This window comes from Rhodospirillales bacterium (assembly GCA_016710335.1).
In the GTDB taxonomy this organism is placed as follows: domain Bacteria; phylum Pseudomonadota; class Alphaproteobacteria; order Rhodospirillales; family Defluviicoccaceae; genus JADJXQ01.
Genome location: JADJXQ010000004.1, coordinates 287,286 through 402,628 on the forward strand (window position 1 = coordinate 287,286; position 115,343 = coordinate 402,628).

Sequence of the window (115,343 nt, forward strand, 5' to 3'; positions counted from 1 at the left end):
AGGATCGACGGAATCCGTACCGTCTGGCCACAATCACGATCAAGCATCACGCATCACGGCTTGACGTCGAGGAAGCCTACCGCCTCGTACACCTCGCGGAGGATCGGCCGGGCGATGGCGTCGGCGCGCTCGGCGCCCTTCCGGACGACAGCGTCCACGTAGCCCGGATCGTCCCGCAGCCGGCGCACCTCCTCGAAGATCGGCGCCAGGGCGGCCACCGCCCGATCGGCCAACTCCCGCTTGAAGTCCGAGAACTGCCAGCCCCCGAACTGTGCGCACGCGTCGTCCACGGTCACGTCGGCGAGCGCCGCGTAGATGCTGACGAGATTGGCGGCTTCGGGCCGCGCCGCGAGACCGGCGGGCGTGTCCGGCAGCGGTTCCGCGTCGGTGCGCGCCTTGCGGATCTTGGCGGCGATGAGGTCGGCGTCGTCGATCAGATTGATGCGGGAATAGTCCGACGGGTCCGACTTGCTCATCTTCTTGCTGCCGTCGCGGAGCGACATCACCCGCGTCGCCGATCCGAGGATCAGCGGCTCGACGATCGGAAACAGCTCGACGCCGAAGTCGTTGTTGAACTTCTGGGCGATGTCGCGGGTCAGTTCGAGATGCTGCTTCTGGTCGTCCCCGACCGGCACGTGCGTCGCCTTGTAGAGGAGGATGTCGGCGGCCATCAGGTTCGGGTAGGCGAACAGCCCGACCGAGGCGTTCTCCCGGTGCTTCCCGGCCTTCTCCTTGAACTGGGTCATGCGGTTGAGCCAGCCGAGGCGGGCGACGCAATTGAACACCCAGGCGAGTTGGGCATGGCCGGGCACGTGGCTCTGGACGAACAGCACGTGCTTCTCCGGATCGACGCCGGCGGCGATGACGGCGGCGGCGGTCTCCCGGGTGCTGGCGGCCAAAGCACTAGGGTCCTGCCACACGGTGATGGCGTGCATGTCGACCACGCAATAAATGCACTCGTAGTCGTCCTGCAGCCGCACCCAGTTGCGGATGGCGCCGAGGTAGTTGCCGAGGTGCAGATTGCCGGTCGGCTGAATGCCTGAAAATATGCGGTTTTTCATCGATGGACAGTTGAGTAGCAGCGGGTGCGCGGTTTATGGAGGCTTCCAGCCGACGGGTCAAGGCAAGGAACGCACGGGCTATGACGACAGGCGGACGATTGGTTGCCGAAGCGCTCAGAGCGCACGGGGTGCGGTGCGTGTTCTGCGTCCCGGGGGAGAGCTATCTCGCCCTGCTCGACGCCCTCTACGACCACCGCGACGCGATTGCCGTCGTCGCCTGCCGCCATGAGCATGGCGCCGCGGTGATGGCCGAGGCGCACGGCAAGCTGACGGGCCGGCCGGGCGTGGCGATGGTGACGCGGGGGCCGGGGGCCTGCAACGCCGCCATCGGCGTGCACACCGCCTTTCAGGACTCGACGCCGATGGTGCTGCTGATCGGCCAGGTTCCGCGCCGGCACCTCGGGCGGGAAGCGTTCCAGGAAGTCGATCTGGCGCGCATGTTCGCTCCGCTCGCCAAGCACGCCCGCCAGGTGGCGGCGCCCGAGGATCTGCCCGCGGCCATGGCCGACGCCTTCCACATCGCGCAATCGGGCCGGCCGGGACCGGCGGTGCTGGCGCTGCCGGAAGACGTGCTGAGCGCACCGGCGACCGCCGCGGCCGTTGCGCCGCTGGCCTTGCTTCGGCCAGAACCCGACCCCGGGGTGATGCGGCAACTGCAAGCGCTGCTCGCGGCCGCCGCGCGGCCGATGCTGATCGTCGGCGGCAGTGGCTGGAGCGACGATGCGCGCGCCGACCTGCTCGCCTTCGCCGCCGGCAATGCACTCCCCGTCTGCTGCTCGTTCCGCCGCCACGACATCGTCGACAACCGCCACGAGGTCTTCGCCGGGGAACTCGGCATAGGCCCCGACCCGGCTCTCGCCGCCCGCGTGCGCAACGCGGATCTGCTCCTCGCCGTCGGCACCCGGCTCGGCGAGATCCCGACGCAAGGCTACACGCTCCCCGACCCCGGCCGGATGCACGCCGCGCTGATCCACGTCCATCCCGATCCTGCCGAGCTGGGGCGGGTGTACCGGCCGGCCCTCGCCATCGTTGCCGCGATGGAGCCGTTCGCCGCAGCGGCGCGCGCCCTCGGCTCCGCGCCGGCCGTGATCCCGGAGCGCCGCGCGTGGCTCGCCGCGGCGCGCCGGGACTACCTCCGCAACCGCGAGAGCCCCCCCTGCGACGCCGCGCTCGACCTGGCGCGGGCGATGACAATGCTGGACGGACGTCTGCCCGAGGACGCCGTGGTCAGCGTGGACGCCGGCAACTTCAGCGGCTGGCCGCAGCGGTTCCTCGGCTTCGGCGGCAAGCGCCGGTTGCTGGGGGCGGCCAACGGCGCCATGGGCTACGGCGTCCCGGCGGCGGTGGCGGCCAAGATTACCCACCCCAACCGCACCGTCGTCGCCTGCGTCGGCGACGGCGGCTTCGGAATGACCGGCATGGAACTGGCGACCGCGGTCGACCATGGCGCGGCGGTCATCGTGCTGGTGTTCAACAACGGCATGTTCGGGACCATCCGCCTGCACCAGGAGCGCCGCTTCCCGGAGCGCGTGATCGCCACCAACCTCTGCAACCCGGACTTCGCCGCGCTCGCGCGGGCCCACGGCGCGTTCGGCGCCACGGTGAGCAGGACGGAGGAGTTCCTGCCGGCGTTCGACGCCGCCATGGCTTTCGGCGGCCCTGCTGTCCTCGACCTGGTGATGGATCCGCAGATGATCACTACCCGCACCACGCTCGACGCCATCCGCGGACGCTGACGCCAGTCCTCCTGTTCGGACCGATGCGGCGGGAACTTGCATGGCCGCCATGCGTTTGCCCATCACCCGGTCGAGGTCCCGGTTGACTTCGATTTGAACTGACGGAGGAAAGCTCATGCAACGTTGGTGGATTGCCACGCTCCCGGTGTTCGCGCTGATGGTCACCCCGGTTTGGGCCCAACAGTCGAGCGGGGGCCAGAACCAGCAAGACCAAAAACAACAGATGCAGCAGCAGCAGGCGCAAGGGCAGCAGAAGGCGCAGGACTCAGAGCGGCAGCAGGCAAAGATGAAGGCGCCGCAGGAGGTCATTCTCGAACAGCAGCAGGACCAGGTGCTCGCCGAAAACATCCTCGGAGCCACAGTCTACGCAGCGCAGTCCCAGGAGGGCATGGCCGCGGGCGGCGCCAACCAGGACAAAGCCAAGCAGGACCAGGCCAAGCAGGACCAGGCCCAGAAGCAGCAGCAGGCGCAACAGGGCAATCAGGGCGCCCAGTCCGGCACGGCGCAGCAGGCGCAGATGTCGGATGACCAGATGGGCGAAGAGATCGGCACCATTGAGGATCTCATCTTCGACAAAGAGCACAAGCTGACGGGCGTCGTTCTGGGCGTCGGCGGCTTCCTCGGGATCGGTCAGAAGAGCGTCGGCGTCGCCATGGACGCACTGACCCAGCAGCAGGGCGACGGCGGCGAGATCTACTTCACCACCAACCTCAATCAGGAAGCTCTGGAAAACGCCCCGGAATTTCTGACTGCGGAAGAGCAGCAAGACCGGACCGAGCTGCGGCAGGTCCGCGCGGAACAGCGGGATCGCGGAGCGGTCGGCGGAATGCAGCGTCAAGGCACGGCGGCCGGCAACCCGGACCCGGCGGCGTCGGGGACCGGAGCTGGAGCCGGCACGTTGCCGTCCGCTCAGCAGGGCGGCCAGGAGCAGCCGAAGAAACAGTAGCACGATCAAAACCCTCTCCCGTGATGTCCAGCGCGGCAGGGCCCAGGCTCTGCCGCCTTTCTTTTGAGCGCGCCGCCTGCGCGAGAAGGCGTGCGGAGCGGGTTGACGCGGCGATGGCCCTGGATCACCTTCGGGCAACCTGCGGCAACCGGGCCTGCGCCATGGTCGATCTTCCATCCAAGCTCGTTCCCCATGCTGTTCATGCCGACGCACCGCGCATGCACGCCATGGTCCTGGACCGGCCGCACCAGGCGCTGGTCCATCGCTTCGTCGACAGGCCGAAGCCAGCGGCGGAGCAGGTGCTGGTTCGGGTGACGGCATGCGCCGTCTGCCGCACCGACCTGCATGTGGTCGACGGCGAACTCACGGACCCGAAGCTCCCCATCATTCTCGGCCACGAGATCGTGGGCCGCGTGATCGAGACCGGCGGTCGCGTCCAGGGGCTGGCGGAAGGCCAGCGTGTCGGCATCCCCTGGCTCGGCTGGACCTGCGGCGCCTGCCGGTTCTGCGCGGCGGGGCAAGAGAACCTGTGCCCGCAGGCGCGTTTCACCGGCTATCAGATCGACGGCGGCTATGCCGAATACGCGGTCGCCGATGCTCGCTACTGCCTGCCCATCCATGGCGACTACACCGATGCAGAGGCGGCGCCGCTACTGTGCGCCGGGCTGATCGGCTACCGCTCGCTGATCAAAGCCGGCGACGCCGAGCGGCTCGGCATCTACGGCTTCGGCGCCGCGGCGCACATCGTCGCCCAGGTCGCCCGCTACCAGGGTCGACGCGTGTTCGCCTTCACCCGCCCCGGCGATACGTCGGCCCAGGCCTTCGCGCGCCGCCTGGGCGCGGTCTGGTCAGGGAGCGGGGAGGACACGCCACCCGAGGCGCTGGACGCGGCCATCATCTTCGCGCCGGTCGGAGCCCTGGTGCCCGCCGCCCTGCGCGAGGTGCGGCCGGGTGGTATCGTGGTGTGCGGCGGCATTCACATGAGCGACATCCCGGCGTTCCCCTACGACATCCTGTGGCGCGAGAAGACCGTCGTTTCCGTCGCCAACCTCACTCGCGAAGACGGCCTGCGGTTCCTCGAACTGGCGCCGAAGGTGCCGGTGCGGACCGAGGTTGAAACGCTGCCCCTCGACCACGCCAACGAGGCGCTGGCGCGGCTCCGAGACGGCCGCCTGACCGGAGCGGCCGTGCTGGTGCCCGGTTGACGAAACACGACCCGCGGGCCACCGCACCCGTGGCGCGGATCTGGGTGCTGGCGGACGACAGGCCCGGCAACCGCGCCCAGTGCCTCGGCGTCGCCGAAGCCTTGGCGCTGCCGTTCGAGGTGCGCCATCTCGCGTACGGGCCCCTGGCGCGTGTTCCCACCATCCTGTCCGGCGCGTCGTTCCGCGGCCTGACCACTGGTAGCCGCGCGGCGCTGGCGCCGCCGTGGCCGGATGTGGTCATCGCGGCGGGCCGGCGCACGGCGCCGGTGGCGCGCGCCATCAAGCGGCAACACGGCGCCGCCGTCCTGGTGCAGATCATGGACCCGGGTGGCGGCCTCGGCGATTTCGACATCGTGGCGGTGCCGCGGCACGACCGGCGCGCGCCGCGGCCCAACGTCCTGGAGACCGTCGGCGCACCGCATCGGCTCACTCCGGCGGTGCTGCAGCAGGCGCGAGCCGACTGGGCGCCGCGGCTCGCATCGTCGCCGTCGCCGCGCATCGCCGTGATCGTCGGGGGCGCTACCCGTTCGCGGCCGTTCACCGCCAACATGGCCCGCGACCTGGGGCAGGCCGCGTCTGCTCTTGCCGAAGGCGGCGGCGGGTCGTTGCTCGTGTCCACCAGCCGGCGCACCGGCGACGCGGCCGCGGCGGCGCTGGAGGCTGCGCTGCGGGTTCCGTCCCGCGTCTACCGATGGGATCAAGGCGGCGACAACCCGTACTTCGGCTTCCTGGCGGTGGCCGACGCGGTGATCGTCACCGGCGACTCCATGTCCATGTGCACGGAAGCCTGTGCGGCCACCGTCCCGGTCTACATCTTCGCGCCCCCGGGGTTCGTGGACGGCAAGCACGCCCGGCTGCACGAGGATCTGTTCGCCCTCGGCTATGCCCGGCCGCTCGGCGACCGGCCCGGCTTTGAGACATGGACCCATCCGCCGCTCAACCCGGCCGCCGCGGTCGCGGAGGCCATTCGCAATCGTCTCGACGTCTGATTGGGGAGACGGACCATGTCCCGGCGAACGATCACCATGACCGACCCGCTCTACGCCTACCTGCTCGACGTCTCCCTCCGCGAGGTGGACGTGCTGCGGCGGCTCCGCGATGCGACGGCGCCGCTGCCGTTGGCGGGGATGCAGATCTCCCCTGAGCAGGGTCAGTTCATGGCGCTGCTGGTGCAGATGCTGGGCGCCCGACGCATTCTGGAGGTCGGCACCTTCACCGGCTACAGTGCGCTCAGCATGGCGCTCGCCCTGCCTGCGGACGCCCGCATCATCGCCTGCGACGTGAACGAGGAGTGGACCGCGGTCGCCCGGCGCTATTGGGCCGAGGCGGGGGTGGCGGAGCGCATCGACCTCCGCCTCGCGCCGGCCCTGGAGACGCTCCAGGCGTTGGTGGATGAGGGACAGGCGGGCAGCTTCGACTTCGCCTTCATCGACGCCGACAAGCAGAACTACCAGGCCTATTACGAGCAGTCGCTGATCCTGGTGCGGCCGGGCGGTGTCATCGCCGTCGACAACGTGCTGTGGCACGGCAGCGTCATCGATCCGGATAAACACGATCCCGACACCGAAGCAATCCGCGCCTTCAACGCCGCCCTCCGGGTCGACGCCCGCATCGACCTGAGCCTTGTCCCCATCGGCGACGGCCTCACCCTCGCCCGCAGACGCTCCTGACGATGCTTTCGGCATCGGCGTTGGGGTGCGTGCGCGGCGAACGGGTGGTGTTCGCAGGTTTAGGGTTCCGTGCCGGCGCCGGCGATGCGCTGGTGCTGACCGGCGCCAACGGCAGCGGCAAGTCGAGCCTGCTGCGGCTGCTCGCCGGTCTTGCCCGGCCGGCCGCCGGCGCGCTCACTTGGGACGGTGTCGACATCCGTGACGATCCCGGCCGCCATGCCGCCCGCTGCCACTTCGTCGGACATCTCGACGCGCTGAAACCGGCGCTGACCGCGGGGGAGCAGCTTGCGTTCTGGGCCTGCGTGCGCAGCGGCGGCTCCGAGCGCCGGCGCCAGCGCCGCGAGCAGGCGGAGGCGGCGCTGGCGGCATTCGGCATTGCGCACCTCGCCGACATGCCCGTCCGCTTCCTTTCGGCGGGGCAGCGGCGGCGGGTCGCGCTCGCCCGCGTCCTCACCGCGCCGGCGCCGCTGTGGCTGCTGGACGAACCGGCGACGGCGCTCGATGCCGATGCCGTGCGCCGCTTGGACGACGTCATCGCCCGCCACCGCGCCGACGGCGGCCTCGTCATCCTCTCCATGCACGGCGGCGCACGGCCGCCCGGGGCCCTCAGCCTCGACCTTGACGCCTTCGCCGCGCCCGCACCGGCGGTCGTCGGGTGTTGAGCGCCGCAGCCGCGTTGGTTCGCCGCGATCTGCGGCTGGCGTTCGCACAAGGCGCGGACTCGACCATGGTGATCGTGTTCTTCGTGCTCGCCTGCGTGCTGTTCCCCTTCGGCGTCGGCCCGGAGCCGAACATCCTCGCCCGCATCGCCGCCGGAGTAATCTGGGTGGCGGCGTTGCTGGCCTCCATGCTGTCCCTCGAACGCCTGTTCCAGGCCGATTACGAGGACGGCAGCCTGGAGGTGCTGATGGTGCAGCCGGTGGCCCTGGAGCTGGTGGTCTCGGCCAAGGTCATCGCCCACTGGCTCGCCACCGGCCTGCCGCTGGTCATCGCCGCCCCGGTGCTGGCGGTGCTGCTCAACATGGCGGGCGCCGGCTTCTGGGCGTTGATCGCGGCGCTGGCGCTGGGGACGCCGAGTCTCAGTCTGATCGGCGCGGTGGGCGCCGCGCTGGTCCTCGGCTCCCGGCGCGGCGGCGTGCTGCTGAGCCTCCTGATCCTGCCGCTTTACATCCCGCTGCTGATCTTCGGGGTCGCGGCGGTCGACGCCGCCACGGCCGGGTTCCCGGTGGCGCCGCACCTGATGGTCCTCGGCGGGCTGCTGCTCGCGGCGATGGTGCTGGCGCCGTGGGCCGCGGCGGCGGCGCTGCGCCAAGCGATGGAATGACCGCGGACTGCAAGCTGGACAAGGACGCATCCAGCTTGCCATAAAGCGCGAGCAAACCCACATCCGATGGAAGAGCGGAGGTCGCCGGTACGCCCGGAGACCGGCTGGAGTTCATGCAACGTTTCGCCAACCCCACCCGATTCATGCGGCTGACGCGGCGACTGGCGCCGTGGTTCGCCGCCGCGACGCTCGTTCTGCTCGGCATCGGACTTTATCTGGCGTTGCTGGCGTCGCCGGCGGACTATCAGCAGGGCGAGAGCGTGCGTATCATGTACGTGCACGTACCGGCGGCGTGGATGGCGCTGTTCTGCTATGTGGGCATGGCGATCGCCGCCGCCGTCGGCCTGATCTGGCGGCACCCGGTCGCCGATCTGGTGGCCAAGGCGACCGCGCCGGTGGGCGCCGCCTTCACCTTCCTGGCGCTGCTCACCGGCTCGCTGTGGGGCAAGCCGATGTGGGGGACGTGGTGGGTTTGGGATGCACGGCTCACCTCCGTGCTGGTGCTGTTCTTTCTGTATCTCGGCTACATCGCTCTGAACAACGCCTTTGACGATCCCACGCGCGGCGCCCGCGCGTCGGCCATTCTGGCCCTCGTGGGGGCGTTCAACCTGCCGATCATCAAGTTCTCGGTCGACTGGTGGAACACGCTCCACCAGCCGGCCAGCGTGGTGCGCCTGGATGGGCCGTCCATCCACCCCAGCATGCTGTGGCCGCTGCTGATTATGGCCGCGGCATTCACCTGTTATTATGTCTGGGTGCTGTGTCTCCGGGTGCAGAGCGAGATCGTCGCCTACAAGATCCGGGCGCTGCGCCTCCGCCAGGTCCACGGCTAGTTCGCGCGCCGCCGTGGATGCCGTCGCGACCTTCCTCGACATGGGCGGCTACGGCCGCTTCGTGTGGCCTGCGTTCGCCGCCACCGTGATCGTCCTGTTGGGCCTGCTGATCGCCAGCCGCCGGTCCCTGAAGGCCAACCAGGCGACCTTGGCGCACTTGCAGAAGGAGAGTGCGGGTGATCCGCCCAGCCCCACCCGCGATCGTTAACTCATGAAACGCAAGCATCGCCGCCTGGTGTTCGTCGTCGTGGGCCTCGCCATTCTTGGCGTCGCCGCGGTGCTGGTATTCTTCGCCATCGGCGAGGGTGCAGCCTTCTTCCGCAGCCCCACGGAACTGGCGGAGACTCCCGCGCTCGGCCGGGGGCGGCTTCGCGTCGGCGGCCTGGTGGAAGAGGGCAGCGTCGAACAGGGCGCCGGCGCGGAGATCCACTTCCGCGTCACCGATCTCGCCAACACGGTGCCTGTCCGATTCGAAGGCCTGCTTCCAGACCTGTTCCGCGAGGGCCAGGGCGTGGTGGTGGAGGGGCACATGCAGGACGGCGTGTTCATCGCCGACGAGGTCCTCGCCAAGCACGACGAGAACTACATGCCGCCGGAAGTTGCCGACGCCTTGAAAAAGTCCGGCAAGTGGGAGCACATGAAAGAGAGCCTGGAACAGGCGGGCCAGAAACCGAAAGAGCAGCCGGAGACAACCCGCCGATGATCGTCGAACTCGGCCATTTCGCGTTGATCCTGGCGCTGGTGGCGGCGCTGGCGCAGGGGACGCTGCCGCTGGTCGGTGCGCGCCGCAACGACGCCGGCCTTATGGCTGTGGCGCGCACCGCGGCGATCGCTCAGTTGGCGCTGGTGGCCATGGCGTTCGCGGTCTTGGTGCACGCCTATGCGGTGTCGGACTTTTCGGTCCTCAACGTCGCCATGAACTCCCACTCGCTGAAGCCCATGCTCTACAAGATCTCGGGCGCGTGGGGGAACCACGAAGGCTCGATGCTCTTGTGGGTGCTGATCCTGGCCGGTTTCGGCGGGGTGCTGGCGCTGTTCGGCGGCAATCTTCCGCCGGACCTGAAGGCGCGCGCGCTGGCGGTGCAGGCGTGGCTGGCGATCGGATTCTATCTGTTCATTCTTCTGACCTCGAACCCGTTCGCGCGCCTGGACCCGCCCGCGATCGATGGCCAGGGGCTCAATCCGCTGCTGCAGGATCCGGGGCTGGCGTTTCACCCGCCGTTCCTCTACTTCGGCTATGTCGGGTTCTCGCTGGCGTTCTCGTTCGCCATCGCCGCGCTGATCGAGGGCCGGGTCGACGCCGCGTGGGCGCGCTGGGTGCGGCCGTGGACGCTTGCGGCGTGGATCTTTCTCACCATCGGCATCACGCTCGGCTCATGGTGGGCCTACTACGAACTCGGCTGGGGCGGCTGGTGGTACTGGGATCCGGTCGAGAACGCCTCGTTCATGCCGTGGCTGGCGGGAACGGCGCTGTTGCACTCCGCCATCGTCGTGGAGAAGCGGGACGCTCTCAAGGGCTGGACCGTGTTCCTCGCCATCGTCACCTTCGGGCTCAGTCTTCTGGGGACGTTCCTGGTCCGCTCCGGCGTGTTGACGTCGGTGCATGCGTTCGCCGTCGACCCGGCGCGCGGCGTGTTCATTCTGGCGCTGCTGCTGGTTATCATCGGCGGCGCCCTTGCGCTGTTCGCGTGGCGCGGCCCGCACCTGCAGGCCGGCGGCCTGTTCCAGCCGATCTCCCGGGAGGGCGGGCTGCTGCTCAACAATCTTTTGCTGAGCGTCGCCGCCGCGGCGATCCTGGTCGGCACCTCTACCCGCTCCTCTACGAAGCGATGACCGACGCCAAACTGTCCGTCGGGCCGCCGTTCTTCAATTTCGTGTTCATCCCCCTGATGGCGCCGCTGCTGGTGGCGATGGCCATCGGCCCGCTGCTGCCTTGGAAGCGCGGCGACATCGGCCCGGCGCTGAAGCGCTTATGGGTTGCCGGCGTGGCGGCGCTTATCGTCGTCGCCCTGGCCTGGAGCAGGGTCCCGGCGGGATCGCTGTTGGGACTGCTCGGCCTCGGGCTGGCGGCGTGGCTGCTGATGGGCACCGCCGTGGAACTGGCGGCGCGCATCCGGCTGTTCCGGGCGCCGGCGGCGGAGAGCGGGCGGCGCCTCGCCGGTCTGCCGCGCTCTGCCTGGGGAATGACGCTCGCCCATGCCGGCCTCGCCATCGCCGTCGCCGGCATGGCCGGGGCCGCGGCCTGGAAGCAGGAGCGAATCCAGGTCATGGCCCCGGGCGACACCGTCACCGTCGCCGGCTACGACTTTACTTTCGAAGGCGCGCGACCGATGCGCGGGCCGAACTACCTGGCGACCCGCGGGACGTTTCAGGTGAGCCGCGACGGCCATCCGGTCGCGGTCCTGGAGGCGGAGAAGCGCAGCTATCCGGTGGAGCGGCAGGAAACCACCGAGGCCGCCATCCACCCGACGTTCTGGGGCGACATCTACGCCGTCATCGGCAGCCCCAAGGGATCCGACGGCGTCTATGTCACGCGGATCTATTTCAATCCGCTTATCGGCTGGCTGTGGACCGGCGTCGCGGTCATGGTGGTCGGCGGCGCCGTCAGCCTCACCGACCGCCGCCACCGCATCGGCGCGCCGGCAAAAAGACGTGCGGGCGCCGCCGCCGCCGCCGCAACTGCGCGCTCATAGTACACCGCGGCTTCAGACGCGCCCGATCGGCGTTGTGTCCGCAACGGATACTGCTACACTCCGCTCGGTTTCTCGTCGCAGGCAAGGAACCGCCCAGCCGCCGGCGGCTTTAGACACAGTAGAAGCGGCCGGGCTCGGCAACACGAACAATCCGATGGGACGAGGAGCAGGGACCATGTTGGACTTCCCCAGAGACGGCGACATCGATCCGATCGAAACCGAGGAGTGGCTCGACGCGCTGAGGTCGGTCATCCGCGAGGAGGGTCACGATCGCGCCTGCTTCCTCTTGAGCCGGCTTTCGGAGCAGGCGCGGGCGGTCGGCGTCAACCTGCCGTTCAACGCCAACACCCCCTACCTCAACACCATCCCCCCCGAAGACGAGGAGCGCAATCCGGGGCCGGCCGAGCTGGAATGGCGCATCCGCACCATCATCCGCTGGAACGCCATGGCGATGGTGGTGCGCGCCAATCGCAAGACGACGGAACTGGGCGGCCACATCGCCAGCTTCGCGTCCAGCGCGACGCTCTACGATGTCGGCTTCAACCATTTCTGGCACGCGCCCAGCGAAAGCCACGGCGGCGATCTGGTGTTTCTGCAGGGCCACTCGGCGCCGGGCATCTATGCCCGCGCCTTCATGGAAGGACGGTTGAGCGAGGAACAACTCGACCGCTTCCGCCAGGAGGTCGATGGCGATGGCCTGTCGTCCTACCCCCATCCGTGGCTGATGCCGGAGTTCTGGAAGTTCCCGACCGTCTCCATGGGGCTTGGGCCGATCATGGCCATCTACCAGGCCCGCTTCATGAAGTACATGCACGACCGCGGCATTCTGGACGCCGCGAACCGCAAGGTGTGGGCGTTCATGGGCGACGGCGAGATGGACGAGCCGGAATCCCTCGGCGCCATCGCCCTCGCGGCGCGCGAGCGGCTCGACAACCTGATCTTCGTCATCAACTGCAACCTGCAGCGCCTTGACGGGCCGGTGCGCGGCAACGGCAAGATCATCCAGGAGCTTGAGCGCGACTTCCGCGGCACCGGCTGGAACGTCATCAAGGTGATCTGGGGCACCGGCTGGGACCGGCTTCTGATACGGGATGAAGCCGGGCTGTTGCGCAAGCGCATGGAGGAGTGCGTCGACGGCGAGTATCAGGCCTTCAAGGCCAAGGGCGGCGCCTTCACCCGCGACAACTTCTTCGGCAAGTACCCGGAGTTGAAGGACATGGTCGCCGACATGAGCGACTATGACATCTGGCGCCTCGATCGCGGCGGCCACGACGCCCAGAAGGTCTACGCCGCCTACGCTGCGGCGGTGAAGCACACAGGCCAACCCACCGTCATCCTCGCCAAGACCGTCAAGGGCTATGGCATGGGGGAGGCCGGCGAAGGCCAGAACATCACCCATCAGCAGAAAAAAATGGGCGATAGCGCGCTCCGCGCCTTCCGCGACCGCTTCAAGATTCCGGTTCCGGACGACAAGGTGGGCGAGGCGCCGTACTACCGGCCGGCGGATGACAGCCCCGAAGTCAAGTACGTGCGGGAGCGGCGGGAGGCCCTCGGCGGCTACTTCCCGGTCCGCAAGAACACGGCGGAACCGCTGGAGATCCCGGATCTCGACGCCTTCGAAGCGCAGCTCAAGGACACCGGCGACCGCGAGATTTCAACCACCATGGCTTTCGTCCGCATGCTGACGACGTTGTGCCGCGACAAGAAGATCGGCAAGCATGTCGTGCCCATCGTCGCCGACGAGGCGCGCACCTTCGGCATGGAGAGCCTGTTCCGCCAGCTCGGCATCTACTCCAACGTCGGCCAGCTCTACCGCCCCGAGGACGCCGATCAGCTGCTTTTCTACCGCGAGGACCTGAAGGGTCAGGTGCTGGAGGAAGGAATCAGCGAGGCCGGCTCGATCTCGTCGTGGATGGCGGCCGGCACGTCGTATTCGAACCACGGGATCCCGATGATCCCGTTCTATATTTATTACTCCATGTTCGGCTTCCAGCGGGTCGGCGACCTGGCGTGGGCGGCGGCCGACATGCAGGCGCGCGGCTTCCTGATGGGAGGCACCTCCGGGCGGACGACGCTGGCCGGCGAAGGCCTGCAGCACCAGGACGGGCATAGCCATCTGGCGGCGGCGACCATCCCCAACTGCATCGCCTACGACCCGACGTATTCGTACGAGCTGGCGGTGATCCTGCACGACGGGCTCCGGCGCATGTTCGCCGAGCAGGAGAGCGTTTACTACTACATCACCGTGATGAACGAGAATTACCACCACCCGGCCATGCCCGAAGGCGTCCATGACGGCATCCTCAAGGGCTTGTACCTGCTCAAGGAAGCCGGCGGCGGCAAAGGCGGGCAACGGGTGCAGTTGCTCGGCTGCGGCACCATCCTCCGCGAGGTGATTGCCGGCGCCGAACTGCTGGAACAGGACTTTGGCATCGCCGCCGACGTCTGGAGCGTCACCAGCTTCAACGAGCTGCGCCGCGACGGCATCAGCGTCGATCGCCACAACATGCTCCACCCGGAGGCGGAGCCCAGGACGCCTTACGTCGCCGACTGTCTCAACGGCCGCGACGGGCCGGTGGTGGCGGCGACCGACTACATGCGCACCTTCCCGGAGCAGATCCGGCCGTGGCTCACCTCCCGCTACCTGACCCTCGGCACCGACGGCTTCGGGCGCTCCGATACCCGCGCCCAGCTTCGCAAGTTCTTCGAGGTCGACCGCCGCTACGTCGCTGTCGCCGCCCTGAAGGCGCTCGCCGACGACGGCGCCGTTCCGGCGTCCAAGGTCGCCGAGGCGATCAAGAAATACGACATCAATCCCGACGCTCCGGACCCGTGGACGGTGTAATCCACGCGCTCAAGATGACGAGGTTTCTTCTTAGTCAAATCAGCATCTCGCCCTGAGCATGCGGAAGGGCGAGCCCGCGTTTGCGGGGAGCAGGAAAAACAGGGAGAAGACGGAATGGCGGGCGTGCAGGAGGTGCTGGTTCCCGATATCGGCGACTTCAAGGACGTGGAGATCATCGAGGTCCTGATCACTCCGGGTCAGGAGGTCAGCAAGGACGAGCCGCTGATCACCCTCGAGAGCGAAAAGGCCAGCATGGAGGTGCCGTCGCCTGGCGACGGAACGGTGGCCGAGGTCAAGGTCGCGGTCGGCGACAAGGTTTCCGAGGGCTCGTTGATTTGCACCCTCGAGGCGGGCGAAGGCGCCGATGCGGCGCCCGCGGACGAGGGCGAACGGGCCCAAGATGCCGGGGAGCCGGACGTGAAGGAAGCCGCGGAAGAGAAGCCTGCCGCAATGTCGGAAAAACCGGAAAAGCCGGAAAAGCCGGCCGAGGCACCCGCGGAGAGACCGGAAACGCCGACCGTAGCGGAACGGCCGGCCAAAAAGGCGGAAGAGCCTGCGGAGCCGGCGCAGGGCATCGCCGCCGACATCGACGAGGAGGGGTTCACCAAGGCCCACGCCAGCCCGTCGGTGCGCCGCTTCGCCCGCGAACTCGGCGCCGACCTCGGGCAGATCAAGGGCAGCGGCCCCAAGGGGCGGGTCCTCAAGGAAGACGTGCAGGCATTCGTCAAGGGCGCACTGTCGCAACCGCGCGCGGAAGCGGCGGCTCCCGGCGCTGCGCCGGCTGCGGCGCCCGCAGCGGCCCCCGAAGGGGCGATGACGGTTGCCAAGTGGCCGTCACTCGATTTCGGACCCTTCGGCGAGACCGAGGAAAAGCCGCTCTCCAAGATCAAGCGCCTGTCGGGCGCCGGCCTCCATCGCAACTGGGTGGTGATCCCGCACGTCACCCACCACGAGGAGGCGGACGTCACCGAGCTCGAAGCGTTCCGCAAGGAGATGAACGAGGAGGCCAAGGCGCAGGGCTTCCGCCTGACCATGGTGGCGTTCCTGTTGAAGGCGTCGGTGTCGGCGCTCCGCCAGTTCCCGGACTTCAACGCTTCCCTCGGCGCGGACGGAACAACGCTGATCCTCAAGAAGTATGTCCACATCGGCGTCGCCGTCGACACGCCGGAGGGCCTGGTGGTGCCGGTGATCCGCGACGTCGACCGCAAGGGCGTGTTCGAGCTGGCCCGGGAACTGGGCGAGATTAGCGAAAAGGCGCGGGCGCGGAAGCTCGGCCCCAACGACATGGCCGGCGGCTGCTTTACGATCTCCAGCCTCGGCGGCATCGGCGGGGTCGGTTTCACGCCGATCATCAATGCGCCGGAGGTGGCCATCCTCGGCGTGACGCGGGCGCGGCTGCGGCCGGTGGAGCGGGACGGGGCGTTCGTGCCGCGGCTCATGGTGCCGTTGTCGCTGTCCTACGACCACCGCGTCATCGATGGCGCCGCGGCGGCTCGCTTCTCGGCCCACCTCGCCTACGTGCTTGGCGACGTGCGGCGGCTGATGCTGTAGCGGCGCGCCGACCCGGGCGCCATCAAGGTCAATCGGAACCAGAAGGGATGCGGCGATGAACGCCATCCAGGACGTCAAAGTCCCCGACATCGGCGACTTCAAGGACGTGGAGATCATCGAGGTCGGAATTGCTCCGGGACAGCAGATCAACACCGACGACCCGCTGATCACGCTCGAGAGCGACAAGGCCAGCATGGAAGTGCCGTCGCCGATCTCGGGCACGGTCATGGAAGTACGGGTCGCGGTCGGCGACAAGGTCTCCAAGGGCTCGCTGGTCTGTACCGTCGAGGTGGGCGACGCGGCCGTGCCGGAACCGCCATCGCCGGACGGCGAGCAGGAGACGGATGTGGAGCCGTCGCGTTCGGCGCCGGCGTCCGCTGCCGCTTCCAAGCCGCAGCAGCCCGCCGCTGCGTCCCAGCCGCAGCAGCCCGCCGCTGCGTCCCAGCCGCAGCAGCCCGCCAAGCCGCAGCAGCCCGCCAGGCAGGCTCCCAAGCCGGCGCCGAAGCCGGCCGCACGCGCGGCGGAACGGGGCGACATCCACGCCGAGGTGCTTGTCCTGGGCTCCGGTCCCGGCGGCTACACCGCCGCCTTCCGCGCCGCCGATCTCGGCCTCAAGACGGTGCTGGTGGAACGCTATGCGAGCCTCGGCGGCGTCTGCCTCAACGTCGGCTGCATTCCCTCCAAGGCGCTGCTGCACGCCGCCAAGGTCATCGCCGAGACCAAGGATATGGGCGCGCACGGACTGACGTTTGCGCCCCCGCAAATCGACCTCAAGAAGCTCGGCGGCTGGAAGGACTCGGTTGTCGCCAAGCTCACCAACGGCCTCGGCGGCCTCGCGAAGCAGCGCAAGGTAGAGGTGGTGCAGGGGGTTGGCATTTTCGCGTCTCCCAACACGCTCGCCGTGGAAACGAGCAACGGCCGCAAGGTGGTGTCATTCGACCAGGCGATCATCGCCGCCGGCTCACAGGTCGCCAAGATTCCCGGCTTCCCGATGGACGACCCCAGGGTCATGGATTCGACCGACGCGCTGCTGCTGGAGGAGATCCCGAAGCGCCTCCTGATCGTCGGTGGCGGCATCATCGGGCTTGAGATGGCGACCGTTTACTCCGAACTCGGCTCCGAGATCACGGTGGTGGAAATGCTCGACACCCTGATGCCCGGCGCCGACAAGGACATCGTCAAGCCCTTCCACAAGCACGTGGAAAAGCGCTACGCCAACATCTTCCTGAAGACCAAGGTCGCCAGGATGGAGGCGACGCCGAAGGGCATCAAGGTCGCCTTCGAGGGCGACAAGGCGCCGAAGGAAGACACCTTCGACCGGGTGCTGGTGGCGGTCGGCCGCACCCCCAACGGCAAATTCATCAACGCGGAGGCCGCCGGTGTCGAGGTCGACCAGCGCGGCTTCATCCCGGTCGACAAGCAACTCCGCACCAACGTCCCCCACATCTTTGCCATCGGCGACATCTGCGGCCACCCCATGCTCGCCCACAAGGCGACACACGAGGGCAAGACGGCGGCGGAGGTCTGCGCCGGCCGCAACAGCGCCTTCGACGCCCGGGTCGTTCCGTCCGTCGCCTACACGGATCCCGAGGTGGCGTGGGTCGGCGTCACCGAGGAGGAGGCCAAGGCGCAGAAGATCAAGTACGGCAAGGGCGTGTTCCCGTGGGCGGCGAGCGGCCGGTCGCTCGGCCTCGGCCGCGACGAGGGCCTGACCAAGCTGATCTTCGACGAGGAGACCGAGCGGGTGATCGGCGCCGGCATCGTCGGCCCCAGCGCCGGCGACCTGATCGCGGAAGCCGCGCTCGCCATCGAGATGGGCTGCGATGCCGCCGACATCGGCCTCACCATCCATCCCCACCCGACCCTGTCCGAGACTGTGGCGTTCGCGGCCGAGGCATACGAGGGCACCATCACCGACCTCTACATGCCGAAGAAGAAAAGGTGACGCTGACGGCAGGACGTCGCCCGCGAACTGGAAGCCCGCCTGCACTCGCAGGGACTATCGGTCCGCCTGTTCGGCATCCAGTTCCGTCAGCTTCCTGCGGATGGCAAGGATGTCCCGCCAGGCGAGCCGCTTCTGCGCCGGTGACCGCAGCAGGTATGCCGGGTGGAACGTGACGGTCGCCTGTGCCGGACGGGAGAGGCCCAGCGATTGCAGGGGGAACCAGCGGCCACGGAGCTTGGTGACCCCGTCGGTGCGGCCGAGCAGTGTCTGCGAGGCAGGACCGCCCAGCGCCACCACCACCTCGGGATCGACAAGCTCCAGCAATCGCCGCAGGAACGGCTGACACGCCGCCGTCTCGGCCTGGCTGGGCGGACGGTTGCCGGGCGGTCGCCAGAACACGGTGTTGGTGATCAGCACGTGGCGCTCGTCGAGCCCGACCGACTGCAGCATCCGGTCGAGCAATTGTCCGCTGGGCCCGACGAACGGCAGCCCGCGGCGGTCTTCCTCCGCTCCCGGCGCTTCGCCGACCAGAACGATCCGCGCTTGCGCCGACCCGCGCTCGACGACCAGGTTGGTCGCGGTTCGCTTCAACGCACAGCCTTCGAACGCTTCCAAGGCCGCACGGATGTCGTCGATGCTGGCGGCGTCCTCAACGGCGTGGATCGCGTCGCTGACGGCGCGTTCGGTCGCCGGGCTCGGCGCGGCGGGTGGCATCGCCGGACGGACCGTCGGGCGCGACGGCGGGGGGGCCGGATCGCGGCGAAGTGGAATGCTTGGCGGCGGAGCGGGGTCCGTCGAGGATTGTGCAGCAGCACCCGGGCTGTCCTGTAGAGCGTAGCGGTCGACGGCGTGCTCGCCGATGGTCTCGTCAACGCCGGCCTGCACGTACCAGGTCATCAGCGATACCGCGGGATGGGAGGGCTCAGGCTGCATCGCTGCAGCATATCACCGATGATCCGGCGCCTCACAGGAAACGGGACGCGCGAGAACCGCATGCTATACTCACTCCCCCGCCGGCGGGATCAGGCGCCGGAAGGGGCGCAGAACGCAACGCAGGACGGGGAAGGAGGACCACATGGACCGGGAAGCAATGGAATTCGACGTCGTCATCGTTGGCGGCGGACCGTCCGGGCTGTCTGCTGGCGATCCGCCTGATGCAGCTTGCAGAGGAGAAGGGACGGGAGCTGACGGTGTGTCTGGTGGAGAAGGGCTCCGAAATCGGCGCGCACATCCTGTCCGGCGCCGTGGTCGAGCCGCGGACGCTGGAGGAGTTCATCCCGGACTGGAAGGACAAGGGCGCGCCGCTCAACACCCCTGCGACGGACGATTACTTCCTCTATTTGACCGCCAAGCGCTCGATCCGCCTGCCGACCCCGCCGCAGATGCACAACCACGGCAACTACATCGTCAGCCTCGGCAACGTGTGCCGCTGGCTTGGCGAACAGGCGGAGGCGGTGGGCGTCGAGATCTTTCCGGGCTTCGCGGCGGCGGAGGTGCTCTACGACGACGATGGCCGCGTGTGCGGGGTCGCGACCGGCGACATGGGCGTCGGCAAGGAGGGCGAACACACCGAAAATTATCAGCCGGGCGTGGAACTGCGCGCCAAGCCAGACCCTGTTCGCCGAGGGCGTGCGCGGCTCGCTGACCAAGACGCTGTTCGAGCGCTTCCGCCTGCGCGATGGCGTCGATCCGCAGACCTACGGCATCGGCATCAAGGAACTGTGGGAGATCGACCCGGCCAAGCACCAGGCGGGCAAGATCGTCCACACCGTCGGCTGGCCGCTGGACGCCAGCACCTACGGCGGCTCTTCCTCTATCATCTGGAGAACAGCAGGTGGCGGTCGGTTTCGTCGTCGGTCTCGACTACCGCAACCCCTATCTCAGTCCTTTCGACGAGATGCAGCGGTTCAAGACCCATCCGGCGATCCGTCCGATCTTCGAGGGCGGCCGCCGGATCTCCTACGGAGCCCGCGCATTGGCCGAAGGCGGCTTCCAATCGATCCCCAAGCTGGTTTTCCCGGGCGGCGCCCTGATCGGCGACAGCGCCGGCTTGCTCAACGTGCCCAAGATCAAGGGCACCCATACGGCGATGAAGTCGGGTCTGGTCTGCGCCGAGGCGGTATTCAATGCGCTCGCTGACGATGCGCCGCCGGCGGTGGTGTCGGCCTACCCCGAAGCGCTGAAGAAAAGCTGGGTGTGGGACGAGCTCTACAAGGTGCGCAACATCAAGCCGTCGTTTCACTGGGGGATGTATGCCGGCATCGCCTACTCGGCGATCGACACGTACGTGCTGCGCGGCAAGGCGCCGTGGACATTCGGTCACAAGCCCGACCATACCCAGCTTCGCAAGGCGGCCGACAGCAAGCCGATCGCCTACCCCAAACCGGACGGGGTGATCACCTTCGACAAGCTGTCATCGGTGTTCCTTTCCAGCACCAACCACGAAGAGAACCAACCGTCGCACCTGACGCTGAGGGACAAGACCGTGCCGGTCAACGTCAACCTCGCCGAGTACGCAGGGCCGGAACAACGCTACTGCCCGGCGGGAGTCTATGAATTCGTGGAAGAGGGAGGTAGCATGCGCCTGCAGATCAACGCGCCGAACTGCGTGCATTGCAAGACCTGCGACATCAAGGACCCGACGCAGAACATCAACTGGGTGGTCCCGGAAGGCGGCGGCGGCCCGAACTACCCGAACATGTAGAACTCCACAAACATGTGAGAGGCCTTTGACCATCTCCTCCCTCGGACCGGAGAGCCTGCGCCCCAAGGCTCCCGGCAGACTCAAGCGCATGGCCGCAATCGCGGTCGTTGCCGCAGGGCTGTCCGCCTGTACCCTGGGCGATGCCCGTGGGGAAGCTCAGGACCGTGTCGACGCCGAGGCCATCACCCTCGGCGAGTCGTGGACCGGCAACTTCCTCGCCGCCGGCCATGCCCAGGCTCGGCGCGACTACGCCGCGAGCGCCGATCTTCTGTTGGCCGCCGCGGAAGAAGGGTCGGCGGATCGAGCGCTGCTCCAGCGCACCCACTTCGTCCTGGTGATGGATGGACGCGTGGAGGATGCGGCTCGGATCGCGCGCCAGCTTGGGGAGGTGGGCCATGACGGCCCGCTCCCTGTCCTCACTCTTGCTGCCGAGGCGCTTCGCAGCGGCCGCCCGGCGGAGGCCGAGGCGCAGTTGCAGAAGCTGCCGACGGCGTCTGTGCACGGCATCTTGCGGCCGGTGATGATGGCGTGGACCCTGCACGAGTTGGGTCGGACGCAGGACGCCCTGACCGCCCTGGAGCCGCTCGAGGAGAGCGAACGAACCGAAGGGCTTTACCATCTCCATGCGGCGCTGCTGAACGCGGCCAACGGAAATGTCGATGCCGCTGCCGAGCACTACCGCACGGCGACGCCGGAAGAGGGCGCCTTGTCGCTGCGCGTGGTCCAGCTCGCCGGCGCCTTCTACGAGCGGACGGGCCGTGCGGAGGAGGCCGCTAGCCTTTACCGCCGTTATCAGCAGGAGCAGCCGGGATCCGAGTTGCTGACGCCGGCCCTGGAACGCCTGGCGGCAGGGGAGGCGCCTCCTCCGCCCATGACGACGGCCGTGGAGGGGGCGGCTGAAGCCCTGTTTAGCGTCGCCAGCAGCCTGTCGCGCCAGAGCGCCGACGAATCCGGTCTGGCGCTGGCGCGCATCGGCCTTTACCTGCGGCCCGATTTTCCGGCGCTGCAGGTGTTGACGGCGCAGATCCTGGAGGGCTTCGGCCGATTCGAAGACGCCAACCACGCGTACCGCCAAGTCGATCCATCTGCCAGCCTGGCATGGCATGCGCGGCTGGGGATCGCGGGCAACCTTGCCCGCCTCGATCGACCGGAGGAGGCCGAGGCGTTGCTGCGCGAAATGAGCGCCGAGCGCCCGGACGATCCGCAGCCGCTGATCGAATTGGGCGATATCCAGCGGCGCGGGGAGTCGTTCGAGGAGGCGGCGAAGTCCTATGATGCAGCGTTCAAGCGGATACCGGAGGTCGGCCCGCAGCATTGGGGGATTCTTTACGCCCGCGGCATCGCCTTCGAGCGCAGCGGCCAGTGGGATCGGGCCGAGGCGGACTTCCTGAAGGCGCTCGAGTTCCAGCCCGACCAGCCGTTGGTGCTCAATTACCTCGGCTACTCGTGGGTGGAGCAGGGCCGCCACCTGGAACGCGCGCTCGGGATGATCGAAAAGGCGGTGTCGCTGCGCCCCGAGGATGGATATATCGTCGACAGCCTAGGGTGGGCGCACTACCGCCTCGGCAACTTCGAACAGGCGATCACACATCTGGAACAGGCCGTCGAGCTGCAACCCGGCGATCCGACCATCAACGATCACCTTGGCGATGCCTATTGGCAGGTCGGCCGCCAGCGCGAGGCGCGGTTCCAGTGGCGCGCCGCCCTGGCCCTCGACCCCGAACCGGACGCCCGCGCCGAGATCGAAGAGAAGCTCAAGCGCGGGCCGGTCCGTGAGGCGAACGCCGCCACGAAGTGAACATCGGGGTTATGGGGCACCGCCGTGGACGCTCCTTTCACCGCGGTTGCGCGGGCGAAGCTCAACCTCTACCTCCACGTCGTCGGACGTCGCGCCGACGGATACCACCTCCTCGACACCCTCGTCGCCTTCGCCGGCATTGGCGACACCGTCGCGGTGCGACCGGCCCACACGCTCGCCCTGATCGTCGACGGGCCGTTCGCCAATGCTGTCCCGACGGGCGACGACAATTTGGTCCTGCGAGCGGCACGGGCCCTTGCCGCCGCGGCGGGCGTTGCGCCGCGGGCGGAGATCCGCCTGACCAAGACCCTGCCGGTGGCGTCCGGAATCGGCGGCGGCTCCGCCGACGCGGCCGCGGCCCTCAAGTTGCTGTCCTCCCTATGGGATCTCGATGCCGGGCGCCGCACATTGCGGGAGGTCGCCGCAACATTGGGCGCCGACGTGCCGATGTGCCTCGAGGCGCACCCGGTCTTCGCCGGCGGCATCGGCGCCGATGTGACCTTGGCGCCGGCGTTGCCGCCGGTGTGGGTGGTCCTGGTCAACGCCGGCGCGCCCGTCCTGACGGCGGCCGTCTACCGGCGGCGGGCCGGCCCGTTCTCGACCGCGGATCGCTTCACGGAGGTGCCAGCCGATGCGGCGGTCCTCGCGGGCTTGTTGGCGACCCGCCGCAACGACCTGACCGGGCCTGCTTTGGCGGAGTGCCCGGTCATCGCCGACGTGCTCGCCGCACTGGAGGCCTCGCCCGGCACGCTGCTTGCCCGCATGAGCGGCAGCGGCGGCACCTGCTTCGCCATCTTCGCCACGGATGCCGAAGCAGCCGCCGCCTCCCGCAACCTCGCCGCAGCCCATCCCCGTTGGTGGATCGCCGCCGCTCCCCTTGTCGGATCGTCGCGGCGATGACGCCTGCTTTCGTCGTGCCGGCGTGGCGGCGTCGGCCGGCGAGCGGATGATACGGAGGTTGGCGAACCCGTTCCCGTCACGGCATGCGCAGCGCGCTCCGGTACGCCCCGGCAGGGCGGTCGAGAAGACCCTGCAATCGAGCCGCCGCGGTCCGCGCAAACCGCACCGTGACGGCCTTGCGACGGGCGGCGTTCATGGCGTGCTCCGGCGCGTCGCGGACGACGGCGCCCTGGAAGGCGTCGGCGACGACGATGCCGACATCGTCGGGCAACACGTGCCTCGGAAATTCCGGCGCGACGGCGAAGTAGAACCGGTCGCAGTAGGGGCGATACTCTCGCCACTTGCCGTCGGATCGATAATCGGCGACGGATGCCTTGACCTCGATGACCGCGATCCCGCCGGCACGGTCTACCGCCGCCACATCGACCCGCCGGCGGTTGCCGAGGGGCAACTCGACCACCACCCGATAGCCGATGTCACTGAACAGACGGCACACCCCGCGGGTGATGCCGGCACTTGCCGCGGCCGGGCGGGTCTCCTCCAAACCTTCCGCGGGAACGACCAGACCCGCGACAGAGCCGCCGTTGTTCATCAATGGTTCCGACATGCCGCCGTTGTACGCGGTCCGGCGCACCGCTTCAAGCCGCAAAGCTGCGAAGGCCGGGGCGGCGTTCGAGGGAAAGCGGTTCGGCGTGTTTCTTGACGCTTCCGGCGTCGTGCCTTAGGTTCCCAGGCCTGCATTTGCATGCTGTTGGCCGGACGCACAGCGCGAACACGAAGGCTGATTGGTGTCCCGGTCGGTCGCACATCGGAAAAAACCATTGGGCGGGAATCCATGACTGACACCCAGCTGAACTTCACTGAAGACTTCCCCCGGCCGTCCTACGACGAGTGGGTCGCGGAGGTGGAAAAGGCGCTCAAGGGCGCGCCCTTCGACAAGAAAATGCTCAACAAGTCCTACGAAGGGTTCACCATTCGACCGATCTATACGCGTCAGGACTGGCCGGCTGATGGGGATCCTTCTGGGTTCCCGGGCGCCATGCCGTTCACCCGCGGCGGCCGCGCGGCCGGCAACCGGGTTGACAACTGGGACGTCCGGCAGTTCTACGCCGATGCCGAACCGAAGATTTGCAACGAAGAGATCCTCAACGAGCTCGAGCGCGGCGTCACCTCCCTAGAGCTGCGTTTCGATCAAGCGGGGCGCGCCGGGCTCGACGCCGATGCCGCGGACGCCGAGGCGCTTGTCGGCCGGGACGGCGTCGCCATGTACACGGTCGACGATCTCGACATGGTGCTGACCGGGGTCGAACTCGACCTCGTGCCGATCTCGGTTCAGGCCGGGCCTCAGTTCCTGCCGGCGGCGGCCTTATTGTCCGGGTTGTGGGAGCGGCGCGGTGTCTCGGGGGACAAGGCACAGGGCGAATTCAACGCCGATCCCATCAGCACCCTTGCTGCCTCAGGCTCTCTGCCATGCGCGCTCGACACCGCGCTCGCCCAGATGGCAGACCTAGCGGCATACACCGCCAAGACGTATCCGCGCGTACGCGCCGTCGGCGTCGACTCGAGCCCCTACAACGGCGCCGGCGCCAACGAGGCGCAGGACCTGGCGATCTCGATGGCGACGGCTGTCGCCTACCTCCGTGCCATGGCCAGCGCCGGCATGGACATCGACACTGCCTGCCGGCAAATGATGTTTACGTACTCGCTCGGATGCGACCAGTTTCTCGGCATCTGCAAGCTCCGCGCCGCCCGCAAGCTGTGGTCGCGGGTTGCCGAAGCCTGTGGCGCCAGCGAGGAGGCGCGCGCCATGCGCATCCACGCCAAGACGGCCGAGCGCATCATGACCCAGCGGGATCCGTGGGTGAACATGTTGCGCACCACGGTGATGTGTTTCTCGGCGGCTGCCGGCGGCGCCGATACCATCACCGTTCTGCCCTACAACGCCATGCTCGGGCTCCCGGACACCCTCGCCCGCCGCGTCGCCCGCAACACCCAGATCATCCTCGCCGAGGAGTCCAACGTGGCCAAGGTGGTCGATCCCGGCGGCGGCTCCTGGTATATCGAGACCCGCACCGACGAGCTGGCGCGTGCGGCGTGGGCGGAATTCCAGGAGATCGAGAAGGGCGGCGGCATCATCGGGGTGCTGAAGGACGGCTCTCTGGCCGGCAAGATCGCTGCCTCCTACGCTGAACGCGAGAAGAACCTGGCGCGGCGCAAGGAGGCCCTCACCGGCGTCAACGAATTCCCCAATATCCACGAAAAACTGCCGGAGCTGCGTAAGCCGGATCTGACCGACTGCCGCAAGGGAGCAACGGATCGCCTCAAGGCTGGCCGCGATGCGAACACAGGCGCTGCGGGCGCGGTCAAGTCTCTGGCCGACGCCGACGCCGGCGCTAAAGCCGAGGCCGCCGTCGCCGCGGCCAAGGCCGGCGTCACCATCGGCGCCATGGCGAAGGTGCTGGCGGGCGATGCGGTATCGCTCGAGCCCTTGCCGGAGCGGCGTATCGCCTCGGCGTTCGAGGCGCTCCGCGACGCCAGCGACGCCTACAAGGAGAAGCACGGAGCGTTCCCGAAGATCTTTCTCGCCAACCTGGGGCCGATCGCCAGGCACACGGCGCGCGCCACCTTTGCCAAGAACTTCTTCGAGGTCGGCGGCATCGAGGCGGTGACCAACACGGGCTTCAAGGATGCAGAAGCGTGCGCCGCAGCGTTCAAGGACTCGGGCGCCCGCATCGCCATTATCTGCTCGGCCGACCCGATCTACGAGGAGATGGTGCCCACGCTGGCGCCCGCGCTCAAGGAGGCCGGGTGCGACTACCTGTTCCTCGCCGGCGCCCCCGGCGACAAGAAGGACGCCTACAAGCAGGCGGGCGTCGATGATTTCGTCTTCATGGGTGGCGACGTGCTCGGCACGCTGCGCAGCACCCTCTCGCGGCTGGGAGTGATCTGAACATGACCACCACCATTCCTGATTTCACCACGCTCCACCTCGATCCCGGCAATCAACCGGCCGGCCGGAACGGCGGCTATCAGGCCTGGGCCGAGCGCTTCAAGCACGAGACCGGCAAGTCTCCGGACGAGTTCCTGTGGGAAACGCCGGAGCGCATCGGCGTCAAGCCGCTGTATCATGCCAAGGACCTGGAGGGTCTCGACCACCTCGACACCATGCCGGGGATCCCGCCCAATCTCCGCGGACCGTACTCGACCATGTATGTCACCCGGCCGTGGACCATCCGCCAGTACGCCGGCTTCTCGACGGCGAAGGACTCCAACGCCTTCTACCGCCGCAACCTCGCCGCCGGGCAGAAGGGCCTCTCCATCGCCTTCGACCTCGCGACCCACCGCGGCTACGACTCCGACCACCCGCGCGTCGCCGGCGACGTCGGCATGGCCGGGGTGGCGATCGACTCCATCAAGGACATGCGGGTGCTGTTCGACGGCATCCCGCTCGATCAGATGAGCGTGTCGATGACCATGAACGGCGCCGTGCTGCCGATCCTGGCGCTCTACATCGTCGCCGCCGAGGAGCAGGGGGTGCCGCCGGAGCAGCTCTCCGGGACCATCCAGAACGACATCCTCAAGGAGTTCATGGTCCGCAACACCTACATCTACCCGCCGGCGCCCTCGATGCGGATCATCTCCGACATCTTCGCCTACACCTCCCAGAAGATGCCCAAGTTCAACTCGATCTCGATCTCCGGCTACCACATGCAGGAAGCCGGGGCGACCGCCGACCTGGAGCTGGCCTACACCCTGGCCGACGGCGTCGAATATGCGCGCGCCGGGATGAAAGCGGGGCTCACCATCGACCAGTTCGCGCCGCGGCTGTCGTTCTTCTGGGCGATCGGCATGAACTTCTTCATGGAGATCGCCAAGATGCGCGCCGCCCGCATGCTTTGGGCCAAGCTGATCAAGCAGTTCGACGCGAAGAACAGCAAGTCGCTGGCGCTCCGCACCCACTCGCAGACCTCCGGCTGGAGCCTCACTGCCCAGGACGTCTACAACAACGTCGTGCGCACCTGCGTCGAGGCGATGGCGGCGACCCAGGGCCACACCCAGTCGCTGCACACCAACGCGCTCGACGAGGCGCTGGCGCTGCCGACCGACTTCTCCGCCCGCATCGCCCGCAACACCCAGCTGTTCCTGCAGCAGGAGAGCGGCACCACCCAGGTCATCGACCCGTGGGGCGGCAGCTACTACGTCGAGCGGCTGACCCGCGACCTCGCCGAGAAGGCGTGGGAGCACATCCGCGAGGTCGAGGAAACTGGCGGCATGGCCAAGGCCATCGAGGCCGGCATCCCGAAGATGCGCATCGAGGAGGCGGCGGCCCGCACCCAGGCGCGCATCGACTCCGGCCGGCAGACCGTCGTCGGCGTCAACAAGTACATTCTCGAGCAGGAGGACAAGGTCGAGGTCCTGAAGGTCCAGAACGCCGAGGTCCGCCGTCAGCAGATCGCGCAGATTGAAGAGCTGCGTGGCGAACGCGATCAGAGCGAGGTCGAGCAGAAGCTGCAGGCGCTGACCAAATCCGCCGAGACCGGCGCAGGCAACCTTCTTGCCCTCGCCGTCGACGCCGCCCGCGCCAAATGCACGGTGGGCGAGATCTCCGACGCGCTCGAGAAGGTGTACGGCCGGCACAAGGCGGAAATTCGCAAGATCTCCGGAGTCTACAGAGGAGAGATGGGCGTGAAGGCAGATGCCGTTGCCAAGGTGCAAGCGGTGGTCGAGGAGTTCGAGAAGAACGACGGCCGTCGCCCGCGTCTCCTGGTCGCCAAGGTCGGCCAGGACGGCCACGACCGCGGCCAGAAGGTGATCGCCAGCGCCTTCGCGGACCTCGGCTTCGACGTCGACATCGGGCCCCTGTTCCAGACGCCGGACGAGGTTGCCCGTCAGGCCGTCGAAAACGACGTGCACATCATCGGCGTGAGTTCGCTGGCGGCGGGGCATCTCACCCTGGTGCCGCTGCTGCAACAGGCGTTGACGGAGCTGGGCCGCGACGACATCCTGATCGTCGTCGGCGGCGTCATCCCGCCGCAGGACTACGAGACCCTCTACGACATGGGGGTCGCGGCGGTGTTCGGGCCGGGAACGGTCATCGGCGATGCAGCTTTGGCACTGATGAAAAGGCTCAACGAATTGCTGGGATACGCGCCGAGCAAGGCGGCCTGAGCCCATGTCCACGGCAGAGGCAGCCGGCTCCACCACCACACACGCTACCGCCCGCGCCGCCACCGCACGACCGGCCGCCCGCGCTCCGGCGCGGGCGGCGCTCACCATCGACGATTACGTGGGCGGGGTGCTGAACGGCAACCGGTCGATGCTGGGGCGCACCATCACCGTCATCGAGAGCCGCAGCGAACGGCATCGGGAGATGGCGCAGGAGATCCTCCTGCGCCTGCTCCGGCATCTTCGCGACATTCCCGACGAAGATCGCGCCATTCGGATCGGTATCACCGGCGTGCCGGGCGTCGGCAAGAGCACGTTCATCGAGGCGCTCGGCTGCAACCTGACCCGGGCCGAGAAGAAGGTCGCGGTGCTGGCGGTCGATCCGTCCAGCACCATCTCCGGCGGCAGCATCCTGGGCGACAAGACACGGATGCAGGATCTGTCGGTCGAGCCCAATGCTTTCGTGCGGCCGTCCCCCTCGGCCGGCACCCTGGGCGGCGTGACCCGCGCCACCCGGGCAACGCAGGTGGTGTGCGAGGCGGCGGGCTACAACGTGATCCTGGTGGAGACTGTCGGCGCCGGCCAGAACGAGGTCGCCGTCGCTGACATGACCGACTTCTTCCTGGTGTTGACCTTGCCCGGCGCCGGCGACGAGTTGCAGGGCATCAAGAAGGGCGTCCTGGAACTGGCCGACATGATCGCCGTCAACAAGGCCGACGGCGACAACGAGATTCGCGCCAAGCAGGCGGCGGTGCATTACCGCAACGCCCTCAAGATCATGAAACACACCAGCCCCAACTGGAGCCCGCCCGTGGTGCTGTGCAGCGCCATCAGCGGCCTGGGGCTCGACACGCTGTGGTCGCGCATCGAAGAGCACAAGGCGATCATGACCAAGAGCGGCGAGCTGGGGGAGAAGCGCCGCAAGCAGCGCGTCGGGTGGCTGTGGGCGATGCTGGAGGACCGGCTGATGACCTCGCTCAAGACCCACCCGAAGGTGGTCGACCTGCTGCCGGCGGTGAAGCGCGACGTCGCGGAAGGCAAGCTTACGGTGACCCTCGGCGTCGAGACGATCCTCAAGGCGTATCACAGCACCGACCGCTGAGCGGCAGGCCGCCGTCCGGTCAGGCGGTGCGGAGTTCCTGGTCCCAGGCGAGGAGTTCGTGGCGCAAGGCGTCGTAGCGCGCGCCGATCGCCGTCCCCAGGAGCGGGTCCTCCTGGTCCGTGATGCGCGCCCGGATGTGCCGCCAGTCCTCGTCTCTGAGCGATTTCAGCGCGGCCGGAAATAGCAGCCGCTCCTCCTTGGCCATGTGCTCACGCTGGCAGGTGATGAAGCTCTGCAGCCAGAAGCCGAGCGTCTCGCGTCCATCAGGATCGCCGAAGCCGGCCTGGACCGACTGCGCGAATTCCCGGGTCCGGGCGGCGATCTCCTCATGCTCGCTCTGCAGGTCGCCGAAGGCCCGCGCGGCGGCCGGATCCCGTTGCCGGAGCCGCTGAAAGATCAGGTCCTCCTTGGGATGGTGGTAGAGGTCCGGATAACTCTGGAAATAGTCGGCGGCCGCCTCCATGATGTCGGCATTGAGGGATTGGTCGGCGGCGAGTCTGGCCCATTGGCGCTCGAGAATTGCGAGGAGCTGCGCGATGTTGAAGTGTTCGATGCGCAGCGCCTGGATGACCTCGGACATGCCCGGTTCCCGTCGTTTACCGAAGCGGCGTTGTGAGAATAAACGACGCAGAGGTAGAATATCCACTGAATAAACGCCACCCACAGATTACAAGCCGGAGCCTGCTTGGCGAAGACCGTATCGTCGCGCCGGTTCAGTCGCCGCTGTCATCGTCATTATCCGGCAGCCCCTTGTCGCCATGTCGGCTGTAGCCCCGTTTGCCCTTGCGCGGGTCGACCCGCCGCATGCGGAAACGGGGACTGGCCAGCGCCGCTGCCGCCGGGTTGCGCCGCTTCGGCGGCTTCCGCTTTTTGCGTTTTCTCATCGCGCCGTCGTCCCCTTCAGCTCGCGCACGTCGCTCAATCGCCGACCATGTTCGACAGGCCGCTGAGGCGGCGGGCGGTACCGAAATCGATGCGACCGGTGACACGCGAGGGACGGAAGTGCCGCTGGAACGCCTTCAACGCCTGAACCCGATCGCACGTATCGTAGCCGTAGTTTCCAAGGCCGCGGATCACCTCGTCCCAGTCCATCATGCATATGCTCCCATCGTCGGGCCACAGGCCGATGCCCGACGCCGCCAGCCGCGCCCAGTCGAACAGCTCCCCCGGGTCCGACTTCCGCGTCGGCGCCACGTCGGAATGGCCGACGACGTTGCGTGCCGGAATGGGATGGCGGCGGATGATGTCGCCGGCGAGGTCCTCGAGCGCCTGCATCTGCGCGCCGGTGAACGGGCGGTAGCCGAACTCGTGCCCGGGATTGACCAGTTCGATGCCGATCGACCGGTCATTGATGTTCGTACATCCGCGCCACGAGGCGACGCCGGCGTGCCAGGCGCGGCGATGTTCCGCAACGAGTTCAATGACCGATCCATCTTCATCGATCAGGTAGTGGGCGCTGACCTTGGCGGCGGGGTCGCAGAGGCGCTCGATGGCGGCGGCCGCCGTCGTCATGCCGGTGTAGTGGATCACCAGCATGTCGATGGCCGCGTCATCCGGCCGGTCGTCCGCGTTCGGCGAATGGCGAACCATTGGTGTCATGGCTGAGAGGCTTGGACTCTCCTCGCGCCGAGGAACTGGATCATGGCGACGCCGGCGATGGTGACTACGCCGCCGATGATGATGCGCACATTCAGCGGCTCGTCGAGCACGGCGACCGCCAACAGCACCGCGAGCACCGGCGACAGCAACGTCAAGGGCACCACCCGGTTCATCTCGTACTTGCCGATCAGGTAGTACCACAGACCATAGCCGGCAATCGATGCGCCCAAAGCCATGTAGGCCATGGCCGCCCAGGCCCGCCAGTCGGCGTTGGCCATTGCGGCGAACTGGCTGTCCTCGATCACCAGCGACGCCAGGAACAACTGCGGCGCCGCCAGCAGCGCCACCCAGGCGTTGAGGTTGAACACGTTGATGGGACCCAGCCGCTTGATGGTGACATTGGCGGCTGCCCAGGCGAAGGCGCCGGCGACGACCAGGATGAGATGGGGAATGCTCGGATCCCGCGTCGGATCCCCGGCGAGGACGTAGACGCCGACGAACGCCACCACCAGGCCGACGAGCTGCAACGGGCCCATCCGTTCGCGATAGACGATCCAGGCGAGCAGGGAGCTGAACGGCACGGTGAGCTGGAGAGCGATGGCCGCCGGCCCGGCGTCGACGCCCTGCAGCCCCACGAACAGGAGCCCGAAGTGGAAGCCGCCGAGGACGACGGACACGGCAATCACCCACGGCCAGCGCCGTCCTGGCCAGCGCAGAAACGGCGACAGCATGACCGCCACCAGCGCGAACCGCAGGGCGAGCAGCATCAGCGCCGGGATCTGCGTCACCCCGATCTTGGCCGCGACGAAGTTGAACGCCCAGATAAGGATGACGGAAAACGCGGCGCCCAGATCGAGCGGCGTCATCGCGCCGACCGCCGTCGAGGCGGGCGTGGCCCGCGCCATATCCGGCACCTAACGCAGGCCCCGCTGCTTCTCGATTTTGTCATAAGAGGCGTTGATCATCGCCATGCGTTCGTTGGCGAGATCCATGAACTCCTGCGGCAGGCCCTGCGCCGACAGCTTGTCCGGGTGGTTCTCCTGGATCAGCTTGCGGTATGCCCGCTTGATATCGTCGTTGGAGGCATCGCGGCGGACACCGAGAATGTCGTAGGGGTCGGGGTCGGTGGAAGCCATGAACATGGTGCGCACCCGCTCGAACGCCTGGGCGTTCAGCCCGAACATGTCCGAGACGCGGCGGAGGTAGGAGAGCTCGGCGGGGTGGACATCGCCGTCCGCCTTGGCGATGTGGAACAGGCCGGAGAGCAGTTCCTCCAGCACCGCCGGCTCGTTGCGGAACATCAAACCCACCTGGCGCGCGTACGGCTCGAAGCCGCCGGCGTCCTTCTTCGCCATGTCGAAGATGCGCCCGACGTTCTTCACCTCGTGGGGCGGGATGTGGAACACCTCCTTGAACGCGTCGACTTCGGCGCGGGTGACCGCCCCGTCGGCCTTGGCCATCTTGGCGCCGAGGACGATGACGGCGACCGTGAACGCCACTTGGCGGGTGCCCTGCTCCGGCTCCTCCACCTCGACGCTGAGGCTGGTCGCGGTTTCTTCCCGGATCTTGTCGACGGCATGACCCGCGACGGCGCCGATCAGCGCGCCCAGCGGCCCGCCCAGCGCAAATCCGGCGACGCCCCCGATGATCTTTCCCCAGATGCTCATGGACCTTGTGTTCATTGCCTAAGCGCCCGCCACCATACCCGCTTGCCGGCACAACGACCAAGCTCCGTCGCGCCTTCTTCGCGTCGTCATGCTGTTCGCCGCGGCGTGACTGCGCGGGGCGGGTCAGCGTCGGCGCAGCCCGCCGAATGGCGCTGCGCGTCGACCGGTTTCAAGAAAACCCTCGCAACGGCGGCCGTTTTCGGCAGACTGCGGGTTCATCCATACGTCACCAGGGAGCACTCCATGTTCGTACGCATCGCCATCCTCTTGTTGGCAGCCGGTCTGCTGACAACGCCGCTTGTCGCGTGCAGCGGCGGCGGCGCCAAAACCGAGACCACGTCGAACATCAGAACCACGACCACGGGGCAGGAACTGATGGACCTTAAGAAGGCGTATGACGCCGGCGCCATCACTTCCGAAGAGTATGAGGAGCAGCGCCAGGAAATTCTGGAGCGGGCCGACTGACGGCGATCATCGTTCACGATCTGGAGCACGCACGCGCGGCGCTGCGGGCGGCGGCGGATCTGGGGGTGCCGGTCACGCTGCGGAGCGCGCCGGACGCCGCGGCCTGTCTCGGCGCCGCGGTGTTCCGGGAGATCGTCACCGCAGCCCGGGCCGAACATCCCGATGCCGACTGCGTCGCGGTGCTCGACTGCGGAGGCGACCCCGGCTTCGCCCTGGCGGCGCTGCGCGCCGGGCTCAAGCGCATTCGGGTCGACGTGCGGCCGGACGTATACGCCAGGCTGGCGGACATCGCACGCCAATGCGGCGCCACCCTCGAAGACGCCAAAGACGAAGCCAACCGCGATTCTCTGGCGCTCGACCTTCTGGACTGCACATCACCGCTCGAACGTTGTCGAACCTGGTTGTCTTCTTCCGAGAGGTGAGTTGCCAACACCTGCGCGGCGGGTGTATCTCGTCAAGTGGGGAACAGCCGCCGACAGCCAGCAACCAGCACAGCCAGCAATCAGCATTCAGGGACAGCTTCAGGACTTGAGGGAGATCGGCTATGAAAGTTTCGAAGACCGTCAAGAACATCCTCGCCAACTATGAGAGCGACAATCCCGGCACCAAGGCCAACTTGGCTCGCATCCTGTCGACCGGCAGGCTCGCCGGCACCGGCAAGATGGTGATCCTGCCGGTTGACCAAGGCTTCGAGCACGGGCCGGTGCGGAGCTTCGGTCCCAATCCAGCGGCCTATGATCCGGAATACCACATCAAGCTGGCGATCGACGCCGGCCTCAACGCTTATGCCACGCCGCTCGGCATGGTCGAGGCGGTGGCCGACGCTTACGCCGGGCAGATCCCGATCATCCTAAAGGTCAACAGCTCCAACACCCTTGCGCGCTCCAAGGAGGCGCCGAGCCAGGCGGTGACCGCCTCGGTCGACGATGCCATCCGCCTCGGCTGCGCCGCCATCGGTTTCACCATCTATCCGGGCTCGGACGAAGCCTTCAAGATGATGGAGACCATCAAGGAGTTGTCGACCGAGGCCAAGGCAAAGGGCTTGGCCACGGTGGTCTGGTCCTACCCGCGCGGCGGAGCGCTGTCCAAAAAGGGCGAGTTGGCCATCGACATCGGCGTCTATGCTTGTCACATGGCGGCGCTGCTAGGCGCGCATATCATCAAGATCAAGCTTCCGAGCGAGGACATCGAGCAGGACGAGGCGCGCAAGGTCTACGAGTCCGAGAAGATCGACATTTCGACCCAGGCGGCTCGCGTCAAGCACTGCATGCAGGCGGCGTTCAACGGTCGCCGCATCGTGGTGTTCTCCGGCGGCGCCAAAAAGGGCGCGGACTCCGTCTACCAGGACGCCCGCGACATCCGCGACGGCGGCGGCAACGGCTCCATCATCGGCCGCAACACCTTCCAGCGGCCGCGTGAGGAAGCCATCGACATGCTGACCAGGATCATCAACATTTATCTTGGCAAGGAATAACCGGAGCGGCTGCGGGGAGACACACCGGGCGGTGCCATCCCGCCATCCTTGTCGCCTCTATCTGATCACGCCGCCGCGCATCGATGCGGCGGCGTTTTCGGATGTGCTCGCCGCGGCCCTCGACGCCGGGGACGTGGCGGCGGTGCAACTGCGCCTGAAGGACGCGGATGACGCCACGGTTGTGCAAGGATGCAAGGTTTTGGCGCCCGTAGCGCAATCCCGCGGCGTGGCGTTTCTCCTCAACGACCGTCCCGATCTGGCGGCCAAGGTCGGCTGCGACGGGGTGCACGTCGGCCAGCACGACACGCCGTATGACGAAGCTCGCCGCCTGGTCGGCGACGACGCCATCGTCGGCGTCACCTGCCACGACTCCCGCCATCTGGCGATGGTGGCGGCCGAGGCCGGCGCGGATTACGTGGCGTTCGGAGCGTTCTATCCGACCGCGACGAAGGATCCGCCGACAGCGGCGGAGCCCGAGCTTCTGGCCTGGTGGAGCGAGGTGATGACGGTGCCCTGTGTCGCCGTCGGCGGCATCACCGTCGACTCCTGCGCACCCTTGATCGAGGCGGGCGCCGACTTTCTGGCGGTGTCCGCCGGCGTCTGGGCGCACCCGAATGGACCCGCCGCCGCGGTTCAAGCGTTCAACGAGCGCATCCGCGCCGCCGAGCGAGAGCCCTGACGAGAGTCCTGATGCCCCTCATCCCCGTCCGAGAAAGGCAGAGGCAGCATGTGGTATAAGAACGCGATCATCTACAGCCTCGACGTCGAGACGTTTCAGGACTCGGACGGCGACGGCATCGGTGATTTCCATGGGCTGGTGAGCCGCATCGATTATCTGGACAGCCTCGGCGTCGACGCCGTCTGGCTGCAGCCGTTTCAGCCGACCCCCAACCGCGACGACGGCTACGATATCATCGACTTCTACGGCGTCGATGCGCGCCTCGGCACCCTCGGCGACTTTGTTGAATTTGCCCGAGCGCTGGAGGATCGCGGCATCCGTCTGATCCTCGATCTCGTGGTCAATCACACCTCCGACCAGCACCCATGGTTCCAGGAGGCTTGCGCCGATCCATCTTCCAAGTATCGGGACTATTACTTGTGGTCGAAGGAGAAACCGGCGGGTGCTGATACCGGAATGGTTTTCCCCGGCGTTCAGGAAACGACGTGGACCTGGAACGAGCAGGCCGGCGCCTATTACTTCCATCGCTTCTACCACCACCAGCCGGACCTCAACATCGACAACCCCATGGTTCGTGAGGAGATCCTGCGCATCATCGGGTTCTGGCTCAAGCTCGGCGTGTCCGGGTTCCGGGTGGATGCAGCGCCTTTCCTGATCGAGCTGCTCGACGATCAGGCGCCGCAGCACGACGCCATGTTCGCGTTTCTCGAAACGATGAACGCCACTCTCTCGTGGCAGCGCGGCGACGCGATCCTGTTGGCCGAAGCCAACGTCGGCGTCGAAAAGATCGACGACTACTTCGGCGACGGCCGCCGCATGCACATGATGTTCAATTTCATCGTCAACCAGGCGCTGTTCCTGGCGCTGGCACGCGAGCGGAGCGAGCCGCTGCGGCGCGCTCTGGAATCGCTGCCGCCGATGCACGAAAAGTCCCAGTGGGCGCAATTCCTGCGCGGCCACGATGAGCTGGATCTCGGCCGCCTCGCCGATGACGAACGCCAGGAGGTGTTTCAGGCATTCGGACCCGAACCCGGCATGCAGATTTACCACCGCGGCATCCGCCGTCGGCTGGCGCCGATGCTCGACGGCGATCGCGCACGCATCGAGATGGCCCACAGCCTGATGTTCAGCCTGCCCGGCACCCAGGTCATCCGCTACGGCGACGAAATCGGCATGGGCGAGGACCTGTCACTGAACGAGCGGAACGCGCTCCGCACGCCGATGCAGTGGGCGGACACCGCGAATGCGGGGTTTTCCTCCGCCTCGCCAGACCGCCTGATCCGCCCGGTCGTTGACGAGGGCGCTTTCGGCTACCGCACCGTCAACGTCGAGGCCCAGCTCGCCGACGCCGATTCGCTTCTGAACCGCATGCAGCGTCTGATTCGCGCCCGGACCTGGACTCGCGAAATCGGCGTCGGCGCGTTCAATAACGTCGAGACCGACCGGCCGAACGTCATGGCCCATGTGTGCCGCAGCGGCAACCGGCTGTTCTTTGCGATCCACAACCTCGCCGCCGAGCCTTGCACGGTGCGCCCGGCGCTGGCGAGGGAGGATTGGAAAAGCCTGCGCGAGGTGGTCGCCGATCGGCAATACCCTGCCGCCAACGGCGAACTGGAAGTCGGCGGATACGGCTACCGGTGGTTCCGCGCCGACAGAGCAGGCTGAGCCACCACCGGCGCGTCGCGAGCGATCATCCGGCGGTGCCGCGGCTGGGTGCGATGATGGGATAGGTGCGCTTGACGGTGACCGCGACGAACGCGGCCAGTCCGGCCTTGATCAGGTCGCCGAGAAGAAAGCCGAGCGTGCCCAATAACGCCTTGTCCCACGGCACCTGGCCGAGCATGACGAGCCAGGGGATGCCGCAGGCGTAGATGAGGACGACGCCGCCGAGGACGTTGATGGCGAAGGCGTTGACGATGGTGAGGTGGCGCCAGCGCCGCTCCACCATCCAGCCGATGGCGAACGCGGCGATCGGCCAGCTCAGGAGAAAGCCGCCGCTCGGCCCGAGGATGACGCCGAAGCCGCCGCGGCCGCCGGCGAGGATCGGCACGCCCACCGCCACCAGCACCAGAAACAGCAACAGCGCCAGGCCGCCGCGCAACGAGCCGAGAATGGCGCCGGCCAGCATGACGCCGAGGGTCTGGGCGGTGATCGGCACCCCGATCAGCGGCAGCGTCAGCGGCGGAAACACGCCGAGCGCCGCCACCACGGCGGCGAACAGCGCGATGTAAACGATCCCCCTGGTGTCCGTCATGTCGTGCTCCCGAGCGGCGTCCGTTGCTGGCGAGGGTTATACCGGACGACCCGACGGATCAATACGCTCGCTCAGCGCGATCGCCGCCGTGCGTCCGGATCCCAGCCGCGGGCGTCGATGGCCTCGGTCAGCGTGTCGGCCATGCGCAGGGTGCGGATGATCAGCGGCACGGCGACGGCGATGACGTTGCGCTCGAGCCCGCGGGCGCGCTGCGCCTCGCGGATCTCATGAGTCATCTGCACCAGGATCGGAATGAAGCGCAGCGCCAGCGACAGCGCCAGGCTGACCTTGGCCGGATTGACCCCGATGACGACCAACGGGGCGAGGGCGCACTCGATGACCTCGATCATTTCCGACACCCGCGTGGTCATGCTGACCACCAACGCCAGAGCTACCAGAACGAAAAAGCGGAGAACCACCAGCGCGCCAAGGGTCCAATTGGTAAAGACGCCGTGAGCGACGAAAATCACCAGCAACAACACCATGACCGGCCTGAGTTGATGCAGGGTATCTCCGAGCGGCGCTCTGGCGATGACCAACAGCGCCACGACCGCCGCCAGCAGCGGCGTCAGCCACAGCGGCGACGGCACCAGGAACACGCCGATGCCCGCCGCCAGCAGCCCCGCCAGCTTGAACACCGCAGGGAGCCGGTGGAGCGGCGTGTCGCCGGCGGCGTACAGCGCGAACGTCACGTCATCATCCCGCAGTAGTACGGCACCGCCACCGCCGGGGGTGCATCCATGACGATGCGCCCGGCCTCCATCACCAGGACGCGGTCGAACCCTGCCAGCATGTCGAGATCGTGGGAGACGACGACAGCGGTCTGCGGCAGGCCTTCCAGGACCCTGATCATCATTCGCTTGTTGCGGAGGTCGAGAAGCGTCATCGGCTCGTCGAACACTACGTAGTCCGGCTCCATCACCAGCACCGACGACAGCGCCAGCAACTGTTTTTCGCCGGCGCTGAGCGTATGGGTGCCGGCGCTGCGCAGGTGGGAAAGACCGTAGCGCGCCAGCACGCCGTCCACTTTGCGGGCGATGTCAGCCTTGCCGAGGCCCAGGTTCTTCAAGCCGAACGCGATGTCTTCCTCGACCAACGGCATGACGATCTGCGCATCGGGATCCTGGAACACGAACCCCACCTTGCGGCGCACCGCCCTTGCGTCAACGCGGGTGTCGAGGCCATCGACCCGCACGGTCCCGCGCTCGGGCACCAGAAGCCCGTTGATCAGCCGCACCAGGGTGCTCTTGCCGGAACCGTTGGCGCCGATCACGGCAACGCGGCGCTCGTCGATGCGGAGTTCGATGGCGTCGAGCACCACCCGGTCGCCGAAGCGGTGATGGACATCCAGGATCTCGATCATGATGACGGCGACATAGCGCGTTTCGCCGCTGCAGGGCGGATTTTTTCCGTTGCCGAGCCGCCTCGATCCGCTACTAAGATAAAGAATGTGTCGAAAGCTTGAAACGCAAGCTGGTCCCGCATAACAACCGGGTCGCTTAATGCCACGAACCAACAACCAGAAGCCCAAGGAGGCGGAGGAATGAAGAAGATCATCGTTGCATCTGTCGCCGCCGCGCTGGCAGTCCCGCTTTATTCAGAGAATGCCCGCGCCGGCGCTACCTTCGACGCGGTCAAGGCGCGCGGCGAAGTGATCTGCGGCGTCCACACCGGCTTGCCCGGCTTCGGCGCGCCTGACGACAAGGGCAACTGGACCGGGCTCGACGTCGACTTCTGCCGCGCCGTTGCGGCGGCGGCGCTCGGTGACGCCAAAAAGGTCAAGTTCGTGCCGCTGACCGCCCAGCAGCGGTTCACCGCCCTGCAGTCCGGCGAGGTGGACGTGCTGTCGCGCAACACCACCTGGACCCTGTCCCGCGATACCGACCTCGGGCTCAACTTCGCGCCGACCACGTACTACGACGGCCAAGGCTTTCTGGTGGCCAAGGCCCTCGGCGTCTCCAGCGCCAAGGAAATGGAAGGCGCTACCGTCTGCGTGCAGACCGGCACCACGACCGAGCTCAACATGGCGGACTTTTTCCGCGCCAACGAGATGCAGTTCCAGCCGTTGACGATTGAAAGCTATGAAGAAGTGACGTCGGCGTTCCTTTCCGGACGGTGCGACGCGCTGACGTCGGACGCATCCCAGTTGGCGACGATCCGCGCCAACTCCACCCGCAACCCGAGCGACTACGTGATCCTGCCCGAAATCATTTCCAAGGAACCCTTGGGCCCCGCCGTCCGCCACGGCGACGACGAGTGGTTCGACCTCGTCAAATGGTCGGTGTTCGCGACCATCGAGGCGGAGGAGAAGGGCATCACCTCTGAAAACGTCGACAGCATGATGGACAGCCCTGACCCCAACATCCAGCGCCTGCTCGGCGTGACCGGGGAGATGGGCCAGAAACTCCACGTCGACGACAAGTGGGCTTACAACATCATCAAACAGGTCGGGAACTACGGCGAGATCTTCGAGCGTAACGTGGGCGCTGACTCGCCGCTGGAGCTTTCCCGCGGCCTGAACGCGCTCTGGATCGAAGGCGGCCTGATGTACGCACCGCCGGTGCGCTGACCCAAGATCGGTTCCGCCGTCTCCCGTGCGGGGGCGGCGGATTCCGTCTCGGATCCGACCATGCAACCACTGCCCGCCAGCCGGGACACGACGGAGCCGGCGCCCGCCACACAGCGACGCGGCCGCTGGTGGAACGACGCCAGGGTGCGAGGCGCCGCCTCCCAGGTAATCGTGGTTGGGATCATCGGCCTGATCATCTGGTATCTCGCCTCCAACACGATCGCCAACCTGCAGGCCCGCAACATCGCGTCCGGCTTCGGCTTCCTCGGCCGGGAGGCCGGGTTCACCGTCAGCGAGGGCCCGATCCCCTACAGCGCCGCGGACGCCTACCGGCGGGTGTTCCTCGTCGGCATCCTTAACACGCTGAAGGTTTCGTTCATCGGCATCGTCGGCGCCACCTTGCTCGGCACCATCGCGGGCATAGCCCGGCTCAGCACCAACTGGCTTGTCGCCCGGTTCGCCACCGTCTACGTCGAGGGTCTCCGCAACATCCCGGTGCTGCTGCAACTGTTCTTCTGGTATGCGTTCATCACCGAGGGCCTGCCCCATCCCCGTCAGGCACTCGAACCGCTGCCGGGCCTTTTCCTCAGCAACCGCGGGCTCATCTATCCTGTGCCGCTGGCGCATCCGGCCTTCACGGTCATGGCAGTGGCTTTCCTGATCGCCGTCGCCGCCACTTGGGTGATCCATCGCTGGGCGCGGCGGCGCCAGGAGCGCACCGGGCAACTGTTCCCGACCGTCCGCGTCGGCGCGGCACTGATCATCGGCCTGCCGATGGCCGCTTACCTGCTCGGCGGCGCACCGACGGCGCTCGAGGTGCCGGAGCTGCGCGGGTTCAACTTCCAGGGCGGCGGCGTTGTCTCGCCCGAGTTCACCGCGCTGCTCGTCGGGCTCGTCATGTACACCGGCACCTACATCGCGGAGATCGTTCGCGGCGGCATCCTGGCCGTGTCCCACGGGCAGACCGAGGCCGCGCTCGCGCTCGCGCTCAAACGCAGCCTCGTGCTGCGGCTGATCCTATTGCCGCAGGCGCTCCGCATCATCATTCCGCCGCTGACCAGCCAGTATCTCAACCTCACCAAGAACTCTTCGCTGGCGGTCGCCATCGGGTTCCCCGATCTCGTCGCCGTCGCCAACACCAGCATTAACCAGACGGGGCAGGCGGTCGAGGGCATCGCCATCATCATGGCCTGCTACCTGACCGTCAGCCTCTCCATCTCCGCCTTCATGAACTGGTACAACCGGCGCGTCGAGCTGCGCGGAGGCCGCACGTGACGGGCCGCGACCCGAGGGAATTCCCCGACGCCTCGGCGCACGAGGAGGAGCCGCTCGATGCCAAAGCGCCACGGCAGAAGCCAGGGCCGCCGGGGCCGTCTTCCGGCATCGCGGTTCGCGCCCTGCACTGGCCGCGGAAGCACCTTTTCAACACCGTCCCCAACACCATCCTGACCTTGCTGTGCCTGTGGCTGTTGTGGGAGACGATCCCGCCGCTGATCCAGTGGGCGCTGATCGACCCGGTGTGGTCGGGGGACGATCCGGCGGCGTGCCGCGCGGCCGAGGGCGCATGCTGGGCGTTCGTCGCCACCAAGCACCGCTTCCTGCTGTTCGGTCTCTTTCCGTTCGACGAGCACTGGCGGCCGCTGTTGGCGACACTCCTGTTCATCGCCGCCCTGGTCGTTTCCAGCAATCCGGTGTCGTGGCGCTGGTGGCTGGCGGCGTTGTGGGCGGTGGTGGTGATCGTGTGCGCGATCCTGATGTGGGGCGGCGTGTTCGGCCTGACTTACGTGGACAACACACAGTGGGGCGGCGTGCCGCTGACGCTCATCCTGTCCGTGGTCGGTATCACTGTTTCATTTCCGCTGGCGGTGCTGCTGGCCCTCGGCCGGCGGTCCGATCTGCCGTTAATCCGGGCTGTCTCGATCGGCTTCATCGAACTGGTGCGCGGCGTGCCGCTGATCAGCGTGCTGTTCATGGCCTCGGTCATGTTTCCCTTGTTCCTGCCGGAAGGGATGAGCGTCGACAAGCTGTTGCGCGCCCAGGTGGGGATCATCCTCTTCACCGCGGCGTATCTGGCCGAAGCGATTCGCGGCGGCCTGCAGTCGGTGCCGCGCGGCCAGTTCGAGGCCGCCGACGCCCTCGGCCTCGGTTACTGGAAAAAGACGTTCCTCGTCATCCTGCCGCAGGCGCTCAAGGTGTCGATTCCGCCGATCGTCAACCAGTTCATCAGCATGTTCAAGGACACTTCGCTGGTCATCATCATCGGTCTGTTCGACCTGATGATGACCACCAAGACCGCGCTCACCGATCCGCCGTGGCGACCGTTCTACGTGGAAGCCTACCTGTTCGCGGCGCTGATCTATTGGGCATTCTGTTTTTTCATGTCCCGTTACAGCCAGTTCCTGGAACGCCGGCTCGAAACCGGCCACCGCCGCGCCTGATGGAAGACCACTCGATGACCTCCCCCCACCATCCCGAACCCGAGGTGGCCATCGCCTTCGACCACGTCGACAAGTGGTTCGACACTTTTCACGTGCTCAAGGACATCAACCTCACCATCCATCGCGGCGAGCGGGTGGTGGTGTGCGGGCCGTCGGGCTCCGGCAAGTCCACCATGATCCGCTGCGTCAATGCGCTCGAGCCGCACCAGCGCGGCCGCATTGTGGTCGGCGGCGTGGAACTCACAAGTGACGTGCGCACCGTCGAGGCCATCCGCCGCAACGTCGGCATGGTGTTCCAAAGCTTCAACCTGTTCCCGCACCTGACCGTGCTGGAAAACCTGACGCTGGCGCCGATGTGGGTCAAGAAGATGCCGAAGGCGGAGGCTCAGGACATCGCCATGTCCTATCTCGAGCGCGTCCACATCCCGGAGCAGTCGGGCAAGTACCCCGGGCAACTGTCCGGCGGCCAGCAACAGCGGGTCGCCATCGCCCGCGCCCTCTGCATGAAGCCCTCCGTCATGCTGTTCGACGAGCCGACCTCCGCCCTCGATCCCGAGATGATCAAGGAGGTGCTGGACGTCATGGTCGAGCTGGCGGAGGAAGGGATGACGATGATCTGCGTCACCCACGAGATGGGCTTCGCCAAGACGGTCGCCGACACCATGGTGTTCATGGACGAGGGCAGCATCGTCGAGCGGGCGCCGCCGGAGCAGTTCTTCGAGCAGCCCAGCAGCGAGCGCACCAAGCTGTTCCTCAGCCAGATCCTCAGCCACTGACGCGGCGCTACATCGCAGCCTGTCGCATTCGGGAGCCCGTAGAGGTGCTGCGCATCCGCCGCGCGGCGCGGCGGTGTTCGGAAGCATTGTGAGCCCGGGCGAACGCGACATCCCGCAGTCACCACCCTTCGCGCGGCCTCAACCAGCCGTCGCTAGCCCGGCTTCCGAGTTGTCGCCAATCTGCCGGCGACAGGCGCAATGACGGCTTCGGCCGGTCATTAAAAATTCAGCAGTTTCGCGGAAGATCTGTTTGTGGCGCCGCACCGCCTGCGCGCGATGCCCTGCGCCTACCGAAACCTCGTGGCTCGGAGCCCTGTCCATGAAGAACCTCACCATCTTTCAACGTATGATGCTGATCGTCGGGCTCATCGCCGTGGGCAGTGCGGTGACCGGCGCCGGCTTCTGGTACGTCCTCAGGCAGGAGCTTTACCAGGATCGCCAAGACAAGACGCGCAACCTCGTGGAGACCGCCTACACGCTCATCGAGCACTACGGCAACCTCGAGGCGGCCGGCGACCTGACCCGCGACGAGGCGCAGGACGCTGCCAAGGCGGCGGTCAAGCGCCTCCGCTACAACGACGACGACTATTTCTGGATCAACGACTACCAGCCCGTAATGGTGATGCACCCGATGAAGCCGGCGCTGGACGGTCAAGATCTGAGTGCGTTCAAGGACCCCGAGGGCACGCTTCTGTTCAACGAGTTCGTGAAGGCCGTCAAGAACGACGGCGCCGGCTTCGTTCCGTACATGTGGCCGAAGCCCGGCAGCGAGCGGCCGGTCGCCAAGATCTCCTACGTCAAGGGCTACCAACCCTGGCAGTGGATCGTCGGCTCCGGCATCTACATCGACGACGTGGAAAGCATCCTTTGGAAGGATATTCTGCTGTTCGGCACGTTCGCTTCGGTCATGCTCGGCGGCGTGATTGCGGCGATCATGTTCATCGCACGCAGCATGACCCGTCCCATCCATGGCCTCACCGGCATCATGCGGCGCCTCGCCGACGGGGATGTGGAGGTCGTCGTGCCGGCGACAGACCGCAAGGACGAGATCGGCGCGATGGCCGCCACCGTCGAGGTGTTCAAGGAGAACGCCAAGCGTGTCGCCCGGCTCAGTCTGATCGAACAGGCGGAGAAGGCGCGCCGGGAGTACCGCCAGGACGCGATCGACGGCCTGATCGATAGCTTCGGCCAGACCCTCGGCCAGGTTCTGAACGACCTGACGGCCATGGCCGAGCACATGGCCAAAGGCTCGCAAACCCTCCTGTCGGCGTCTTCAGAGACGGACCGCCAGGCCGATGCCGCTGCCGCGTCGGCCGATCAGGCGTGCAACAGCGTCCAGGCCGTGGCCTCTGCCTGCGAGGAACTCTCCTATTCGGTCCAGGAGATCAATCGCCGCGTGTCGGAGGCCTCCTCCATCACCACCGATGCTGTCGGCGAAGCGAAGGCGACCAATGCCACCGTCGGCAAGCTGTCTGATGCGGCGCGCAAGATCAGCGATGTCGTCGACCTCATCAACGACATCACGTCGCGCACCAATCTGCTCGCGCTCAACGCCACCATCGAGGCGGCGCGCGCCGGCGACGCCGGCAAGGGCTTCGCGGTGGTCGCCAACGAGGTCAAGAGCCTCGCCAACCAGACGGCCAAGGCGACGGAGGAGATCGTCGCCCAGATCACCGCGGTGCAGAATCAGGTTACCGGCGCCGTGGAGGGCATCAGCGGCATTTCAACGACCATCGACCGCATCAACGCCATATCCGCCGACATTGCAACCGCCGTCGATGAACAAGGCGCCGCCACCCAGGAGATCGCCTCCAGCGCCCAGGCCGCGGCCATGGGCGCGACAGAAGTCGGCCACAGCATGGGCGTAGTTCGCAACGCGGCGGGGACGACCGGGAACATCGCCACTACCGTGGGCGAGGCCACGACATCGCTGAGCGCCAAGGTCGAGGCCATCCGCGCCGCCGTTCAAACCTTCATCGAAGCGGTGCACTCGTCGGATGACCAGCGCAAGTTCAACCGCTATGCAGTCGATCTGCAAGCGACGATGACCTGGGGTAACACCAGGGTTAATGCCCGGATCAAGGACCTGTCGCTGGGCGGCTTCAGGACCGCGGCGACCCTTGCCGCAAAAACCGGAGCCGACGTCAGCGTCACCTTCAAGGAGCACGCCGGCGAGATTCCCGCCGTGGTCATCGGCCACAGCGCAGACGGCACCCATTTCGAGTTCAACGCCGACGCCGAGACCTTCTCCGTCATTCAGGCCGTCGTCGCTTCGGTCGAGACAGGAGCGCCGGCGGCCGGCCGCCGGGTCGCCGCCTGATCACAGCGCCGCGGTGAATGACGGGATCGGTCCCTTGCGAGCGGCGCGACAACAAGCGCGGCAATCCAGGCTCTGTCACCACGCGGACCCTGAATTGTCACGCCGGCGCCGCCTCCTCGCAATCACGATGGAGGCTCGGGAGAGGCGCCGCCGGTCAGTCGTCGAGCGTGTATTCGACGGTGGTGACGACGCGGATGGTCTTGTGGATCTGCGCGGACTCCTGAAGCCCGGGCGCCTGGTCGCGGGGCAGGATCTGGAACAGGCCCTGGCTCGCGCGGCGAATGCCGCCGATGTCGCTACCGGAATCGGCAGCGAATTGCTCGGCGGCGTCGCGAGCGTTCTGCGTCGCGTCGGCGATCATTTGCGGCTTCACGTCGTTCAACGTGGTGAACAGATAGAAGGGCCCCGGCGGCCCGTGGTTCGCCGCGCCGAGCACCACGCCGGCCGCCACCAGATCGCCGATGTTCTGGCTGGCTGCGGCGATGGTGTCCACCGCGGTGGTCCGGACCATCAGCGTTTGCGCCACGATGAACCGGCTTTCCACCGGACCCGACCGGTACGCCTGGGCGTGTAGATCCGTCACCTCAAGGCTTTGAAGTTCGATGTCCGCGGACCCAATCCCCGCCGCCGCCAGAAACCCCGAGATGGTCTCCGCGTCCCGCGCGATCCTGCTCTGCGCCTCGGCCAGATCGTTGCTGGTGGCGACGAAGCGGAGCGGCCAGATGGCGAGGTCAGCGCGCGCCGGCCGTTCCGCCAACCCCTTTACGGTGACGTAGCGGTCGCCGGTGCGGGCGTCGACGAGCCCGTCGCCCACCCACCAACCGGTGGCGGCGATGCCGACCGCCAGCACCGCCGCGCTCGGCAGCAGGACCCTCAACCCACCTTCATGATCGCGCAACGGCATTGCGGGCTATTCTTTCCGGTGTTTCAGTGCAACGGATGGTCCCACATCCACTGCACTAGTGCACAGACACATTCGGATGATTCAGTCGATTGGGTCATAGTGGCACGAGAATCAAGAGTCGCGTGCAGCAATGGTGCATTCTTTGAATGCACCGCTGCACTAGCCTATCCGGTTGGCGTTCAAACCGCCATAACGAGCAAGAGCGCTTGGTCCTTCAACAACAGAAGAGAACAGATGGCGAGCAGGCCCTGACGCCGGTACCACTCCGCCGTGCGGTGCACCCCCTCGCGGACGCCGACCTTCGGAGCGTAGTTGAGCAGGGTGCGCGCCTTGGTGATGTCGAACGCCCGCGACTTGACGAAAAAGTCGACACGGCGGCGGTAGAGAAACGGCTCGACGCGGATCGCCCGGCACACGTGCTCGACACAATACCCGGCCCAGTAGAACGGCCACACCGGAAGCCGGAGTCTCGGAACCGTAACCTCCAGTTCTTCGGCGATGTGGCTGGTGATTTCGTTCAGGGTCGTGTGGGTTTTGCCGGCGATGATGAAGGTCTCGCCCACCGCCTCTTCCCGGGTGCCGCACAGCAGCAATCCATCTACCAGATCGTCGATGAAGGTCAGGTGATACGCCACTTCGCCGCTGCCGATCATCAGGAACCGCCGCTTTTTGATCGCCCGAAACAACTTGAGGAAACGGAGATCACCAGGGCCGTAGATCGCTCCGGGACGGCAGATAGTCACCGCCAGGTCGGTGTCCTTCTGGTAATGGCGGGCGATCATCTCTCCTTCAAGCTTGCTTTGCTGGTAGTGGTCGCCGGGCGCGTAGGGCGCCTCTTCATCTGCCGGGGCATTCTGAACATCGCCGTGGACGCCGACGGTGCTGCAATGGACCACGCGGCGAGCCCCGGCTTCCAGCGCGGCCGCGAGCACGTTCTCCGTTCCGGTGGCGTTGATGTCGAAGAAGTGTTGGCGCTCGATCCCTTCCTGCCGATAGGCGGCGGCGATGTGGTAGACGGTATCGACGCCCGTGGCGGCGGCCCTCATGGCCGCAGGATCCCGCACGTCGCCCTGCACGAATTCGATGCCGCGGACGTCCGGCCAGGAAGGCGAGACCGGTGATCTGATCAGCGCGCGCACGGTGTGACCGTTGCGAGCGAGGCGCCGCGCCAAGTGACCGCCGGTAAACCCGGACGCGCCGGTGACAAGAACCGTTTCGTTACTCATGAAATCGGATGCTCCGCTGCGGACAAGGCTGCCCGCGCTGAAACCGTCGTGCGGTTGCCATGCAAATCTGTTGGCTGCAGATGACCTGCTCCCTCCCTGAGTAATCTACCGTCAGCGCGATGCTGTCGCTTCCGTTGTCGCCCGGCGGCCAGCCATATAGACGAAGCCGCCGAGGACCGCGTATAGCGACTGCAGCAGCAACACCGTCCAAGCCAGCACGATGGCGTCGGCCATCGTCATCCCGAACGGCGCGCCAAGCACCGCCAAAGCGCCCTCCCGCAAGCCGATGCCGTTGATGGTGACCGGCAGCATCGCGATGATCGACACGATCGGCACCAGAACCGCCAGCGCTTCCGCACTGACCGGCATGTTGAATGCGACCGCGATCAGCACGTAAAGCACGACGATCTCCACCATCAGCGCGATCGACAGCGCCAGCGCCGTGCATAGTCTCGACCAGCGGGAGCGCAGGCCGGCGATGCCCTGGTAGGCGATCGCCACCTTGTCCCGAACCAGTCGCAGTCCGGGGAGGCTCAGCAGTCGGCGGCCCCACATCGCTGTGCGCGGGTGCGCGAACACCAGCAGCAGCCCGACCACCGCGACCGGGATCAACCCGGTCAGCCAGAACAGGGGCATGGTGGCGACGACGTCCGGGCTCAGCAACGCCGCGACGAACGCCACCGCGCAGATGCCGATCAGCCCGATCAGCCGGTCGATCGCCACCACGGTCAGACTCAACACGTGCGAACCGACGTTGCGGTGAGTCCACCAACTGCGCGCCAGATCGCCGCCGATCGTCGACGGCAGGAGCTGGTTGAAAAACACCCCGACCAGCTGTCCCCGCACCAGCACGCTCATCGGAATTGCCTTGTCGAGCCCGGCGAGAATGACCCGCCAACGCTGGGCGCTGATCAACACCCCGATGCCGGGCAGAAGGGCGGCGATCATCAGGAGCGGCCAGTCCGTTGCCAACCCCCGCAGCCGGACGTGCAGATCGCCAAACGAAACCTGGCTCAGCAGCACCGTGATCAAGACCATGGTGGTGACGACGCGGAGCGTTCCGCCATGCCGGCGCAGCCATGCAGCGGCGCTCCGCGCGGCCGGGCTCCCCCAGCCGCGCCGCTCTACTCCAGACGCCTGTTCGCTCACCGCCGGCGCCGACCGTTAATCAACCTCGGGGTGCGCTCCCCCCTGGTAAACCACGACGTGATCATCGTGCGGTGACGGCGTGGTGGCGTGGCCCCACTTGCTCTTGCCTTCCCTTCTTGCGGGTCGCGGCGCTGCCGACCGGACCCTTGACGAGAAAATTGCCGATCGCCAGATAGTCCAGGGCGCTGTCCAAAAAGGCGCGAATGGCGTCGTCCGGGGAACGCACGATCGGCTCCTCGTGGATATTGAACGACGTGTTGATGACGACCGGCACGCCTGTCCGCTTGTGGTACTCCTCGATGATCCGATAGTAGGACGGATTGTCGACACGCCGCACGATCTGCGGCCGCGCGGTGTTGTCCACATGAACGACGCCCGAGCATCGTTCCACCATCCACGGCGTGCAGTGGAAGGTGACGGTCATGAACCGCGCCGTATCCACGGCGCCGTCAATGTTCTCGTAAAGCTGCTCCGAGTGCTCGAACAGCGACGACGGCGCGAACGGCATGAACTCGGTGCGCTTCAGCAACTCGTTCAGCCAGTCATTCACCGACGGGTCGCCCGGCTGGTAGAGGATGCTGCGGTTGCCGAGCGCACGCGGGCCGTACTCCATGGCGCCGTTGAAGCGCGCCACGACCTTGCCCTGGGACAGGAGTTCGCCGATTTCCACCTCGACACTGCCGGGGTGATGCTCGCTCTCCAGGCCGGAGGCCTTGACCGCTGCGGCGATGGCGTCGTCATCGTACGCGTTGCCGAGGTAGACGGTGGGCAACTCGCGCCGGACGAACGGGCGGTTGCGCTGACGGTCGAGCTTGCCCTGGACTGCCAGTCCCGCGCCGACCGCCAAGCCCTCGTCGCTCATGCCGGGATGGACGAAGATGTTGTCGACGGAGGGGAGGGAATGGACCTCCTCGTTGATGCGGACGTTGGCGAACAGGCCGCCGGCGAGGGCGACATTGCGGTGCCCGGATTGTTCCGCCCAGTAGCCGACGTATTTCTTGGCGATGTCTTCCGACAGCACCTGGATCGACGCCGACAGATCTTCCTTGGTCCAACCGGTCGGAAGCACCTCGCGGATGCGCTCAAGGGCGCTGTTGAACAGCACCTTGCCGCGGTTCTGCAGTTGGCCATTCTCGCAGGCAATCATCCGCTCCAGGAGATCCCGGTAGATCGGCTTGCCGCGTGCTGCAAGCCCGGTGATCTTGCCTTCGTGCCGCTTCGCCTTGTAGCCGCAAAGCGCCGTGACGTAGGCGTAGTAGTTGCCGATCGAGTTGTACGAGTCGACGGCATTAAGCTTCTCGAACACCCCATTGCGCACGCTGTACACCTGCGAGCAATGGCCGTCGCCGCCGCCGTCCATGGTGACCACCAACGCGTCATCAAAATTGCTGGTGTAATAGGCCGACGTGGCATGGGCGTAGTGATGGTCGATGAAGCGGACCGGCGCATCGATCCCGTATTCTTCTTTCAGGATGACCCCGATGCGGCGGCGGCGCTGCTTGTATGCCGGCGTTCGAAGCGAGTAGTACCCCCACTTCAACAGCGGAATGTCAGCGGCGAGGTGCCCGTACTTGCCGGCGATCTGGAAAAAGGTGCTGTGGAGGTCGTCATCGTCGCCGCGCGCTTCGAACCAGCCGGGCCAGTCCATGATCTTCTCGCGCATCTCCATGTTCACATGGGCGACGCCGACCGCCTCGATATCCTCCGGGCTGGTGCCGGTCAGGCGCAACACCTCGGCGATCGACTGCCGCGGAAAGCCGCGCGCCATCTTGATGCGGGCGATACGCTCTTCGTTGATCGCCGCGATGATGCGACCATCCTCGATGATCGTTGCTCCCGATGTCTGCCCGTCCGTGATCCCAAGAATGCGCATGCCAGCTTTCGTCCTTTTCCGTTCAAGTGTTCCGGCCACATCCGACGCCGCTCAAGGCTCGACCCCGTCAAAGGCCAGACCTTATAGCAGGCCGAATGCGACCTGAAGTTCCGCCCTCGACCGCGCCATGGGCACCTGCCATGTTGACGCGCCGCGCTCGAGTGGATGATACGCGGCCGATGTCCGCGCCTTACATCGTCCTCCGCTCACGCCGCCTTTTCGGTCGCGCCCATCAGGTCGGCGATGTGGGTTTGTGTCGATGAAACGCTTTGCTGCTCCACAAAAATCCGATGCCAGATCTCCAGGTTCACCAGGATCCACAGGCGGAACGAGTGCTCGTGGCGTCCGCTCAGATGCTCATCGAACATCGAGCGCATGACGTCGCCGTCGAAAACCCCCATCTCCACGAAGCGGGACTCGGCGAACAGGTTACTGACGAACGGCGCCAGTTCGCCCCGCATCCACTTGCCGAGCGGGAAGCCGAAGCCCTGCTTTTCGCGAAACACCAATTCCTTCGGCAGATACCGCGCCGCGACCCGGCGGAAGATGTATTTGAGCTTGGTGCCGTTCAGCTTCATGGAGCCCGGTATGGAAGCGGCGAACTCCACCAGCTTGTGGTCGATCAGCGGCGAGCGGCATTCGAGCGAGTGCGCCATCGTCATCCGGTCGACCATGACGAGGTTGTGGTCCGGCATGCGGGTCATCAGCTCGGTGTATAACATCCGATCGACGAGATCCTGAGCGTTATCCGCATTGAAAAACTTCAGGTAGCGGTCCACCGAGTTGACATCACCCATTTGCGCCTTGGCGCCCGCGGTAAACAGCCGCTCCTTTACGTCGTGCGTAAACCGGAGGAATGTCATGCTCTGCGCATAGCGTTCGCTGGCGTCGTAGAGCGACAAGTCGTTCATCCACGCGGCGCGCTGGGCGAGGCTTTTGTAGTTGAAGGTGTTGGGGATCGCGCTGATCAGCGACTTCATGACCGAACGCCGCAGCCAGGCCGGAAGCAGGCTGTAATAATCGAGCATGCGCTGGCCGGCGTGGCGGTCGTACCCGGCGAAGTTCTCATCGCCGCCATCGCCGCCGAGCACCACCTTGACGTGCTTGCTCGCCAGGTCGGAGACCAGGTAGACGCCGACGCCGAATGGATCCGCCGGTTCCTCCAGGTGGTAGACCATCGTCGGCAGCAGATCGAGGATGTCCGCCTGCACCACCTCCTTGTGCCATTCCATGCCGTAACGCTTGGCGACCTGCTCTGCGTACGGCAGCTCGTTGAAGCTTTGCTCGCGCACTCCGATCGAGAATGTCGGCACCGGCTCCGAGCTAGCGGAGGCGACCATGGCGGAGATGGTGCCGGAATCGATGCCGCCGCTGAGGAAGGTGCCGACGCGCACGTCGCTCAGAAGGTGCATCTGCACCGTCTCCCGCAGCATGGCGTCGAGGCTCTCCTCGATGGCGGCCTGATCGGCCGGCAGCTTGTTGACGAACGAAACCTGCCAGTATTCCTCGACGCTGAACCGGCCGCGTTCCCACACCAGCGTCGTTGCCGCCGGCAGCTTGTGAATATTCTTGAACATGCTGTACTGCGCCGGCATGAAGCGCAGCGACATGTAATGCCACATTCCGTTCAAGTCGATGTCCGGTGCGACCAGTCCCGAGGCGAGGATAGCCTTCGCTTCGGAAGCGAAGATCAGCCCGTCACCGAGCTTGGCGTAGAACAGGGACTTCTGACCGGTATGATCGCGCGCCAAAACCAAGCGCTTGTTTTCGCTATCCCACAGCGCAAACGCAAACATGCCGCGCAGGTGCTTGACGCAGTCCTTGCCGTGTTCCTCGTACAGATGAAGAATGACCTCGACGTCGCTCTTGGTCTTGAACGTATGTCCACGGCTGATCAGTTCTTCGCGCAGCTGGGGGCTGTTGTAGATCTCACCGTTGCAGATGAGCTGGACGGTGTCTGTTTCGTTCGGGATGGGCTGATGGCCGCCGCTCAGATCGATGATGCTGAGCCGGCGAAAGCCGAGCGCGATCTCGTCGTCTCGGTAGTAGCCGTCGTCGTCCGGGCCGCGGTGAACCAGCGCGGCCGTCATCCTTGGTATGGCGTCTCCATGGATTCTGGAGACGATGCCGGCAATGCCACACACGTAGTGGTGCCCCTTTCTTGGACAAACCTGGTCCGGCTAACGATGGCCGATCCGGGTTAACATTTCGCTACAGGATCGGGACGTTTAGAGATAGCCCTCTCGCTTATACCACTCGGCGGTACGCTTCAGGCCTTCGTCCAGGCCCACCTTCGGATCGTAGCCGAGATCCCGCTTGGCCTTGTCGATCTTGAAGGCTCGGTTCTGGCGATACCAGTCGACCCTTCGCGGGAAAATCGGCGGCGTGATGCCGAACGGCCGGCACAGGGTCTCCATGACGTGCCCGGAGACGACCAAAGGCATTACCGGGTAGTGCGGCACCTTGACGTTCACGTTCAGCGCTTTGCCGATGCGCCGGACCAGGTCCTCGATCGTGACATACTGCTCATCGGCGATCAGGTACGCCTCGCCGGTGCCTTTGCCGGGCGCCATGGCCAGCACCAAAGCATCGACCAGGTTGTCGATGTAGAGGGGATGGTAGAAGGTCCGGCCGTTGCCGAACATCGGGAACCTGCCCTTGGAGACGCGCTTGAAAATCATGAAGAAACGCTCGGGATCGCCCGGCCCGTAGATCGCCGCGGGCCGCAGGATCACCGCATCCAGGCCGTTCTTGCTGGCCTCCTTGACGAACGGCTCGGCCTGGTACTTGGTCTTCTGATAGTAGTCCGCCGGCTGAATGGGAGCGTCTTCATCGCCCGGCGGGTTGTCGATGTTGCCGTGCACCCCGCACGTGCTGCAATAAACCACCTTTCGGACGCCGTGGCGCTGCGCCGCATCGAGAACGTTGCGGGTGCCGTTGACGTTGACGTCGTAGTAGTACGTGTCGGGCACGTTGAGTTCGCGGAACGCCGCTGCCAGATGCTGCACCACATCGACGCCTGGCATGCACCTTTCAAGAATCTCCTTGTCGGTGACCGACCCAATCACCACTTCCGCGCCGCTCGCGCGCAACTCTTCGGTCTTCAGGCCTTCCTTGTAGTCGAGCGCGACCACCTCGTGGCCGTCGTTCAGGAGGCGACTTACCAGCGCCTTGCCTGTAAAGCCCGTCCCCCCGGTGACGAGAATTCTCACGAACAGACCTCCATTAGAGACACGCGGATCCTGCAATGGTCGGCAAGATCAGAGGCCGGCCCTTGGTCTGCTCCGCGAAGATGGCGTCCAGGACGGCAACCTGCCCCGTCGGCGAGTTCATCCTCTTTTTGATCCACACACGCAAGCTTGCTGTTTGATCCACACGGGCAAGCCTGCCGTTGCTCGTCGAACAGCAATGCCTTTGCCTGTTCCCGCCGGGTTGTGCCCCCGGGCCGGGACACGGTTGATGTTACGCACCATTGTCATCGGGTCAAGATCATTGGCATGCACCGTATAACGCGAAATCTTGAGCGGCACAACTACCTATGATATCGTTATTGCAGAAGATTACTACCGCCCTTGCGGCGGCGTCAGCCCGCGCTGCGGGCCGGACTGGCGATCCGCCTGCGTGCGCCGGCCATCATGCCCTCGCACGGATCGCAAAGATGCGTCAACTCCCGGCGTAGCCTGTCCATCTCCAGCCGGGCGGCAGCGCCTTCGTGACCCAGTCGCTCGCACGCTGCGGGCGCCAGGGCAAGCGCCCGCGCCGGGTTGTCTCCGAGGCTGGAGCGACGCAGGATCAGATCGCTGACGTGGACGACGCTCTCCGTCGCCGCCGCCCGTTCCAGCGGCGCCAGCCATTGGCGATCGCTGCTCGCGGGCATCGACCCGAACGCAAGTTCGGAAGGTGCTCCCGCCTCGGCCGCTAAGGAAGCGTCTTCGTCTGCAAGGGCGGGCGTGTGGTGAGGGAACACCCGGCGCAGCATGGTGTCGGCGACGCGGCGCGCGGTGGTGAGCTTGACACCGCTCACGCTGAACAGGCCCTGGGGTCCGCCCTTCCGCTGATGATCGACGAACACCACCCGCGACGCCGGCGAATCGGACCCCGGACGAACCGCCGGCTGCACGCCACCGAACACCCGCGCGACCTCGTCCCGACGCACCCCCAGGCCGGGGATGGCGTCGTTGAGATCGTCGATGAACGCCTGAAGGCAGGCCTCGCTCACCCGCGGCGGCCCGTTGTCGGCCGACCATGGCGCCTGCCCGGTTCCGGCGAACAGCACGCCCTTCCACGGCACCAGAAAGTAGGCGCGGGCGCCTCTACGGCGCGGCGGAACCGCAAGACCGTAGTCCGACAGCGGCGGGCGGTCGAACACCACGTTCCAAGTCAGGCACGGAGCGAACAGGTCCGGCCGGTCGTCGCCGCACGCAGCGGCAAACTGCCGCGCCCACGGGCCGGCGGCGTTGATCACCACCGGCGCCCGAAACTCCAGGGGTTTGCCCGCTGGCTCGCTTTTCGCCGCCCGATCGACCGCAGTGATGCCGGCGACGCGCGGCCCGTCGCGGAGCAACCCGGTAGCCTCGACGTAGTTCAGCACCGCCGCCCCGCTGGCGCAGGCGCGATGCAGGATCGCGATCATCAAACGCGGCATATCGGGCGCGAACGCGTCTGTCCAGGTCGCCCCGCCCACGAGGCCGCGCGGATCGACATCGGGGAACAGACGCACCGTCTCGTCGCGCCCGATGACCCGCCCGCCCGGCAGCACCCGGTCGCTGCGAACGCCCCGGTTTCGCCGCCACGACAGCACGTCGTTCAGCGCAAGCGCCGCCCGCAGCACCGGCGGCCGCTGAAGGCCCCGGTTGTAAAGGGGGAGCAGGCAGGGCAGCGGCCGGACGAATTCCGGAAAGGTGCGGAGGAACCAGTGGCGCTCCGCAACCGACTCCCGGAACCGCCGTAGATCCAGGCTTTGCAGATAGCGAAAGCCGCCATGGATAATTCTGAGACTGTTGTGCGACGTCTCCGCCGCAAAATCGCCACGCTCCACCAACAAGGGGGTCAGTCCCCGCTTCGTCGCCTCCAGCGACAGCATGAGGCCATAGACGCCGCCTCCGACGATGATCACGTCGTAGCGTCGCCTCGCAAGCTCGACGGGCCGTCTCGGCGTCAACACTCCGTCACCTGCTCCTCGTCGCAAAAAAGTTTTACCAGTGCGTCAGCTTGCAACTTTTACGTGTTCATGCCACATTCGGCTCCAGCGAACAAGGGATATCAGACGGAGCGGACCAAATCGATGAATACTACTGCCGCACTTTGGTGGCGCGTTCCCAAGATTGGAGTTATTACGTCGCGCGAGATGGCGGACATTGAACACGATACCTTGACGCCCGACGTCGAGACGTCCAGCGACGGCTATGCGCGCCGCTTTGACGGGACGGTCGGCCGCTTTCTGCTCGACAGCCAGGAACAGGCGGTCGATCGGCTGCTCGGCCCGCCCGCAGGCCAGGGTCAGGCGCTGCGCACCGTGCTGGAGGTGGGCGGCGGCCACGGCCAGTTGACGCCGATGCTGCTGCGGCGCGGCTGTCGCGTGTGGGTTCAGGGCAGTCAAGCGGCGTGCGCCGACCGTCTCCAACCCCTGATGCGGGACGAGGCGGATCGGCTTCAGTTCGTCGCCTCGAACCTCTGGAGCCTGCCGTTCCGCGATGGCGCGTTTGACACGGTCATCGCCATTCGCCTCATGGCGCATGTGGAGCGCTGGCGGGAGTTGCTGGCCGAGATGGCGCGGGTCGCCCGTCACCGGCTCCTCATCGACTACCCGCCGCGCTCCGGCGCCAACGTTCTCGAACCGCTGCTGTTTCGTGTCAAACGGCGCCTCGAAGGCAATACCCGGCCCTACTTCTGCTACACCGAGGCCGAGTTGAAGGGGGCGCTGCACGGTCTCGGCTTCGAGCGCATCGAGGTGGAGCGTCAGTTCGGGGTGCCGATGGTCGTGCATCGCACGTTGCGGCGGCCGGCGGCGTCGCGGGCGCTGGAGCGCCTGTCCCGCAGCATCGGCGTCACCCGCAGGTTCGGCGGACCGGCGCTGCTGGTGGCGGAGCGTTAGCGCATCACCAGCCATTTCCCGTCGCTCGCCTCACCGGCCTCCCACCCACATTGCCAACAGCCGAAAGTCCGCCATGTCCGAAGCGCCGCCGCCACCGCCGAGCCCCGCCCGGGGACGGGTGATGATGATCGCTCCGCAGCCGTTTTTCCGGGTGACGGGCACGCCCATCAACATTCTCTACATGTGCCGCGCGCTCACCGAGCTGGGCTATGAGGTGCATCTGGTGACGTTGCCGATCGGCGAGACGGTGACCATGCCGGGGTTGGTTTATCACCGAGTGCCGCGTCTGCCGTTCAGCGGCGACGTCCCGGTCGGCTTTTCCCTCGCCAAGGCAGCGTACCACGTCTTTTTGCTGCCGGCGGTGCTGCGCCTGCTGATCTCGCAGCGCTTCGCGGCGGTCCACGCAATCGAGGAATCGGCGTTTTACGCAGTGCATCTGGCGCGCCTGTTCGGCGCCGCCGCCATCACCGATCTGGATTCCGACCTGTGCTATCAGCTGTCGGCGAGCTCGTCGCCGGTGGTGCGCGCCTTGTCGTCGCCCGCGCGCGTGCTCCGACGCTGGGCGCTGCGGCGCTCGTCCGGGGTGCTGGCCGTCGCCGCGTCCCTGGTCGAGCTGGCGCGCGCCGACAACGCCACGGTGCCGGTGTTCGAGATCAAAGACATACCGCCGGAAGAAAGCCTCCGCGCCCCCGACCCGCAGGCCGTCGATCGGCTGCGTCACGAACTCGGCCTCGTGGGGCGCCGCGTGATCACCTACACCGGCAACTTCGACGGGCGCCAGGGCGTCGACGTGCTGGTGCGCGCCATGCCGACGGTGCTGCGCGACACTCCCGACGCCATGCTGCTGCTGGTGGGTGGCGGCGACGAGGACCAGACACGCCATCTGCGATCGGTGACGGCGGAACTGGGTATCGGGGACGCGGTAATGTTCGCCGGCCGGCGGCCGGTCGAGACCATGCCGGAGTTCATGGGGGTCGCAGAAATCCTCGCCTCGCCGCGTCAGGAGCCGTTGGTGACGCCCCTCAAGATCTTCGCCTACATGGCGAGCGGCCGGGCGATCGTGGCCACCGACTTCCCGACCCATTCGCAGGTGCTGCCTCCCGACGCGGCGTTCTTGATGCCGCCGACCGCTGAGGGTATGGCCGCCGGCTTCATCCAGGCCTTCAAGGATCCGGCCGAGGCCGCGGCGCGGGGAGCGCGTGCCCGAGCGCTGCTGCTGGAGCGCCACACCTTCGACATCTTCAAGCGGCAGCTGGCCGAGGCGTACGCCGTCATGACGGGGGGCGCCGGAGCCCGTGCCGTAATCAGCGCAGGCGGAGTCGAACCTGATCGCGGATGAAGGCCGCAGTTGCGGCGTGCGTGCCGAACGTGCGCGGTTGAGCGGACAGGGCGCGGATCAAGGTTTTCAGGCCCTCCGCCGGCCGTTCCTGGTCGATTTCTCCGTCGAGCACGAAGCCGAAGCTGCCGGCGCGGTCCTCCTCGCCGGCCAGCGGCAGCGGATCGCTCCCGCTCAGGATCGGCAGGTTGCGACGCTCAGCCATGCGAAGAGGCAGGGGCTGCGGGAGCGATCCGGGACGGACGCCGCTATCGCCGACGAACACCCGATCGGCGCCTCCGGCCTCGACCGCCGCCGCGATCAGCTTGCCGCGCTTCAGCCACCACTTCCCGAACCCCCACGGGAGGACGGCGACGGCGCCGGAGTCGTGGACGGCGCGTATGCTCGCCGGCAGATCGGCGCCGTCCGCAAACTCCCGATCGACGCCGAGCGCGCTGACCTCCAGACCCTCGGCCGTGGCGATCTGTCGCCCGGCCACCACGAGCAGGCGCGCGCCGTCGGGGCTCCGCGCATAGAGCGAGATCTCCTCGCCGCTCCCCTCGAACGCCCAGCCGTTGCGCGCGCCCGCATCGGCCGCGTCTCGCCAGCCGCGAAAGGCATGGTCGCGGGCGGTCTCTGTCAGCATGATGCAACCGCCGACGCCGGGATCGGCGTTCAGCCGTTCGCCGGGATCGGCGTTCAACCGTGCGGCCGCGGCCCGGACATTGCGCAAAGCTGCAGATAAAAGCCGCTCGGGATCGAATTCGGGGTAAACATGAACGTGCGCGTCAACAAGAAACGGTCCGCGGCAAGACATCGGTCGTGCGGCCCTATCCGTGGCGAAAGCGGGATCGGCCCCTGCTGCTTAGCCGGGATCGGTACCGGTGTCCACATGCACGGGATGAGATCGGGATGATCGGACGGACGAACACGCTGGCCATCTGGATCCGCTATGGCGCGCGCGCCGGCTTCGTCGTGGCGCTGCTCGCTGTCATCTATCTCTCTGTGGCACCGCAGACCACCTCTGCCTTCCCGGATGTCTCCGACAAGATCCAGCACGCCTTCGCCTATTTCGTTCTGACCATGCTCGGGCTGCTGTCCTTCCCGCAACAGAAAGCTTTGGCGGTGCTGGCCGTGGCTCTCATCGTGCTCGGCTGCGGCCTCGAAGGCGTTCAGGCCATGGTGCCGGGGCGCGTTCCGGCTGGTTCCGACATCGTCGCCAACACCGCCGGCGTGCTCATCGGGTTGCTCCTCGCTGCGATTGCGAGACGACTCCTGTTCAGCGCCCGTGCGTGCGATAAGAGACTGGCGCAAGGGGCCGGAAAATGAGCAACGTGCACAAAAACCTGTTGAATGTAGCCCGTTTGGGTGTAGTGTTGTCCATACTGCGTAATGCAAGCTTCATTGCGAGAAAGCGGTATGGAAACTCAAGCCCAAGGCCTGATTCAGCCGGCATTCGGCCATTTTCCTCAGCGCGCGGTCGACCCGCCTCGCGAATCGGCTGAGGCGGACCAGGCATTGCCGGACGACGAAGAGGTGAAATGGCGGCGCCTCGGGCTCTTCCTTTGCCTGTGCTCCTGCGCCACCACGCTACTGTTGTTCTTGACCGCGTATCGGGTGCTGTTCGGCTGACCAGGGTGCGGCCGCGGGCCTATTCCGCAAGCTCTTTCAAGTTCATTTCGATCATTTGACCGCCCTCCGCGGGCACGAAGCCCAGGATGGTGGCGCGGAAGGTGACCGGCCGCTCCGGCGTGTTCAGCGCGTCGACCTGCGAGACCGGAATCTGCAGCACCACGTCCGGCGCCGGCGAGCCCTGCCCGTCCGCGTCCATGTCGATGTATGCCTCGCCTTCCTCGACGTAATCGTCGCCGCGGACGCGCTCGGCACGCACCATCCGGCCAGTCCAGCGCACCGTCTTGCCCTTGATTTCGGAGGAATAGGATCTCCACGCTGCGGCGTCTCCTTCCATGGCGGCGCGCACCTGGTCATAGGGGATATCCGCCACCTCCGGTTCGCCGTCGCCGCACGCCGTCACCCCGAGCACGGCAACCATGGCCGCCGCCGTGGCATAAACGCTTCGCATGTTTCGCTCCTTCATCGAGGACCAGGACACGCCCGCTCCGGACGTCGTTCACGCACGCCGCGAGCGCGCGACTGTGCCGCCGTCATCGTTGATTTGCAACAGGATTGCGCGACTGCTGCGGAGCCGCTGAGGCGCCATCATGGGGGTCCCCGTTCAGGGGATAGTGGCAACGCACGGCGCCGGTCGCATCGGGGCTGAGCAGCGGTTGCTCCTGCCGGCAGCGGTCATCGGCGTAAGGACAGCGAGGGTGGAACAGGCAACCCTGAGGCCGATCATACTGGCCGGGGACGACGCCGGGGATGGTCGGCAACCGGCCCTTGACCAGCGCACGCTCCGGCAGCGATGCAAGCAACGCCGCAGTGTATGGGTGGCGCGGCGCGGTGAACAGGGTGTCCGCCGGCCGTTTCTCGGCCACCTGACCCGCATACATCACCACCACCCGCTTCACCGTCTCGGCGATCACTCCCATGTCGTGGGTGATCAACACCAGCGCCATGTCGCGGTCGCGCTGCAGGCCGAGCAGCAGGTCGAGGATCTGCGCCTGGATCGTCACGTCGAGCGCGGTGGTCGGCTCGTCGGCGATCAGCAGCTTGGGGTTGCAGGCGATGGCCATGGCGATCATCGCACGCTGGTTCATGCCGCCAGACAACTGGTGCGGAAACGAGTCGACCCGCGACGCCGCCGCCGGAATGCCGACCTGATCGAGAAGCTCGACGACGCGGGCGCGGCGCGCGCGGCGGCTGCCGCCCTCGTGCACCTTCAGCGTCTCGGAGATTTGGAAGCCGATGGTGAAGCAGGGGTTGAGGCTGGTCATCGGCTCCTGGAACACCATGGCGATGTCCCGGCCCGCGATCCGCCGCCGGGCGGACGACGACAGGCTCATCAGGTCGGTGTCGCCGAACTGCAGACGGTCGGCGGACACCCGGCCGGGGTAGCCGATGAGGCCCATGAGCGCCAGCATGGTGACGCTCTTGCCCGACCCGGATTCTCCGACGATTCCGAGCAGTTCGCCCGTGTCGATGGTCAGGTTGACGTTGTCGACGGCGCGGAACGACTGGTCCACGGGCCCGAACTCGACCGACAGGTTCTCGATTTCGACGAGCGGCATGGGACGGGTCGTCCTAGCGCTTCAGGCGCGGGTCGAGGGCGTCGCGGAGCCCGTCGCCGACCAGGTTGAACGCCAGCACCGTGATCAGGATGGCGAGTCCCGGGAACGTCACCACCCACCAGGCGCGCTGGATGAACTGCAGCGCATTGGCGAGCATCGTGCCCCACTCCGGCGTCGGCGGCTGGGCGCCCATGCCGAGAAAGCCGAGCGCCGCCAGATCGAGCACGGCGGTGGAGAACCCGAGGGTGGCCTGGACGATCAGCGGCGCCATGCAGTTGGGCAGCACCGTGATCAGCATCAGCCTGAGCGTCCCGGCGCCGCTGACCCGGCTGGCGGTGACGTAGTCCTTGGAGAGCTCGCCGATCACGGCGGCGCGGGTAAGGCGCACGAAGTGCGGCAACTGGACGATGACCACCGCCATCGCCGCGTTGATCAGCGACGGCCCGAGGATGGCGACGATGACGATGGCGAGAAGCAGGCTCGGCAGCGCCAGCATCACGTCCATCGCCCGCATGATGGCGATCTCCACGATCCCGCGGGCAAACCCGGCGATCAGCCCGAGCGCGATGCCCGACGCCAGCGCCAAGGTCACCACCAGAAAGCCGATGGAGAGGGAGACGCGGGCGCCGAAGATGATGCGGGACAGGATGTCGCGGCCGAGGTCGTCGGTGCCGAGCAGGAAGCGCGAGGAGCCGCCCGCGCTCCACACCGGCGGCGCCAGGAACGCCTCGCGGTACTGCACGTTCGGGTGATGCAGCGCCAGCACGTCCGCGAATACGGCGACCAACGCCAGAACGACGATCACCACCAGGCCGATCACCGGCCCCAGGTTGGCGCTGAAATAGCGCCAGAACACGACGATGGGATGGGGCGGCGCCTCGGCGACACCCGCCGGCGTTGCTTCGGGCGCGATCGTCGCGGTGGCGGCATCGATGCGTTGGGTCATGGCCGCGCGTTCTCCGTCAGCGCCGATACCGAATGCGCGGGTTGATCATGCCGTAAAGCACGTCGACGATGAGATTGACCGCCATCACCACGCTTGCCACCAGCAGAACCCCGCCCTGCAGCACCGGATAGTCCCGTCGGCGCACCGACTCCACCAGCCACTTGCCGACGCCCGGCCACGAAAAGATGGTCTCCGTCAAAATGGCTCCCGCGAACAGCACCCCAACCGCGAGGCCAATGACCGTCACCACCGGGATCAGCGCGTTGCGGAGCGCGTGCAGGCCGATGACGCGCGCCGGCGGCATCCCCTTGGCGCGCGCGGTGCGGATGTAGTCCTCGCCAAGCACCTCCAGCATGGAGGAACGCGTCATGCGGGCGATGATGGCGAGCGGAATGGTGCCGAGCGCGATCGTCGGCAGAATCAGGTGGCGAACGGCCGACCAGAACGCCTCCGGCTCGTCAGACAGCAGCGTGTCGATGAGCATGAAGCCGGTGACGGGCTGCACGTAGTACATCACGGAAAGTCGCCCCGAGACCGGCGTCCAGCCGAGGTTGACCGAGAACAACAGGATCAACAGCAGCGCCCACCAGAAGATCGGCATCGAGTAGCCGGTCAGCGACACCCCCATGGTGGCGTAATCCAGGAACTTTCCGCGCTTCATGGCCGCCAGAATGCCGACCGGAAGGCCGATGGCGACGGCGAAGACAATGGCGCAGACGGCAAGCTCGACGGTCGCCGGAAACAGCGCCAGGAACTCGTCGAGCACCGGCGTCTTGGTGACGATCGAGCGGCCGAGGTCGCCCGACAGCACGTCGGTAATGTAGACGACGTACTGGCTGAGCAGCGGCTGGTCGAGGCCGAGTTCGGCTCGCAACGCGGCATGCCGTTCCGGATCGATCCCCCGCTCGCCGACCAGAAGCTCGATGGGATCGCCTGGGACGAGGCGGATCAGGGCGAAGGTCAGCAGCGTGACCCCGATGAACGTCGGGATCACGAGGCCGAGGCGCGTGAAAAGGAATCTCAGCATTTCAAAGTGCCGTGCCTTTACGGCCAGGCACCCCGTCCGTCATCGCGAGGAGGCGAAACCGGTGTAGCGATCCGGGAGCCGACACGCGCGCTGCGGGCACTCTGGATCGCCACGCCCCGGCAGGGGCTCCGGCGGGGGCTCCGGATCGCCGCGCCCCGGCGGGGGCTCGCGATGACGGTGGAGATGCTGACAGCGGATGTGTCCGGTGCCTACTCCTGCAGGTCCACGCCGTAGAAGATGTGGCCGCCGAACGGGTCAATCTTGAAGTTCTCGACCTCTTTCCGCATCGGCTGGAACACCACTGAGTGGGCGACGGTGACCCACGGCGCCTCTTCCTTGAAGATCACCTGCGCCTGTTCGTAGAGCCTGGTGCGCTCTTCGACGTCCGTAGTCTTCTTGGCCTGCAGCAACAGGTCGTCGAACGGCTTATGACACCAGCGGGCGCGATTGGCGCTATCCTTGGCCGCTTCGCAGCCGAGCAGGACGTAGAGGAAATTGTCTGGATCGCCGTTGTCGCCGGTCCAGCCGAGCAGCACCGTCTGGTGCTCGCCGACCTTGGAGCGCTTGAGGTATTCGCCCCACTCATAGGTCACGATATCGGTGTCGACCCCGACCGCCTTCCAGTCCGCCTGGACCATCTCCGCCATGCGCCGCGCGTTGGGATTGTAGGGCCGCTGCACCGGCATCGCCCACAGGTCGGTCTTGAACCCGTCCTTGTAGCCCGCCTCGGCGAGGAGCTTTTTGGCCGCCTCCGGGTCGTACGGGTACGGCTCGACGCTTTCGTTGTAGGACCAGATGGTCGGCGGAATGGGGTTCTTGGCTTTCTTGCCGGCGCCCAGATAGATGGCGTCGATGATGGCGTCGCGGTTGATCGCCATGTTGAGCGCCTGGCGCACACGCTTGTCCGTGAACGGCTCCTTCTCCGTGTTGAAGGCGAGGTAGCCGACGTTGAGGCCTTCCTGGGACAGGACCTTGAGACTGGGATCCTGCTTCATCGCCTCCAAATCGGCCGGGTTGGGATAGGGCATCAGATGGCATTCGCCGGCCCTGAGCTTGGCGTAGCGCACCGCGGCATCTGGCGTGATGCTGAAAATGAGGCGGTCGAGCGGCGCCTTGCCGCCCCAGTAGTCCGGGTGCGCCTTGTAGCGGATCACCGCGTCCTTCTGGTAGTTGACGAGCTGGAACGGTCCGGTGCCGACCGGATCATGGTCGATCTTCTCCGGCGTGCCGGCCTCGCGCATCTTCTCGGCGTACTCGGCCGACAGGATCGAGGCGAACTGCATGCCGAGGTTGGCGATGAACGGCGCCTCCGGGCGGGTGAGGGTGAACTTCACGGTGTGATCGTCCACCTTCTCGATCGACTTCAACAGCTCCGGCATGTTCATGCTGTTGAAATATTCATACTGGCCGCCCGAGAGCTTGTGATCAGGGTGCTCCGGCTTCCATTGCCGGTTGAACGTGTAGAGGACGTCGTCCGCGTTGAAATCGCGGGTCGGGGTGAAGTCGTCCGTGGTATGGAACTTGACGCCCTTGCGGAGATGGAATGTGTACTCGGTGCCGTCATCCGACACGTCCCAGGATTCGGCGAGGCCGGGGACGATCTTGGTGGTGCCGCGGTCGAACTGGACGAGTTGGTTGAAAATGTTGCGGGCCGTGGCATCGAACGTCGTGCCGGAGGTGTAGAGCGAAGGGTTGAAGCCTTCAGGACTGCCTTCCGAGCAGTAGACAAAGGTCTTGGCGTTCGCCGCGCCGGCCATCCAGACCAGGACGGCGGTTGCCAGTGCAGCAGTTAAGGCGGGAATTCTCATGGATTTCCTCCCAATCGAAGCGGCGCAGTCGGAACCGCCGAGTTTCGTTCAGATAAAAACTTAACTGCCGCGTCTGTCAATGCCGGGGCTGGCCTGCCGGCGGCAGTCATAGACAAGGATCGGCACGTGCGTACCCGTCGGGCCGATGAACTTGCCACGATCTGCGTCGTCGTCCGCCAGGCTGCCACGGTACACCGCTGCCTTGCCGTACCGCGCGCAATGCTCGGCGGCCGGCGTATCGGCGTTGCCGAAGCTGATCATCGGTTCCTTGACCCACGCAGCATCCGGCGTGCCGGACAGCAACTCCGGGCGGGCGCAGCCGGCAACCGCCAAAGCTCCCCAACACCAGACACCCCAGCACGACGACCACCTTGTTCATAATCGGATCTCCGGATCCTTCCACAGGCGGAACCCGCCCTCGAAGGCGTTGGCGTTATGGCCGGGCCGGCAGAACGGCGGGACCGCGTCAAGGTGGCGGACGTTGCCGCCGCCGAGGATGACGTAGTCGGTGACCAGCGCGTCGCGCAGTAGCGAGACGACGTTGGCGACCTCTTCTCGCCACGCCGCCAAGCCCAGTCGCTCCAGTCCGCGCTGGGCGAGAAATCCGCCGAACGTATGGCCGGCCTTGTAGGGAAGCTGGGAAATCTCCAGGCCGTGCACGGTGCCGTGCACGAGGAGGGCCGAGCCAAGTCCGGTGCCGAGCCCGAGGAACAGCATGCGCCCGCCCTGGTAGCTGCCGATGGCCTGCATCGCCGCGTCGTTGACGATCCGGAGCGGCCTGCAGAAGCTCCGCTGGTAGTCGAACCCAACCCACCCCGGCCCCAGATTGTGCGGCTCAAGCGATGGGCGCCCATCCCGCACCACGCCGGGGTAGCCGAGCGAGACGGCGTCGAAGCGCCAATCCGAGACCACCGCCAACGTCCGCTCGATCATCTGGGCCGGCGTCAATGCACGCCCGGAAGGAATCTGCCGGATTTCCGGGGAGGCGCTGGTGCGCATCTTGATGCTGGCGCCACCGACGTCGATCACCAGGATGTCCATGAGGTCGCCCGAATATAAGCTTCAACGAGTATAAGCTTCAAGATGCCCCGCTTGCGTGGCGGTGCGCGATTATTGCGCCCGGATCACGCACTTGTGAGCCTCCAGAACGGTCTTGTAGCGCGCGGCCCGAGTATAAGCTTAAGATGAAGCATTCGGCTAGCGGCCCCGGGCGCACACCGGGATCCTGCGGTTCAGGCCGGAGTCACCGGGGCGAGGCCGTCATGAACTTTTTCCAGATACTGTTGCATCCCGACCGGGAAGAACTGGAGATGGCCGACCGCTCGGTGGTCGGATCGGCCGCCAACCTATTGCAGGTCGGCGAATTTCAGTTTCTTCAGCTTGCCTACCGCGAATGGTTCGGACACGACCTGCCGGAGGCGCTGGTCGACCGACTGTTCTCCGCATACATGCTGGAGAACGACGTCCCGCACTGGGCGCGGCACTACGCGCGGGTCGTACTGAGCCGCGAGGAGCGGGGACAACTCGACGACAACGATCCTTCATATCACCGCTATGACAACGATTATCACGTCGCCGTGCCGCGCGGCGTCCAACGGTTCTGCATGGCCGCGGGGATTTTGGCCTTCTTCATGGCGGCCGGCATCCTGGTGGCCAACATGACCGCCCGCGAGCCGATGTCGTTGCTGCCGCCTTACTTCGACAGGGGAGACTTTCGCGCCGCCGACCCGAACGACAGTGGCCGGCCGGAACCGGATGTCCGGCCGGAGCGCTGAAGCGCTCCGCCGGACTTGAGCACGTCGAGACGATCCGGAGGCAGATCAGGCATGTCTGCCGTCGCAGCGAAGGTGCGCCAAACATGAAGTTGGCGCACCCCGCCCGATGTTGACCGATCAGCCGATATCGATCCAGTCCGCGAAGCGCGCGTAGGCGCCGGCGTTGGGTATGCCGATGATTTCTACCGTGTCACCGCGGTCGAGGTCGAGCTTGGTGACGTGGGTCTCCAGGTCACTGCCCCTGTCGAACTTCCAACTGTCGACCGTCTTGCCATCAACGCGGATCTGAGCGGTCGGGTTGCCGTCGTTCTCTTCCTGGTACTTCAGGGTCATGGCGACCTTCTTGTCGGGCCCGTCCCAATCGAACTTGAAGCTGCCCTTCCCGTGGGTTTTCAGAAGGTTCTTGCCGCTGTTCGTGTAGCCCGTGGTATCCAGGCTGGACAGCTTGTAGGTGCCGGCACCGATATCGGACGACCCGCCCTTGCCGGCGACGGAGTCCAACTTGCCCGTTGAACCAGAATCCTTGTCGATGACGGACGAAGACCCACCGGAAGAAGAGTTGCCCGAAGAATTGCTGGTGCTGGGGGACGATCCGTCTGCATATTTCAGGTAGGCGTCGTTGAACGAGATGGCCTTGTCGCCATCGCCGTAGACGCCGATCTTCGGTTTGATGTTTTCCGCTTTATATCCCAGCAGACCGCTCGTCTTGTACTGCAATTTTCCATCGAGATACCATTCGAGCTTGCCGTTGTCCGCAAATTCGAACTTGACCACGTGGTCATAAACCTTGTTGGCGACAACCTTGGACGGACCAACTTTCTGATATGTCACGTCCGGCGACGATCCGTCGCCCTTGTCGCCGTAGGCCTTCAAGACCCAACGCGCTTCGCCGTTGTATTTCGTGCCTCCGGTTTTAACCACGTTGATGCCGAGCGGCGGGTTCGTCGTCGCGCCCGTCACCTGAGTGCTCTGAAACACGTTGACCCACGCCAGATTATCCAACGTCTCCGGCGCCAGCTTCGCCTTGAAGCCGACCTCGAAATACTTGTCCGCCAAGACGCGGCCGTTGAGATCAGGCTTCGACCAGGGTTCGTTGCCGTCGCTCGCGATTTCCAGCTGAACGTGAGTTCGGTCGCCTGGATCCTTGTCGAATTTCAACCAGCCGTTGTCTTCGATCTTGATGCCGTTATCATTGTGTCTGATGTAATAGAACTTGCCATCCGGCTGGCCCTTGTCAAAGGTAAAGCGCTCATGCTTGGACTGATTAAGACTGCTCGTCCACTTGTTGAAAGCCGATCTTTCGTCCGAGCTGATATCGCTCGAGTCATAGTACCACAACAGGTTGCTTTTATTGGACAACCCCATGATTCACCTCTCTGTTGTGTTGTTTTCCCGACGCGCGTGAGTGATGCTTAAGGGGCGTTTCTGGCGAAAATAAGGTCAGAAAAATTTTAGGGTCATTTTCGCGGTCGGTTCGGGTCCAACCGCACCTAGCCGGGGCGCCGTTCGCGGTTGCGGAACTTCAACGGCTGGTTCATGCTTAACCAACTGCAATACGATCAAGCGTCAATCGCACGATTTGAACCGAATTCCGTTGCTCAGCGTCGCACCTGCAGGGATATGACCGATGAGACCCACGTCTTTGACTAGCATGAAGAAGCTGCTGTCGGCGCCGCGCGTGGCGCGTGCTTCGCGGGTGCGGGAAGGCGCGCCGCACCCGCTCGGCGCCACTTGGGACGGGCGAGGGGTGAACTTCGCCCTGTTCTCGGCCAACGCCACCAAGGTGGAGTTGTGCCTGTTCGACACCGACGGGCGGCGCGAGATCGAGCGCATCGAAATGCCGGAGTACACCGACGAGGTCTGGCATGCATATCTGCCCGACGCCCGCCCCGGCACGGTCTACGGCTACCGGGTGCATGGCCCGTTCGACCCCTTGCACGGTCACCGCTTCAACCCCAACAAGCTGCTGCTCGATCCCTACGCGAAGGCGCTAGTCGGCGAACTCAAGTGGACCGACGCGCTGTTCGGCTACCGCATCGGGTCGCGCAAGGACGACTTGTCTTTCGACCGCCGCGACAGTGCCCCTGCGATGCTCAAGTGCCGCGTCATCGACCCGGCGTTCTCCTGGGGCGAGGAACGGTCACCGCGCATCCCCTGGGAGCGGACGATTTTCTACGAGGCCCACGTGCGCGGCTATACCATGCTGCATCCGCTGGTGCCGAAGCCGCTCCGCGGCACGTTCGCCGGCATGGCGCAGCACGATGTGGTGGATCACATCAAGAGCCTCGGCGTGACTTCGATCGAACTGCTGCCGGTTCACGCCTTCATCGACGATCGCCACCTGATCGAGAAAGGCCTCCGCAACTATTGGGGCTACAACACGATCGGTTTCTTCGCCCCCGACCCACGCTACATGTCGACGCCATTCGTCAACGAGTTCAAGGAGATGGTGGCGCGCCTGCACGACGCCGGGCTCGAGGTCATCCTCGACGTGGTCTACAACCACACGGCGGAAGGAAACGAGAGGGGTCCGACCCTGTCGTTCAAGGGCATCGACAATGCGTCGTACTACCGGTTGATGCCGGACAATCCGCGCTACTACATCAACGACACTGGCACCGGCAACACCTTCAACCTCAGCCACCCGCGGGTCCTGCAGCTGGTGCTCGACAGCCTGCGCTACTGGGCGACCGAGATGCGGGTCGACGGCTTCCGCTTCGATCTCGCCACCATCCTCGGCCGCGAGGTCCACGGCTTCGATCCGGGCGGCGGGTTCTTCGACGCCGTGCGCCAGGATCCCATCCTGTCGCAGACCAAGCTGATAGCGGAACCGTGGGATATCGGCCCCGGCGGCTATCAGGTCGGCAACTTCCCGCCCGGCTGGGCCGAGTGGAACGACAAATACAGGGACACCGTGCGCGCGTTCTGGAAGGGCGACGACGGCAAACTTCCGGAGTTCGCCTCACGCATCAGCGCTTCGGGCGACATCTTCAATCACCGCGGTCGGCGCCCGTGGGTGACCGTCAATTTCGTCACAGCCCACGACGGCTTCACCCTGAACGACCTGGTCACCTACAACGACAAGCACAACGAGGCCAACGGCGAAGACAACCGCGACGGCCACTCCCATAACATCAGCTGGAACCACGGCGTCGAGGGGCCGACCCAGGATCCCGAGATCCGGGAGCTACGCGAGCGCCAGAAGCGTAACCTTCTCGCGACCTTGCTGTTCTCCCTCGGCACGCCGATGGTGTTGGCGGGCGACGAGTTCGGCCGAAGCCAGCGCGGAAACAACAACCCGTACTGCCAGGACAACGAGATCAGCTGGTTCGACTGGACGGCGATCGACAAGGACGGCCAGGCTTTGGCCGAGTTCGTCGGCGAATTGATCAGCATCCGCCAGTCGTATCCGGTGTTGCACCGCAACCACTTCCTTATCGGCGCCTATGATCCGGACCTGGACGTGAAGGACGTGACCTGGCTGACGCCGTCGGCGACGGAGATGACACCGGAGCAGTGGTCGGATGCCAACGCCCGGTGCCTCGGCGCATTGTTCGACGGCCGTTCCCGGCCCTCCGGCATCAAGCGGCCGGGTGCCGACGCGACCCTGCTGCTGATCCTCAACGCCCATTACGAGGCGGTGTCCTTCACGTTGCCGACGGTCGCCGGCGGAAGCGCCTGGCTCAGCCTGATCGACACAGCCGCTCCGGGTCGCGTCGATCCGTTGTTGACGACGCGGAGCGGCGATCACTACGAGATCCCTGCGCGCGCGCTCGCCCTGCTCGCACTGAAGCCGGACCGCCGTACATGGCGGACCTTCCACGTACTCGCCGAGATAACGCAGCGGGAACAGGAGGCGCAGGCAGCGGCCCGCGGCTTGCTCGACGATTAGGTCCCAGGGCTCGACGCGTTCCGCCGACAGGGCGGAACCGCGAGCGCCGTGGGTGCGTTGTCGTCTGTCGGAGGCTCTCCAGATGCCGCACATCACTTTCGACCCGGCCGACCTTCGCTCCCGCCGCGGCCGGCCGGCCGATGCGCCTCCTCTCCCTGTCCCTCTCTCTCGCGCGGGAGAGGGTCGGGGCGAGAGGGGACGCGACGCTATCAGTCTCTCAAGTCGGAGTTGATGGACCATGGCGCCGCGCGCTTACTGGCGGGGAACGATCCGGCTGTCGCTGGTGTCCGTCCCCGTCAGCCTGTTCCCCGCGACGTCGTCCGGACGCCGCCTATCCTTCCACATGATCCACGAGCCCACCGGCGAACGGGTCCGCTACCAGCGGGTCGTGCCCGACGTCGGCCCGGTCGAGAATGACGAGATCGTCAAGGGTTACGAGTACGAGCGTGGCCAGTACGTCACCCTCACCGACGAGGAAATGGACCAGATCAAGGTCGAGTCCAAGCACACCATCAACCTGCTTCGCTTCGTCGATCCGCACGAGATCGACCCCATCTACTTCGACCGTCCCTATTTCGTCGCGCCGGACTCCGAGATGGCGCAGGAACCGTTCATCGTGCTTCGGGACGCCCTCAAGGAGGCCCGCAAGACGGCGCTCGGCCAGGTCACCCTCTCCGGCAAGGAGCATGTTGCGGCGATCCGGCCCTGCGGCCGCGGCCTGATCCTGGAGACGCTCCGCTACGCCGAGGAGGTGCGCAAGGCCAAGACCGTGTTCGACGAAATCCCGGACATGCAGGCAGACGCGGAACAGGTCGAACTCGCGCGGCTGCTGATCGACAAAAAGACCGGCACGTTCGACCCGCACGAGTTCAAGGACCATCAGCAGGAGGTGCTCCGTCAACTCATCGAGGCCAAGCTCCAGTCGCGCCCGGCTCCGGTCGGCGACGAGAAGCGCGAGCCAGCCAAGGTGGTCAACCTGATGGACGCGCTCCGGCGCAGCGTCGACGAGGCGGAGCGTGAAGGCGGCGGGGGCGACAAGAGCGGCAAGAAGCCTGCCGCGAAGCCCGCCTCCAAGCCCGCGGGTCCGCGCAGCAAGTCCGCCGGCAGCCGATCCCGCAAATCCGCCTGAGTGGCGATGGCGAGGTCTGCCGGCAAAGCGCCCGATCCGCCGCCGCCCGTAACCGAGCCGCTGCGCCGGTACCGCGAGAAGCGCCGCTTCGACCGCACGGCGGAACCGGCAGGCCTATCGACGCCCGACGCCGGCGGCGCCAACCGCTTCGTCGTCCACAAACACGCGGCGCGGCGGCTGCACTACGACCTCCGCCTCGCCGTGGACGGAGTCTACAAGAGCTGGGCGGTGCCGCGCGGGCCCAGCCTCGATCCTGCCGACGTACGCCTTGCGGTGCATGTCGAGGACCATCCCATGGACTACGGTGACTTCGAGGGCATCATCCCGAAAGGCGAGTATGGCGGCGGCACCGTCATGATCTGGGACCGCGGCGCCTGGGAGCCGCAGGACGACGACCCGCTCAAGGCCTACCAGCGGGGCCGGCTGAAATTCAGCTTCAACGGCGAGCGCCTCAAAGGCTCATGGATGCTGGTCCGCTCCGGCGACAACAGCGACCGCCAGGACCGCTGGCTGCTGCGGAAACATCGGGACGATGCGGCGCGGCCTGGTGACGGAGAGGCGCTGGTGCGGGACGCACTCACCAGCGTCGTCAGCGGCCGCACCATGGCGGAGATCGCCGCCGACACCGACCGGGTGTGGCGCGGCCGCGCCGAAGCGAGGGACAACGACGGCGCTGCCGAGACGAGCGCGGCCATCGAAGGAGCCGCGCCGGCGGAGACGGCGGGGCAGGGGATCGGCGAGCCGGCCCCCCTGCCGAGTTTCATCCTGCCGCAACTGGCGACGCTGTCCGCCAAGGCGCCGGCAGGGGACGGCTGGCTGCACGAGATCAAGTTCGACGGCTACCGCCTGCAGGTCCGCATCGAGCGCGGCGCCGTCACGCTCTCGACCCGCAACGGCCATGACTGGAGCGACCGCTTCCCGCACATCGAGGCCGCCGCCAAGCGCCTCGCCGTCGACACCGCCATCCTCGACGGCGAGGCGGTGGTGATCGACGACGCCGGGATCTCCAACTTCGGGGCCCTGCAGGCGGTGCTCGCGGGCGAGGCCGACCACCCGATCCGCTTCTACGCCTTCGATCTGTTGTACCTCGACGGCAACGATCTCAGGAAAGCGCCGCTGCTCGCCCGCAAGGAAGCCCTCGCTGCGCTGATCGCCGGCCTCGGCCCCGACGAGGCGACGATGCTGTTGTCGGAGCATCTCGACGGGCGCGGCCCGGCCGTCCTGCAGAGCGCCTGCCAATTGGCGCTGGAAGGGGTGGTGTCCAAGCTGAAGAGCGCGCCGTACCGGTCGGGGCGCGGCAAGGACTGGCGCAAGAGCAAGTGTATCGAGCGCCAGGAGTTCGTCATCGGCGGCCTGATGGCTTCCACGGCGTCGCCCAACAGCGTCGGCTCGCTGCTCCTCGGCTACCACGACGACCAGGACCCCGGCCGCTTGGTCTACGCCGGAAAGGTCGGCACCGGCTTCAGCGCCGCCCAGGCCCGGGACCTGCGGCAACGCCTGAGGGAGGTTGAGCGCGCCGCCCCGCCGTTCGCCGACGTGCCCGCGGACGCTGCCCGCGGGGCGGTCTGGGTGGAGCCGGCGCTGGTCTGCGAGGTCGAGTTCGCGGCCTGGACCCGGGACGGGCGCATCCGCCATGCCGCCTTCATGGGCCTCCGCAACGATAAGCCGCCGCAAGACGTGGTGCGGGAGGTGACCAGCAATGCGCCGCAAGCCGCCGCCAGCCCCCCGTCGCCCGCCCCGGAGCGACAGCCGCGTAAGACGACGGACGACCGCGTCGCCGGCGTCGCGCTGACCCATGCGGACCGCATCGTCTATCCGGACCAGGGGGTGACTAAGCGCGGCCTCGCCGAGTACATGGCTGCGGTCGGCGAAAGCATGCTGCCCCACATCGCTGGCCGCCCCCTCAGCCTGGTCCGCTGCCCCTCCGGCTCCGAGGAGAAGTGCTTCTTTCAGAAGCATCCGCAGCCGGGCTTCCTCGACGACCTGCAGCGGGTCACGGTGTCGGCCCCCGGAAAAAAGAAAGAAGAGATGGTGCTGGCCGCAAGCGTCCGCGACCTGGTGGTGCTGATCCAGCACGGCGTGCTCGAGATCCACCCGTGGGGCTCCCGCGCCGGCAGTCTCGACAACCCGGACATGGTGATTTTCGACCTCGACCCCGACGAGGGCCTGGCGTGGCCGGCGGTGGTCGCCGCCGCCCGCGAGCTTCGCGAGCGCCTGCGGGCGATCGGCCTCGCGAGCTTCGTCAAGACCACCGGCGGCAAGGGCCTGCACGTCCAGTTCCCGCTGGAGCCGCGCCACACCTGGGAGGAGGTCGCCGCCTTCACCGCCGGCCTCGCCAAAGCCATGGCCAAAGACAGCCCGCAACGCTACACCGCCACCATGTCGAAGCGCGCCCGGACGGGCCGCATATTCATCGACCATTTCCGCAACCGCCGCGGCTCGACCGCCGTCGCCCCCTATTCCCCCCGCGCCCGCCCCAACGCCCCCGTCTCCATGCCAGTCGCCTGGTCCGAACTGGATGCCCTGGGAACCGGCGCCCGCTTCACCGTCCCCGACACCCCCCGCCGCCTAACCCGCAGCTTCCAGGACCCCTGGGCCGAACTCACAACCACCCACCAGTCCCTGCCGGACGAGCGTGCCCGGTAACCATTAACAGCGCTTCAACCCCCGCGCGCTAACTGTTGCTTCCTGACCTTGATCGCGACCGTGACGATGCCGGTGTCGAGATCGACGGCGCATTCCGGCTTGCAAGTCTCCTCGGCGAAGGCGTCACCTCGTCAAGCCCAAGTTGAACAGTGGCTTTGGAAAGATTGTTTCACGTCAGCGAGTTACGTCGGCGGCGTCGGGTGTTTGCACCACATTTCGGGGTTGTGAGGGGACGGAAGGGGTCAGGCGGGGTGTTCGCGCAGGTTGGGCGGCAGGGCGACGCCTGCGGCCTGGAAGACACGTCCGACTTGTCCGGTGACGGCGGTGCGAGTGGTGATGCGCTTTCCGTCCTTGTCGATGGTGGCTTCCTGCAGCCGATCGAGGTCGCGCAGGAGCCTCTCCCATTCGACGGCCAACCCGGCGGCGCGGCAGCGGTCGGCCAGCTCCTTCTGGAGTACGAGGGCGAGGAACGAGCAGAACACGTGGCCGCGGATGGCGGCATCGGAGGAATGATAGATGGCCGGGTGCGAAGGATCGCCTTGGCCCGGCGAAACAGGTCCTCGACCTGGATGAGGTCTCGGTAGCGCAGCACCGCCTGCAGCGGGGTGATGCGGGCATTGGTGCGCAGGACGGAAATGCCGTCGTAGCGGGCCTCGTCGGCGAGCTTGCCAGGGTCGATCTCGAAGGCGGGCTCGCTCCGGCCGCCCTCGCTTTGCACCCGGCGCAGATAGCGACGATAGGCGGAGTTGCCGATCAGCGCCTTGTCGCCGCGTCGCAGCTGCTGCTCGAGGGCAGTCACGATCGCCTGGCGGTCGGCGCGGTCCTTCTCGGCCTCGGCCTCGTTGCGGCAGACGATGTAGCGGACGCCCTCGGCCCTGACCTCCTTGACGAAGAGTTGGGTTTCGCCACGGACCCGCTCGATCACCAGTGGGGTGAAGGGAGCCTCGTCCTTGGCACGACCTCGCGGATCAGCCGGCTCGAGCGCCCGCGCGCTCCGAGGACGTACTCCAGCTTGCGCTCCTCCAGAGCTTCGATCGTCGCCGCACACCACGCCGCGATCGGCGACGACGCCACCCGCCCACCATGAAGCGCTCGCGCAGCCGGTCCGCTGATCGGCAGCAGCACGGTGACGTCGGCGGTGTTGCCGGGCAGCATCTCGGTGCACAGCGGCCGTCCCTCGCCGTCCATCACCGCCAGCACCATCTGCTTGAGGTCCGGGCGGTGGTCCCGGAAATGGCCATGGGCGCTGAGGTCTCGCCGCCGGCGCCGTGGAACGACAGAGGGGTGGTGTCCATGAACACCAGCGACAGCTCGCTGAACAGATTCCGCCGGCGCTCGAACAACTGCTCCTCGATCCGGTCCTCGACGCACCGGGGTGCAAGCGCGCCCTCGGCCGCCGGTTCGCTCTCCTCGCCCAGCCACGCCATCGCGCGGTAGAAATGGTGCAGCTGCAACTCGGCTGCGCCGGGGATGGCGTAGTCCGCCATCCATGTCTCGCAAGACCGATCCGAGCCGGAGACGAACAGGCGGTGCAGAACGGCGACGAACACCGCGCGCTCGACGTCGAAGCCGAAGCCGCGGCCATCCAGGAGATCGGCCAGAACCTCAGGAATGGCCAGTCGATCCCACAGCCGGCCAAACAACAACGGCCCGCCGATCCGGGTGCAGGCGATCCGCCCGGCTTCCATGTCGGAGAGGATCATCGCCCGCTCGGAATGCCTTGGCCAGCGAGGCGATCAGCCGGTCCAGCTCACCGCTCGCCGCCAACGCATCCTTGCGCCCCAACGCGCGGACGATCTGCTGCCGAACCCGGTCGCCCTCGCGGATGCTCTCCACCAGATACAGGTAGCGATGACCCCGGGCTGTCTTCTCACGCACGAACATGCCGGATGTTGTTCTCGAAAATCCTGAAAACATCAACTGAAAACGCCATATCGTCGAAAATGTTCCACTACAGGCTTGGGCGTTTCGAAGTCCAAAGACGGGAAATCAATGGCTTGCAATACAATGTTCCCGCCCCGTTCCCACACCACTGTTCAAGTTCAGTCAAGGGCGAGGTGTTCGAGATCCTCCGGGTGCTCCATACAGCCCAGGGTTGGTCCGAGGAGGTTTAGGTTCGGTACCGGCGGGTATATTCCAAGCGCATAGGCAGCCAACTGTCTCAAGGAGCCCACAGGTTTGGCTGAAGCCATGCTCGCGGTACGGAGAGCGTTCCCTGACAAACCGACCCGAAGGCGCGAAGGCGCTTCGACTGCCAAGCGAAGCGCCACTCCGAAGCCAGCGTATATGGTGGGTCGACATCCGCCTCTGGCACGAAACCAAAGCGCCCATAGTAGCCGGGGTCACCAAGCACGTAGACCCGAGCTGCGCCGTCATGCTCCAGCCTTTCGAGGCCAGCGTAGACCAGCGCTGTTCCGACACCCTGCCTCTGCCGGTCAGAGGTGACAGCCAATGGCCCCAGGAGGGCGACCTTGTCAGTGCATTCGGGAACCGCACATGTCGTAAACATGGCGTGTCCTGCGAGTGTCAAAGAAGCACGAAGCCAAGCGAGAGGGCGCCCGATTCTTCCTTCAACAACTTTCCCACGAGCGGCAATAGATCTTCATTGGGAAATGCCGCCGGTTAGAGTGCCCCGATCGAGGGCCAGTCGCTTCGCACGCTCTCGCGAACTTCAATAAGCATGTCGACGGCATTTTCAGTAACGGTGCAGGAACGATCCGGCGCCCGCGCGGTCGCCTCATGACGCAGAAAGTCCCGGAGCGAGAGCGAGTCCGCGCAGCGCCACTCGATCCCGCGCTCGGAGCCGAAACCCTCGAAGTAGCCGGCCATGTGCATCCGGAAGCACCGCCCCGGCGGGGGGAATGGGCCGCATAGGTAATGAGCGCGGCGGCGGCATCGCACGCAACCAGCGTCTGCTCCAGCGCCGGTGGCTCGCACGCTCTCCCGAGCGGAAGAGGGTGCGGCGCCGTGACATGCTCAGGGTTGAACCGGCTCCGGCAGCACGCCTGCGAAGCGCAGCATGTCGGCGATGGTGACGATCGGATCGCCATTCCTCAGCCGCACGCCCTTCGAAGGGTCCCAGCCGTCTGGCTGGTTCAGGTAGGAGCGCGGATCGTTGACGACGAGCCCGATGATCGTATCACAGATGATCCGGCTGCCGACCTCACCCAGCGAGTTGCCGTTGGCGCGCACCTCGGCCTCGCGCAGCACGTAGTACCAAAGGGGTGTCCGCTCAAGGAAGCCGCCCTGCTCGAGTGCTTCAGCGAGTGCGGGACGGTTGCTCGGCCGCAGCTCGTCCGCGGTGAGCGGGCGGGCGCCGATCTTCTCTGCGATCGCCTGCCCGGTCGGAATGCTCAGGAGATAGCCCCGCAAGAGGTTTCGCCGCGCCAGCTGCTTCAAGAGCTGCCGGATGTGCTCCGGCAGCTTGGGATCGTTGCCTTCGTTGACCATATCGAGCAGCGGCGGGGCGAGGAGGGTGTCGATCCTGCGGGCAAAGTGGTCCGGAAATGCGCTGCCTCGGTCCACGAAGCGGTCCCACTCGATGATCCACGAGGACGGCAGCACCTCGGCTTGCCCCAGGAACGGATTCGGGCTGCCATTGCCGGTGAACTGGAAGAGCAGAGAGAAGGGGGAGTTGGGGAGGATGCGTCCCTTGAGTTCCGGATTCTCGAAGTCCCGTCCGAAGTTGCGGTTGAAGTCGTAGACGCCGCGAACCATGCTGTGGCCGAAGCGGAACGCGGCGACCGAGTGTTCGAGCGGCATGTAGAGCTGCCCCTCGCGCTTGGCATAGAGCTTCGGGCCGTCGAACAAAATCTTATCGACGATGCCGTCCAGCGTGATCGTCTTCAGAAAGTCGTGGATGGTGAGCCACTGGTAGTGCCAGCGCACGAGGTCGCGGGCGCGCTCGAAGAGCTGCGCGTCCTCGACGGTGCGTTCCTCGTGCACCTTCACCCAATCCGCCACGTTGTTGTGGAAGCGCAGGAAGGCAAGGTGAAGCTGGCTGACGATGAGGTTTTCGTCATTGCGCGTATCCCCGATGAACGCCCGCGACCGCTCGTTCTTCACTTGGAGTGATCTGATGTATCGAGATCATGGTGGCCGCCGTGCCGCAACGCGGTGACGATGTACTTGCCCTGCTTCGGCTCGTTGACGACATATGTATCGTCGGCATTGCCTTGGTCGATGTCCTTCATGGAGCGAATCGCAACATATAATACCGCTTGCAAGTCTCCATAGCGGCGGCTCGTCTCTACTCGTCGCCACCCTGATTGCAAGTAGTCCTTTCTTCACAGCTATTCACAGCCGTCGCGCGCGCCTATCCACGTCTTCGGGTTTCAGGCGGGCGCCCGTCGCGTAAGCCGTCCGTCAGACGAACCAGCCAATCATTTCGCGCCAGCGCCGGTAGCCGTGGGCGCGGCCGTTCCACACGTTGAGAGTGTGCGAGACGCCCTTGCTCCGCAGTGTTTCGCTGAGCCTGCGATTGTCGCCGAGGAACGGATCGTACTCACCAATGATCAGCTTGATGTCGAGGCGACGGATCGGCTCCAGCGCGCCGTTGTCGCCGATGTTGGCGAGGTAGTGATTGGGCATGTTGAAGTACACGTCTTCGTCATAATAGCCGTCGAGAAGATCACGGAAGCCGTCCGGAGCCTGCGTGAGGTCGTAGCGGCCGCTCATCGCCACCAGCCGGTCGAAGCGGTGCGGGTGGCGAAAGGCGATGTTGGCCGCGTGATAGGCCCCGAAGCTGCAGCCGAGAGCCGTGATGAACGGATTGTCGTTGAGCGTCTGAGACAACGGCAGAACTTCGTTCAGGATGTATGACTCGTACGTGACATGGCGCCGGACGCGGTCGCGCGGGTTGCACCAGTTGCAATAGAATGTTTCATGGTCGATGCCGTCGACACAGATCAATTGGATCCATCCCTGCTCCAACTTGTGCCTGAGCGCTTCCACCATTCCCATGTTCTCGTAGTCGTAGAAGCGCCCGCAGCGCGTGGGAAAGGACAGCACACGGGCGCCGGCATGCCCGAACACCAGGAGCTCCATGTCGCGGCCAAGTCCCTGGCAGTACCATTTGTGATAGTCTCGTTTCATGATGGAGACACGCAGATGTCTATAGTATTGCAGAAACTTTTCAAGTAAGCTCATGCCGCAGTTAACGAACAATTTCTTATCACGGCAGTATAAAAAGCAAAAGAACAAGAGATGCTGGAGTCGGTGAAAATTTCATTATAGAATTAGCCTTTGCGCTTGGAGGCGGCGGCTGCGAATGAGAAATGATTGCCGGAACTTGGGCTATGCCGATCGCTTGGTGTCGGCGGATCACGAGGCCGGTGCGCCGCATGATGACGGCGCCGCATATGCGCGGCGTGGCAGGCCGTGCCATGCCTGAGTGGTTTGATCAGGAGGTTAGTGAACTCGAGCGACGCAGCCGGGCACGGCGCGACGTGCGCAACCCGATCATGCTCTACGGCAGCTCATCGTTTACCCTCTGGAATGACGTGCAGGCGTACTTGCCCGGCTACAACCTGCTCAATCACGGCTTCGGCGGAGCAACTTTGGCCGATTGCGTAGAGTACTTCGACCGCCTGGTGGTCCCTTTCGCGCCGCGCATCGTCATTCTTTACGCCGGCGACAACGATCTGGGCGACGGCGGGCAACCGGAGACGGTGCTCGCGCGGCTTCGCTCGTTCATCGCTCGCAAGCGCGAGACGCTCGGCGACGTGCCGATGGCCTACGTGTCGATAAAGATCAGCCCGGCCCGCTTTGCGATCATGCACCGCATCGCCTATACCAACCGCATCATTGAACGGGAGCTTCGTAACGCGCCCGATGTCCGTTACCTCGATATCATGCGGCGCATGGTTGGCCGGGGGATCGAGCCGTTCCTCGCTTACTACACCGAAGACCCGCTGCACATGAACAGGAAAGGCTACCGTGTTCTTGGCAGGACGCTGTCCGAGTATCTGATCGACATGGAGCGCGCGCACGGTAACTTGAGGTCGTCTCCACCCACGAGCGCACAGGCGCCGATGCAGGCGCCGATGCCCGAAGCCCTGACCTCACCGCAGCCCGTTAGCACCTGAGGATCAAAGCGCAATCTGTCCCCCTTCTTGACGAAGCGGTGGTGGCGATGTGCAGGCTGGCGCCGAGCTTGCTGATCGCGCAAAAGCATCAATCAGCCGAACCGCGCGCCCGCGCCGAGAATGCGCCATGAGTTATTCATCGCCGTTTCAAAGTCGGGTCACGAGCGCCATTTCGAGTTCTCCCTCTTGTCGGACCTTTATTCTATCGACATAGTGGCGCACGCAGGGAACGCTGAGGACGGGGCTATGACAAAGCACAAGCAGCGCGAAGACAAGGACGCCGGCGAGGACGACAGCGAGAGTGCAGAGGCACATGCGGCGACCAAGATGCGCCGCAAGGAATTCGAGAAGGCGCTCTACCAGCTCCAGGTCGAGCTGACTCGCCTGCAGGCGTGGACGGTGGCGAGCGGCGCCCGCGTCATCGTCGTTTTCGAGGGCCGCGATACCGCCGGCAAGGGCGGCGTGATCAGCCGGATTACGGCCCGCACGAGCCCTCGGGTGTTCCACCATGTGGCGTTGCCGGCGCCGTCGGACCGTGAGAAGACCCAGCTCTACATCCAGCGCTACATGGCCCATTTCCCGGCGGCCGGCGAGATCATCCTGTTCGACCGATCATGGTACAACCGCGCCGGGGTGGAGCGGGTGATGGGCTTCTGCACCGAGGAGCAGACCGCGGCGTTTCTCAGGCTCGCCCCGACGTTCGAGCGCGAAATGGTCCGCAACGGGATCATCCTCTTGAAGTATTTCCTCCAGGTCAGCCAGGACGAGCAGCGCCGCCGCTTCAAGGCGCGGCTCACCGATCCGGTCAAGCACTGGAAGTTGAGCCCGATGGACACGGAATCGGTCCGTCGCTGGTGGGACTACACGATTGCCTACCAGCGCATGCTGGAGGCGACCGACACCCCCGAGGCGCCGTGGTACGTGGTTCCGGCCGATGATAAGCGGCGGGCGCGGCTCAACCTGATCCACCACATGCTGAGCCGGATCCCCTACGAGAAGGTCCCGCCGGAGCTGCCGAAGTTGCCCAAGGCGCAGCCCGGGCCGAAGGATGCCAAGGAGGGGTTAGGCGCCGGCCACGTCATCTCCGGTCCCTACTGACGCTATCGCGCGGATGTCAAGACCAGGGCGCAAGCGGCGTTCAACTTCTGCATGGTCCGCCGTCACGCCCTACTGACGGCGGTCGGCATTTCACGCCAATTGCCAGGCACCTCAGGTCGACGCCGAGACCTGAATGGCAAGGGATCGCGGCGCCTTGAGCAGAGCCATGCCCGATTTCGGGCGAGGGGTGACCAGGTGGCGGCGTGTTGATCAGTTTCGGTTACCTCGGTTCCGTCGGTGGATTTGACGCCTTCGATGATTTGCGGCAGCTGGTTGCTGCCTTTGCGCTTGCGGCGGGTTCGCACTGCCGCGGTGATCAGCTTGAAGACCACGACCATGGCGGTGCCGTGGGACAGGCAGCCCTTGGTGCGGACCCTGCTGTGGCGCGCCGCCGCAACAACGCTCTCGACGGGACTCCCGGTGCGCAAGTGGACCCAGTGCTCGGCGGGGAAGTCGTAGAAGGCGAGCAGCGGCTCGCGGTCCTTGGTCAGGCATTCGACCGCCTTCGAGTACTTCTTCACGTACTTGGCAGCGAAGCGCCGTTACCAATGCACAGCTCGGAGGTTTGATCGACCATGTCCTCTCTGAGGAGGAAGTCTTCATGGAGGGGGACGTCCAATAGCGGCAACGCTCCGCTCGCTGAGCCGTTGTCCCATTGCCGCTCCCAGCGACCCTATAGCCAAAGCGGCTGCTGCGCGCTATCTTGTGACCATTTTCATGACCACATGAGGACGCCATGGTCACGGTCAGTCTGGCGCAGGCGAAAGCGCACTTGAGCGAACTCCTCGACAAAGTGGAAGCTGGCGAGGACGTGGTGATCACTCGTCGCGGCCGGGCGGTCGCGCATATGTCGCCGGCGACCCGTCCCAAGAAGCAGCTGCGGCTCCAGGAACTAGCGGAATTTCGTGCCACAATGCCCAGGCTGCGGCGGCCCTCAGCCGAGCTTCTGCGCGAAGCGCGCGATGAGGGGCTGTGAGGCAAGATCGGCAAATGCTCTATTTCGACACCAGCTTCCTTGTTCCCCTCATACTGCCCGAGGCGACCAGCGAGCCCATCGCTGAATTTTTCCAGGATGCGCAGGCACGCGGCATGGCCGTGAGCCACTGGACGCGGGTCGAGTTTTCCTCGTTGCTCGCCCGTGAAGTCCGCATGGGTGGTTTGAGTGCGGAGGCCGCACGTGAGGCAAACGCGCGGTTCGAGTCGATGGTCGAGGAATCCTTCGCTGTCATCCCGCCAAACGGTAGCGACTTCGATCTCGCCAAGGAGTATCTCGGCCGCTACGAGACCGGCCTGAGAGCCGGCGACGCCCTGCACCTGGCGATAGCCAAGAACCACGGAGCCGAGGCGATGCTCAGTTTGGACAAGGCTCTATTGCGGGCAGGGCAGTTATTGGGCGTTCAGGTCAGCGCAGGGATCGCGTAGCAAGGATGATGGGTAGATGAACACCAAGCTCTTATTGCCACCGGATTTGCCGGTTCATGATGGGATCGTTCTCGAGGATCGGCAGCAACACCGGCTCCCAGACCGCCTCGAGCGGATCGGGGACGGTGCGGCCGCGCTCGGGCTGGCGCTGGGAGGGAAGGCGCGGATCGGTCTCGATCCGGCGTCCGGGTGCGCTCGCTGAACCCAGCCCGGGCAGCGGCAACGCGTTGGCTATGACGATGACGGTCTTGCATGTAGATTCTCTTGCTGGTCGGTGACGGGTTTGCCCGGCACGAGGGGACCTCCGTTTCGGTGACAGAGATCCCGCTCGTATCGGCCCGCAGCGGCCAGCACCTACGCCTTCATCCCCGGGGAAGACAATCGCGCCGCTGGCTCCAGACTCCAGCCGGGCTACGCCCGGCCTCCGACTGGAGCCAGCGGCCAACTTGGCTGACGGCGCCGGACAAGATGGTTGTCGCTCAACAGCCCCCCATTCCTGGAGCCGCTGTAAAAGTGACTAATCATCTGGCGCCTGCGCCGGACATACCTCGTTTGAGCGACATCCTGTTCATGTGCACTTGCGGCATAACTCATACGGGTCTAATATCATGCGATGATGTTCGCGCGCACGGCGAAAGTCATGAAAGAAGTCGGTTCACTAGCGTCTTGGGGGGAGCTAAAAAATGTCGATCATCGAGACACCAGCCGTTCTGAATTTTAGAGCTGACGACGTCACCGTTGCGGCCGTGGGTAGCGGCGTAGGCGGACGCAAGGACCTGTTGACCATTTCCGCGATATCGAAAGATCTTGGTGCGAACGCGAAAATCGCTTTCGGTGGTGCCAAGATAGGTGTCTTCGCGGGCACTGAAACGCAGGAGAACAGCAAAGCAGATCTCAATTATTCTGTTTTGACACATACGCAGTTGCCGGATTATCTTCCGTTTGAGCAACCATTCGCCGCTGGCACCAGTTCTGATTTCCAGGTTCTGAGCGCCAATCTCACCTCCAGTGCGAAGCACAGCCTCGGCGCCGGATACGACTGGAATATTGGGGCCGTCACGTTCACGCCCCCAAGTTTCACAGCTCTTGGCAGAAAGTATCCTTTGGTCCGACAAAAACTCTCTTCGGCACCAAAGTAGGTGAGAACAGTATCTTAGCCGATTTCGTCGATACGACATCTGCAGATACACATCCGCAAAAAAGCCATCGGGCTGCAGCCTGTAGGCGCGCTAGTCAGCGTCACAGCCGAAGACTCCGGCAACCTATTGGACCTCAAGACTCTGGATGTCGACAAGGCGATCGGCGCATTTTTTGGATTGCCAACCGGTCTGGAAATCGCGGACAGTGCCCATGTATTCGGCGCGGGATATGACTTAAAAGTCACCCTGCTAGACATTCTGCTGAAAGCTAAACTCGATATTGACGAGAGCGTCAGCTTCGACCCTGGAGCTGTTTCGGTTTCGATAGCGTTGGAAGACGGGCAGAATGCCGCTGGTCCACTTGGCACCCGATTCAGCTTCGTCCCCCCCAACCCAGGACCGGACGACATATTGGGCGTGGATTACACGTACTCCCTGAGCGGAAATTTCAAGGATCAAATTGCGCTTAAGGGCCGGTTAGACAGCGAATACGAGGTCCTTAGCGCCTCGCTCGACATAGACCCAGGTCCCACTTTCAATGTCGGACCTGTTTTGAGTGGGACTCTCCCCATTCTCCAGGGAGAGTTGGCTAACGAAACCATCATTACACCTGCCGAGAACTTGTCGATTACGCTTCATTATGACGTCCCCATGGCAATATTCGGGACGGTGGCGGCCGATACGCTTGTCGGCACTGGCTTCGGTGACAAGATTATCGGTCTCGGCGGCGACGACATTCTGCACGGTTTGGCTGGCCCTGACGTGCTCGAGGCAGGCCCCGGTAACGACCGATTGTTCGGCGGCGATGACAACGACAGCCTCAGCGGCGGCAACGGAGATGACTTGCTTTCCGGCGAGGCTGGCGCGGACACCCTCGACGGCGGTGCGGGCGTCGACATCGCGTCCTACGAGACCGCGGGCAACGGGTGTCGGTGGGCCTCAACGGGATCGGGGCGCGGATGCGCAGCGGGCGACGTTCTCCCCAACATCATACGGCCCGAACCACGCCGACTGGCTGGTCGGCACGGTCGGCAACGGATCGCGGCCCTCGGCGGCGGCGCCAGGCGCTGCACGGGCCCGCGGGGCGCGCACCCTCGGCGGCGGGCGGGCGTCGACATCGCGTCCTACGGGGCAGGCACCTCAATCAGGGGATCGGGGTCCGCGGCGACGCGCAGGGCGACGTTCTCGCCAACATCGAGTACCTGGTCGGCTCGAACCACGCCGACTGGCTGGTCGGCACGGTCGGCAACAACGCGATCGCGGCCCTCGGCGGCAATGACACGCTGCACGGGCTCGCGGGCGCGGACACCCTCGACGGCGGTGCGGGCGTCGACATCGCGTCCTACGAGACCGCAGGCACGGGGGTGTCGGTAGACCTCAATCAGGGGATCGGGGTCGGCGGCGACGCGCAGGGCGACGTTCTCGCCAACATCGAGTACCTGGTCGGCTCGAACCACGCCGACTGGCTGGTCGGCACGGTCGGCAACAACGCGATCGGCCCTCAGGCAACAAAGCGCTGCACGGGCTCGCGGGGCGCACCCGCGGCGGTGCGGGGCGTCGACATCGCGTCCTACGAGCCCGCAGGCACGGGGGGGTGGGCCCGGGATCAGGGTCGGCGGCGACGCGCGGGGCGACGTTCTCGCCACATCGGGAGATCTGGTCGGCTCGAACCACGCCGACAGGCTGGTCGGCACGGTCGGCAACAACGCGATCGCGGCGCTCGGCGGCAATGACACACTGCACGGGTTTCTCGGTGACGACACGCTCGACGGCGGCGCGGGCGACGACACGCTCGACGGGGGCCTCGGCCGCAACACCATCGACGGCGGAGACGGGACGGACTGGGTTGGTTTTGGCGGAGCACTGGATGGGGTTGCTGTCTACCTCAGCGACACCCGTTATCGGTACCGGCTTCCGCAAGGAAGCCGTGGTGTGGATATCATCCGCGGCGTCGAAAACGTAACCGGAACGTCCTCCTCGACCGGAGGGACCGGCGCCGACAACATTGTCGGTAACAGCGCCGCAACGTGATCAACACCCCGCCGGGCGATGATAGGGTCTTTGGCGGGGCAGGGAACGATACAATCGACGCCGGCAAGGGGAACGACTCCGTGCGGGGCGGCGCCGGTGACGACACGCTCGACGGCGGCGCGGGCGACGACACGCTCGACGGGGGCCTCGGCCGCAACACCATCGACGGCGGAGACGGGACGGACTGGGTTGGTTTTGGCGGAGCACTGGATGGTGTCGCTGTCTACCTCAGCGACACCGGTATCGGTACCGCCTTCCACAAGGGAGGCCGTGGTGTGGATATCATCCGCGGCGTCGAAAACGTAACCGGAACGTCCTCCTCGACCGGAGGGACCGGCGCCGACAACATTGTCGGTAACAGCGCCGCGAACGTGATCAACACCCTGTCGGGCGATGATAGGGTCTTTGGCGGGGCCGGGAACGATACAATCGAGGCCGGCAAGGGGAACGACTCCGTGCGGGGCGGCGCCGGTGACGACACGCTCGACGGCGGCGCGGGCGACGACACGCTCGACGGGGGCATCGGCCGCAACACCATCGACGGCGGATCGGAAATCGATACGGTCACCTACTTCAACACGGTGCCCGTGCCAGTGCTCGGTGTGAGTGTCGATCTGGCGGACGGCAGAGCCTCCGGCACGAGCTTGCAGAGCAAGTCCGTGTTCATGGACACGCTGCGCGACATCGAGAATGTCATCGGCACCTCCTCGTCCAGTGGGGGGCGCGGCCGAGACTTCATCGCAGGCAGCGAACAGGACAACAGGCTCGAGGGCCTCTCAGGAGACGATTTCCTCTTGGGTAGGGGCGGGAACGACACGCTGCTCGGTGGCTCAGGCGCCGACCTCTTGGCCGGTGGCGCGGGCGAAAACCGCATCTTCGGTGGCTCGGGAACCGATACGGTGCTGTTCCCATTAGCTGCGGTCGACTTGACCCAGGGCGTGGCGGTCGATCTGGGCGCCAACCGTGCGCACGACAAGCAGACCGGCGGATTGCTGCGCCTGGACCATATTTTCGAGGTCGAGAACGTCCGGGGCACCGAGTTCGCCGACAAGATCGTCGGCGGGCCTGGTGAGAACCGGCTGACCGGCAATCAGGGCGATGACATCCTGACCGGCGGGGATGGTAAGGACACATTCGATTATCTGGTGCAGAAGGACCGTCCCGGCGGGTCCTTTGCCGATGGCCGGGATACGATCACCGACTTCGTCAGGGCGGACGATTTCCTGGAACTACGCTTTTACTTCGAACCGCTGTTGGGGAAAGCGAAGCCCTTCACCTTTGCGTCGCTCGACAGCAATGGTAACAGCGCGATCGACGGGGGCGACTACGTGGTCGAGGAGCTCAAGGACGGGGATGGCAATAGCATCGGCTTGCGAGTGGACATGGGACTCGCCACCGATGCGCTCGTGGACGATGCGACCCTCAAGATCGGCGCCGGCGTCGCAACCATCGAGGTTATCGGGCCGACTGAACTTGTCGACGCCGGCATTGTCGCCGACAACACCGTCTATCTGATCTGATACAGCGAAGTTCCGGTGGGGCGCGGGGAGGATCATCCTCCCCGCATCTTTTATCTTAGCAGCCCATTGACGATGTGTCCGTTGTGATCATGTCGGCTCTGTGGTGAAAGCGATGACGAGGATGCCGGGGCCGGTTTGGTCGGGAGCGTACAGGACGATCGACGCCCCTTCCCGGCGCGGACGATGACCAGGAGGGCCCGGACGCGGGCGCCCGCGGGCGGCGGCCTCCTTCGGCGTTCCGGCGCCGATCAGATGGCGCATAAGAAGCCCGAGGTTGTGGCCGGCCGGCTTTGAGGCCTAAACTTTACGCGTTCCCCGCGTCGGTGCGCCCATGCAAGTTCTTTCCCCACAACAGACCAAGGCCGCGCTGCCCTTCGATCGCCTGATCGCGGCGCTCGATGCTGGGTTCCGTGCCGACGTTACCGCGCCGCTTCGCCACCATCATGTCATGCCGACGCCGGGCCGGCGCGACGCTGTGCTTCTGCTCATGCCCGCCTGGCAGAACCCGGGGCAGAACCCGGGGCAGAACACGGGCTGGGGCGGCGTCAAGCTGGTGAACGTGCACCCGGACAACGCCGCCAAGGGCCTGCCGGCGATCTCGGCGACTTATGTGCTGTTCGACCGGGAGACGGGCGAGCACCGGTTGATCCTCGACGGCGGCGAGTTGACCGCGCGGCGCACCGCCGCGGCCTCGGCGCTGGCCGCCAGAAGGCTCGCACGACCCGAAAGCCGGCGCCTTCTCGTCGTCGGCGCGGGGCGCGTCGCGGCGAACCTTCCCCATGCCTATTCCGCAGTACTTCCGATCGACGCCGTCGCCGTCTGGAGCCGCACCGAAGCGAGCGCGCGCGACCTGGTGGCAACGCTTCGCGCGCAGGGGATCGCCGCAAGCCACGCCTCCGACCTGCAAGCGGCGGTCGCCGAGGCCGACGTCATCTCCTGCGCCACCCTGGCCCGTGACCCTGTCTTGAAGGGCGACTGGCTCAAACCGGGCCAACACGTGGATCTCATCGGCAGCTTCACGCCGGACATGCGCGAAGCCGATGACGTGGTGATGCGCCGCGCGCGGATCTTCATCGACACCGGCCACGCGAAGCTCGAAAGCGGCGACATCAAGACCCCGCTGGAAACGGGTGTCATCACCGAAAGCGATATCTGCGCGACCCTCGCGGACTTGTGCCGAGACGACGCCTACCCGCGTAATTCGCCCGACGAAATCACGCTCTTCAAGGGCGTCGGCACCGCCATCGAGGACCTCAGCGCCGCCGTCCTTGCTTTGGAAGTCAGCTCCGAATCTGCGTAGATCGGATTAGCCGCAGGCGCAATCCGACGCATGACTGTTTCACCGGCTTGACAGCAACTCCGCCTGCCGCTATGTTCCGGTAATGTCCCGGTCGGGCGGCATCGGCAGCATGCCGGAGACAATTAAGACGAGAAACACGGCAGAATAATAAATCGGCGGTTGCGTAATTCCCCGCAGGAACATCCTTTAAAATCAATCGCTTACGTGACGCTCTGCATACATCCGACTACATCCGCATACATTTTCGCCGTGGATTCGGACACAAATCGATATGGTTCAGGCACTTACGTCGTTCTGCCTGTAAAAAAACCGCATGCAAATCGTCCGGAATCGTGCCAAACGTCGGGTCTTGTATCAGCAGCAGACGGTAGCGAGCCAAACCATGCGTTCGGCGATCCTCGTCCTCGTGGGACTGTTGTTGGTGTCGGGGTGCGCGTTCGACGGCTCGGCGCTGTGGCCCAAGAAAGAGAACGCCGGCGGCGGTGGGGCGGCGGATGCAGGGGCTGAGCGCGCCGCCCTGCGGTCCGAAAGCGCGGGGGCGGCCGAAGGCGAGGTGCGGCGGCCGCTGGTGCGGCCCCTGATGATCGTCGCGCCCGATGTGGATCGCGCCGCTTACGAGCCCTCCCTCTACAACGTGGTCCGCGACACGCTCGACCGGCAGCCCAACGCCCTGTTCGACGTGGTGGCCGTGGCGCCGGGCGCTGCGGCCGGACCCACGGCCAATAGCGGCACAGCGAGGTCATCGCCGGTTGAGCGGCAGGCGGATCGGGTGCGCGATACCCTGATGGCCCTCGGCCTGCCGCCGACCCGCATCGCCGCCGCCTCCCAGGCGGCCGCGCCCGGGGCGGACGGCGAAGTGCGCATCTACACCCGCTACTAGCCCACCGGGCGGATCAGGCGCGGGCCGGGACAAGGATTGCCGAGCGTGCCTCGAGACGCTGCGTCGACGGCCAGGATCCACACCGTTTCGTGGCACGAGGCCCATCGCGATGCGACGGACCTTGCGGCTCGGCTTTCGGCCCTCGGCCCGTGGCGGGGCGCCATCGCCATCAGCCGCGGCGGCCTGGTTCCGGCGGCGATCATCTGCCGGCTATTGTCCATCCGTCTCGTCGAGACCGTGTGCATCGCCAGCTACGACGGCAGGCGCAAGGGCGCGGTCAACATCCTCAAACCGATCCCCGCCGCGGTCGGCGACGGCGCCGGCTGGCTTCTCATCGACGACCTGGTCGACAGCGGCGCCACCGCCGGAGAGGCGCGCCGTATGGCCCCCCGCGCCCACTACGCCGCCCTCTACGCCAAGCCCCAAGGCAGGCCGCTCGCCGACAGCTTCATCCGCGAGGTCGAACAGGACGTATGGATCGATTTTCCGTGGGACCGCGACCCGGCGCTGCCCACGACGTCCGTGTCCTCATCGGGGTCATGACCCGCTGCGGGGAGTTCCACCGGGCGCCCGGCCGGATCCCTACCGAGCGGTCGCGGAGCGTCCGCCTGCGCCCGCGTCGACCACTCCCGGGATCGGCCGGGTCGGGCCGTCAAACGCACCCTTCAGCGCATCCACCCCGGACTGCGGCCGCGCCAGCGGGACGAGATCCCGCCGGGCCTGTCGCCGCTCGTCGGTGTCGATGTTCATCCGCCGGTCGCGCTCTTCGATCAGGCCCGGCCGAGCCTCGCCGAAGCGATTGAACGACCACGCCAGAGCCGGCGTGCCGACGGGCAGGGAGGCGTGGGCGCCGGCGCTGCGGCTGGTGTTCCAGGTGTGCCAGGTCTTGCCGTAGCTGTTGATCTTGCCCTTCATCAGCTCATGTTCGGCCGCGCCCGGCAACCCCGGCGCCACAAGCTGGCCGGACAAAATTTCACCGTTATGCGGATGCCAGTACTGCTTTTCCGCCGGAGGCAGGGTCTCGAACAGCCGCTCCGAAATGATGTACTCGATGCCGTTCAGGTTGGCGTCGCCGGTGTTGCCGTCATAGAGCGCACTGCATGAAGTCCGCGTTACTTTGACGACAGAAGTGATGGGCTTCCAGCTGATGCTGCGGGTCGTCCTTGAGGGGATGGAACCCGACCAGATAGACGTCGAGCGCATGGGTCGGCGCATCCCTCTGCACCGCCGCCGCCGCCGCCTCCAGCGCTGCGTCCTTGGCGCTCTCGGCCGATCCGGGCGGTTCGGCGGCCGGTTCCGTGGATCCCGATCCGGTGCATCCGGCAACGATCAGCGTCACCAGCCCCGCTGCAAGCGATTTACGGTTCATCCGAAGCCTCTCATCCGATCGTTGCCCGTTCGCCCTCAACGCATACCCGGAACCCAATGTTCCGGAACGTCGCTGCGCGCGATCGACAACCGCCGCACCATGCAGCCGCGCCCGCCGGGCCGAACGCTTGCCGCTATTGTTCCGGATCACCCTTTGCCTTGCCGGCGGGCGCCGTGGCCGGTTTTCCGGCCGCAGCCGTAGCCGGTTCGCCGACGGACGCAGCAGCGGCTTCATGGGCGGCGCGTTCCTCCGCCGCGGCGCGGCGCTGCAGCTTGCGGAGTGCCCGCATCCGCTTCATCCGCCGGAGCCGCACGATGTAGGCCACCGAGAGCCGGTAGCCGAGCCAGGCGCTGCCGATCGCATACGGCACGCAGCCGATGAACATCGGCAGGCCCTGCTCGGTCCAGATAACCTGCGCCCAGGCGACGATGCCCTGCCATAACCCCTCCACCGACAGGGCGGCCTCCCATGCCGCGGCGAAGTGTGCATAGCCGCTGGCGAGGCTCGGCTGTCCCAGCATCAACTGGCCGGTGATGTAATAGACGTAATAGACGGGGATCAGGGTGAACACGTTGGTGACCCACGTCCACGCCAGCGCCACCAGGATGTTGAACTCCCAGCCCGGCCGCGCGCGCGCCACCAGCCAGGTCAGCCCCACCAGGTACATCTGCACGCCGATCAGCGGCGTGAACGCCCAGAACAGGCCCACCGTGATTCCGCGCGCAGTATACTCCGGCGGATGGGCGCTGCGCCTGACCGGGATCATCAGGCGCAGGTGCACCAGCCGGCCGAGGCGCTGCCACAGCGAAAACGGCCGCCTCACCGAGGTTCACTCCGGGGTCCAGGGATCATCGTCGCGGGGATCGTTCCGTCATCGCTGTGCTCGCAGGCGCAAGGCCTTGGCATTCATCCTCAATGATGTCAAGGATCGGGCGGATCCGCGCCCACGATCTCGACCTCGGGAGACCTCGACGTGTTGCTGCTCCGGGTGTTTCTGCCGTTCGCGTGCGGCTACTTTCTCTCATACCTCTACCGGGTGGTGAACGCCGTCATCGCCCCCGACCTGATCCGGGACGTCGGCGTCGACGCCGACGGTCTGGGCCTGCTGACCAGCGCCTACTTCCTCACCTTCGCCGCCTTCCAGTTGCCGCTGGGCGTGCTGCTCGACCGCTACGGGCCGCGGCGGACGGAGGCCGTGTTGCTCCTGTTCGCTGCTGCCGGTGCGGCAATGTTCGGCGTCGCCCGCGACCCGGCCGCGCTCGTCGCGGCGCGGGCGCTGATCGGCTTCGGCGTTTCGGCGTGCCTGATGGCGGCGTTCAAGGCGTTCGTCCAGTGGTTCCCCCGCAACCGCCTGCCGCTGGTCAACGGCTGCCAGATGGCTGCCGGCGGTCTCGGCGCCATCGCCGCCACCCAACCGGTGGAGTTGGCGCTGACCGTGACCGACTGGCGCACCCTGTTCTTCGTCCTGGCCGCGCTGACCGTCGCCGCGGCTGCCCTGATCTACCTCGTGGTGCCGGAGCGGAGCGACGGCGGCGGTGGCGAGCCGCTCGCCCGCCAGTTGCGCGGCATCGGTGACGTGTTCTCGAGCGCTTTGTTCTGGCGGGCGGCGCCCGCAACGGTGCTCTCCCAGGCAACGTTTCTCTCCATCCAGGGGCTGTGGTCCGGACCGTGGCTCCGCGACGTGGCGGGTCTCGATCGCGGCGAGGTGGCAACGGCGCTGCTCTTCATGGCGGCGGCGATGGTCGCCGGCTTCCTCGTCATGGGCACCATCGCCGAGCGCCTCGCCCGGGTCGGCGTGCCGCCGCTCACGGTCGGCGTTGCCGGCATGGCGGTGTTCGCGGCGGTACAGTCGCTCATCGTCTTTCAGGATACCGCTGCCGTCATCCCCGTCTGGATGGCGTTCGGCTTTTTCGGAACCAGCGGCATCATTCCCTATGCGGCGTTGTCACAGAGATTTCCAGCGCATCTGGCGGGGCGCCTCAACACCGGCCTCAATCTCCTGGTGTTCGTCGGCGCGTTCGCCGCGCAGTGGGGCATCGGCGCGGTCATCGCCCAGTGGCCGCCGACCGCGGCCGGCAACTACGATCCGGCCGGCTATCAGACCGCATTCGGCGTCATGCTCGGCCTGCAACTCATGGCGCTGACGTGGTTCGTGCTATATCGCCGTGACGCGACGCCCGCGGATTGAGCACTCCTCCCGGCTTCTGTTCAGCATGGCAGCGCTTTGCCGCCGGGGAAGAACGTGGCAGGGTGCGCGGCGCCGCCCAGCAACGACGTCGAGGACGCCATGATCCCCCGCTACAGCCGACCCGAGATGACCGCCCTGTGGGAGCCGCAGACGCGCTTTCAGATCTGGCTCGACATCGAGGCGCACGCCTGCGACGCCATGGCCGAGCTTGGCGTCATCCCGGCCGAGGCGGCGCGCGCCGTGCGCGAGCGCGGCGCCTTCGAAGTGGACCGCATCGACGCCATCGAGATGGAGACCAGGCACGACGTCATCGCCTTCCTCACCAACCTCGCCGAACACGTCGGCCCGGAGGCGCGTTTCGTCCACCAGGGCATGACGTCGTCGGACGTGCTCGACACCTGCCTCGCCGTCCAGTTGAGCCGTGCCGCCGACATCCTCATCGCCGGTGTCGACGCCCTCTTGGCGGCCTTGCGCCGCCGTGCCTTCGAGCACAAGACGACGCCCTGCATCGGCCGCAGCCACGGCATCCACGCCGAGCCGACCACCTTCGGCCTCAAGCTCGCCGGCTTCCATGCCGAGTGGCAGCGCAACCGCGAGCGCTTGCTGGCGGCGCGGGCCGAGATCGCCACCTGCGCCATCTCCGGCGCGGTCGGCACCTACGCCAACATCGACCCGGCGGTCGAGCGCCACGTCGCGGAGAGGCTCGGGCTGACGGTCGAGCCGGTCTCCACACAGGTCATCCCCCGCGACCGCCACGCGGTGTTCTTCGCCACCCTCGGCGTCCTCGCCGGGTCGGTCGAGCGTCTCGCGACCGAGATCCGACATCTGCAGCGGACCGAAGTTCGCGAGGTCGAGGAGTACTTCGCGCCCGGCCAGAAGGGCTCGTCGGCGATGCCCCACAAGCGCAACCCTATCCTGACCGAGAACCTCACCGGCCTCGCCCGCGCGGTGCGCGCCGCGGTGGCCCCGGCGCTCGAGAACATCGCCCTCTGGCACGAGCGGGACATCTCGCACTCGTCGGTCGAGCGCATCTTCGCTCCCGACGCGACGATCGCGCTCGATTTCGCGCTAGCACGTATGGCAGGCGTGGTGGAGCGGATGGTCGTCTATCCGCAAGCGATGCAGGCCAACCTCGACCGCCTCAAGGGCCTGGTGTTCTCGCAACAGGTGTTGCTCGCCCTCACTCAGGCCGGGATGGGGCGCGAGGACGCCTATCGCGTCGTGCAAGAGGTGGCCATGCGGGTCTGGAACGGCGACGGCCAGTTCCGCGACCTGCTCGCCGCCGACCCGGGCATCACCCGCTGTCTCGATCCCGGCACCCTCGATGCGCTGTTCGACCCGGCCCGCCACACGCGACACGTCGACACGATCTTCCGACGGGTGTTCGGCGAAGCCTGACCGGGCTCTCGGAATGTCGGAGGGGGCTCAGTCGCCGACCCGGACGTGGTCGGGGCCGAGTGCCTTCGGGAACTCGCGGGCCAGGCTTTCCAGGGCCTCGGTGTAAAACTTCTGGAGCGCTGCCTTGACGTCGTCCTCGCCCTTCCTGACGCCGCGGCGTCGGAAGTCCTCCACCACCCGCGCAAGGACCCGGCCGACGCCCGGCTGCTCCATATTGAGCGACACGAGCATCCGCGCATACGCCTCGCCCTCGGCGCGGTTGAGGCCCATCTGCTCCGCCGCCCACGCCCCGAGCAGCTTGTTGCGGCGGCATTGGGCCTTGAAGATCAGCTCCTGACCGAGCTTGTACTTGGCCTCGTGACCGCGCTCGATCTCGGCAAAGGCATCCCGCATCGACCGCCTCCAGGCGCTTCTTGTTGCACGTCCTAAACTTACTCCAATTCCGACTCCGCCACAACGGAGAGCATGGCCGGCCATCGCATCGCAGCCCCGCCGGGATCAGATGCGAGCTCAGATCCCGAGGTACGCCTTCTGCACCGCGTCGTCGGCGAGGAGGGCGGGGCCGGGGGCGGTGGAGGGCGACGCGGCCGGTTTCGAGCACGTAGCCGCGGTCGGCGATGGCGAGGGCCGCGTGGGCGTTCTGCTCGACCAGGAGGATGGTGACGCCGTCCCGCTTGAGGCTCTCGATGGTGGCGAACACGTCGGCGACCAGGTTGGGGGCGAGGCCGAGGCTGGGTTCGTCCAGCAGCAGCAGGCGCGGCCGCGCCATCAGCGCCCGCGACATGGCCAGCATCTGCTGCTGCCCGCCGGAGAGGGTGCCGGCGGCCTGGCGGCGGCGGATGTAGAGTTCCGGGAACAGCGCGTACATGCGCTCCAGGTCCTCCGCCACCTCCCGGCGCGGGCGGGTGTAGCCGCCCATCAGGAGATTGTCGTGGACGCTCATCGGCGCGAATACCAGGCGTCGCTCCGGCACCTGGGCGATGCCGGCCCGCACCCGCCGGTCCGGCGCCATCCGCGAAATGTCCGCGCCGTCGTAGCGGATCGTCCCGCCGGTGACCGGCTGCACCCCGGAGAGGCAGCGGAGCAGGGTCGTCTTGCCGGCGCCGTTGCCGCCGACCAACGCCACCAGTTCGCCCGCCGCCACCGCCAGGTCGATGGCGTGCAGCACCTGGATGCGGCCGTAGTGGCTGGTGAGGCCATCGACCTGGAGCAGCACCTCAAGCGCTCCCCGTCGCCGCGGCAGGGATACGCGGCCGCGATCCTGTCTCGATGCCGCCGCCGAGGTAGGCGCCGATCACGTCGGGATTGCCGCGCACCTCGTCCACCCCGCCTTCGGCCAGCTTGGCGCCATTGTTGAGCACCAGGATGCGGTCGCTGACGCTCATGACGAGGCGCATGTCGTGCTCGACCAGGACGACGGTGACGCCGCTGCGCGCGATCTCGCGGATCAGTTCGTCCAACGCCATGGTCTCGGACGGGTTGAGGCCGGCCGCCGGCTCGTCGAGCAGCAGCAGCTTGGGCTCCGCCGCCAGGGCGCGGGCGATCTCGAGGCGCTTCAAGGCGCCGTAAGGCAGCGCCGACGCCGGCCTGTGCATCACGTCGCCGAGCCCGACGAAGCCCATGATCGCCTCGGCCTTGTCCCGGCACGCAGCGTCGGTAGAGACGATCTCGGGAAGACGCAGCAGCACCGGCAGAAGGCTCCGCCGGCAGTGGCGATGGCGACCGACCATGACGTTTTCGAGGGCGGTCATGTTGAAGAAAATCTGCAGGTTCTGAAACGTGCGGCAGATGCCCTTGGCGGCCAGCGCCACCAGGCTGAGGCCGGTGACGTCTTCGTCCTGGAAGCGGATACGGCCGGCGCTCGGTTTGTAGACGCCGGTGATCAGGTTGAACACCGTGGTCTTGCCGGCGCCGTTGGGGCCGATCATGGAATGGATCGCCCCGGCCTCCACCGCAAAGCTCAGGTTGTTGACGGCAATCACGCCGCCGAAGCTCCGGGTCAGGCCGTGGAGATCGAGGATCGTCAACGCCGCGTCCCCCGCACCCGGTTCCGCACGCGTTCCATTGATGACTGCGTTGCGGATATGCGCGGGCTCCGTTTGTCGCTAGAATGGTGCTCGATAAAGGAGGTTGTGCGATGTCGACGACCGAAGACCGCAAAGTAGATTTGCCGCCGCAGTACGCCGGCTACGTTGACCGCCTCGTCGCCGATGGTCTCTACGGGTCGGCATCCGACGTTGTGGCCGCCGGTTTGCTGGCTCTCCAGGAGCGGGATGCGGCGGTGGACGCGTGGCTGCGAGACGCGGTGGCGCCCGTCTACGACGCCATGGAAAATGCACCCGAGCGACGTCGCCCGGCTCAGGCGGCATTCGATGACGTTCGAGCCCGTCACGCCGAGCGTCTCCAGGCTCGGCTAGTCAAGAACCGGGGGTGAGAGAGCGCGTTGTCGTCTTCTCGCCGGAGGCGCGAGACGATCTTCTTTCTCTTTACGACCGGATAGCCGACGCCGCAGGCGAGCAAATTGCCTTGCGCTATATCCAGCGTCTGGAAACCTACTGCATGAGTTTCTCGCGCGCCGCGGAACGCGGAGTTGTACGTCGGGACATACGTCCGGGTCTGCGCATCGTCGGTTTCGAGCGTCGCGTAACGATTGCTTTTTCGGTCGACGACCAAAGTGTCACGATCCTGCGGCTGTTCTACGGCGGCAGGAACTGGGAGAAAGCGTTGCGCTGAACCTCCCGCGACGCGGCGCTGGCTTCGGCCGTGGAGATCGAGGATCGTCAACGCCGCGTCCCCCGCACCCGGTCCCGCACGTGGTCTGCCAACGGCCCGGTGAGCGTCGGCCACAGGCCGCGTGGCATGAAGATCATCACGCCCATCAGCATGGCGCCGAACACCAGCGTCTCGTAGTCCTGGAAGACCGTGAGCGCCTGCGGCAGGATGGTGAGGATGGCCGCGCCGATGATGCTCCCGTAGATCGACGCCATGCCGCCCAGCACCACCATGGTGACGAACTCGATGGAGCGGAAGAACTCCGCCTCCACCGGCGTGATGAACCCGGAATAGTGCGCGTACAGCGAGCCGGTGACGCTCGCCATCATCGCCGAGATCACGAAGATCAGCACCTTGTAGCGGATGGTGTCGACGCCGACCGCCTGGGCCGCGATCTCGGCGCCATGGATGGAACGGAGCGCCCGGCCGATCGGCGAGTCGATGATGTTGTGGGCGAGCCACACCGCGAACAGGAGGCAGCCGGCGATGGTCCAGTACCAGGCTTCGTTGCTGATCAGTTTCCATCCGAATACCGAGAACGCGGGAACCGGCATGCCGTCGGGCCCGCCGGTGAGGTCGACCTCGTGGCTGAGCACGATGGAAATGATGATGCCCGTCCCCAGCGTCGCCATCGCCAGGTAGTGGCCCTTCAGCTTGAGGATCGGCCGGGCGATGACGAACGACAGCACGCCGACCAGGACGGCGCCGATCAACAGCGCCGCCAGCGGCGGCCAGTCGTGGTTGGCGGTGAGGATCGCCGAGGTGTAGGCGCCGAGGCCGAAGAAGCCGGCGTGCCCGAGGCTGATCTGGCCCGCGTAGCCGATCAACAGGTTGAGGCCGACGCACACGATGGCGTTCAGGCCGATCAGGATGGCGACGTTGAAATAGAACGGGTTCGGGAGCAACGGCATCGCGAGCGCGATCAGCACCGCGAGCGCCGCGATCGAACCGAGGTGCGCCCGACCGAACATGCGGTGTCAGACGCGGTCCGATTCGCGCCGCCCGAACAGCCCGGTTGGCCGCACGAACAGCACGAGGAGGATGGCGATGAAGGCGACGGCGTCCTTGTAGGTGGAGGACACGTACCCGGCGGTCAATGCCTCGGCGATGCCGACGAACAGCCCGCCGGCAACCGCGCCCAAGGGATTGCCAAGGCCGCCGACGATGGCGGCGCTGAACCCCTTGAGGCCGAGCAGGACGCCGACGCCGGCATGGGTGAGCGCGATCGGCGCGATCAGGATGCCGGCGACGGCGCCCAGACCCGCGGCCAGGGCGTAGCTGAGGCGGAGGATGTGTTTGGTGTTGATCCCGACCAGTTGTGCGGCCAGATGCTCATGGGACGTTGCAAGCGTGGCGCGGCCGATGCGGGTGTGGCTGAAGAACAGCCAAAGGCCGACGACGGTGGCCAACGTTCCGCCGACGACCCACAGGCTCTGCGGCAGCAGCGCCGCGCCGGCGATGTCGATGGGATCGTTGCCGGAGAACGGCGCCATGTGATGAAGATTGCGGTCCCACACCATCATCGCGGCGCCGCGGAGGAAGATCGACGCGCCGATGGTGATGATGATGACGGTGACCACCGAGGCGTTGCGCGCCGGCTCCACAGCGAATTTCTCGAGCGCAACGCCGACCGCCATGGCGGCGAGCACGGCCAGCACGATCGCCGCCGGCATCGGCAGTCCCGCGTCCGTGAGCGATATGGTCGCCATGCCGCCGATCATCACGAACTCGCCCTGCGCGAAATTGATGACCTGGCTGGCGTTGAAAATGATGACGAATCCGAGCCCGACCAGGGCGTACGTGGCGCCGACGGTCACGCCGGAGAACAGGAACTGCAGCAGTTCGGCGAACATGGAGGCCCCTGCGTGTACCGGTGCCGGGCGGCGGCGCCGTTGTTCGAGATCGTCGGCGACGCCGCCGCGGCTGGCTCGTGCTTCGGTTTTATTGCAGCAGCTTCCAGTCGCCGTCCTTGACCTCGACCATGACGAACGAGTCGGGACCGAGGCCCATGTGATCGTCGGGCGACATCGTAAAGATGCCGTCGGCGCCGATGAATTTCTGGGTCTTCTCGATCTCGTCGCGGACCGCGGCCTTGTCGGTGGAGCCGGCGCGCTCGATCGCTTCGACGGCGAGGAAAAGGCCGTCATAGGCATGTCCGCCGAAGGTGGAGACGGGCTCCCGATACTTGTCCTCGTACGCCTTCTTGTAGTCGCTCGCCACCTGCTTCTGGGGATTGTCCGCGGGAAGCTGATCGGCCACCAGCACCGCCGCCGCCGGCAACCGCACCCCTTCCGCAGCGCCCTCGGCGCCATGGATGAACTGGGACGAGGCCGAGCCGTGGGTCTGGTAGTGCGGGATCGTCATCCCGAGTTGCTTGTAGTTCTTGGCGACGATGCTGGTGGGAGCGCCAAAACCGCAATAAAGGAAGGCGGCGACCCCCTCGGTGTTCTTGATTTTGGTCAACTGCGGGGTCATGTCGGTGTCGCCCTTGCCGTGCTGCTCGTCGGCGACGATGTCGATCCCGTGCTGCGGGGCCAGTTCCAGCGCGTTCTTGCGGCACGACTGGTCGAAGCCGCCTGCGCCCGACAGGAGCCCGACCTTGCTGAGGCCCTGGTCCGTCATGTCGGTGAAGATCTTGTCGACGGCGAGGCGGTCGGTGTGCGGCGTCTTGAACACCCACTTCTTCACCGGGTCGATGATGACGTCGGCCCCGGCCAGCGAAATGAACGGCACCCCTGCCTTCTCGACCTCGTTGATCGCCGCCATCGTCTCGCCGGTGCTGGTGCCGCCGATGATGACGTCCACATTGTCCTGCTGAATGAGCCGAGTGGCGAAGGTCAGCGCCTTCTTGGCGTCGGTCGCCGAGTCATAGAGGATCAACTCGACCGGCCGGCCAAGGACGCCGCCGTTCTCGTTGATCTTCTCGACGTACAATTCGAGGGTTTTTTTCTCGGGATCGCCAAGGAACGATCCGCCGCCGGTCACCGCGAGGAACGAGCCGATCTTGATCGGCTCCGCCGCCAGCGGATGCCCGGGGACCAACGCCGCCAGCGTAAGGGCGCAGACGATCAGCAAGGCTTGTGGCAGACGCAAGTGCCGTGACATGGTTTCCTCCCTGAAGTGCTTCATGGCTGTCTTGGCCGTTTGGCGGCAAGCTTATACGCGCACATCGGCGTCGTAAAGCGTATTCCGGTACAACTATACGGTTTTTGATCGGCTCGCCGACGGCGCAAGTAAGCCGCGGCCTGCGAGGCACGGGATTCCTGCGATGTCCTGGTCTCCGGAAGAGAGCGGATACTGCTTGCAATTCACGGGGGGCTCGACAACGTGAAGTTCATGGCCGGACTCGGAGGCTTCATCACCCTCGTTCTCACGGTCCATCCACGTTAGGCATGGCAGGCGAGAGGTTCGGCCTTGACGGGCAAAACTCGAATCCGAACCGGAACCGCATATGAGTAGGATGCCGGCCCTGTTCATCGGCCACGGCAGCCCGATGAACACGCTGGAGCGGAACGGCTTCACCGAGGCGTGGCGTATGCTCGGCGAGCAGCTTCAGAGGCCGCGCGCGGTTCTCGTGGTGTCGGCGCACTGGTTCTTCGGCGCGACCGCCGTCACGGCGATGGCCCGGCCGCGGACGATTCATGACTTCTACGGCTTTCCGGATGAATTGTTCGCCTTCGACTATCCCGCGCCAGGCGCGCCGGATGTCGCCCGGGAAGTAGCGGAGGCGGTCAGGCCGCTGTGGGTCGGGCTTGACCGCGACCAATGGGGCCTCGACCACGGGACCTGGAGCGTCCTCGCTCACCTCTACCCCGAAGCTGACGTGCCCGTGGTGCAGCTGTCGATCAACGCTCTGAAACCGCTGGAATACCACCTGGAGCTCGGATCCCGCCTTGCGCCATTGCGGGAACGCGGGATCATGATCCTGGGCAGCGGCAACGTGGTCCATAACCTGCGGCGCGTGCAGTGGGACCGGCCGGATGCGGCATTCGACTGGGCCGAGAGGTTCGACGAAGCCGCCGCCGCGCAGCTTGCCGCCGATCCGGCGGCCATCCTCAAGCTCGTCGAGCATCCCGATTATTCGCTTGCCGTGCCGACCCCCGATCACTTCATTCCGCTTCTTTACCTCGCGGGACTGGCGGCGGCCGGCGAAGGGATCGCGGAGCCGCTGGTGCGCGGCTTTGCGATGGGGTCGCTTTCGATGACCTGCTTTGGTGCAGGTGCAGCCGCCGGGCCGGCGAAGCAGCGAGAGGGCGCCGCAGGCCTGCCTCCTGATGCCCCGCCCGACCAGACGAACGTCTAGCGCGACCGGGGCACCTGATTGACGTGCCTCGGGCGGGTGAGGTAGTCTTGACCGGTCTTCTGAGGTCGAAGGGGTCCCGATGGGCGCCCGCATGCTGCACGTTGTCGTGGTGATCGTCGCCCTCGTGGGCGGCGTGCTGCCGGCGTATGCGAGTTCGATCAGCGAGTCCCAAAGGCACGGCATCGCTCCCGCCCATGGCTCCCGCAGCCTGCACGACTGTCAGCGGGTATCTTCAACGGCGATCCTCGCCGATCAGGACGTTCATGCCTGCGGAGAGGACTGCAGCGACCATGCAGGCACGGATCATGACGACTGCATTCCCGGCCTCTCGAACTGCAGTGTTGCCGCCTTTGGCTGCTTGACCGGGGAACCGGCCGCGCCCGTTCGTCCGCGGGTCGGGTCTGCTTCCTGGCGCGTGACAGACCGGACGGCGACCGGTTGGGCCGTTTCCCTCGCCCTGAAACCTCCCCGCAGTCCTTCCTGAACGAATTCTGGCGGCGCAATCGGCGTCGCCTCGACCGTTCTCAGGAAGGAATCCTAGATCATGTCGGCACGAACTTTGCTGGCCGTCGCCCTGGCTGCAGCCATGGGCGTCGGTGGAGGCATCGCCTACGAGCGGCTCAACCCGGACCCGCCGGCCGCCTCGGGCGGAAAGAAGGTTCTCTACTGGGTCGCCCCCATGGATCCCAACTACCGGCGCGATGCGCCCGGCAAGTCGCCCATGGGCATGGACCTGATCCCGGTCTACGAGGGAGAGGAAGCGGGCGAACGGGCGGAAGACCCTGGCCAGATCACCGTGTCGCCGGCGGTGATGAACACGATCGGCGTGCGAACCGGGACCGCCGAACGGGTGAGCTTCGGCGCCGAGATCCGCACGGTCGGATACGTGGCGCAGGATGAGGACCGCACCTCGCACATCCATGTCCGCAAAGAAGGCTGGATCGAGCGCCTCGTCGTCCGCTCGCTCGGCGCCGAGGTCAAGCGCGGCGACCTGCTGTTCGAGTTCTTCTCGCCCGAACTGGAAGCCTCGTCGTTCGAGTATGTCCGCGACATCGAGCGCGGCGACGACTGGATGACCTCCGCCGGGCGCCGCAGGCTGCAGGCCCTCGGCGTCTCCGACCGCCAGATCGCCAAAATCGCCGCCGACCGCAGGCCGGCCGACCGGATTCGGGTCTATGCGCCGCAGGACGGTGTCGTCGTTCAGCTCGGCGTCGGCGAAGGCATGTACATTCGCCCGGACCAGACCGTCATGACCTTGACCGACCTGTCGTCGATCTGGGTCATCGCCGACGTGCTCGAGAGCCAGTCGGGCCGGGTCTTCCCCGGCATGGCCGCCGAAGCGCGCTTGTCCCATCTGCCGGACGAGGTCTGGCGTGGCCAAGTCGACTACATCTATCCGGACCTTGATCCGGCCACTCGAACCTTGCGGGTGCGCCTGCGCTTCCCGAACCCGGGCCTGCAGCTACGCCCGAATATGTTCGCCGAGGTCATTCTGAAGGGCGATCCGCGGCCCGAAGTCCTGGCGGTGCCTTCCGAGGCGGTGATCCGCACCGGGCGCAACGACCGCGTGGTGCTGGCGTTGGGCGAGGGGCGCTTCAAACCGGTGCCGGTGAAGGTCGGCGCCCAGTTCGACGGCTTGACCGAACTGTTGTCCGGCATCGAGGAAGGCGCGTCGATCGTGCTATCCGGCCAGTTCCTCATCGACTCGGAATCCAGCATCAGGGCAGGGTTTGCCCGCATGGAGGAGTCCGGCGGCCACGAGCACGGACCCTCGGCAAAGACTGAGGTGATCGCCGGGAGCGAAGACCCCGGCCTGACCTGGGGTGAAGGCGAGATTGAGGCGGTGAAGGAAGGCGGCGCGGTACTGGCCCTGAACCACGAGCAGATCCCGGCGCTCGGCTGGCCCGCCATGGCCATGGAGTTCAAGCTGGCCAAGGACGTCGAGGCGAGTGTGTCGGCGGGCGACCGGGTGCGGTTCGCCCTCGCGAAGGATGCCGAGGGCATGTTCCACATTGTCAAGCTGGAGCCGGCGGCGGCGGGAGCGAAGGAATGATCGCCGCCATCATTCGCTGGTCGCTTGCCAACCGCTTCATGATCGCCGTCCTGACGGTCCTGCTGCTGGTCGGCGGCATCTGGGCCTTGCGCAGCACGCCGGTCGACGCGTTGCCCGACCTCTCCGACGTGCAGGTCATCATCAAGACGTCCTATCCCGGTCAGGCGCCGCAACTCGTCGAAGACCAGGTCACCTATCCGCTGACCACCGCCATGCTGGCCGTGCCCGGTGCGCGCACGGTTCGCGGCTATTCCATGTTCGGCGACAGCTACGTCTATATCCTCTTCGAGGAGGGGACCGACCTCTACTGGGCCCGCTCGCGGGTGCTCGAGTATCTGTCGCAGGTGACTCCCCGCCTGCCGGCCGGCGCCTCCCCGGCCCTTGGGCCCGATGCCACCGGCGTCGGCTGGGTGTTCCAGTACGCCCTGGTCGACCGGACCGGGCGGCATGACCTGTCGCAGCTCCGCTCGATCCAGGACTGGTTCCTGAAGTATGAACTGCAGACCGTAGCGGGCGTGTCCGAGGTGGCCACCGTCGGCGGCATGGTCAAGCAGTACCAGGTCGTCGTGGATCCGCAGCAGCTGCGCGCCTACGGCCTGCCGCTGTCAGAGGTCAAGGCCGCGGTCCAGAAGGCGAACCAGGAAACCGGCGCCTCGGTCATCGAGATGGCCGAAGCGGAATACATGGTGCGCGCCGGCGGCTATATCGACGAGATCGCCGATCTTGAGGCGGTGCCGCTCAAGGCCAGCGCCGGCGGCACGCCGGTCCTGCTGTCGGACGTGGCCGAGATCCGCCTCGGGCCGGAGCTGCGGCGTGGCATCGGCGAATTGGACGGTGAGGGCGAGGCGGTCGGCGGCGTCATCATCATGCGCTGGGGCGAAAACGCGCTCGCCACCATCGAGGCGGTGAAGCAGAAGCTGGCCGATCTGAAGGCGAGCCTGCCCGAGGGCGTAGAGGTGGTGACCACCTACGACCGCTCCGGCCTGATCGAACGCGCGATCCACAACCTGACCCACAAGCTGCTCGAGGAAATGCTGGTCGTGGTGCTGGTCTGCGCCGCGTTCCTGCTGCATCTGCGCTCGTCGCTGGTGGTCGTCCTGTTCCTGCCCATCAGTCTTCTGGCCGCCTTCCTGGTCATGCGGCTGCAGGGCATCAACGCCAACATCATGTCGCTCGGCGGCATCGCCATCGCCATTGGCGCCATGGTGGACGCTGCCATCGTCATGATTGAGAACCTGCACCGCAAGATCGAGACGACGCCGCTGACGAACGAGAACCGCTGGAAGGTGGTGGCCGAGGCAACTACGGAGGTGGGGCCGGCGCTGTTCTTCTCGCTGCTCATCATCACCTTGAGCTTCGTCCCGGTTTTCGCCCTTGAGGCCCAGGAAGGCCGCATGTTCAAGCCGCTGGCCTTCACCAAGACCTATGCCATGGCGGCTGCATCCATCCTCTCCATTACCCTGGTGCCGGTGCTGATGGGCTGGTTCATCCGCGGCCGCCACATCATTCCCGAGCACAGGAACCCGGTCAGCCGATTGTTCATTTGGATGTATCGCCCCTTGCTGGGGAGCGTTGTCCGGCGGCCGTTGACCATGGTGATCGCCGCCGCGGCTATGACCGTCTCGACCGCCTTCCCCATCGCAAAGCTGGGCACGGAGTTCATGCCGGAGCTCGACGAGGGGGAACTCCTCTACATGCCGAGCCTGTTCCCGGGCGTCTCCATCGGCAAGGCCGGCGAGATCCTGCAGCAGACCGATCGCCTGATCCGCACGATGCCCGAGGTCGAGACGGTCTACGGAAAAGTCGGCCGTGCGGAAACGGCCACTGACCCTGCCCCCTTGACCATGGTCGAGACGACGGTGCGCCTGAAGCCGAAGGATCAATGGCGCCCCGGCATGACCATGCAGGGCATCCGCGACGCTTTGGACAGTCTGGTGCAGATCCCCGGCGTGACCAACGTCTGGATCATGCCGATCAAGAACCGTCTCGACATGCTGGCGACGGGCATCAAGACGCCGGTCGGCATCAAGGTGGCGGGGCCCGATCTGGACGAGATCGGCCGCATCGCCGCCCGGATTGAACAGGTGGTCAAGGGCGTGCCGGGCACGGCCTCGGCCTACGCCGAGCGCACCGTCGGCGGGCGTTACTTGAACGTCGACATCGACCGCAAGGCCGCGGCCCGCCACGCCCTTTCCATCGCCGACGTGCAGGACGTGATCCGCTCCGCGATCGGCGGTATTCGTGTCTCGGAGACGGTGGAGGGGCTGGAGCGCTATCCGATCAGCATCCGCTATCCCTACGACGACCGGACCAGCATCGCAGCGCTGCGGGAGTTGCCCATGGTCACTCCCTCCGGGGCGCATATCGCGTTGGGCGACGTAGCCGGCATCGAGATCGCTGACGGCCCGGGAATGATCCGCTCGGAAAATGCCCGTCTCAACGGCTGGGTCTATGTCGACATCGCCGGCCGCGACTTGGGCGGTCATGTGGACGAAGCTCGCCGAACCGTCGCCGAACAGGTGCAGATTCCACCGGGCTACTCCCTGGCGTGGTCGGGCCAGTTTGAGTTCCTGGAGCGCGCCGAGAAGCGTCTCGGCCTGATCATCCCCGTGGCCCTGCTGCTGATCGTCGTGTTGCTCTACCTGGCCTTCGGCCGGGTCCTCGACGTGATCGTCATCATGGCGACCCTGCCGGTGGCCTTGTCAGGCGGCTTCTGGCTGCTTTGGCTGCTGGGGTTCGATCTGTCGGTGGCGGTAGTGGTCGGTTTCATTGCGTTGGCGGGCGTCGCCGTCGAAACCGCAATCATCATGCAGGTCTATCTGAACATCGCGCTCGACAAGCGCCGGAGGCTGGCCGAAGGCGAGGGGCGGCCAGTCGGCATGAACGACGTCTACGACGCCGTGCGCGAAGGCGCCCTGTTGCGTCTCCGTCCCAAGCTGATGACGGTGGCCGCCATCTTCGCCGGCCTGTTGCCCATCATGTACGGGGTCGGCGCCGGATCCGATGTCATGCGCCGCATCGCTGCTCCCATGGTCGGCGGCATGACCACTGCAACGCTGCTCACCTTGTTCGTCATCCCCGCCGTTTTCGTGCTGGTCAACCGGCTCGACACGATCCGCAACCCAAAGTCCTTCCAGTTCCCGAGGGCGCTCTTGCCCACCGCCATTGAAGCCTCACCTCGCCAGGAGAAGACACTATGAAAGCTCTCGTGATCGGCTCAGCTCCCGCCTTCGCCTTCGCCTTCGCCTTCGCCTTCGCCTTCGCTCTCGCCCTCGGCCTCGCCCTCGCTCCCGCGGCTTTCGCCCAATCCGGCCACGACTCGGGCGGCCACGGTGGCGGACGAACGACCTCGAACGGGGAGGCGGTGGCCGCGTCGGGTACGGTCGACGCCGTCGATGCGGCATCTCGCAAGCTCACGCTCTCCCATGGTCCCATCAAGGCGCTGGGCTGGCCGAGCATGACGATGGATTTCGCCGTGGCGGACAATGTCGATCTGTCCTCGCTCAAGCCCGGCGCGGAGGTCGACTTCACGCTCACCCGGGGCGCCGATGGGCTCTATATGATCGACAGCCTGACGAAGTAGCCGCGCAAAGGAGCGCTCCAAACCGGCCTTGATTTCACCGCCTTCATTGCTGTATTGTCGTACGACTTTACGGAAAATGGCGCTTGCCCGATCCAAGGGCGAAGGTGCAGTGCGCATCTGAAACGCAAAAGGGGCGCCGAGGGAGGAAGCATGAAGTCGAGCCTTCAGGTAGGCCTGTCGTTGCAGCGGCGAATCACCATCGACCGCGAGCGGACCATCGATTTCATGGGTGAGGACGGCCGGGTCTACGCGACGCCGATGCTGGTGCATGACATCGAGCACTGCTGTCGCGACCTGATCCTCGAACACCTCGACGACGGCGAGGACTCGGTCGGGACGGCGGTCAGCGTCCAGCACACCGCGGCGACCCTGCTCGACATGCATGTCACCGTGACGGTCACCATCGCGGCGGTCGAGGGCCGGCTGGTGCGTCTCGACGTCAAAGCCGAGGACGACCTGGAGCCGATCGGCAACGGCTCCCACACCCGCTTCGTGGTCGACAGGGACAAGACCCTCGAGCGGCTCAAGGCCAAGCGACTGAAATACACGCGCCAGGGGGCCGAAGCGGAAGTCGCGGCAACATGAGCCGCGATCCCGGGCGCGCTCCGGTTGGCGACCGCCGCACCGTTGCGACATATTGCTACCAGTGTGTCGCCGGGCCGGACCTGCTGACCGTCTCGGTGGAAGACGGTGTCGCCACCGAGGTTCAGCCCAACTTCGAGGCCGCGGAGGTGCACCCGGCCGGCGGCAAGGTCTGCGTCAAGGCCTATGGCCTTGTCCAGAAGACCTACAACCCCAACCGCATCCGCACCCCGATGAAGCGGACCAACCCAAAGAAGGGGCGGAACGAGAACCCCGGCTTCGTTCCCATCTCCTGGGACGAGGCGCTGGACCTGGTGGCCGGCAAGCTCAAGGACGCTCGCGCCCGCGGCCTGCTCGACGGCTCCGGCTATCCCCGCCTCGCCGTCAGCTTCGGCGGCGCCGGCACGCCGACCGCCTACATGGGCACCTTCCCGGCCTTCCTCGCCGCCTGGGGCCCCGTCGATCTCGGCTTCGGCAGCGGCCAGGGCGTCAAGTGCTACCATTCGGAGCACCTCTACGGCGAGTTCTGGCACCGCGCCTTCACCGTCTGCCCCGACACGCCGCTCTGCGAGTATCTGGTCTCGTTCGGCGCCAATGTCGAAGCGTCGGGAGGCGTGTGCGGGGTCAAGCGCTACGCCGACGCCCGCGCCCGCGGCTTCAAGCGCGTTCAGGTCGAGCCGCACCTCTCCGTCACCGGCGCCTGCTCGACCGAGTGGATCCCCATAAAGCCGAAGACCGACGCCGCCTTCCTCTACGCGATGCTCCACGTCCTGCTCCACGAGCACCCGCGGGAAGACCTGGACCTGGAGTTCATCAAGCACCGCACCTCGTCGCCCTATCTGCTCGGCCGCTTCGGTTTCTACATGCGAGACCCGGAGACGGAGAAGCCGCTGATCTGGGACGGGCGCACCGACAGCCCGGTGCCGTTCGACACGCCCGGCGCCGAGCCGGTTCTGGAGGCGCCGTTCCTGGTCGAGAACGGCCTCGAGATCGGCGCCGACGGCCGGCGGTGGCGGCACAAGCCGGAGCGCTGCCTGTCCGCGTTCGAGAAGCTGGTGGCGCACGTGGAGCCGTATACGCCGCGCTGGGCGTCACAGATCTGCGAGGTGCCGGCCAAGACCATCCGCCGCGTCGCCAACGAGTTCCTGCAGCACGCCCGCATCGGCGAGACCATCGACATCGAGGGCGTGACGCTGCCCTACCGCCCGGTCGCCATCACCCTCGGCAAGACGGTCAACAACGGCTGGGGCGGCTTCGACTGCGTGTGGGCGCGCACCGCGCTCGCGTGCCTGGTCGGCGGGCTCGAGGTGCCGGGCGGCATCCTCGGCACCACGGTGCGCCTCAATCGGCCGGCGACGTCGCGCCAGGCGTGCGTCAAGGCGGGGCCGGACGGCTTCATGGATTACCCCATGAACCCCACCGACAAGGAACACTGGATCAGCCGGCCGGAGGTGCGCAATGCCAACCGCACCCTGATTCCGCTGGTCGCCAACAGCCCGTGGAGCCAGGCGCTCGGCCCCACCCACATCGCCTGGATGATGCAGGACGACCCGCCCGAGCACTGGCCGGAGCCGACCATGCCGGACGTGTGGATCGTCTACCGCACCAACCCGGTGATCTCGTTCTGGGAAACGGAGAAGATCGAGCAGACCATCGCCAAGTTCCCATTCACGGTGGCGTTCTCCTACGGGCGCAACGAGACCAACCATTACGCCGACGTGCTGCTGCCGGAGTGCACGGACCTGGAGAGTCTGCAGCTCATCCGCATCGGCGGCACCAAGTACTTCGAGCAGTACTGGGACAAGCAGGGCTTCGCGCTCCGCCAGCCGGCGGTGGAGCCGCAAGGCGACACGCGCGATTTCACCTGGATCGCCACCGAGCTGGCGCACCGCTCGGGCCTTCTGCTCGAATACAACCATGCCATCTCCAAAGGCGCTGCCGGGGTGCCGCTCAAGGGCGACGGCTACGACTTCTCGCTCAAGCCCGAGGAGCCGCACGGGGTCGAGGAAATCTGGGACGCGGTCTGCCGGGCGGCCAGCGCCGAGCTGTCCGGCGGCGCCGACAACCAGGGCCTCGACTACTACCGCGAGCACGGCTTCCGGGTCGCGCCGTTCCCCAAGCTCGACTGGTACCTGTATCCGACGATCATCGACAAGCAGCTCCGCTTCGAGCTTCCGTACCAGGAACGCCTGTTCCGGATCGGCCGCCAGCTCGCCAACCGCCTGCACGAGCGGGGGATCTCGTGGTGGGATGAGCAGCTCGAGGAATACAACCCGCTGCCGGACTGGAAGGATTATCCCGGTCTGTTCGAGCGGGTGCTGGCCGAGAACTACAAGATCGACATCAAGGACTTCCCGTTCTGGCTGGTGACCGCGCGCAGCATGCAATACGCGTGGGGCGCCAACGTCGACGTCCAGATGATCCGCGAAGTGGCGAGCAACATCGCCGGCCACGGCGGCGTCATCATCAACGCCGGCAAGGCCGCGGAGATGGGAATCGGGCCCGGCGACCGTGTCGAGGTGCGCTCGCCGATCGCCAAGACACAAGGAAGCGCCGTGCTGCGCCAGGGCATCCGCCCCGATACGCTGCTGATGATCGGCCAGTTCGATCACTGGGCGACGCCGGTCGCCAAGGACTTCAAGGTCCCGAGCATGAACAAGCTGACGCCGATGCTGCTCGGTCTCACCGACGCAACCGGCTCCGGCAGCGACCTTGTCAAGGTTTCGCTGCGTCGCCTGGGAGGCCCCCGGTGACATGACACGCTCTATAGGATCAGCGCGATGACGCGGTGGGCGATGATCGCCGATCTCGACCGCTGCGTCGGCTGCCAGACCTGCACCGCCGCCTGCAAGCACGCCAACGCCACCTCGCCGGCGGTGCAGTGGCGGAAGGTGCTGGATGTCGAGTCCGGCGAATTCCCCAATGTCACCCGGACGTTCGTGCCGGTCGGCTGCATGCACTGCGAGGATCCGCCGTGCATGCACGTCTGCCCCTCCACCGCGACCGGCCAGCGCGCCGACGGCATCGTCACCATCGACTACGAACTCTGCATCGGCTGCGCCTACTGCGCCGTCGCCTGCCCCTACCAGGCCCGCTACAAGATCGACGCGCCGCGCTTCGCGTATGGCGGCGTGGGCATGAAGATGAAAAACGAGGCGAAGCGTGAGGAGCCGCGCCGCCTCGGCGTCGCCCAGAAATGCACCTTCTGCTCGGACCGCGTCGACTTTGGTCTCGAGCACGGCCTGACCCCGGGACTCGATCCGGAGGCGACGCCGGCCTGCGTCAACTCCTGCATCGCCGACGCGCTCCACTTCGGCGACCTCGACAACCCCGACAGCAACGTCTCGGCTCTGCTCCACGACTACCGGCACTTTCCCATGCATGAGGAACTGAACACCCGTCCCGGCTTCTATTACCTGTGGAAGCGCGGGGAGGAGAGCGACGACGCGCGGGCGCCGGTCGCCATGGATTCCGGCGTCATGTCGCCGGGCGCGGCGCCGCGCCAGCAAGAGCATTGGGACTGGCGCGCCGCCGGCAACTTCATGTGCGGCGGCGCCGGCACCGGCCTCGCCGCTTTCGCCGCCGCGGCCGCCGTCGCTGGCGCCTCGTTCGTGATTCCGGGGCTGGCGGCGTTGGCGCTGATCGCCGCCGGCCTGTTCTTCGTCTGGCTTGAGATCGGCCGGCCGTGGCGGTTCATCAACGTCGTTATCAATCCGCACACCTCGTGGATGACGCGGGAGGCGCTGACCAGCGGCCCGCTGTTCGCCGCGGGCCTCGCCGCGGTGTGGTTCGACTCCGCCGTCCTAGCCGCGGTGACCGCGGCGTTGGCGCTGGTGTTCCTCTACTGCCAGGCGCGGATGATCCACGCCTCCAAAGGCATCCCGACATGGCGGGAGGACCGGGTGGTGCCGCTGCTGGTGACGACGGGATTGGCCGAAGGCGGCGGTGCGTTCCTCGCCGGCACCGCCGCGCTGGCCGATCCCTTCGGCGTCGGACTGGCGGCAGCGCTGGCCGTGCTGGCGCTGGTGGCGCTCCGCTGGTGGTTCTGGGTCCGCTACTTCGCGAACCTCAGGCACGGCGGTGCGCCGGCCGGCGCGCTCGACGTGCTCCAGTCCCTGCAGGCGCCGTTCATCCTCGCGTCCCACATCGGCCCGATCCTGTTGATCGCCGGCGGGCTGGCGTTCCCGCCGCTGCTGACCCCCGGCTTCGTGCTCGGCGGCTTGCTGGCGATGGCCGGCGGCTGGGCGTTCAAGTTCACCCTGATCACCCGCGCCGGCTTCAACCAGGGCTTCGCGATCCGCCACACCCCGGCACGCGGCGCGGGACCGGGCGGGCCGGGCGTCAAACCGGGATGGTCGGCGCGATGAACATCCTGCCTCGCTTCCACGAACAGATCGGCCCGGTCGGCGCGTCGGGCATGGAGCGCTCGTTCGCCGACGACGTGGTCAAGCTGACCCTCGGCGACGGCGATGTGTTCGAGGGCGAAGCGATCCTCGCGATCACCAAGGCGCTGCTGCAGTCCGGCGTCGCCTACGTGGGCGGCTACCCGGGAGCGCCGGTCTCGCACCTGATGGACGTGTTGGCCGAGTCCCGCGACCGCGTCCTCGAGCCGCTCGGCGTCCAGTTCGAGCAATCGGCGAGCGAGGCGGGGGCGGCGGCGCTGCTGGGCGCCTCCATCCATTATCCCTTGCGCGGCGCGGTGACGTGGAAATCCATCGTCGGCACCAACGTCGCCTCCGATGCGCTCTCCAACCTGGCGTCGGCCGGGGTCACTGGCGGCGCCCTGATCGTCGTCGGCGAGGACTACGGCGAGGGCGCCAGCGTCATCCAGGAACGCACCCACGCGACGGCCCTCAAGTCCTCGATCCCGCTGATCGATCCGCGCTACCACATGCCGACCCTGGTGCGCCTCACCGAGGAGGCGTTCGACCTGTCCGAAGCCTGCCACCTGCCGGTGATCATGAGTATCCGCATCCGCGCCGCGCACATGACCGGCTCGTTCGTCGCCAAGGACAACCGGCCGCCGCCGTGGAGCGCCCGCAACCCGCTGCCGGCGGCGCAATACGATTACGGCCGCATCGTCCTGCCGCCCTCCACCTACGCCCAGGAGAAGGCCAAGATCGAAGAGCGGCTGCCGGCGGCTAGGCGCTTCATCGTCGAACACAGCCTCAACGAGGAGCATCCCGGAGACGGCCGGCCGCTCGGCATCATTCTTCAAGGCGGCGCCTACGGCGTCGTGCTGCGGGCGCTGCGCCTGCTCGGCGCCGCCGGCGCCTACGGCGACACGCCGGTGCCGCTCCTGATTCTCAACGTCATCCACCCGCTGGTGCCGGACCAGGTCGCGGCATTCCTCGACGGCAAACGGACCGTGTTGGTGGTGGAGGAGGGCAACCCGGCGTTCATCGAGCAGCAGATCCGCTCGCTTGCCCAGGAGCGCGGCCTCGATGTTCGCGTTCATGGCAAGGACGTGCTGCCCGAGGCCGGCGAGTACACGGGCGACGTGGTGCGCGCCGGCCTCGCCGCCTGGCTCGAAGACGCCGACCCGGCGCTTGGCCCCGAGGCGAAGCGCCGCCTAGGGGAGGTGCAGGACGGCGTGAAGGCGGCGCGGGCGATGCTGGAGACGCCGCCGCCACCGCGGCCGCCGGGCTTCTGCACCGGCTGTCCGGAGCGGCCGGTGTTCACGGCGCTCAAGCTGCTGCAGCGGGAGCGCGGCCCGCTCCACATCTCGTCCGACATCGGCTGCAACACGTTTGCGACCCTGCCGCCGTTCAACATGGGCTCGACCGTCCTCGGATACGGGATGAGCCTCGCCAGCGGCGGCGCCGTCGGCCCTGCGCTGAACCAGTCGAGCGTCGCGGTCATGGGCGACGGCGGCTTCTGGCACAACGGCCTTGCGACCGGCGCCGTCAACGCCCAGTGGAACGGCCATGACTCGGTGCTGATCATACTGGAAAACGGCTACGCCTCGGCCACCGGCCAGCAGCACGTGCCGTCTACGGGTTCGACGCCATGGGGCCGGAAAGTGCAGGTGTCGATCGAGCGCACCCTGCGGGCCATCGGCGTGCCGTGGCTCCGCCGCGTCGACGCCTACGACGTGGGCAGGACCTTGCGCATCCTGCGTCAGGCGCTGGACCGTCGCGGGCAGGGCGTGCGCGTCGTCATCTCCGATGCCGAGTGCGCCCTCGCCAAGGGCCGCCGCCGCCGCAAGCTGGACGCCGAGCGCGCCAAGGCGGGGCTGCCGACGCGGAAGGAACGCTACGGCGTCGACGAGGAGGTGTGCGTCGGGGACCACTCCTGCATGCGCCTCAACGGCTGCCCGTCGCTCACCCTCCGCCCCGCCCGCGACCCCTTGAAGGATGCGCCGACCGCCACCGTCGCCCCCGACTGCGTCGCCTGCGACCTGTGCGGCCAGGTGGCGCAGGCGGCAAAGCTGTGCCCGTCGTTCTACAAGGCGTCGACCACCGTTCAGCCGAACCGCTGGCAGTCGCTCCGCGCCCGCCTCAACCGCCGCCTGCTCGCGGCCGTGGGCGCGTCATGACTGCCGCTGCCGCGTCGATGACGGAAGAGCGTCCCGTTTGCGTGCTGATCGCGGCGTTGGGCGGGCAGGGGGGCGGGGTGCTCGCCGACTGGCTGGTCGCCGCGGCCCGCCACGACGGATTTCCGGCGCAGGCCACGTCGATCCCCGGCGTCGCCCAGCGCACCGGCGCCACCACGTACTACTTCGAGCTGTTTCCCCGCCGCGATCCGCCGAAGAATCCGGTATTCTCCCTCTACCCGTCGTCCGGAGACGTTGATCTCCTCGCCGCCCTGGAGCCGACCGAGGCCGGCCGCGCCCTGGCGCTAGGGTATGTCGGGCGCGAGACGACGGTGGTCAGCGCGCGGGAGCGGACGCTCAGCACCGCCGAGAAGATGCCGCCCGGCGAC

97 protein-coding genes and 8 pseudogenes (1 of these 105 only partly in view) are annotated in these 115,343 nt (G+C 66.3%); 64 read left to right on the forward strand and 41 right to left on the reverse strand.

Annotated elements, in window-relative coordinates; all coding sequences use genetic code 11:
• Positions 1-53 precede the first annotated feature (53 nt).
• Positions 54-1,061 (reverse strand): tryptophan--tRNA ligase, encoded by a 1,008-nt coding sequence (gene trpS, locus IPM60_09015; GenBank protein MBK8908033.1) that lies wholly within the window; start codon positions 1,059-1,061, stop codon positions 54-56.
• Positions 1,062-1,096: 35 nt separating this feature from the next.
• Here trpS and IPM60_09020 point away from each other — a divergent pair, with 35 nt between their 5' ends.
• The 14 genes and pseudogenes from IPM60_09020 to lpdA all read left to right on the forward strand — a co-directional run bounded on the left by IPM60_09020 (position 1,097) and on the right by lpdA (position 17,809).
• Entirely contained in the window at positions 1,097-2,797 is a 1,701-nt protein-coding gene (locus IPM60_09020; GenBank protein MBK8908034.1) for a thiamine pyrophosphate-binding protein, read from the forward strand.
• 115 nt (positions 2,798-2,912) lie between these two features.
• The gene (locus tag IPM60_09025) at positions 2,913-3,743 is read left to right on the forward strand and encodes a PRC-barrel domain-containing protein (protein MBK8908035.1); all 831 of its coding nucleotides are present in this window, start codon (positions 2,913-2,915) and stop codon (positions 3,741-3,743) included.
• A 218-nt stretch (positions 3,744-3,961) separates the two neighbouring features.
• A complete protein-coding gene (locus IPM60_09030; GenBank protein MBK8908036.1) occupies positions 3,962-4,948 on the forward strand; it encodes a zinc-dependent alcohol dehydrogenase family protein in 987 nt (328 codons plus the stop codon).
• Positions 4,949-4,986: 38 nt separating this feature from the next.
• Complete coding sequence (locus IPM60_09035; GenBank protein MBK8908037.1) at positions 4,987-5,937, forward strand: mitochondrial fission ELM1 family protein; 951 nt, start codon at positions 4,987-4,989, stop codon at positions 5,935-5,937.
• Positions 5,938-5,952: 15 nt separating this feature from the next.
• The gene (locus tag IPM60_09040; protein MBK8908038.1) at positions 5,953-6,618 is read left to right on the forward strand and encodes a class I SAM-dependent methyltransferase; all 666 of its coding nucleotides are present in this window, start codon (positions 5,953-5,955) and stop codon (positions 6,616-6,618) included.
• A 2-nt stretch (positions 6,619-6,620) separates the two neighbouring features.
• Positions 6,621-7,280, forward strand: a complete 660-nt coding sequence (gene ccmA, locus IPM60_09045; protein ID MBK8908039.1) for a heme ABC exporter ATP-binding protein CcmA — start codon at positions 6,621-6,623, stop codon at positions 7,278-7,280.
• On the forward strand, positions 7,277-7,942 hold the full coding sequence (ccmB, locus tag IPM60_09050; protein MBK8908040.1) for a heme exporter protein CcmB: 666 nt from the start codon (positions 7,277-7,279) through the stop codon (positions 7,940-7,942). Before ccmA ends, ccmB begins: the two co-directional genes overlap by 4 nt.
• A 113-nt stretch (positions 7,943-8,055) precedes the next feature.
• Positions 8,056-8,775 carry a heme ABC transporter permease gene (locus tag IPM60_09055; GenBank protein ID MBK8908041.1) on the forward strand — a complete coding sequence of 240 codons (720 nt, stop codon included), beginning with the start codon at positions 8,056-8,058 and terminating at the stop codon, positions 8,773-8,775.
• Between the two features lie 40 nt (positions 8,776-8,815).
• A complete protein-coding gene (gene ccmD / locus IPM60_09060) occupies positions 8,816-8,983 on the forward strand; it encodes a heme exporter protein CcmD (GenBank protein MBK8908042.1) in 168 nt (55 codons plus the stop codon).
• Between the two features lie 3 nt (positions 8,984-8,986).
• Positions 8,987-9,478: a cytochrome c maturation protein CcmE gene (ccmE, locus tag IPM60_09065; GenBank protein ID MBK8908043.1), complete on the forward strand. Its 492-nt coding sequence runs from the start codon at positions 8,987-8,989 to the stop codon at positions 9,476-9,478.
• A pseudogene (locus IPM60_09070) lies at positions 9,475-11,468 on the forward strand (heme lyase CcmF/NrfE family subunit). The gene ccmE and the pseudogene IPM60_09070 overlap by 4 nt, the downstream one beginning before the upstream one ends.
• Positions 11,469-11,643: 175 nt before the next feature.
• A complete protein-coding gene (aceE, locus tag IPM60_09075) occupies positions 11,644-14,313 on the forward strand; it encodes a pyruvate dehydrogenase (acetyl-transferring), homodimeric type (GenBank protein ID MBK8908044.1) in 2,670 nt (889 codons plus the stop codon).
• Positions 14,314-14,427: 114 nt separating this feature from the next.
• Positions 14,428-15,864, forward strand: coding sequence for a dihydrolipoyllysine-residue acetyltransferase (locus IPM60_09080; GenBank protein ID MBK8908045.1), 1,437 nt, complete (start codon positions 14,428-14,430; stop codon positions 15,862-15,864).
• 55 nt (positions 15,865-15,919) lie between these two features.
• Positions 15,920-17,809 carry a dihydrolipoyl dehydrogenase gene (gene lpdA / locus IPM60_09085; protein MBK8908046.1) on the forward strand — a complete coding sequence of 630 codons (1,890 nt, stop codon included), beginning with the start codon at positions 15,920-15,922 and terminating at the stop codon, positions 17,807-17,809.
• A 54-nt stretch (positions 17,810-17,863) separates the two neighbouring features.
• Here the strand turns inward: lpdA and IPM60_09090 are convergent, their stop codons facing one another.
• The gene (locus IPM60_09090) at positions 17,864-18,742 is read right to left on the reverse strand and encodes a uracil-DNA glycosylase (protein ID MBK8908047.1); all 879 of its coding nucleotides are present in this window, start codon (positions 18,740-18,742) and stop codon (positions 17,864-17,866) included.
• 142 nt (positions 18,743-18,884) lie between these two features.
• On the opposite strand from IPM60_09090, the pseudogene IPM60_09095 reads away from it, so the two are divergent.
• The 3 genes and pseudogenes from IPM60_09095 to IPM60_09105 all read left to right on the forward strand — a co-directional run bounded on the left by IPM60_09095 (position 18,885) and on the right by IPM60_09105 (position 23,211).
• Positions 18,885-20,513, forward strand: a pseudogene (locus tag IPM60_09095) (electron transfer flavoprotein-ubiquinone oxidoreductase).
• Positions 20,514-20,538: 25 nt separating this feature from the next.
• On the forward strand, positions 20,539-22,311 hold the full coding sequence (locus IPM60_09100) for a tetratricopeptide repeat protein (GenBank protein ID MBK8908048.1): 1,773 nt from the start codon (positions 20,539-20,541) through the stop codon (positions 22,309-22,311).
• 24 nt (positions 22,312-22,335) lie between these two features.
• Positions 22,336-23,211 (forward strand): 4-(cytidine 5'-diphospho)-2-C-methyl-D-erythritol kinase, encoded by an 876-nt coding sequence (locus IPM60_09105; protein ID MBK8908049.1) that lies wholly within the window; start codon positions 22,336-22,338, stop codon positions 23,209-23,211.
• A gap of 76 nt (positions 23,212-23,287) precedes the next feature.
• Here the strand turns inward: IPM60_09105 and IPM60_09110 are convergent, their stop codons facing one another.
• Entirely contained in the window at positions 23,288-23,803 is a 516-nt protein-coding gene (locus IPM60_09110; protein MBK8908050.1) for an MmcB family DNA repair protein, read from the reverse strand.
• Positions 23,804-24,046: 243 nt separating this feature from the next.
• Here IPM60_09110 and IPM60_09115 point away from each other — a divergent pair, with 243 nt between their 5' ends.
• The 3 genes from IPM60_09115 to meaB are packed head-to-tail and all read left to right on the forward strand — an operon-like array spanning position 24,047 to position 29,479.
• Positions 24,047-26,161 (forward strand): methylmalonyl-CoA mutase small subunit, encoded by a 2,115-nt coding sequence (locus IPM60_09115; GenBank protein MBK8908051.1) that lies wholly within the window; start codon positions 24,047-24,049, stop codon positions 26,159-26,161.
• A 2-nt stretch (positions 26,162-26,163) separates the two neighbouring features.
• A complete protein-coding gene (gene scpA / locus IPM60_09120; protein MBK8908052.1) occupies positions 26,164-28,380 on the forward strand; it encodes a methylmalonyl-CoA mutase in 2,217 nt (738 codons plus the stop codon).
• Positions 28,381-28,384: 4 nt separating this feature from the next.
• Positions 28,385-29,479, forward strand: coding sequence for a methylmalonyl Co-A mutase-associated GTPase MeaB (gene meaB / locus IPM60_09125; GenBank protein ID MBK8908053.1), 1,095 nt, complete (start codon positions 28,385-28,387; stop codon positions 29,477-29,479).
• Between the two features lie 19 nt (positions 29,480-29,498).
• On the opposite strand, the gene IPM60_09130 is transcribed toward meaB, so the two are convergent.
• From IPM60_09130 to IPM60_09150, 5 genes are all read right to left on the reverse strand, one after another.
• Entirely contained in the window at positions 29,499-30,059 is a 561-nt protein-coding gene (locus IPM60_09130) for a hemerythrin domain-containing protein (GenBank protein MBK8908054.1), read from the reverse strand.
• A gap of 133 nt (positions 30,060-30,192) precedes the next feature.
• Positions 30,193-30,363 carry a hypothetical protein gene (locus IPM60_09135; protein MBK8908055.1) on the reverse strand — a complete coding sequence of 57 codons (171 nt, stop codon included), beginning with the start codon at positions 30,361-30,363 and terminating at the stop codon, positions 30,193-30,195.
• Between the two features lie 34 nt (positions 30,364-30,397).
• Complete coding sequence (locus IPM60_09140; GenBank protein MBK8908056.1) at positions 30,398-31,078, reverse strand: N-acetylmuramoyl-L-alanine amidase; 681 nt, start codon at positions 31,076-31,078, stop codon at positions 30,398-30,400.
• Complete coding sequence (locus tag IPM60_09145) at positions 31,075-31,983, reverse strand: EamA family transporter (GenBank protein MBK8908057.1); 909 nt, start codon at positions 31,981-31,983, stop codon at positions 31,075-31,077. Before IPM60_09145 ends, IPM60_09140 begins: the two co-directional genes overlap by 4 nt.
• Before the next feature lie 9 nt (positions 31,984-31,992).
• Positions 31,993-32,745 (reverse strand): TerB family tellurite resistance protein, encoded by a 753-nt coding sequence (locus IPM60_09150; protein MBK8908058.1) that lies wholly within the window; start codon positions 32,743-32,745, stop codon positions 31,993-31,995.
• A gap of 243 nt (positions 32,746-32,988) precedes the next feature.
• Here IPM60_09150 and IPM60_09155 point away from each other — a divergent pair, with 243 nt between their 5' ends.
• The 5 genes from IPM60_09155 to IPM60_09175 all read left to right on the forward strand — a co-directional run bounded on the left by IPM60_09155 (position 32,989) and on the right by IPM60_09175 (position 37,028).
• The gene (locus IPM60_09155) at positions 32,989-33,210 is read left to right on the forward strand and encodes an SHOCT domain-containing protein (GenBank protein MBK8908059.1); all 222 of its coding nucleotides are present in this window, start codon (positions 32,989-32,991) and stop codon (positions 33,208-33,210) included.
• On the forward strand, positions 33,207-33,632 hold the full coding sequence (locus tag IPM60_09160) for a hypothetical protein (protein ID MBK8908060.1): 426 nt from the start codon (positions 33,207-33,209) through the stop codon (positions 33,630-33,632). Before IPM60_09155 ends, IPM60_09160 begins: the two co-directional genes overlap by 4 nt.
• A gap of 122 nt (positions 33,633-33,754) precedes the next feature.
• Entirely contained in the window at positions 33,755-34,684 is a 930-nt protein-coding gene (locus IPM60_09165) for a class I fructose-bisphosphate aldolase (protein MBK8908061.1), read from the forward strand.
• A gap of 31 nt (positions 34,685-34,715) precedes the next feature.
• Positions 34,716-35,363: a thiamine phosphate synthase gene (gene thiE, locus IPM60_09170; protein MBK8908062.1), complete on the forward strand. Its 648-nt coding sequence runs from the start codon at positions 34,716-34,718 to the stop codon at positions 35,361-35,363.
• 48 nt (positions 35,364-35,411) lie between these two features.
• Entirely contained in the window at positions 35,412-37,028 is a 1,617-nt protein-coding gene (locus tag IPM60_09175; GenBank protein ID MBK8908063.1) for an alpha-amylase family protein, read from the forward strand.
• Positions 37,029-37,053: 25 nt separating this feature from the next.
• Here the strand turns inward: IPM60_09175 and IPM60_09180 are convergent, their stop codons facing one another.
• The 3 genes from IPM60_09180 to IPM60_09190 all read right to left on the reverse strand — a co-directional run bounded on the left by IPM60_09180 (position 37,054) and on the right by IPM60_09190 (position 38,980).
• Positions 37,054-37,617, reverse strand: a complete 564-nt coding sequence (locus tag IPM60_09180; protein MBK8908064.1) for a biotin transporter BioY — start codon at positions 37,615-37,617, stop codon at positions 37,054-37,056.
• Between the two features lie 71 nt (positions 37,618-37,688).
• Positions 37,689-38,309 carry an energy-coupling factor transporter transmembrane protein EcfT gene (locus tag IPM60_09185; protein ID MBK8908065.1) on the reverse strand — a complete coding sequence of 207 codons (621 nt, stop codon included), beginning with the start codon at positions 38,307-38,309 and terminating at the stop codon, positions 37,689-37,691.
• Positions 38,306-38,980, reverse strand: a complete 675-nt coding sequence (locus tag IPM60_09190; GenBank protein ID MBK8908066.1) for an ABC transporter ATP-binding protein — start codon at positions 38,978-38,980, stop codon at positions 38,306-38,308. The genes IPM60_09185 and IPM60_09190 overlap by 4 nt, the downstream gene beginning before the upstream one ends.
• Before the next feature lie 180 nt (positions 38,981-39,160).
• Between IPM60_09190 and IPM60_09195 the strand changes: the two genes are divergently transcribed.
• From IPM60_09195 to IPM60_09215, 5 genes are all read left to right on the forward strand, one after another.
• Positions 39,161-40,186, forward strand: coding sequence for an amino acid ABC transporter substrate-binding protein (locus IPM60_09195; GenBank protein ID MBK8908067.1), 1,026 nt, complete (start codon positions 39,161-39,163; stop codon positions 40,184-40,186).
• Between the two features lie 60 nt (positions 40,187-40,246).
• Positions 40,247-41,461 (forward strand): amino acid ABC transporter permease, encoded by a 1,215-nt coding sequence (locus IPM60_09200; GenBank protein MBK8908068.1) that lies wholly within the window; start codon positions 40,247-40,249, stop codon positions 41,459-41,461.
• A 107-nt stretch (positions 41,462-41,568) separates the two neighbouring features.
• Entirely contained in the window at positions 41,569-42,624 is a 1,056-nt protein-coding gene (locus IPM60_09205) for an amino acid ABC transporter permease (GenBank protein ID MBK8908069.1), read from the forward strand.
• Positions 42,624-43,400: an amino acid ABC transporter ATP-binding protein gene (locus tag IPM60_09210; GenBank protein MBK8908070.1), complete on the forward strand. Its 777-nt coding sequence runs from the start codon at positions 42,624-42,626 to the stop codon at positions 43,398-43,400. The genes IPM60_09205 and IPM60_09210 overlap by 1 nt, the downstream gene beginning before the upstream one ends.
• 319 nt (positions 43,401-43,719) lie before the next feature.
• Positions 43,720-45,720 (forward strand): cache domain-containing protein, encoded by a 2,001-nt coding sequence (locus IPM60_09215; protein ID MBK8908071.1) that lies wholly within the window; start codon positions 43,720-43,722, stop codon positions 45,718-45,720.
• A gap of 154 nt (positions 45,721-45,874) precedes the next feature.
• Here IPM60_09215 and IPM60_09220 read toward each other — a convergent pair whose 3' ends face one another.
• The 7 genes from IPM60_09220 to IPM60_09250 all read right to left on the reverse strand — a co-directional run bounded on the left by IPM60_09220 (position 45,875) and on the right by IPM60_09250 (position 56,036).
• Positions 45,875-46,624, reverse strand: a complete 750-nt coding sequence (locus IPM60_09220) for an SIMPL domain-containing protein (GenBank protein ID MBK8908072.1) — start codon at positions 46,622-46,624, stop codon at positions 45,875-45,877.
• 179 nt (positions 46,625-46,803) lie between these two features.
• The gene (locus tag IPM60_09225; protein MBK8908073.1) at positions 46,804-47,850 is read right to left on the reverse strand and encodes an NAD-dependent epimerase/dehydratase family protein; all 1,047 of its coding nucleotides are present in this window, start codon (positions 47,848-47,850) and stop codon (positions 46,804-46,806) included.
• 111 nt (positions 47,851-47,961) lie between these two features.
• On the reverse strand, positions 47,962-48,999 hold the full coding sequence (locus IPM60_09230) for a flippase-like domain-containing protein (protein ID MBK8908074.1): 1,038 nt from the start codon (positions 48,997-48,999) through the stop codon (positions 47,962-47,964).
• A gap of 61 nt (positions 49,000-49,060) precedes the next feature.
• On the reverse strand, positions 49,061-50,872 hold the full coding sequence (locus IPM60_09235) for a hypothetical protein (GenBank protein MBK8908075.1): 1,812 nt from the start codon (positions 50,870-50,872) through the stop codon (positions 49,061-49,063).
• A gap of 206 nt (positions 50,873-51,078) precedes the next feature.
• On the reverse strand, positions 51,079-53,016 hold the full coding sequence (gene asnB, locus IPM60_09240) for an asparagine synthase (glutamine-hydrolyzing) (protein MBK8908076.1): 1,938 nt from the start codon (positions 53,014-53,016) through the stop codon (positions 51,079-51,081).
• 84 nt (positions 53,017-53,100) lie between these two features.
• Complete coding sequence (locus tag IPM60_09245) at positions 53,101-54,084, reverse strand: NAD-dependent epimerase/dehydratase family protein (GenBank protein ID MBK8908077.1); 984 nt, start codon at positions 54,082-54,084, stop codon at positions 53,101-53,103.
• Between the two features lie 371 nt (positions 54,085-54,455).
• Entirely contained in the window at positions 54,456-56,036 is a 1,581-nt protein-coding gene (locus IPM60_09250) for an FAD-dependent oxidoreductase (GenBank protein ID MBK8908078.1), read from the reverse strand.
• Positions 56,037-56,156: 120 nt separating this feature from the next.
• Here IPM60_09250 and IPM60_09255 point away from each other — a divergent pair, with 120 nt between their 5' ends.
• Together IPM60_09255 and IPM60_09260 are read left to right on the forward strand one after the other, a co-directional pair.
• The gene (locus IPM60_09255; GenBank protein ID MBK8908079.1) at positions 56,157-56,966 is read left to right on the forward strand and encodes a class I SAM-dependent methyltransferase; all 810 of its coding nucleotides are present in this window, start codon (positions 56,157-56,159) and stop codon (positions 56,964-56,966) included.
• A 121-nt stretch (positions 56,967-57,087) separates the two neighbouring features.
• Positions 57,088-58,305, forward strand: a complete 1,218-nt coding sequence (locus IPM60_09260) for a glycosyltransferase (GenBank protein MBK8908080.1) — start codon at positions 57,088-57,090, stop codon at positions 58,303-58,305.
• Here the strand turns inward: IPM60_09260 and IPM60_09265 are convergent.
• Positions 58,271-58,984 (reverse strand): hypothetical protein, encoded by a 714-nt coding sequence (locus IPM60_09265; protein MBK8908081.1) that lies wholly within the window; start codon positions 58,982-58,984, stop codon positions 58,271-58,273. The genes IPM60_09260 and IPM60_09265 overlap by 35 nt on opposite strands.
• Before the next feature lie 209 nt (positions 58,985-59,193).
• Between IPM60_09265 and vanZ the strand changes: the two genes are divergently transcribed.
• Both vanZ and IPM60_09275 read left to right on the forward strand, forming a co-directional pair.
• Entirely contained in the window at positions 59,194-59,610 is a 417-nt protein-coding gene (gene vanZ / locus IPM60_09270; GenBank protein MBK8908082.1) for a VanZ family protein, read from the forward strand.
• 90 nt (positions 59,611-59,700) lie between these two features.
• Positions 59,701-59,913, forward strand: a complete 213-nt coding sequence (locus IPM60_09275; GenBank protein ID MBK8908083.1) for a hypothetical protein — start codon at positions 59,701-59,703, stop codon at positions 59,911-59,913.
• Positions 59,914-59,932: 19 nt separating this feature from the next.
• Here IPM60_09275 and IPM60_09280 read toward each other — a convergent pair whose 3' ends face one another.
• The 7 genes from IPM60_09280 to IPM60_09310 form a co-directional block, all read right to left on the reverse strand.
• Entirely contained in the window at positions 59,933-60,364 is a 432-nt protein-coding gene (locus IPM60_09280) for a hypothetical protein (protein ID MBK8908084.1), read from the reverse strand.
• Positions 60,365-60,446: 82 nt separating this feature from the next.
• Entirely contained in the window at positions 60,447-61,472 is a 1,026-nt protein-coding gene (locus IPM60_09285) for an ATP-binding cassette domain-containing protein (protein MBK8908085.1), read from the reverse strand.
• A 13-nt stretch (positions 61,473-61,485) separates the two neighbouring features.
• Positions 61,486-62,418, reverse strand: coding sequence for an ABC transporter permease subunit (locus tag IPM60_09290; GenBank protein ID MBK8908086.1), 933 nt, complete (start codon positions 62,416-62,418; stop codon positions 61,486-61,488).
• Positions 62,419-62,434: 16 nt separating this feature from the next.
• Complete coding sequence (locus tag IPM60_09295) at positions 62,435-63,445, reverse strand: ABC transporter permease subunit (GenBank protein MBK8908087.1); 1,011 nt, start codon at positions 63,443-63,445, stop codon at positions 62,435-62,437.
• Positions 63,446-63,654: 209 nt separating this feature from the next.
• Complete coding sequence (locus tag IPM60_09300; protein ID MBK8908088.1) at positions 63,655-65,253, reverse strand: ABC transporter substrate-binding protein; 1,599 nt, start codon at positions 65,251-65,253, stop codon at positions 63,655-63,657.
• Positions 65,254-65,313: 60 nt separating this feature from the next.
• The gene (locus IPM60_09305) at positions 65,314-65,586 is read right to left on the reverse strand and encodes a hypothetical protein (GenBank protein MBK8908089.1); all 273 of its coding nucleotides are present in this window, start codon (positions 65,584-65,586) and stop codon (positions 65,314-65,316) included.
• A gap of 42 nt (positions 65,587-65,628) precedes the next feature.
• On the reverse strand, positions 65,629-66,294 hold the full coding sequence (locus IPM60_09310) for an ROK family protein (protein ID MBK8908090.1): 666 nt from the start codon (positions 66,292-66,294) through the stop codon (positions 65,629-65,631).
• A 221-nt stretch (positions 66,295-66,515) separates the two neighbouring features.
• Between IPM60_09310 and IPM60_09315 the strand changes: the two genes are divergently transcribed.
• Positions 66,516-67,028: a hypothetical protein gene (locus IPM60_09315; GenBank protein ID MBK8908091.1), complete on the forward strand. Its 513-nt coding sequence runs from the start codon at positions 66,516-66,518 to the stop codon at positions 67,026-67,028.
• Between the two features lie 117 nt (positions 67,029-67,145).
• On the opposite strand, the gene IPM60_09320 is transcribed toward IPM60_09315, so the two are convergent.
• Complete coding sequence (locus tag IPM60_09320; protein MBK8908092.1) at positions 67,146-68,393, reverse strand: hypothetical protein; 1,248 nt, start codon at positions 68,391-68,393, stop codon at positions 67,146-67,148.
• A gap of 286 nt (positions 68,394-68,679) precedes the next feature.
• Here IPM60_09320 and glgX point away from each other — a divergent pair, with 286 nt between their 5' ends.
• The 3 genes from glgX to ligD all read left to right on the forward strand — a co-directional run bounded on the left by glgX (position 68,680) and on the right by ligD (position 74,695).
• Complete coding sequence (gene glgX / locus IPM60_09325; protein ID MBK8908093.1) at positions 68,680-70,920, forward strand: glycogen debranching protein GlgX; 2,241 nt, start codon at positions 68,680-68,682, stop codon at positions 70,918-70,920.
• A 238-nt stretch (positions 70,921-71,158) separates the two neighbouring features.
• Positions 71,159-72,049 (forward strand): Ku protein, encoded by an 891-nt coding sequence (locus IPM60_09330; GenBank protein ID MBK8908094.1) that lies wholly within the window; start codon positions 71,159-71,161, stop codon positions 72,047-72,049.
• Between the two features lie 6 nt (positions 72,050-72,055).
• Positions 72,056-74,695, forward strand: a complete 2,640-nt coding sequence (ligD, locus tag IPM60_09335) for a DNA ligase D (GenBank protein ID MBK8908095.1) — start codon at positions 72,056-72,058, stop codon at positions 74,693-74,695.
• Positions 74,696-74,937: 242 nt separating this feature from the next.
• On the opposite strand, the pseudogene IPM60_09340 reads toward ligD, so the two are convergent.
• From IPM60_09340 to IPM60_09360, 5 genes and pseudogenes are all read right to left on the reverse strand, one after another.
• Positions 74,938-76,579: pseudogene (locus IPM60_09340) on the reverse strand (transposase).
• 277 nt (positions 76,580-76,856) lie between these two features.
• Positions 76,857-77,204 carry an N-acetyltransferase gene (locus IPM60_09345; GenBank protein ID MBK8908096.1) on the reverse strand — a complete coding sequence of 116 codons (348 nt, stop codon included), beginning with the start codon at positions 77,202-77,204 and terminating at the stop codon, positions 76,857-76,859.
• 200 nt (positions 77,205-77,404) lie between these two features.
• Positions 77,405-77,551, reverse strand: a pseudogene (locus IPM60_09350) (transposase).
• Between the two features lie 120 nt (positions 77,552-77,671).
• Positions 77,672-78,760, reverse strand: coding sequence for a hypothetical protein (locus IPM60_09355; GenBank protein MBK8908097.1), 1,089 nt, complete (start codon positions 78,758-78,760; stop codon positions 77,672-77,674).
• A 300-nt stretch (positions 78,761-79,060) separates the two neighbouring features.
• Positions 79,061-79,789 (reverse strand): esterase family protein, encoded by a 729-nt coding sequence (locus IPM60_09360; GenBank protein ID MBK8908098.1) that lies wholly within the window; start codon positions 79,787-79,789, stop codon positions 79,061-79,063.
• Between the two features lie 248 nt (positions 79,790-80,037).
• Between IPM60_09360 and IPM60_09365 the strand changes: the two genes are divergently transcribed.
• Together IPM60_09365 and ppk2 are read left to right on the forward strand one after the other, a co-directional pair.
• The gene (locus IPM60_09365; GenBank protein ID MBK8908099.1) at positions 80,038-80,781 is read left to right on the forward strand and encodes a GDSL family lipase; all 744 of its coding nucleotides are present in this window, start codon (positions 80,038-80,040) and stop codon (positions 80,779-80,781) included.
• A gap of 246 nt (positions 80,782-81,027) precedes the next feature.
• Positions 81,028-81,879: a polyphosphate kinase 2 gene (gene ppk2, locus IPM60_09370; protein MBK8908100.1), complete on the forward strand. Its 852-nt coding sequence runs from the start codon at positions 81,028-81,030 to the stop codon at positions 81,877-81,879.
• A 62-nt stretch (positions 81,880-81,941) separates the two neighbouring features.
• Here the strand turns inward: ppk2 and IPM60_09375 are convergent, their stop codons facing one another.
• Positions 81,942-82,400: a transposase gene (locus IPM60_09375; protein ID MBK8908101.1), complete on the reverse strand. Its 459-nt coding sequence runs from the start codon at positions 82,398-82,400 to the stop codon at positions 81,942-81,944.
• Between the two features lie 215 nt (positions 82,401-82,615).
• On the opposite strand from IPM60_09375, the gene IPM60_09380 reads away from it, so the two are divergent.
• The 10 genes and pseudogenes from IPM60_09380 (at position 82,616) to gpt (ending at position 90,714) form a co-directional block, all read left to right on the forward strand.
• Positions 82,616-82,855, forward strand: a complete 240-nt coding sequence (locus IPM60_09380) for a type II toxin-antitoxin system prevent-host-death family antitoxin (protein MBK8908102.1) — start codon at positions 82,616-82,618, stop codon at positions 82,853-82,855.
• A gap of 14 nt (positions 82,856-82,869) precedes the next feature.
• A complete protein-coding gene (locus tag IPM60_09385) occupies positions 82,870-83,301 on the forward strand; it encodes a type II toxin-antitoxin system VapC family toxin (protein ID MBK8908103.1) in 432 nt (143 codons plus the stop codon).
• Between the two features lie 16 nt (positions 83,302-83,317).
• Positions 83,318-83,503: a hypothetical protein gene (locus IPM60_09390; GenBank protein ID MBK8908104.1), complete on the forward strand. Its 186-nt coding sequence runs from the start codon at positions 83,318-83,320 to the stop codon at positions 83,501-83,503.
• A gap of 481 nt (positions 83,504-83,984) precedes the next feature.
• The gene (locus IPM60_09395; GenBank protein MBK8908105.1) at positions 83,985-84,440 is read left to right on the forward strand and encodes a hypothetical protein; all 456 of its coding nucleotides are present in this window, start codon (positions 83,985-83,987) and stop codon (positions 84,438-84,440) included.
• A 651-nt stretch (positions 84,441-85,091) separates the two neighbouring features.
• Positions 85,092-85,331, forward strand: a pseudogene (locus IPM60_09400) (calcium-binding protein).
• 68 nt (positions 85,332-85,399) lie between these two features.
• A complete protein-coding gene (locus IPM60_09405; GenBank protein ID MBK8908106.1) occupies positions 85,400-86,173 on the forward strand; it encodes a hypothetical protein in 774 nt (257 codons plus the stop codon).
• A gap of 294 nt (positions 86,174-86,467) precedes the next feature.
• A complete protein-coding gene (locus tag IPM60_09410) occupies positions 86,468-87,991 on the forward strand; it encodes a calcium-binding protein (GenBank protein MBK8908107.1) in 1,524 nt (507 codons plus the stop codon).
• Between the two features lie 331 nt (positions 87,992-88,322).
• Entirely contained in the window at positions 88,323-89,291 is a 969-nt protein-coding gene (locus IPM60_09415) for an ornithine cyclodeaminase family protein (protein MBK8908108.1), read from the forward strand.
• 382 nt (positions 89,292-89,673) lie between these two features.
• Positions 89,674-90,171 (forward strand): hypothetical protein, encoded by a 498-nt coding sequence (locus IPM60_09420; protein MBK8908109.1) that lies wholly within the window; start codon positions 89,674-89,676, stop codon positions 90,169-90,171.
• Positions 90,172-90,216: 45 nt separating this feature from the next.
• Positions 90,217-90,714, forward strand: a complete 498-nt coding sequence (gene gpt, locus IPM60_09425) for a xanthine phosphoribosyltransferase (protein ID MBK8908110.1) — start codon at positions 90,217-90,219, stop codon at positions 90,712-90,714.
• Between the two features lie 39 nt (positions 90,715-90,753).
• Here gpt and IPM60_09430 read toward each other — a convergent pair.
• Positions 90,754-91,540, reverse strand: a pseudogene (locus IPM60_09430) (OBAP family protein).
• 133 nt (positions 91,541-91,673) lie between these two features.
• On the reverse strand, positions 91,674-92,363 hold the full coding sequence (locus tag IPM60_09435) for a DUF2062 domain-containing protein (protein MBK8908111.1): 690 nt from the start codon (positions 92,361-92,363) through the stop codon (positions 91,674-91,676).
• 126 nt (positions 92,364-92,489) lie between these two features.
• Here IPM60_09435 and IPM60_09440 point away from each other — a divergent pair, with 126 nt between their 5' ends.
• Both IPM60_09440 and IPM60_09445 read left to right on the forward strand, forming a co-directional pair.
• The gene (locus IPM60_09440) at positions 92,490-93,728 is read left to right on the forward strand and encodes an MFS transporter (GenBank protein ID MBK8908112.1); all 1,239 of its coding nucleotides are present in this window, start codon (positions 92,490-92,492) and stop codon (positions 93,726-93,728) included.
• Positions 93,729-93,827: 99 nt separating this feature from the next.
• Positions 93,828-95,126 (forward strand): adenylosuccinate lyase, encoded by a 1,299-nt coding sequence (locus tag IPM60_09445; protein ID MBK8908113.1) that lies wholly within the window; start codon positions 93,828-93,830, stop codon positions 95,124-95,126.
• 27 nt (positions 95,127-95,153) lie between these two features.
• Here the strand turns inward: IPM60_09445 and IPM60_09450 are convergent, their stop codons facing one another.
• From IPM60_09450 to IPM60_09460, 3 genes and pseudogenes are all read right to left on the reverse strand, one after another.
• Entirely contained in the window at positions 95,154-95,519 is a 366-nt protein-coding gene (locus IPM60_09450; GenBank protein MBK8908114.1) for a DUF1476 domain-containing protein, read from the reverse strand.
• A 117-nt stretch (positions 95,520-95,636) separates the two neighbouring features.
• A pseudogene (locus tag IPM60_09455) lies at positions 95,637-96,342 on the reverse strand (ABC transporter ATP-binding protein).
• A gap of 1 nt (position 96,343) precedes the next feature.
• Positions 96,344-97,153: an ABC transporter ATP-binding protein gene (locus IPM60_09460; GenBank protein ID MBK8908115.1), complete on the reverse strand. Its 810-nt coding sequence runs from the start codon at positions 97,151-97,153 to the stop codon at positions 96,344-96,346.
• A 110-nt stretch (positions 97,154-97,263) separates the two neighbouring features.
• Between IPM60_09460 and IPM60_09465 the strand changes: the two genes are divergently transcribed.
• Together IPM60_09465 and IPM60_09470 are read left to right on the forward strand one after the other, a co-directional pair.
• Complete coding sequence (locus tag IPM60_09465) at positions 97,264-97,560, forward strand: type II toxin-antitoxin system ParD family antitoxin (GenBank protein ID MBK8908116.1); 297 nt, start codon at positions 97,264-97,266, stop codon at positions 97,558-97,560.
• Positions 97,557-97,859, forward strand: a complete 303-nt coding sequence (locus IPM60_09470; protein MBK8908117.1) for a type II toxin-antitoxin system RelE/ParE family toxin — start codon at positions 97,557-97,559, stop codon at positions 97,857-97,859. The genes IPM60_09465 and IPM60_09470 overlap by 4 nt, the downstream gene beginning before the upstream one ends.
• A gap of 47 nt (positions 97,860-97,906) precedes the next feature.
• On the opposite strand, the gene IPM60_09475 is transcribed toward IPM60_09470, so the two are convergent.
• The 3 genes from IPM60_09475 to IPM60_09485 form a co-directional block, all read right to left on the reverse strand.
• Positions 97,907-98,869, reverse strand: a complete 963-nt coding sequence (locus IPM60_09475) for a branched-chain amino acid ABC transporter permease (protein MBK8908118.1) — start codon at positions 98,867-98,869, stop codon at positions 97,907-97,909.
• A 6-nt stretch (positions 98,870-98,875) separates the two neighbouring features.
• The gene (locus tag IPM60_09480; GenBank protein ID MBK8908119.1) at positions 98,876-99,751 is read right to left on the reverse strand and encodes a branched-chain amino acid ABC transporter permease; all 876 of its coding nucleotides are present in this window, start codon (positions 99,749-99,751) and stop codon (positions 98,876-98,878) included.
• An 88-nt stretch (positions 99,752-99,839) separates the two neighbouring features.
• Positions 99,840-101,003, reverse strand: a complete 1,164-nt coding sequence (locus tag IPM60_09485) for an ABC transporter substrate-binding protein (protein ID MBK8908120.1) — start codon at positions 101,001-101,003, stop codon at positions 99,840-99,842.
• A 346-nt stretch (positions 101,004-101,349) separates the two neighbouring features.
• Between IPM60_09485 and ygiD the strand changes: the two genes are divergently transcribed.
• The 10 genes and pseudogenes from ygiD to IPM60_09535 all read left to right on the forward strand — a co-directional run.
• Positions 101,350-102,201 (forward strand): 4,5-DOPA dioxygenase extradiol, encoded by an 852-nt coding sequence (gene ygiD / locus IPM60_09490; GenBank protein MBK8908121.1) that lies wholly within the window; start codon positions 101,350-101,352, stop codon positions 102,199-102,201.
• Between the two features lie 544 nt (positions 102,202-102,745).
• On the forward strand, positions 102,746-104,254 hold the full coding sequence (locus IPM60_09495; GenBank protein ID MBK8908122.1) for an efflux RND transporter periplasmic adaptor subunit: 1,509 nt from the start codon (positions 102,746-102,748) through the stop codon (positions 104,252-104,254).
• Positions 104,251-107,454 carry an efflux RND transporter permease subunit gene (locus IPM60_09500; protein MBK8908123.1) on the forward strand — a complete coding sequence of 1,068 codons (3,204 nt, stop codon included), beginning with the start codon at positions 104,251-104,253 and terminating at the stop codon, positions 107,452-107,454. The genes IPM60_09495 and IPM60_09500 overlap by 4 nt, the downstream gene beginning before the upstream one ends.
• Positions 107,451-107,837, forward strand: a complete 387-nt coding sequence (locus tag IPM60_09505) for a copper-binding protein (GenBank protein MBK8908124.1) — start codon at positions 107,451-107,453, stop codon at positions 107,835-107,837. Before IPM60_09500 ends, IPM60_09505 begins: the two co-directional genes overlap by 4 nt.
• Before the next feature lie 150 nt (positions 107,838-107,987).
• On the forward strand, positions 107,988-108,422 hold the full coding sequence (locus IPM60_09510; protein MBK8908125.1) for a thioesterase family protein: 435 nt from the start codon (positions 107,988-107,990) through the stop codon (positions 108,420-108,422).
• Positions 108,419-111,172 (forward strand): molybdopterin-dependent oxidoreductase, encoded by a 2,754-nt coding sequence (locus IPM60_09515; GenBank protein ID MBK8908126.1) that lies wholly within the window; start codon positions 108,419-108,421, stop codon positions 111,170-111,172. The genes IPM60_09510 and IPM60_09515 overlap by 4 nt, the downstream gene beginning before the upstream one ends.
• Before the next feature lie 27 nt (positions 111,173-111,199).
• Positions 111,200-111,853, forward strand: a pseudogene (locus tag IPM60_09520) (4Fe-4S dicluster domain-containing protein).
• A gap of 45 nt (positions 111,854-111,898) precedes the next feature.
• The gene (gene nrfD / locus IPM60_09525; protein MBK8908127.1) at positions 111,899-112,786 is read left to right on the forward strand and encodes a polysulfide reductase NrfD; all 888 of its coding nucleotides are present in this window, start codon (positions 111,899-111,901) and stop codon (positions 112,784-112,786) included.
• Entirely contained in the window at positions 112,783-114,957 is a 2,175-nt protein-coding gene (locus tag IPM60_09530; GenBank protein ID MBK8908128.1) for an indolepyruvate ferredoxin oxidoreductase subunit alpha, read from the forward strand. The genes nrfD and IPM60_09530 overlap by 4 nt, the downstream gene beginning before the upstream one ends.
• A protein-coding gene (locus IPM60_09535) for an indolepyruvate oxidoreductase subunit beta family protein (protein MBK8908129.1) crosses the window boundary here: on the forward strand, positions 114,954-115,343 show its start. 1,077 nt of this gene lie beyond the right edge of the window; only the first 390 of its 1,467 coding nucleotides appear in the window; it begins with the start codon at positions 114,954-114,956; the stop codon falls past the right edge of the window. The genes IPM60_09530 and IPM60_09535 overlap by 4 nt, the downstream gene beginning before the upstream one ends.

What these genes read in the sequence shown, in the direction of transcription:
- IPM60_09180 (MBK8908064.1), bottom strand. Translation starts at nt 37,617, where the DNA reads ATGACGGACACCAGGGGGATCGTTTACATCGCGCTGTTCGCCGCCGTG.
- IPM60_09020 (MBK8908034.1), top strand. Translation starts at nt 1,097, where the DNA reads ATGGAGGCTTCCAGCCGACGGGTCAAGGCAAGGAACGCACGGGCTATG.
- ccmD (MBK8908042.1), top strand. Translation starts at nt 8,816, where the DNA reads ATGGGCGGCTACGGCCGCTTCGTGTGGCCTGCGTTCGCCGCCACCGTG.
- IPM60_09215 (MBK8908071.1), top strand. Translation starts at nt 43,720, where the DNA reads ATGAAGAACCTCACCATCTTTCAACGTATGATGCTGATCGTCGGGCTC.
- IPM60_09280 (MBK8908084.1), bottom strand. Translation starts at nt 60,364, where the DNA reads ATGCGAAGCGTTTATGCCACGGCGGCGGCCATGGTTGCCGTGCTCGGG.
- IPM60_09300 (MBK8908088.1), bottom strand. Translation starts at nt 65,253, where the DNA reads ATGAGAATTCCCGCCTTAACTGCTGCACTGGCAACCGCCGTCCTGGTC.
- IPM60_09530 (MBK8908128.1), top strand. Translation starts at nt 112,783, where the DNA reads ATGAACATCCTGCCTCGCTTCCACGAACAGATCGGCCCGGTCGGCGCG.
- IPM60_09450 (MBK8908114.1), bottom strand. Translation starts at nt 95,519, where the DNA reads ATGCGGGATGCCTTTGCCGAGATCGAGCGCGGTCACGAGGCCAAGTAC.
- IPM60_09405 (MBK8908106.1), top strand. Translation starts at nt 85,400, where the DNA reads ATGCGCAGCGGGCGACGTTCTCCCCAACATCATACGGCCCGAACCACG.
- ygiD (MBK8908121.1), top strand. Translation starts at nt 101,350, where the DNA reads ATGAGTAGGATGCCGGCCCTGTTCATCGGCCACGGCAGCCCGATGAAC.
- IPM60_09260 (MBK8908080.1), top strand. Translation starts at nt 57,088, where the DNA reads ATGATGATCGCTCCGCAGCCGTTTTTCCGGGTGACGGGCACGCCCATC.
- IPM60_09310 (MBK8908090.1), bottom strand. Translation starts at nt 66,294, where the DNA reads ATGGACATCCTGGTGATCGACGTCGGTGGCGCCAGCATCAAGATGCGC.
- IPM60_09220 (MBK8908072.1), bottom strand. Translation starts at nt 46,624, where the DNA reads ATGCCGTTGCGCGATCATGAAGGTGGGTTGAGGGTCCTGCTGCCGAGC.
- vanZ (MBK8908082.1), top strand. Translation starts at nt 59,194, where the DNA reads ATGATCGGACGGACGAACACGCTGGCCATCTGGATCCGCTATGGCGCG.
- IPM60_09290 (MBK8908086.1), bottom strand. Translation starts at nt 62,418, where the DNA reads ATGACCCAACGCATCGATGCCGCCACCGCGACGATCGCGCCCGAAGCA.
- IPM60_09145 (MBK8908057.1), bottom strand. Translation starts at nt 31,983, where the DNA reads ATGGCGCGGGCCACGCCCGCCTCGACGGCGGTCGGCGCGATGACGCCG.
- IPM60_09225 (MBK8908073.1), bottom strand. Translation starts at nt 47,850, where the DNA reads ATGAGTAACGAAACGGTTCTTGTCACCGGCGCGTCCGGGTTTACCGGC.
- IPM60_09445 (MBK8908113.1), top strand. Translation starts at nt 93,828, where the DNA reads ATGATCCCCCGCTACAGCCGACCCGAGATGACCGCCCTGTGGGAGCCG.
- IPM60_09295 (MBK8908087.1), bottom strand. Translation starts at nt 63,445, where the DNA reads ATGCTGAGATTCCTTTTCACGCGCCTCGGCCTCGTGATCCCGACGTTC.
- IPM60_09505 (MBK8908124.1), top strand. Translation starts at nt 107,451, where the DNA reads ATGAAAGCTCTCGTGATCGGCTCAGCTCCCGCCTTCGCCTTCGCCTTC.
- IPM60_09150 (MBK8908058.1), bottom strand. Translation starts at nt 32,745, where the DNA reads ATGAGCATCTGGGGAAAGATCATCGGGGGCGTCGCCGGATTTGCGCTG.
- IPM60_09360 (MBK8908098.1), bottom strand. Translation starts at nt 79,789, where the DNA reads ATGAAACGAGACTATCACAAATGGTACTGCCAGGGACTTGGCCGCGAC.
- IPM60_09255 (MBK8908079.1), top strand. Translation starts at nt 56,157, where the DNA reads ATGAATACTACTGCCGCACTTTGGTGGCGCGTTCCCAAGATTGGAGTT.
- aceE (MBK8908044.1), top strand. Translation starts at nt 11,644, where the DNA reads ATGTTGGACTTCCCCAGAGACGGCGACATCGATCCGATCGAAACCGAG.
- IPM60_09090 (MBK8908047.1), bottom strand. Translation starts at nt 18,742, where the DNA reads ATGCAGCCTGAGCCCTCCCATCCCGCGGTATCGCTGATGACCTGGTAC.
- IPM60_09155 (MBK8908059.1), top strand. Translation starts at nt 32,989, where the DNA reads ATGTTCGTACGCATCGCCATCCTCTTGTTGGCAGCCGGTCTGCTGACA.
- IPM60_09040 (MBK8908038.1), top strand. Translation starts at nt 5,953, where the DNA reads ATGTCCCGGCGAACGATCACCATGACCGACCCGCTCTACGCCTACCTG.
- IPM60_09495 (MBK8908122.1), top strand. Translation starts at nt 102,746, where the DNA reads ATGTCGGCACGAACTTTGCTGGCCGTCGCCCTGGCTGCAGCCATGGGC.
- ppk2 (MBK8908100.1), top strand. Translation starts at nt 81,028, where the DNA reads ATGACAAAGCACAAGCAGCGCGAAGACAAGGACGCCGGCGAGGACGAC.
- IPM60_09480 (MBK8908119.1), bottom strand. Translation starts at nt 99,751, where the DNA reads ATGTTCGCCGAACTGCTGCAGTTCCTGTTCTCCGGCGTGACCGTCGGC.
- IPM60_09110 (MBK8908050.1), bottom strand. Translation starts at nt 23,803, where the DNA reads ATGAACAACGGCGGCTCTGTCGCGGGTCTGGTCGTTCCCGCGGAAGGT.
- meaB (MBK8908053.1), top strand. Translation starts at nt 28,385, where the DNA reads ATGTCCACGGCAGAGGCAGCCGGCTCCACCACCACACACGCTACCGCC.
- IPM60_09200 (MBK8908068.1), top strand. Translation starts at nt 40,247, where the DNA reads ATGCAACCACTGCCCGCCAGCCGGGACACGACGGAGCCGGCGCCCGCC.
- IPM60_09285 (MBK8908085.1), bottom strand. Translation starts at nt 61,472, where the DNA reads ATGCCGCTCGTCGAAATCGAGAACCTGTCGGTCGAGTTCGGGCCCGTG.
- IPM60_09465 (MBK8908116.1), top strand. Translation starts at nt 97,264, where the DNA reads ATGTCGACGACCGAAGACCGCAAAGTAGATTTGCCGCCGCAGTACGCC.
- IPM60_09330 (MBK8908094.1), top strand. Translation starts at nt 71,159, where the DNA reads ATGGCGCCGCGCGCTTACTGGCGGGGAACGATCCGGCTGTCGCTGGTG.
- IPM60_09380 (MBK8908102.1), top strand. Translation starts at nt 82,616, where the DNA reads ATGGTCACGGTCAGTCTGGCGCAGGCGAAAGCGCACTTGAGCGAACTC.
- IPM60_09030 (MBK8908036.1), top strand. Translation starts at nt 3,962, where the DNA reads ATGCACGCCATGGTCCTGGACCGGCCGCACCAGGCGCTGGTCCATCGC.
- glgX (MBK8908093.1), top strand. Translation starts at nt 68,680, where the DNA reads ATGAAGAAGCTGCTGTCGGCGCCGCGCGTGGCGCGTGCTTCGCGGGTG.
- IPM60_09175 (MBK8908063.1), top strand. Translation starts at nt 35,412, where the DNA reads ATGTGGTATAAGAACGCGATCATCTACAGCCTCGACGTCGAGACGTTT.
- nrfD (MBK8908127.1), top strand. Translation starts at nt 111,899, where the DNA reads ATGTCGCCGGGCGCGGCGCCGCGCCAGCAAGAGCATTGGGACTGGCGC.
- IPM60_09395 (MBK8908105.1), top strand. Translation starts at nt 83,985, where the DNA reads ATGTCGATCATCGAGACACCAGCCGTTCTGAATTTTAGAGCTGACGAC.
- IPM60_09135 (MBK8908055.1), bottom strand. Translation starts at nt 30,363, where the DNA reads ATGAGAAAACGCAAAAAGCGGAAGCCGCCGAAGCGGCGCAACCCGGCG.
- lpdA (MBK8908046.1), top strand. Translation starts at nt 15,920, where the DNA reads ATGAACGCCATCCAGGACGTCAAAGTCCCCGACATCGGCGACTTCAAG.
- IPM60_09420 (MBK8908109.1), top strand. Translation starts at nt 89,674, where the DNA reads ATGCGTTCGGCGATCCTCGTCCTCGTGGGACTGTTGTTGGTGTCGGGG.
- IPM60_09195 (MBK8908067.1), top strand. Translation starts at nt 39,161, where the DNA reads ATGAAGAAGATCATCGTTGCATCTGTCGCCGCCGCGCTGGCAGTCCCG.
- IPM60_09390 (MBK8908104.1), top strand. Translation starts at nt 83,318, where the DNA reads ATGAACACCAAGCTCTTATTGCCACCGGATTTGCCGGTTCATGATGGG.
- ligD (MBK8908095.1), top strand. Translation starts at nt 72,056, where the DNA reads ATGGCGAGGTCTGCCGGCAAAGCGCCCGATCCGCCGCCGCCCGTAACC.
- IPM60_09415 (MBK8908108.1), top strand. Translation starts at nt 88,323, where the DNA reads ATGCAAGTTCTTTCCCCACAACAGACCAAGGCCGCGCTGCCCTTCGAT.
- IPM60_09385 (MBK8908103.1), top strand. Translation starts at nt 82,870, where the DNA reads ATGCTCTATTTCGACACCAGCTTCCTTGTTCCCCTCATACTGCCCGAG.
- IPM60_09140 (MBK8908056.1), bottom strand. Translation starts at nt 31,078, where the DNA reads ATGACACCAATGGTTCGCCATTCGCCGAACGCGGACGACCGGCCGGAT.
- IPM60_09235 (MBK8908075.1), bottom strand. Translation starts at nt 50,872, where the DNA reads ATGCGCATTCTTGGGATCACGGACGGGCAGACATCGGGAGCAACGATC.
- IPM60_09055 (MBK8908041.1), top strand. Translation starts at nt 8,056, where the DNA reads ATGCAACGTTTCGCCAACCCCACCCGATTCATGCGGCTGACGCGGCGA.
- IPM60_09130 (MBK8908054.1), bottom strand. Translation starts at nt 30,059, where the DNA reads ATGTCCGAGGTCATCCAGGCGCTGCGCATCGAACACTTCAACATCGCG.
- IPM60_09365 (MBK8908099.1), top strand. Translation starts at nt 80,038, where the DNA reads ATGATGACGGCGCCGCATATGCGCGGCGTGGCAGGCCGTGCCATGCCT.
- IPM60_09315 (MBK8908091.1), top strand. Translation starts at nt 66,516, where the DNA reads ATGAACTTTTTCCAGATACTGTTGCATCCCGACCGGGAAGAACTGGAG.
- IPM60_09275 (MBK8908083.1), top strand. Translation starts at nt 59,701, where the DNA reads ATGGAAACTCAAGCCCAAGGCCTGATTCAGCCGGCATTCGGCCATTTT.
- IPM60_09515 (MBK8908126.1), top strand. Translation starts at nt 108,419, where the DNA reads ATGAGCCGCGATCCCGGGCGCGCTCCGGTTGGCGACCGCCGCACCGTT.
- IPM60_09320 (MBK8908092.1), bottom strand. Translation starts at nt 68,393, where the DNA reads ATGGGGTTGTCCAATAAAAGCAACCTGTTGTGGTACTATGACTCGAGC.
- IPM60_09510 (MBK8908125.1), top strand. Translation starts at nt 107,988, where the DNA reads ATGAAGTCGAGCCTTCAGGTAGGCCTGTCGTTGCAGCGGCGAATCACC.
- IPM60_09500 (MBK8908123.1), top strand. Translation starts at nt 104,251, where the DNA reads ATGATCGCCGCCATCATTCGCTGGTCGCTTGCCAACCGCTTCATGATC.
- ccmE (MBK8908043.1), top strand. Translation starts at nt 8,987, where the DNA reads ATGAAACGCAAGCATCGCCGCCTGGTGTTCGTCGTCGTGGGCCTCGCC.
- ccmA (MBK8908039.1), top strand. Translation starts at nt 6,621, where the DNA reads ATGCTTTCGGCATCGGCGTTGGGGTGCGTGCGCGGCGAACGGGTGGTG.
- IPM60_09025 (MBK8908035.1), top strand. Translation starts at nt 2,913, where the DNA reads ATGCAACGTTGGTGGATTGCCACGCTCCCGGTGTTCGCGCTGATGGTC.
- IPM60_09485 (MBK8908120.1), bottom strand. Translation starts at nt 101,003, where the DNA reads ATGTCACGGCACTTGCGTCTGCCACAAGCCTTGCTGATCGTCTGCGCC.
- IPM60_09475 (MBK8908118.1), bottom strand. Translation starts at nt 98,869, where the DNA reads ATGTTCGGTCGGGCGCACCTCGGTTCGATCGCGGCGCTCGCGGTGCTG.
- IPM60_09210 (MBK8908070.1), top strand. Translation starts at nt 42,624, where the DNA reads ATGGAAGACCACTCGATGACCTCCCCCCACCATCCCGAACCCGAGGTG.
- IPM60_09080 (MBK8908045.1), top strand. Translation starts at nt 14,428, where the DNA reads ATGGCGGGCGTGCAGGAGGTGCTGGTTCCCGATATCGGCGACTTCAAG.
- IPM60_09165 (MBK8908061.1), top strand. Translation starts at nt 33,755, where the DNA reads ATGAAAGTTTCGAAGACCGTCAAGAACATCCTCGCCAACTATGAGAGC.
- trpS (MBK8908033.1), bottom strand. Translation starts at nt 1,061, where the DNA reads ATGAAAAACCGCATATTTTCAGGCATTCAGCCGACCGGCAATCTGCAC.
- IPM60_09190 (MBK8908066.1), bottom strand. Translation starts at nt 38,980, where the DNA reads ATGATCGAGATCCTGGATGTCCATCACCGCTTCGGCGACCGGGTGGTG.
- IPM60_09345 (MBK8908096.1), bottom strand. Translation starts at nt 77,204, where the DNA reads ATGTTTACGACATGTGCGGTTCCCGAATGCACTGACAAGGTCGCCCTC.
- IPM60_09115 (MBK8908051.1), top strand. Translation starts at nt 24,047, where the DNA reads ATGACTGACACCCAGCTGAACTTCACTGAAGACTTCCCCCGGCCGTCC.
- scpA (MBK8908052.1), top strand. Translation starts at nt 26,164, where the DNA reads ATGACCACCACCATTCCTGATTTCACCACGCTCCACCTCGATCCCGGC.